This window comes from Allobosea thiooxidans (genome assembly GCF_900168195.1).
Classification (GTDB): Bacteria; Pseudomonadota; Alphaproteobacteria; order Rhizobiales; family Beijerinckiaceae; genus Allobosea; species Allobosea thiooxidans.
The window spans coordinates 334,350-443,063 of the sequence record NZ_FUYX01000001.1 but is presented as its reverse complement, the minus strand read 5'-3'; the positions used below and the strand labels follow the sequence as shown (position 1 = coordinate 443,063).

General features: G+C 68.0%; 114 protein-coding genes, 1 tRNA gene and 1 pseudogene (2 of these 116 running past the window's edge). 67 read left to right on the top strand and 49 right to left on the bottom strand.

Translation table 11 applies throughout. The features are described 5' to 3' along the window. Both B5Y19_RS02190 and B5Y19_RS02185 read left to right on the top strand, forming a co-directional pair. Positions 1-1,035, top strand: partial view of a methyl-accepting chemotaxis protein gene (locus tag B5Y19_RS02190; RefSeq protein WP_176168539.1) — the 3' portion only. The gene continues 627 nt to the left of window position 1, outside the view; the window shows 1,035 of its 1,662 coding nt (coding positions 628-1,662); its start codon lies beyond the left edge, outside the window; it ends in the stop codon at positions 1,033-1,035. 80 nt (positions 1,036-1,115) lie between these two features. Further along, positions 1,116-2,207, top strand: a complete 1,092-nt coding sequence (locus B5Y19_RS02185) for an ATP-dependent DNA helicase (RefSeq protein WP_055727367.1) — start codon at positions 1,116-1,118, stop codon at positions 2,205-2,207. Between the two features lie 11 nt (positions 2,208-2,218). Here B5Y19_RS02185 and B5Y19_RS02180 read toward each other — a convergent pair whose 3' ends face one another. After that, positions 2,219-2,671 (bottom strand): universal stress protein, encoded by a 453-nt coding sequence (locus B5Y19_RS02180; RefSeq protein WP_055727366.1) that lies wholly within the window; start codon positions 2,669-2,671, stop codon positions 2,219-2,221. A gap of 228 nt (positions 2,672-2,899) precedes the next feature. Between B5Y19_RS02180 and B5Y19_RS02175 the strand changes: the two genes are divergently transcribed. The 3 genes from B5Y19_RS02175 (at position 2,900) to B5Y19_RS02165 (ending at position 5,951) form a co-directional block, all read left to right on the top strand. Further along, positions 2,900-3,109 carry a hypothetical protein gene (locus tag B5Y19_RS02175; RefSeq protein WP_055727365.1) on the top strand — a complete coding sequence of 70 codons (210 nt, stop codon included), beginning with the start codon at positions 2,900-2,902 and terminating at the stop codon, positions 3,107-3,109. Between the two features lie 116 nt (positions 3,110-3,225). Then, on the top strand, positions 3,226-4,695 hold the full coding sequence (locus B5Y19_RS02170) for a DUF1800 domain-containing protein (RefSeq protein WP_055727364.1): 1,470 nt from the start codon (positions 3,226-3,228) through the stop codon (positions 4,693-4,695). Between the two features lie 5 nt (positions 4,696-4,700). After that, positions 4,701-5,951 (top strand): DUF1501 domain-containing protein, encoded by a 1,251-nt coding sequence (locus B5Y19_RS02165; RefSeq protein ID WP_055727363.1) that lies wholly within the window; start codon positions 4,701-4,703, stop codon positions 5,949-5,951. Positions 5,952-6,098: 147 nt separating this feature from the next. On the opposite strand, the gene leuD is transcribed toward B5Y19_RS02165, so the two are convergent. From leuD to rplS, 9 genes are all read right to left on the bottom strand, one after another. Continuing rightward, complete coding sequence (gene leuD, locus B5Y19_RS02160; RefSeq protein ID WP_055727362.1) at positions 6,099-6,701, bottom strand: 3-isopropylmalate dehydratase small subunit; 603 nt, start codon at positions 6,699-6,701, stop codon at positions 6,099-6,101. Between the two features lie 27 nt (positions 6,702-6,728). Continuing rightward, a complete protein-coding gene (locus tag B5Y19_RS02155; protein WP_055727361.1) occupies positions 6,729-7,163 on the bottom strand; it encodes a metallopeptidase family protein in 435 nt (144 codons plus the stop codon). Between the two features lie 5 nt (positions 7,164-7,168). Then, positions 7,169-7,414 (bottom strand): hypothetical protein, encoded by a 246-nt coding sequence (locus tag B5Y19_RS02150; protein ID WP_055727360.1) that lies wholly within the window; start codon positions 7,412-7,414, stop codon positions 7,169-7,171. Positions 7,415-7,438: 24 nt separating this feature from the next. Next, positions 7,439-8,857: a 3-isopropylmalate dehydratase large subunit gene (leuC, locus tag B5Y19_RS02145; protein WP_055727359.1), complete on the bottom strand. Its 1,419-nt coding sequence runs from the start codon at positions 8,855-8,857 to the stop codon at positions 7,439-7,441. Positions 8,858-8,969: 112 nt separating this feature from the next. Beyond that, entirely contained in the window at positions 8,970-9,122 is a 153-nt protein-coding gene (locus tag B5Y19_RS25965; protein WP_156367030.1) for a hypothetical protein, read from the bottom strand. A gap of 76 nt (positions 9,123-9,198) precedes the next feature. Continuing rightward, a complete protein-coding gene (locus B5Y19_RS02140; protein ID WP_055727358.1) occupies positions 9,199-10,245 on the bottom strand; it encodes an HlyD family secretion protein in 1,047 nt (348 codons plus the stop codon). A gap of 13 nt (positions 10,246-10,258) precedes the next feature. Further along, positions 10,259-11,890, bottom strand: a complete 1,632-nt coding sequence (locus tag B5Y19_RS02135; RefSeq protein WP_055727357.1) for an efflux MFS transporter permease — start codon at positions 11,888-11,890, stop codon at positions 10,259-10,261. Further along, positions 11,887-12,336, bottom strand: coding sequence for a MarR family winged helix-turn-helix transcriptional regulator (locus tag B5Y19_RS02130; protein ID WP_055727356.1), 450 nt, complete (start codon positions 12,334-12,336; stop codon positions 11,887-11,889). Before B5Y19_RS02130 ends, B5Y19_RS02135 begins: the two co-directional genes overlap by 4 nt. Before the next feature lie 177 nt (positions 12,337-12,513). Beyond that, the gene (gene rplS, locus B5Y19_RS02125; RefSeq protein WP_055727355.1) at positions 12,514-12,909 is read right to left on the bottom strand and encodes a 50S ribosomal protein L19; all 396 of its coding nucleotides are present in this window, start codon (positions 12,907-12,909) and stop codon (positions 12,514-12,516) included. Positions 12,910-13,112: 203 nt separating this feature from the next. Here rplS and B5Y19_RS02120 point away from each other — a divergent pair, with 203 nt between their 5' ends. From B5Y19_RS02120 to B5Y19_RS02100, 5 genes are all read left to right on the top strand, one after another. Beyond that, positions 13,113-13,901: an SDR family NAD(P)-dependent oxidoreductase gene (locus B5Y19_RS02120; protein WP_055727354.1), complete on the top strand. Its 789-nt coding sequence runs from the start codon at positions 13,113-13,115 to the stop codon at positions 13,899-13,901. Between the two features lie 148 nt (positions 13,902-14,049). Beyond that, complete coding sequence (locus B5Y19_RS02115; RefSeq protein ID WP_055727353.1) at positions 14,050-14,343, top strand: hypothetical protein; 294 nt, start codon at positions 14,050-14,052, stop codon at positions 14,341-14,343. Between the two features lie 289 nt (positions 14,344-14,632). Continuing rightward, entirely contained in the window at positions 14,633-16,717 is a 2,085-nt protein-coding gene (locus B5Y19_RS02110) for an elongation factor G (protein ID WP_055727352.1), read from the top strand. A 206-nt stretch (positions 16,718-16,923) separates the two neighbouring features. Then, complete coding sequence (locus B5Y19_RS02105; protein WP_139384226.1) at positions 16,924-18,639, top strand: AMP-binding protein; 1,716 nt, start codon at positions 16,924-16,926, stop codon at positions 18,637-18,639. Positions 18,640-18,747: 108 nt separating this feature from the next. Beyond that, complete coding sequence (locus tag B5Y19_RS02100) at positions 18,748-19,857, top strand: sulfite oxidase (RefSeq protein WP_055727350.1); 1,110 nt, start codon at positions 18,748-18,750, stop codon at positions 19,855-19,857. Between the two features lie 123 nt (positions 19,858-19,980). Here B5Y19_RS02100 and mtaB read toward each other — a convergent pair whose 3' ends face one another. Together mtaB and dapF are read right to left on the bottom strand one after the other, a co-directional pair. Further along, positions 19,981-21,252, bottom strand: a complete 1,272-nt coding sequence (mtaB, locus tag B5Y19_RS02095; protein ID WP_055727349.1) for a tRNA (N(6)-L-threonylcarbamoyladenosine(37)-C(2))-methylthiotransferase MtaB — start codon at positions 21,250-21,252, stop codon at positions 19,981-19,983. Next, a complete protein-coding gene (gene dapF / locus B5Y19_RS02090) occupies positions 21,252-22,136 on the bottom strand; it encodes a diaminopimelate epimerase (RefSeq protein ID WP_055727348.1) in 885 nt (294 codons plus the stop codon). Before dapF ends, mtaB begins: the two co-directional genes overlap by 1 nt. A gap of 200 nt (positions 22,137-22,336) precedes the next feature. Between dapF and B5Y19_RS02085 the strand changes: the two genes are divergently transcribed. Beyond that, the gene (locus B5Y19_RS02085; protein ID WP_244555447.1) at positions 22,337-23,152 is read left to right on the top strand and encodes a GyrI-like domain-containing protein; all 816 of its coding nucleotides are present in this window, start codon (positions 22,337-22,339) and stop codon (positions 23,150-23,152) included. 134 nt (positions 23,153-23,286) lie between these two features. On the opposite strand, the gene B5Y19_RS02080 is transcribed toward B5Y19_RS02085, so the two are convergent. From B5Y19_RS02080 to B5Y19_RS02060, 5 genes are all read right to left on the bottom strand, one after another. Further along, positions 23,287-24,345, bottom strand: a complete 1,059-nt coding sequence (locus tag B5Y19_RS02080; RefSeq protein WP_055726502.1) for an MBL fold metallo-hydrolase — start codon at positions 24,343-24,345, stop codon at positions 23,287-23,289. 39 nt (positions 24,346-24,384) lie between these two features. After that, positions 24,385-24,987: a class I SAM-dependent methyltransferase gene (locus tag B5Y19_RS02075; RefSeq protein ID WP_055726503.1), complete on the bottom strand. Its 603-nt coding sequence runs from the start codon at positions 24,985-24,987 to the stop codon at positions 24,385-24,387. 7 nt (positions 24,988-24,994) lie between these two features. Then, the gene (locus tag B5Y19_RS02070; RefSeq protein WP_055726504.1) at positions 24,995-25,621 is read right to left on the bottom strand and encodes a LysE family translocator; all 627 of its coding nucleotides are present in this window, start codon (positions 25,619-25,621) and stop codon (positions 24,995-24,997) included. A 95-nt stretch (positions 25,622-25,716) separates the two neighbouring features. Next, a complete protein-coding gene (locus B5Y19_RS02065) occupies positions 25,717-26,142 on the bottom strand; it encodes a hypothetical protein (protein WP_055726505.1) in 426 nt (141 codons plus the stop codon). A gap of 36 nt (positions 26,143-26,178) precedes the next feature. Continuing rightward, on the bottom strand, positions 26,179-26,733 hold the full coding sequence (locus B5Y19_RS02060) for a CAP domain-containing protein (RefSeq protein WP_055726506.1): 555 nt from the start codon (positions 26,731-26,733) through the stop codon (positions 26,179-26,181). A gap of 381 nt (positions 26,734-27,114) precedes the next feature. Here B5Y19_RS02060 and ffh point away from each other — a divergent pair, with 381 nt between their 5' ends. The 6 genes from ffh (at position 27,115) to trmD (ending at position 31,656) form a co-directional block, all read left to right on the top strand. Next, positions 27,115-28,689, top strand: coding sequence for a signal recognition particle protein (gene ffh / locus B5Y19_RS02055; RefSeq protein WP_055726507.1), 1,575 nt, complete (start codon positions 27,115-27,117; stop codon positions 28,687-28,689). After that, entirely contained in the window at positions 28,686-29,219 is a 534-nt protein-coding gene (locus B5Y19_RS02050; protein ID WP_055726508.1) for a GNAT family N-acetyltransferase, read from the top strand. The genes ffh and B5Y19_RS02050 overlap by 4 nt, the downstream gene beginning before the upstream one ends. 12 nt (positions 29,220-29,231) lie before the next feature. After that, positions 29,232-29,603 carry a 30S ribosomal protein S16 gene (rpsP, locus tag B5Y19_RS02045; protein ID WP_055726509.1) on the top strand — a complete coding sequence of 124 codons (372 nt, stop codon included), beginning with the start codon at positions 29,232-29,234 and terminating at the stop codon, positions 29,601-29,603. A gap of 131 nt (positions 29,604-29,734) precedes the next feature. Beyond that, positions 29,735-30,262: a ribosome maturation factor RimM gene (gene rimM, locus B5Y19_RS02040; RefSeq protein WP_055726510.1), complete on the top strand. Its 528-nt coding sequence runs from the start codon at positions 29,735-29,737 to the stop codon at positions 30,260-30,262. Beyond that, positions 30,249-30,920 carry an HAD family hydrolase gene (locus tag B5Y19_RS02035; protein WP_055726511.1) on the top strand — a complete coding sequence of 224 codons (672 nt, stop codon included), beginning with the start codon at positions 30,249-30,251 and terminating at the stop codon, positions 30,918-30,920. The genes rimM and B5Y19_RS02035 overlap by 14 nt, the downstream gene beginning before the upstream one ends. Positions 30,921-30,924: 4 nt before the next feature. Then, a complete protein-coding gene (gene trmD / locus B5Y19_RS02030) occupies positions 30,925-31,656 on the top strand; it encodes a tRNA (guanosine(37)-N1)-methyltransferase TrmD (RefSeq protein ID WP_055726512.1) in 732 nt (243 codons plus the stop codon). Between the two features lie 65 nt (positions 31,657-31,721). Here the strand turns inward: trmD and B5Y19_RS02025 are convergent, their stop codons facing one another. Both B5Y19_RS02025 and B5Y19_RS02020 read right to left on the bottom strand, forming a co-directional pair. Next, positions 31,722-32,057 (bottom strand): rhodanese-like domain-containing protein, encoded by a 336-nt coding sequence (locus tag B5Y19_RS02025; protein ID WP_176168538.1) that lies wholly within the window; start codon positions 32,055-32,057, stop codon positions 31,722-31,724. Between the two features lie 91 nt (positions 32,058-32,148). Continuing rightward, positions 32,149-33,351 (bottom strand): pyridoxal phosphate-dependent aminotransferase, encoded by a 1,203-nt coding sequence (locus B5Y19_RS02020; protein WP_055726514.1) that lies wholly within the window; start codon positions 33,349-33,351, stop codon positions 32,149-32,151. Between the two features lie 165 nt (positions 33,352-33,516). Here B5Y19_RS02020 and B5Y19_RS02015 point away from each other — a divergent pair, with 165 nt between their 5' ends. The 4 genes from B5Y19_RS02015 (at position 33,517) to B5Y19_RS02000 (ending at position 37,861) form a co-directional block, all read left to right on the top strand. Then, positions 33,517-33,993, top strand: a complete 477-nt coding sequence (locus tag B5Y19_RS02015; protein WP_055726515.1) for a YaiI/YqxD family protein — start codon at positions 33,517-33,519, stop codon at positions 33,991-33,993. Between the two features lie 234 nt (positions 33,994-34,227). Further along, the gene (locus tag B5Y19_RS02010) at positions 34,228-35,202 is read left to right on the top strand and encodes a Bug family tripartite tricarboxylate transporter substrate binding protein (protein WP_055726516.1); all 975 of its coding nucleotides are present in this window, start codon (positions 34,228-34,230) and stop codon (positions 35,200-35,202) included. 163 nt (positions 35,203-35,365) lie between these two features. Further along, on the top strand, positions 35,366-36,667 hold the full coding sequence (locus B5Y19_RS02005) for an NAD(P)H-dependent oxidoreductase (protein ID WP_055726517.1): 1,302 nt from the start codon (positions 35,366-35,368) through the stop codon (positions 36,665-36,667). A 57-nt stretch (positions 36,668-36,724) separates the two neighbouring features. Next, the gene (locus B5Y19_RS02000; protein ID WP_139384225.1) at positions 36,725-37,861 is read left to right on the top strand and encodes a PQQ-dependent sugar dehydrogenase; all 1,137 of its coding nucleotides are present in this window, start codon (positions 36,725-36,727) and stop codon (positions 37,859-37,861) included. Positions 37,862-38,006: 145 nt separating this feature from the next. On the opposite strand, the gene B5Y19_RS01995 is transcribed toward B5Y19_RS02000, so the two are convergent. From B5Y19_RS01995 to B5Y19_RS01985, 3 genes are read right to left on the bottom strand one after another with little or no spacing between them, the layout of a single operon-like run. After that, positions 38,007-38,309: a hypothetical protein gene (locus B5Y19_RS01995; protein ID WP_055726519.1), complete on the bottom strand. Its 303-nt coding sequence runs from the start codon at positions 38,307-38,309 to the stop codon at positions 38,007-38,009. A gap of 50 nt (positions 38,310-38,359) precedes the next feature. Beyond that, a complete protein-coding gene (locus tag B5Y19_RS01990) occupies positions 38,360-38,716 on the bottom strand; it encodes a DMT family protein (RefSeq protein WP_055726520.1) in 357 nt (118 codons plus the stop codon). Between the two features lie 43 nt (positions 38,717-38,759). After that, positions 38,760-39,020 (bottom strand): SWEET family sugar transporter, encoded by a 261-nt coding sequence (locus B5Y19_RS01985; protein ID WP_055726521.1) that lies wholly within the window; start codon positions 39,018-39,020, stop codon positions 38,760-38,762. A gap of 134 nt (positions 39,021-39,154) precedes the next feature. Here B5Y19_RS01985 and B5Y19_RS01980 point away from each other — a divergent pair, with 134 nt between their 5' ends. The 6 genes from B5Y19_RS01980 (at position 39,155) to B5Y19_RS01955 (ending at position 44,677) form a co-directional block, all read left to right on the top strand. Next, positions 39,155-40,351: a lytic murein transglycosylase gene (locus B5Y19_RS01980; protein ID WP_055726522.1), complete on the top strand. Its 1,197-nt coding sequence runs from the start codon at positions 39,155-39,157 to the stop codon at positions 40,349-40,351. A gap of 76 nt (positions 40,352-40,427) precedes the next feature. After that, entirely contained in the window at positions 40,428-40,817 is a 390-nt protein-coding gene (locus B5Y19_RS01975; RefSeq protein ID WP_055726523.1) for a RidA family protein, read from the top strand. A 107-nt stretch (positions 40,818-40,924) separates the two neighbouring features. Beyond that, on the top strand, positions 40,925-42,034 hold the full coding sequence (leuB, locus tag B5Y19_RS01970; protein ID WP_055726528.1) for a 3-isopropylmalate dehydrogenase: 1,110 nt from the start codon (positions 40,925-40,927) through the stop codon (positions 42,032-42,034). A 188-nt stretch (positions 42,035-42,222) separates the two neighbouring features. Next, positions 42,223-43,179 carry a protein-methionine-sulfoxide reductase catalytic subunit MsrP gene (msrP, locus tag B5Y19_RS01965; RefSeq protein ID WP_055726529.1) on the top strand — a complete coding sequence of 319 codons (957 nt, stop codon included), beginning with the start codon at positions 42,223-42,225 and terminating at the stop codon, positions 43,177-43,179. Positions 43,180-43,418: 239 nt separating this feature from the next. Then, positions 43,419-43,994 carry a methylated-DNA--[protein]-cysteine S-methyltransferase gene (locus B5Y19_RS01960; RefSeq protein WP_055726524.1) on the top strand — a complete coding sequence of 192 codons (576 nt, stop codon included), beginning with the start codon at positions 43,419-43,421 and terminating at the stop codon, positions 43,992-43,994. A gap of 131 nt (positions 43,995-44,125) precedes the next feature. Then, positions 44,126-44,677, top strand: coding sequence for an NADPH-dependent FMN reductase (locus B5Y19_RS01955; RefSeq protein WP_055726525.1), 552 nt, complete (start codon positions 44,126-44,128; stop codon positions 44,675-44,677). Between the two features lie 581 nt (positions 44,678-45,258). Here the strand turns inward: B5Y19_RS01955 and B5Y19_RS01950 are convergent. The 3 genes from B5Y19_RS01950 to B5Y19_RS01940 form a co-directional block, all read right to left on the bottom strand. Further along, positions 45,259-46,149 (bottom strand): LysR family transcriptional regulator, encoded by an 891-nt coding sequence (locus tag B5Y19_RS01950; RefSeq protein ID WP_079591033.1) that lies wholly within the window; start codon positions 46,147-46,149, stop codon positions 45,259-45,261. A gap of 144 nt (positions 46,150-46,293) precedes the next feature. Beyond that, positions 46,294-47,259, bottom strand: coding sequence for a thioredoxin-disulfide reductase (trxB, locus tag B5Y19_RS01945; protein WP_079591080.1), 966 nt, complete (start codon positions 47,257-47,259; stop codon positions 46,294-46,296). A gap of 84 nt (positions 47,260-47,343) precedes the next feature. After that, the gene (locus tag B5Y19_RS01940) at positions 47,344-48,354 is read right to left on the bottom strand and encodes a mitochondrial fission ELM1 family protein (protein WP_244555446.1); all 1,011 of its coding nucleotides are present in this window, start codon (positions 48,352-48,354) and stop codon (positions 47,344-47,346) included. Between the two features lie 60 nt (positions 48,355-48,414). Here B5Y19_RS01940 and B5Y19_RS01935 point away from each other — a divergent pair, with 60 nt between their 5' ends. Further along, positions 48,415-48,879: an Lrp/AsnC family transcriptional regulator gene (locus tag B5Y19_RS01935; RefSeq protein ID WP_079591078.1), complete on the top strand. Its 465-nt coding sequence runs from the start codon at positions 48,415-48,417 to the stop codon at positions 48,877-48,879. 9 nt (positions 48,880-48,888) lie between these two features. On the opposite strand, the gene B5Y19_RS01930 is transcribed toward B5Y19_RS01935, so the two are convergent. Next, a complete protein-coding gene (locus tag B5Y19_RS01930) occupies positions 48,889-49,389 on the bottom strand; it encodes a hypothetical protein (RefSeq protein ID WP_055726677.1) in 501 nt (166 codons plus the stop codon). Between the two features lie 134 nt (positions 49,390-49,523). Here B5Y19_RS01930 and B5Y19_RS01925 point away from each other — a divergent pair, with 134 nt between their 5' ends. Continuing rightward, entirely contained in the window at positions 49,524-50,135 is a 612-nt protein-coding gene (locus B5Y19_RS01925; RefSeq protein ID WP_055726678.1) for a MarC family protein, read from the top strand. 126 nt (positions 50,136-50,261) lie between these two features. Here B5Y19_RS01925 and greA read toward each other — a convergent pair whose 3' ends face one another. Together greA and carB are read right to left on the bottom strand one after the other, a co-directional pair. Then, positions 50,262-50,735, bottom strand: a complete 474-nt coding sequence (gene greA, locus B5Y19_RS01920) for a transcription elongation factor GreA (protein ID WP_055726679.1) — start codon at positions 50,733-50,735, stop codon at positions 50,262-50,264. A 105-nt stretch (positions 50,736-50,840) separates the two neighbouring features. Beyond that, positions 50,841-54,158 carry a carbamoyl-phosphate synthase large subunit gene (gene carB, locus B5Y19_RS01915; RefSeq protein ID WP_055726680.1) on the bottom strand — a complete coding sequence of 1,106 codons (3,318 nt, stop codon included), beginning with the start codon at positions 54,156-54,158 and terminating at the stop codon, positions 50,841-50,843. Between the two features lie 229 nt (positions 54,159-54,387). On the opposite strand from carB, the gene zigA reads away from it, so the two are divergent. Then, a complete protein-coding gene (zigA, locus tag B5Y19_RS01910; protein WP_079591032.1) occupies positions 54,388-55,599 on the top strand; it encodes a zinc metallochaperone GTPase ZigA in 1,212 nt (403 codons plus the stop codon). 11 nt (positions 55,600-55,610) lie between these two features. Here the strand turns inward: zigA and B5Y19_RS01905 are convergent, their stop codons facing one another. Next, a complete protein-coding gene (locus B5Y19_RS01905; protein ID WP_055726682.1) occupies positions 55,611-56,819 on the bottom strand; it encodes an MFS transporter in 1,209 nt (402 codons plus the stop codon). A gap of 151 nt (positions 56,820-56,970) precedes the next feature. Between B5Y19_RS01905 and B5Y19_RS01900 the strand changes: the two genes are divergently transcribed. The 4 genes from B5Y19_RS01900 to B5Y19_RS01885 all read left to right on the top strand — a co-directional run bounded on the left by B5Y19_RS01900 (position 56,971) and on the right by B5Y19_RS01885 (position 60,484). Then, positions 56,971-57,360 (top strand): ArsR/SmtB family transcription factor, encoded by a 390-nt coding sequence (locus B5Y19_RS01900; protein WP_139384224.1) that lies wholly within the window; start codon positions 56,971-56,973, stop codon positions 57,358-57,360. Positions 57,361-57,458: 98 nt separating this feature from the next. Further along, on the top strand, positions 57,459-58,520 hold the full coding sequence (locus B5Y19_RS01895) for a class I SAM-dependent methyltransferase (protein ID WP_055726683.1): 1,062 nt from the start codon (positions 57,459-57,461) through the stop codon (positions 58,518-58,520). Positions 58,521-58,666: 146 nt separating this feature from the next. After that, the gene (locus B5Y19_RS01890) at positions 58,667-59,995 is read left to right on the top strand and encodes a hypothetical protein (protein WP_055726684.1); all 1,329 of its coding nucleotides are present in this window, start codon (positions 58,667-58,669) and stop codon (positions 59,993-59,995) included. An 84-nt stretch (positions 59,996-60,079) separates the two neighbouring features. After that, the gene (locus B5Y19_RS01885) at positions 60,080-60,484 is read left to right on the top strand and encodes a GtrA family protein (RefSeq protein ID WP_079591030.1); all 405 of its coding nucleotides are present in this window, start codon (positions 60,080-60,082) and stop codon (positions 60,482-60,484) included. 24 nt (positions 60,485-60,508) lie between these two features. Here the strand turns inward: B5Y19_RS01885 and B5Y19_RS01880 are convergent, their stop codons facing one another. The 3 genes from B5Y19_RS01880 to B5Y19_RS01870 all read right to left on the bottom strand — a co-directional run bounded on the left by B5Y19_RS01880 (position 60,509) and on the right by B5Y19_RS01870 (position 62,631). Continuing rightward, positions 60,509-60,979: a hypothetical protein gene (locus tag B5Y19_RS01880; RefSeq protein ID WP_055726685.1), complete on the bottom strand. Its 471-nt coding sequence runs from the start codon at positions 60,977-60,979 to the stop codon at positions 60,509-60,511. A gap of 5 nt (positions 60,980-60,984) precedes the next feature. After that, on the bottom strand, positions 60,985-61,773 hold the full coding sequence (locus B5Y19_RS01875) for a hypothetical protein (protein WP_055726686.1): 789 nt from the start codon (positions 61,771-61,773) through the stop codon (positions 60,985-60,987). A gap of 165 nt (positions 61,774-61,938) precedes the next feature. Next, positions 61,939-62,631 (bottom strand): class I SAM-dependent methyltransferase, encoded by a 693-nt coding sequence (locus B5Y19_RS01870; RefSeq protein WP_055726687.1) that lies wholly within the window; start codon positions 62,629-62,631, stop codon positions 61,939-61,941. Positions 62,632-62,786: 155 nt separating this feature from the next. On the opposite strand from B5Y19_RS01870, the gene B5Y19_RS01865 reads away from it, so the two are divergent. Then, entirely contained in the window at positions 62,787-64,040 is a 1,254-nt protein-coding gene (locus B5Y19_RS01865) for an SAM-dependent methyltransferase (protein WP_055726688.1), read from the top strand. 148 nt (positions 64,041-64,188) lie between these two features. Here the strand turns inward: B5Y19_RS01865 and B5Y19_RS01860 are convergent, their stop codons facing one another. After that, positions 64,189-65,097, bottom strand: a complete 909-nt coding sequence (locus B5Y19_RS01860; protein WP_055726689.1) for a DMT family transporter — start codon at positions 65,095-65,097, stop codon at positions 64,189-64,191. A 91-nt stretch (positions 65,098-65,188) separates the two neighbouring features. Here B5Y19_RS01860 and B5Y19_RS01855 point away from each other — a divergent pair, with 91 nt between their 5' ends. Then, positions 65,189-66,121: a LysR substrate-binding domain-containing protein gene (locus B5Y19_RS01855; RefSeq protein WP_055726690.1), complete on the top strand. Its 933-nt coding sequence runs from the start codon at positions 65,189-65,191 to the stop codon at positions 66,119-66,121. A gap of 110 nt (positions 66,122-66,231) precedes the next feature. On the opposite strand, the gene B5Y19_RS01850 is transcribed toward B5Y19_RS01855, so the two are convergent. The 4 genes from B5Y19_RS01850 to carA form a co-directional block, all read right to left on the bottom strand. Next, on the bottom strand, positions 66,232-66,657 hold the full coding sequence (locus B5Y19_RS01850; RefSeq protein WP_055726691.1) for a group III truncated hemoglobin: 426 nt from the start codon (positions 66,655-66,657) through the stop codon (positions 66,232-66,234). Between the two features lie 156 nt (positions 66,658-66,813). Continuing rightward, positions 66,814-67,629: a prephenate dehydrogenase gene (locus tag B5Y19_RS01845; RefSeq protein ID WP_055726692.1), complete on the bottom strand. Its 816-nt coding sequence runs from the start codon at positions 67,627-67,629 to the stop codon at positions 66,814-66,816. Positions 67,630-67,799: 170 nt separating this feature from the next. Then, the gene (locus tag B5Y19_RS01840; RefSeq protein ID WP_055726693.1) at positions 67,800-68,129 is read right to left on the bottom strand and encodes an NIPSNAP family protein; all 330 of its coding nucleotides are present in this window, start codon (positions 68,127-68,129) and stop codon (positions 67,800-67,802) included. Positions 68,130-68,259: 130 nt separating this feature from the next. After that, a complete protein-coding gene (carA, locus tag B5Y19_RS01835) occupies positions 68,260-69,468 on the bottom strand; it encodes a glutamine-hydrolyzing carbamoyl-phosphate synthase small subunit (protein ID WP_055726694.1) in 1,209 nt (402 codons plus the stop codon). 168 nt (positions 69,469-69,636) lie between these two features. On the opposite strand from carA, the gene B5Y19_RS01830 reads away from it, so the two are divergent. The 4 genes from B5Y19_RS01830 (at position 69,637) to B5Y19_RS01815 (ending at position 75,219) form a co-directional block, all read left to right on the top strand. Next, complete coding sequence (locus B5Y19_RS01830) at positions 69,637-70,098, top strand: GatB/YqeY domain-containing protein (protein ID WP_055726695.1); 462 nt, start codon at positions 69,637-69,639, stop codon at positions 70,096-70,098. 238 nt (positions 70,099-70,336) lie between these two features. Then, positions 70,337-72,235: a DNA primase gene (dnaG, locus tag B5Y19_RS01825; RefSeq protein ID WP_055726696.1), complete on the top strand. Its 1,899-nt coding sequence runs from the start codon at positions 70,337-70,339 to the stop codon at positions 72,233-72,235. Between the two features lie 196 nt (positions 72,236-72,431). After that, positions 72,432-74,444, top strand: coding sequence for an RNA polymerase sigma factor RpoD (gene rpoD / locus B5Y19_RS01820; protein ID WP_055726697.1), 2,013 nt, complete (start codon positions 72,432-72,434; stop codon positions 74,442-74,444). Positions 74,445-74,658: 214 nt separating this feature from the next. Beyond that, a complete protein-coding gene (locus tag B5Y19_RS01815; protein WP_055726698.1) occupies positions 74,659-75,219 on the top strand; it encodes a hypothetical protein in 561 nt (186 codons plus the stop codon). A gap of 28 nt (positions 75,220-75,247) precedes the next feature. On the opposite strand, the gene B5Y19_RS01810 is transcribed toward B5Y19_RS01815, so the two are convergent. Both B5Y19_RS01810 and B5Y19_RS01805 read right to left on the bottom strand, forming a co-directional pair. After that, positions 75,248-75,730 (bottom strand): SRPBCC family protein, encoded by a 483-nt coding sequence (locus B5Y19_RS01810; protein WP_055726699.1) that lies wholly within the window; start codon positions 75,728-75,730, stop codon positions 75,248-75,250. Then, positions 75,727-76,071, bottom strand: a complete 345-nt coding sequence (locus tag B5Y19_RS01805; protein WP_055726700.1) for an ArsR/SmtB family transcription factor — start codon at positions 76,069-76,071, stop codon at positions 75,727-75,729. Before B5Y19_RS01805 ends, B5Y19_RS01810 begins: the two co-directional genes overlap by 4 nt. Positions 76,072-76,191: 120 nt before the next feature. Here B5Y19_RS01805 and B5Y19_RS01800 point away from each other — a divergent pair, with 120 nt between their 5' ends. Beyond that, a complete protein-coding gene (locus B5Y19_RS01800; RefSeq protein ID WP_055726733.1) occupies positions 76,192-76,803 on the top strand; it encodes a LysE family translocator in 612 nt (203 codons plus the stop codon). Further along, on the top strand, positions 76,803-77,225 hold the full coding sequence (locus B5Y19_RS01795) for a secondary thiamine-phosphate synthase enzyme YjbQ (protein WP_055726701.1): 423 nt from the start codon (positions 76,803-76,805) through the stop codon (positions 77,223-77,225). The genes B5Y19_RS01800 and B5Y19_RS01795 overlap by 1 nt, the downstream gene beginning before the upstream one ends. A gap of 5 nt (positions 77,226-77,230) precedes the next feature. On the opposite strand, the gene B5Y19_RS01790 is transcribed toward B5Y19_RS01795, so the two are convergent. Together B5Y19_RS01790 and B5Y19_RS01785 are read right to left on the bottom strand one after the other, a co-directional pair. Further along, positions 77,231-77,482, bottom strand: coding sequence for a DUF2798 domain-containing protein (locus B5Y19_RS01790; protein ID WP_055726702.1), 252 nt, complete (start codon positions 77,480-77,482; stop codon positions 77,231-77,233). 161 nt (positions 77,483-77,643) lie between these two features. Then, positions 77,644-77,961, bottom strand: a complete 318-nt coding sequence (locus B5Y19_RS01785) for a hypothetical protein (RefSeq protein WP_055726703.1) — start codon at positions 77,959-77,961, stop codon at positions 77,644-77,646. Between the two features lie 212 nt (positions 77,962-78,173). Here B5Y19_RS01785 and B5Y19_RS01780 point away from each other — a divergent pair, with 212 nt between their 5' ends. Beyond that, a complete protein-coding gene (locus B5Y19_RS01780; protein ID WP_055726704.1) occupies positions 78,174-78,461 on the top strand; it encodes an HlyU family transcriptional regulator in 288 nt (95 codons plus the stop codon). Positions 78,462-78,694: 233 nt separating this feature from the next. Beyond that, a complete protein-coding gene (locus tag B5Y19_RS01775; protein WP_055726705.1) occupies positions 78,695-79,945 on the top strand; it encodes an MFS transporter in 1,251 nt (416 codons plus the stop codon). On the opposite strand, the gene B5Y19_RS01770 is transcribed toward B5Y19_RS01775, so the two are convergent. Continuing rightward, on the bottom strand, positions 79,918-80,340 hold the full coding sequence (locus B5Y19_RS01770) for a VOC family protein (RefSeq protein WP_055726706.1): 423 nt from the start codon (positions 80,338-80,340) through the stop codon (positions 79,918-79,920). The genes B5Y19_RS01775 and B5Y19_RS01770 overlap by 28 nt on opposite strands. 140 nt (positions 80,341-80,480) lie before the next feature. On the opposite strand from B5Y19_RS01770, the gene B5Y19_RS01765 reads away from it, so the two are divergent. The 4 genes from B5Y19_RS01765 to B5Y19_RS01750 all read left to right on the top strand — a co-directional run bounded on the left by B5Y19_RS01765 (position 80,481) and on the right by B5Y19_RS01750 (position 85,919). Next, positions 80,481-80,888, top strand: a complete 408-nt coding sequence (locus B5Y19_RS01765; protein WP_055726734.1) for an acyl-CoA thioesterase — start codon at positions 80,481-80,483, stop codon at positions 80,886-80,888. 314 nt (positions 80,889-81,202) lie between these two features. Then, the gene (locus B5Y19_RS01760; protein ID WP_055726707.1) at positions 81,203-83,611 is read left to right on the top strand and encodes a methyl-accepting chemotaxis protein; all 2,409 of its coding nucleotides are present in this window, start codon (positions 81,203-81,205) and stop codon (positions 83,609-83,611) included. A gap of 121 nt (positions 83,612-83,732) precedes the next feature. After that, positions 83,733-83,808: transfer RNA gene (locus B5Y19_RS01755), tRNA-Ile, on the top strand. 422 nt (positions 83,809-84,230) lie between these two features. Further along, the gene (locus B5Y19_RS01750) at positions 84,231-85,919 is read left to right on the top strand and encodes a SulP family inorganic anion transporter (protein WP_244555445.1); all 1,689 of its coding nucleotides are present in this window, start codon (positions 84,231-84,233) and stop codon (positions 85,917-85,919) included. An 83-nt stretch (positions 85,920-86,002) separates the two neighbouring features. Here B5Y19_RS01750 and B5Y19_RS01745 read toward each other — a convergent pair whose 3' ends face one another. The 3 genes from B5Y19_RS01745 to B5Y19_RS01735 form a co-directional block, all read right to left on the bottom strand. Further along, on the bottom strand, positions 86,003-86,437 hold the full coding sequence (locus B5Y19_RS01745; protein WP_055726709.1) for a hypothetical protein: 435 nt from the start codon (positions 86,435-86,437) through the stop codon (positions 86,003-86,005). Further along, positions 86,407-87,279 carry an undecaprenyl-diphosphate phosphatase gene (locus B5Y19_RS01740; protein ID WP_079591028.1) on the bottom strand — a complete coding sequence of 291 codons (873 nt, stop codon included), beginning with the start codon at positions 87,277-87,279 and terminating at the stop codon, positions 86,407-86,409. Before B5Y19_RS01740 ends, B5Y19_RS01745 begins: the two co-directional genes overlap by 31 nt. 448 nt (positions 87,280-87,727) lie before the next feature. Continuing rightward, on the bottom strand, positions 87,728-88,009 hold the full coding sequence (locus tag B5Y19_RS01735) for a hypothetical protein (RefSeq protein WP_055726711.1): 282 nt from the start codon (positions 88,007-88,009) through the stop codon (positions 87,728-87,730). A 202-nt stretch (positions 88,010-88,211) separates the two neighbouring features. Here B5Y19_RS01735 and B5Y19_RS01730 point away from each other — a divergent pair, with 202 nt between their 5' ends. Then, entirely contained in the window at positions 88,212-88,475 is a 264-nt protein-coding gene (locus B5Y19_RS01730) for a hypothetical protein (RefSeq protein ID WP_055726712.1), read from the top strand. Between the two features lie 79 nt (positions 88,476-88,554). Here B5Y19_RS01730 and B5Y19_RS01725 read toward each other — a convergent pair whose 3' ends face one another. After that, positions 88,555-88,755: a hypothetical protein gene (locus tag B5Y19_RS01725; protein WP_055726713.1), complete on the bottom strand. Its 201-nt coding sequence runs from the start codon at positions 88,753-88,755 to the stop codon at positions 88,555-88,557. 317 nt (positions 88,756-89,072) lie between these two features. On the opposite strand from B5Y19_RS01725, the gene B5Y19_RS01720 reads away from it, so the two are divergent. The 6 genes and pseudogenes from B5Y19_RS01720 (at position 89,073) to B5Y19_RS01695 (ending at position 94,513) form a co-directional block, all read left to right on the top strand. Further along, positions 89,073-90,068 (top strand): ABC transporter substrate-binding protein, encoded by a 996-nt coding sequence (locus tag B5Y19_RS01720; protein WP_055726714.1) that lies wholly within the window; start codon positions 89,073-89,075, stop codon positions 90,066-90,068. Positions 90,069-90,174: 106 nt separating this feature from the next. Further along, positions 90,175-90,405 (top strand): annotated as a pseudogene (locus B5Y19_RS26575) (ATP-binding cassette domain-containing protein); the annotation flags it as partial. A 26-nt stretch (positions 90,406-90,431) separates the two neighbouring features. Continuing rightward, positions 90,432-91,670, top strand: a complete 1,239-nt coding sequence (locus B5Y19_RS01710) for a beta-ketoacyl-[acyl-carrier-protein] synthase family protein (RefSeq protein ID WP_055726715.1) — start codon at positions 90,432-90,434, stop codon at positions 91,668-91,670. Positions 91,671-91,743: 73 nt separating this feature from the next. After that, on the top strand, positions 91,744-92,019 hold the full coding sequence (locus B5Y19_RS01705) for a hypothetical protein (protein WP_055726716.1): 276 nt from the start codon (positions 91,744-91,746) through the stop codon (positions 92,017-92,019). 44 nt (positions 92,020-92,063) lie between these two features. Then, entirely contained in the window at positions 92,064-93,230 is a 1,167-nt protein-coding gene (locus tag B5Y19_RS01700) for a hypothetical protein (protein WP_079591027.1), read from the top strand. Then, on the top strand, positions 93,227-94,513 hold the full coding sequence (locus B5Y19_RS01695; RefSeq protein ID WP_055726718.1) for an O-antigen ligase family protein: 1,287 nt from the start codon (positions 93,227-93,229) through the stop codon (positions 94,511-94,513). Before B5Y19_RS01700 ends, B5Y19_RS01695 begins: the two co-directional genes overlap by 4 nt. Before the next feature lie 7 nt (positions 94,514-94,520). Here the strand turns inward: B5Y19_RS01695 and B5Y19_RS01690 are convergent, their stop codons facing one another. Further along, complete coding sequence (locus tag B5Y19_RS01690; RefSeq protein ID WP_055726719.1) at positions 94,521-95,786, bottom strand: acyltransferase family protein; 1,266 nt, start codon at positions 95,784-95,786, stop codon at positions 94,521-94,523. Between the two features lie 184 nt (positions 95,787-95,970). Between B5Y19_RS01690 and B5Y19_RS01685 the strand changes: the two genes are divergently transcribed. From B5Y19_RS01685 to B5Y19_RS01670, 4 genes are all read left to right on the top strand, one after another. Continuing rightward, entirely contained in the window at positions 95,971-96,294 is a 324-nt protein-coding gene (locus tag B5Y19_RS01685) for an ArsR/SmtB family transcription factor (protein ID WP_055726720.1), read from the top strand. Then, the gene (locus tag B5Y19_RS01680) at positions 96,291-96,701 is read left to right on the top strand and encodes an SRPBCC family protein (RefSeq protein WP_055726721.1); all 411 of its coding nucleotides are present in this window, start codon (positions 96,291-96,293) and stop codon (positions 96,699-96,701) included. The genes B5Y19_RS01685 and B5Y19_RS01680 overlap by 4 nt, the downstream gene beginning before the upstream one ends. A 94-nt stretch (positions 96,702-96,795) precedes the next feature. Beyond that, positions 96,796-97,287, top strand: coding sequence for a DUF1801 domain-containing protein (locus B5Y19_RS01675; RefSeq protein ID WP_176168537.1), 492 nt, complete (start codon positions 96,796-96,798; stop codon positions 97,285-97,287). 47 nt (positions 97,288-97,334) lie between these two features. After that, positions 97,335-97,727: a DUF1801 domain-containing protein gene (locus B5Y19_RS01670; protein ID WP_411914131.1), complete on the top strand. Its 393-nt coding sequence runs from the start codon at positions 97,335-97,337 to the stop codon at positions 97,725-97,727. 57 nt (positions 97,728-97,784) lie between these two features. Here the strand turns inward: B5Y19_RS01670 and B5Y19_RS01665 are convergent, their stop codons facing one another. Further along, positions 97,785-99,314, bottom strand: a complete 1,530-nt coding sequence (locus tag B5Y19_RS01665) for a malonate--CoA ligase (RefSeq protein WP_079591025.1) — start codon at positions 99,312-99,314, stop codon at positions 97,785-97,787. Positions 99,315-99,489: 175 nt separating this feature from the next. Here B5Y19_RS01665 and B5Y19_RS01660 point away from each other — a divergent pair, with 175 nt between their 5' ends. The 3 genes from B5Y19_RS01660 (at position 99,490) to B5Y19_RS01650 (ending at position 102,687) form a co-directional block, all read left to right on the top strand. Next, positions 99,490-100,014: a protein-tyrosine phosphatase family protein gene (locus B5Y19_RS01660; RefSeq protein ID WP_176168536.1), complete on the top strand. Its 525-nt coding sequence runs from the start codon at positions 99,490-99,492 to the stop codon at positions 100,012-100,014. Between the two features lie 31 nt (positions 100,015-100,045). Then, a complete protein-coding gene (locus B5Y19_RS01655; RefSeq protein ID WP_139384223.1) occupies positions 100,046-101,275 on the top strand; it encodes an ankyrin repeat domain-containing protein in 1,230 nt (409 codons plus the stop codon). A 185-nt stretch (positions 101,276-101,460) separates the two neighbouring features. Continuing rightward, positions 101,461-102,687 carry an MFS transporter gene (locus B5Y19_RS01650; RefSeq protein ID WP_055726725.1) on the top strand — a complete coding sequence of 409 codons (1,227 nt, stop codon included), beginning with the start codon at positions 101,461-101,463 and terminating at the stop codon, positions 102,685-102,687. Between the two features lie 216 nt (positions 102,688-102,903). Here B5Y19_RS01650 and B5Y19_RS01645 read toward each other — a convergent pair whose 3' ends face one another. Further along, positions 102,904-103,650, bottom strand: a complete 747-nt coding sequence (locus B5Y19_RS01645) for a superoxide dismutase (RefSeq protein WP_055726726.1) — start codon at positions 103,648-103,650, stop codon at positions 102,904-102,906. A gap of 239 nt (positions 103,651-103,889) precedes the next feature. Between B5Y19_RS01645 and B5Y19_RS01640 the strand changes: the two genes are divergently transcribed. The 5 genes from B5Y19_RS01640 to B5Y19_RS01620 form a co-directional block, all read left to right on the top strand. Further along, on the top strand, positions 103,890-105,392 hold the full coding sequence (locus tag B5Y19_RS01640) for a methyl-accepting chemotaxis protein (protein ID WP_055726727.1): 1,503 nt from the start codon (positions 103,890-103,892) through the stop codon (positions 105,390-105,392). Positions 105,393-105,445: 53 nt separating this feature from the next. Beyond that, a complete protein-coding gene (locus B5Y19_RS01635) occupies positions 105,446-105,913 on the top strand; it encodes a response regulator (protein WP_055726728.1) in 468 nt (155 codons plus the stop codon). 123 nt (positions 105,914-106,036) lie between these two features. Then, entirely contained in the window at positions 106,037-106,318 is a 282-nt protein-coding gene (locus B5Y19_RS01630) for an STAS domain-containing protein (RefSeq protein WP_055726729.1), read from the top strand. 5 nt (positions 106,319-106,323) lie between these two features. Then, on the top strand, positions 106,324-106,683 hold the full coding sequence (locus tag B5Y19_RS01625; protein WP_055726730.1) for a response regulator: 360 nt from the start codon (positions 106,324-106,326) through the stop codon (positions 106,681-106,683). A gap of 10 nt (positions 106,684-106,693) precedes the next feature. After that, a protein-coding gene (locus B5Y19_RS01620) for a chemotaxis protein CheA (RefSeq protein WP_079591022.1) crosses the window boundary here: on the top strand, positions 106,694-108,714 show its 5' portion. The gene runs 274 nt beyond the window's last position; the window shows 2,021 of its 2,295 coding nt (coding positions 1-2,021); it begins with the start codon at positions 106,694-106,696; the stop codon falls past the right edge of the window.

Sequence of the window (108,714 nt, the reverse complement as noted above, 5' to 3'; positions counted from 1 at the left end):
CTGCGGCAGCTCATGACGGCGATCAGCCAGGCGAGTTCGGCGGACCGCGTCGTCGAGGTTCCGCATTGCGGGCGTGCCGACGAGATCGGCGAGCTCGCCCGGGTAGTGCGCCAGCTCAGCGAGGTTCGCGCGACGCTGAACACGCGCGAGGCCGAGGCGGACGATGCCCGCCGGTTGCAGAACATGCGCAGCGCCGAGCTCGCGCGCATCGCCGACGAGTTCGAAATGCGGCTGGGCGCACTGCTCGGCGAGATCGGCCGGGCCAGCGAGGTGCTTCGCCTGGCGCTCCAGGATGCCGCCGTGCGGGTGCACCAGATCTCGAAGAGCACCAAGACCGCCGCGGCCTCGGTCGACGGCGCCGGGGCGGAAGCGCGGCGCACCAGCGAGGCGGCGCTGCGGATGGAGGACGTCATCCGCCAGATCAATGCCGAGGTCCGGCGGGTTTCGGTGATGGCGACGGCGGCGACCCGCGAAGCGGCGGGCACGCACGCCCTCGTCACGCGGCTGGCGGAGAATGCGGCGCAGATCCGCGAGGTCGTCGCGATCATCGAGGCGGTGGCGCGCCAGACCAACCTGCTCGCGCTCAACGCGACGATCGAGGCCGCCCGCGCCGGTGCACAGGGCCGCGGCTTCGCGGTCGTCGCCGCCGAGGTGAAGACGCTCGCGAACCAGGCCTCGGAAGCGGCGTCACGGATTGTGAACCGGATCGCGCAGGTCGACGAGGCCCTGTCCCATGCGGCGGAGGCGGTGGCTACGATCGGGGCCGGCGTCGCGGCGGTCGAGCAGACCGGCACCGAGATCGCGACGATGGTGAGCTCGCATGTCGAGCTGCTCGGCTCGCTCGGCGAGACGGTGGCGCGCATCTCGGACGTGACCGGCACCGCGGCGATGGCGATGGGCGAGATCGCCGCCGCCAATCTCCAGACCGTCGGCCGGGCCGATACAGGCGCGGCGAGCGCGCGCGAGCTCGACGGCCGGATCACGGCCCTGCGGGCGGAGGCCGCAGCCTTCGTGCGGCGCCTGCGCGCGGCATAGGGGGCCGGCAATGTCGGGCTTGCCTTCGTCGCCCGACTCGGCCCCATCTGCGCGATGCCCGTTTTCAGGATCTTTCGGCGATGAGCTGGTCGCCCCAGCAGGATGCCGCCTTGACCGCCGTGGCGCGCTGGCTTCAGGCCGGCGAGCCGCAGCTCTTCCGCATGTTCGGCTATGCCGGCACAGGCAAGACCACGCTCGCCCGCCATATCGCCGAGGCGGTCGACGGCGAGGTCGTCTTCGCCGCCTATACCGGCAAGGCCGCGCTCGTGCTGCGTAACAAGGGCTGCCATGGCGCGCAGACCATCCATTCGCTGATCTACCGCTCGCGCGGGGTCGAGGAGGAGAGCCCGACCTTCGTGCTCAACCGCGAGAGCGCCGCCGCCAAGGCGAAGCTGATCATCATCGACGAATGCTCGATGGTGGACGAGGAGCTCGGGCGCGACCTGCTTTCCTTCGGCACGCCGGTTCTGGTGCTCGGTGACCCGGCGCAGCTGCCGCCGGTCAAGGGCGGCGGCTTCTTCACCGAGCAGGAGCCCGACGTCATGCTGACCGAGGTACACCGCCAGGCGGCCGACAATCCGATCGTGCGGATGTCGATGATCGTGCGCGAGGGCGGCCGGCTCGACTATGGCGAATACGGTCCGAGCCGCGTGATCCGGCGCGGCGACGTCAATCCGGAAATCGTCATGACGGCCGATCAGGTTCTGGTCGGAATGAACAAGACGCGGCGCAACTACAATGCCCGTATCCGCCAGCTGATGGGCCGCACCGACAACAGCCCGGTCGCGGGCGAGAAGCTGGTCTGCCTGCGCAACGACAAGAGCAAGGGGCTGCTCAATGGCGGCTCCTGGATCGTGCAGGAGATCGCGACCTCGAAGAAGGGGCTCGTCACCATGCGGGTGACGCCGGAGGACGACACCGGCGCCAAGGCGGTCAAGGTCTCGGTGCTGCCGAACTTCTTCGACGGTACCGAGGAGGAGGTGCCGTGGGAGCTGCGCAAGCACACCGACGAGTTCACCTTCGGCTACGCGCTGACGGTGCACAAATCGCAGGGCTCGCAATGGGACGACGTGGTGCTCTTCGATGAGAGCTACGCCTTCCGCGAGCACCGGGCGCGCTGGCTCTATACCGGGCTGACGCGGGCGGCCGAGACGATCACGGTAGTGATGTAGCGGCGCAGGCGCTACCTGACCACCAGAACCGGAACCGGGCTGTTGGTGACGACCTCGGAGGTCTGGCTGCCGAGCAGGAGGCGGCGAAGGCCGCGACGGCCGTGCGAGGCCATGACGATCAGGTCGCAATGGCGTCTGCCGGCGGTTTCGACGATCGCCTCGGCAGGGTGGGCCTCCGGGATGTAGACCGTCTCGGCCGCGACGCCGAGCCGGTCAGCGGCGGCCTTGGCGTCCACCAGCGTCCTCGTCGCCGCTTCCTTCTGGCTCGCCTCGTACTCGACGGTCGCGGTCGGTGGAGGCAGCCAGCCCGGGCCCGCTGCAGCGCCTGCATAGATCGGAAACGGCTCCGTCACGGTGACGATGGTGACCTTGGCGCCGACGCTCTTCGCCAGGGCCAGCCCATGGTCCACACCCTTCTGGCCGACCTCTGACCCGTCCGTCGATATGAGAATGTGCTTGTACATGGCTGATCCCGCTATCCGTGCCGCGAAAACGCCGCCCGAGAGATCCAGCGCCCGGCACGAGCCTGATCCTCGGCGCCCTTTGGGTCATTGACAAGCAACCCTGAAGCTAGGGGCTCATGCCGATTCCGCTTGGTTTCCGGGCCGGAAGCGGGATTGATTTGACGCAAGAGCGATCTCCCGCCTTTGCCGTATAATCTTCTGCAGCTTCATTGTCCGGGGAGGTCGTCCATGAAAACGACAATCAGGCACGGGCCGGATTCCTGCCGGTCGGACCCGCCCCTGTTCAAGATCGAGACGGTCGAAGACTACGCCCTCGCCAAGCGCCGCATCGATGCCCTCGCGGTGCAGGACGGGAGCAGCTATCGCGAGCTCATGGCGCTCAAGGAGGCGGTCTGCCTCTGGGAAGCGGAGCATCGGAGCGCTGAGCAGCGCCCGTAGGCGCATGCGGAGAAACGGCCGCGAGACCCTGTCTGCTTCGGATTGTCGAGATGTCCTTCTGGTTTTCGCCATAGTCGGTCGGGATGCTGCATGCCTGAACAGCGGAGGCCGGCGGCATGGCGGAACCGGACGATCTGAAGGCGGGGGCCGCTGCCCTCCAGCGTTTCGGTCTCGGGCCGAAGCCGGGGCAGGGCGAAGCGATGCGCCGGCAGGCGCGGGACAGGCTGCTGGCCGAAATCGATTTCGGGATCGTCGCCCAGCCGCAAGGCGTGCCGTTCTCGGGCGCGGCGGAAATCGGCAAGGCGCTCTACGCCTTCGAGGATGACGAGAAGCGCGAACGCGAGGCGAAGCGCGCCTCCGCGCAGCAACCGGCTCAGGGCATGCAGGTCGCCAATGCGGCGCAGCCGGCCGATGCGCAGCCGGCCGCCCCGCAGAACCAGATGACGCCGCCGCGGAAGGCGGCGAACGAGCCTGCGCTGCCCTACCGGACCTATCGCGAGGAGGTGAAGGCGCGCGTCGATCTGGCGCTCGCGGCCGAGACCGGCTTCGCCGAGCGGCTGGTGATGTTCTGGTCGAACCATTTCTGCGTCGGTGCGACCAAGAGCAACATGTCGCGCATCATGGCCGGGACCTATGAGCGCGAGGCCATCCGCCCGCATGTCTTCGGCCGCTTCGAGGAAATGCTGGTCGCGGCCGAGAGCCACCCGGCGATGCTCGACTTCCTCGACAACCGCCAGTCCATCGGCCCCAATTCGCCCGCGGGCCGGCGGCGCGGGCGCGGGCTGAACGAGAACCTCGCCCGCGAGATCATGGAGCTGCACACGCTCGGCGTCTCCGGCGGCTACAGCCAGGCGGACGTCACCAATCTCGCCCGCATCATCACGGGCTGGACCGTGGTGGGGCGCGAGGGCGTGCTCGGCTTTCCCGGATCCTTCGCCTTCAACGCCGGGCTGCACGAGCCCGGCGCGACGCCGCTGCTCGGCCGCTCCTACGACCAGCCGGGCCGGGCGCAGGGCGTCGCGGCGCTGACCGATCTCGCGCGCCACCCGGCGACCTCGCGGTTCATCGCGACCAAGCTTGCAAGGCATTTCGTGGCCGACGATCCACCGACCGAGCTCGTCGAGCTGTTGGCCAGGACGTTCCGCGAAAGCGGGGGCGACCTGCCCGCAGTCTATCGGGCGCTGATCGGCAGCGATGCGGCCTGGACGGCGCCGGCGAGCAAGATCCGCACGCCACAGGAATTCCTCCTCGCGTCCTATCGCGCGCTGGGCCGCCAGCCCGATTTCGGCCAGATCGCCGGGCCTCTGGCGACGATGGGCCAGCCCTTCTGGCAGCCTTCCGGGCCGAACGGCTACGCCGACAGCAACGCCGCCTGGGCTTCGGCCGAAGGCATCAAGACGCGCATCGATGTCGCTGCCGGCTGGGGCCGGCAGGCGGCGAATGCGGTGCCCGATCCGCGCGGGCTGAGCGAGGACGTTCTCGGTCCGCTTCTCTCCTCTGAGACGAGGCAGGCGGTGGCGCGGGCGGAGAGCAGGTCGCAGGCGCTGGCCCTGCTGCTGATGTCGCCCGAATTCCAGCGGAGATGAGGCCGATGGAGCATCACGACGACGATGACGATTGCGAACGGATGACGCCGTCGCGGCGCGCCGTGCTCGGTGCGGCGGGCGCGCTCTTCGGCTGGTCCTTCGTACCGAAATTCGCCCATGCGGCGGCGGGCAGCCGCGATCCGCGCTTCCTGCTGGTGGTGCTGCGCGGGGCGCTCGACGGGCTTTCGGCGGTGCCTCCGATCGGCGATCCCGACTATGCCGGCCTGCGCGAGGGCATTGCGCTCGCCAAGGACGGGCCCGAGGCGGCCTTGCCGCTCGACGGCTTCTTCTACCTGCATCCGGCGATGCCGAACCTCGCCCGGCTCTATCGCGAAGGGCGGGCGGCGATCGTCCATGCCACAGCGACGGGCTATCGCGAGCGCTCGCATTTCGACGGTCAGGACGTGCTGGAGAGCGGCCAGTCGGGGCCGGGCAGCACCGAGGATGGCTGGCTCAACCGGCTGATCGCGAGCCTGCCGGCCGGGGAGGGCATCTCGCGCAAGGGTGTGCTCGGCGTCGGCGTCGTGCCGCCTCTGGTGGTGCGGGGCCGGGCGCCGGTGCTGGGCTGGGCGCCGCCGCGCATGGCGCGGGCCGGCATCGACCTGACCACGCGGCTGGCCGATCTCTACGGCCAGCGCGATCCCGGCCTCGCCATGGCCCTGCAGCAGGCGATCGAAACCGAGGGGCTGGCGCGGCGCAGCGGCATGGCCGAGCCGAGGGGCGGCGGCGGGCCGGACACGGCCGACGGCATGCGGCGGATCGCCGAAGGCGTCGCCGGGCTCGTCGGCGCCGATGACGGGCCGCGCATCGCCGCGCTGGCCTTCGAGGGCTGGGATACGCATGCCAATGAGGGCGGGGCCAAGGGACGGCTGGCCAATCTGCTCGGCGGCCTGGACGGGGCCTTCGCCGCGCTGGAGCAGGGGCTGGCCCCGGTCTGGAAGGACACGGTGGTGATGGTCGCGACCGAGTTCGGGCGCACGGCCGCCGTCAATGGCACGGTCGGCACCGACCATGGCACCGGCACTGTCGCCTTTCTCGTCGGCGGCGCGGTGAAGGGCGGCCGGATGATCACGGACTGGCCGGGGCTGAAGCCCGGACAGCTCTACCAAAGCCGCGACCTTGCGCCGACGACCGACATCCGCACGGTCGCCAAGGGCGTGGTCGCCGATCTCTTCGGGCTGTCGGGCCCGGTCCTGGCCGAGAAGGTGTTCCCGGGGACGGGCGAGCTCAGGCCGATGCAGGGGCTGGTGGTTTAGCGCCCTTCTCCCCTCGGGGGAGAAGGTGCCGGCGGGCGGATGAGGGTGGCGCGATCAGGTGAACGAAAAAGGGCCGCTTGCGCGGCCCTTCCCTCATCCGTCGGCGCTACGCACTGCCACCTTCTCCCCCGAGGGGAGAAGGGAAGGTCAAGCCCAGGCGCGCTGCTTCAGCTTGTCCTCGAAGGCCTCGATCTTGGAGGACTTCTCCATGGTCAGGCCGATATCGTCGAGCCCGTTGAGCAGGCAGTGCTTGCGGAAGGGGTCGATCTCGAACGAGATCTCGCCGCCGTCCGGCCCCTTGATCGTCTGCTTCTCCAAGTCGATCGTCAGCGTCGCGTTGGAGCCGCGCTCGGCGTCGTCGAACAGCATCTCGAGCTGCTCGGGCGTGACCTTGATCGGCAGGATGCCGTTCTTGAAGCAGTTATTGTAGAAGATGTCGGCGAAGCTCGTGGAGATCACGCAGCGGATGCCGAAGTCGAGCAGCGCCCAGGGAGCATGCTCGCGCGAGGAGCCGCAGCCGAAATTGTCGCCGGCGACGAGGATCTCGGCCTTGCGATAGGCCGGCTGGTTCAGCACGAAATCCGGGTTCTCGGAGCCGTCCTCCTTGTAGCGCATCTCGGAGAACAGCGCGGTGCCCAGCCCGGTGCGCTTGATCGTCTTCAGATACTGCTTGGGGATGATCATGTCGGTGTCGACATTGACCACCTTCATCGGGGCGGGCGTCGAGGTCAGGGTGGTGAAGGGCTGCATGGTTCTTGTCCTTGCTTCGAGGCCGGCTCAGCCGGCCGCCTGTTCGATGGCTTCCATGTCCTCGTCGGAGAAGCCGAAATGGTGGCCGATCTCGTGGACCATGACGTGGGTGACGATGGCCCCCAGGCTCTCGTCATTCTCCGCCCAGTAGTCGAGGATCGGCCTGCGATAGAGATGGATGGTGTTGGGCATCTGACCGGTCTGGGGGCTGAAACCCTGCTGCGGCAGGCCGACGCCGCTGAACAGTCCGAGCAGGTCGAAGGGGCTCTCCGCCTCCAGCTCCTTGAGCACGTCGTCCTCGGGAAATTCGGTGACGTTGAAGACGACGTCGGCGCAGAGCGCGCGGAACTCCTCCGGCAGGCGGTCGAAGGCGGCCTGCGCCATGATCTCGAAGGCTTCGAGCGACGGGGCCTTGGCCCCGTCCCAGTCGATGTCCCTGCTCTTGGTCGCCACGGCGTCCATATCCGTCACCAGAACTTCAGCTGATGGCCGAGCCACCAGGCCAGCACGACGACGCCCAGCAGCGAGAGGGAACGGCCGATGCGCCGTCCCCAGAGCTCGATCCTGTCGCCCTCGGGCGCGTCGGCGCCCGAGAAGTGCTGGGCCGCCCGGTTCATCGACGAACCGAGCACGGTCTCGCTGTCGCGCTTGACACGCTCCAGCGCGGCCTTGGCCTCGGCTTCGCGTGCGGTTTCGCGGGGGTCGTTCGACATGGCTAGCCTCCCCGCGCTTGCCGCTCAGCCCAGCTGGCGCACGTCGACGAAGTGGCCGGTCAGGGCCGCCGCCGCCGCCATCGCCGGCGAGACCAGGTGGGTGCGGCCGCGATAGCCCTGGCGACCCTCGAAATTGCGGTTCGAGGTCGAGGCGGCGCGCTGGCCCGGCTTCAGCTGGTCCGGGTTCATGCCGAGGCACATCGAGCAGCCCGGCTCACGCCATTCGAAGCCGGCGGCGAGGAAGATCTTGTCGAGGCCTTCCAGCTCCGCCTGCTGCTTCACCAGACCCGAGCCCGGCACGATCATGGCGTAGTCCAGGCTGTCATGGATCTTCTTGCCCTCGACGATCTTGGCGACGGTGCGCAGATCCTCGATGCGGCCATTGGTGCAGGAGCCGATCCAGATCACGTCGAGCGGGATCTCGGTCATCCTGGTGCCCGCGGTCAGGCCCATGTACTCAAGCGCGCGCTTCTTCGAGGCGCGCTTGACCTCGTCGGCGATCAGCTCGGGATCGGGCACGGCGCCGAGCACCGAGATGACGTCCTCCGGGCTCGTGCCCCAGGAGACGATCGGCGGCAGGTTGGCGGCGTCGAGCTTCACGACGCGGTCGAAATGCGCGCCCTCGTCGGAGCGCAGCGTCTCCCAGTAGCGGACGGCCGCGTCCCAGGCCTCGCCCTTCGGCGCCTTGGGGCGGCCCTGCAGGTAGTCGAAGGCCTTCTGGTCAGGGGCGACCATGCCGGCGCGGGCGCCGCCCTCGATCGACATGTTGCAGACCGTCATGCGGCCTTCCATGGTGAGGCCGCGGATGGCCTCGCCGGCATATTCGATCACCGAGCCGGTGCCGCCGGCGGTGCCGATCTCGCCGATGATGGCGAGCGTGATGTCCTTGGCGCCGACGCCGGGAGCAGGCGTGCCGTCCACCTGGACGAGCATGTTCTTCGCCTTCTTCTGGATCAGCGTCTGCGTGGCGAGCACATGCTCGACCTCGGAGGTGCCGATGCCATGGGCGAGCGCGCCGAAGGCGCCATGGGTCGAGGTGTGCGAGTCACCGCAGACGATCGTGGTGCCCGGCAGGGTGAAGCCCTGCTCGGGGCCGACGATGTGGACGATGCCCTGGCGCTTGTCGAGCTCGTTGAAATACTCGACGCCGAAGTCCTTGGCGTTCTTGGCGAGCGCCTCGACCTGGATGCGGCTTTCCTCTTCCTGGATGCCCTTGGAGCGGTCGGTCGTCTGGATGTTGTGGTCGACGACGGCGAGCGTCTTCTCCGGCGAGCGGACCTTGCGGCCGGTCATGCGCAGACCTTCGAAGGCCTGCGGGCTCGTCACCTCATGGACGAGGTGGCGGTCGATATAGAGCAGGCAGGTGCCGTCTTCCTGCCGGTCGATGACGTGATCGTCGAAGATCTTGTCGTAGAGAGTGCGGGGGCCTGTGGACGCAGTCATGGCTTGATCTCGGTCTGCGGAATGGTGGTCTGGAAAATCGGTTCATCGCTGCGCCGGTTCTCCGGCGCAAAGGATCGGGCGCCTGTCGCCGGCCGCGCGGAAGCGGCCGGTCTCAGGCGCCGGTAAGGCCCGCGGCGATGGAAGAGGTGAAGCGGCCGAAGAAGCGCCACGGCAGGCGGGCATGGTCATGCAGCGCGGCGAAATCCTGCGTCGTCGGCAGGGGCGGCAGATGGCCTTCTCCCTGCACGGCGCTGAAGCGCTGCAAATGATGCTCACACGGCGACATGGCCACTATGTAGCAGTTCCAATGAAGCCGGACAATCGACGCCGTCGCAGCCGCGTCATCGCGGCGACGCAGAGGTGTCGACGCTGACGACGACCGACATGCCGGGCGCCAGCCGCTCCGCCAGAGCCTGGCCCGGGTCGATGGCGATGCGCACCGGCACGCGCTGGGCGATCTTGATGAAGTTGCCGGTGGCGTTGTCGGCCCGGATGATGCTGAACTCGGAGCCGGCGGCCGGCGAGAAGCGCTCGATCCTGCCGGTCAGCCGGGCGTGGCGCAGCGCATCGACCGTGAAGCTCACCGGCTGGCCGATGCGCATGCCGGCGAGTTGCGTTTCCTTGAAGTTGGCGATCACCCAGGTCTGGGCGGGGACGAGCGCCATCAACTGTGTGCCGGCCGAGACATACTGGCCGAGCCGGGCCGAGACCTCGCCGAGGCGCCCGTCCTGCGGGGCGGTGATGCGGGTGTTCTGCAGGTCGATCTCGGCGAGATGGACCGCGGCCTCGGCGCCTTCGACCGCCGCTTCCAGAGACTGGCGGTTGACGATCGCGGTCTGCACGTCCTGCTGGGCGACGTCGACGGCGGCTTGTGTCGCGGTGAGCGAGGCGCGGGCCTGGTCGAGCGCCTGTTGGCTCTGGTCGGTGCTGGTCTGGCTGACGACGCCGCGCTCGCGCAGCGGCTCGATGCGGCCCCAATTGGCCTCGGCGGTGCGCAGCGCCGCCTCGGCGCTGGCGACATTGGCCTGGCTGGCGCGCAGCCGCGCCTCGGCGGCGGCGCGGGCCTGCTCGGAATTGGCGAGCGCGGCGCGCTGGGCGGCGAGCGAGGCACGGGCCTGTTCGAGCTTCTGCGCATAGATGCGGCCATCGATGCGCAGCAGCAGGTCTCCCTGCTTCACGGCAGCGAAGTCCTGCACCGGCACCTCGGCGACATAGCCGGCGAGCTGCGGCGCGATGACCGTGACCTGGCCGCGGACATAGGCATTCTCGGTCGTCTCGATGGCGCTGGCGAAGGGCGGCAGCCGCCAGGCGTAGAGGATCACGACGAGACCGGCGAGGCCGATGGCAAGGGCGATATAGGTCGAGAAGGAGCGGAAGAGGCGGGTCATGGCGGTGTGTCGATCAGCCGGCTGCCGGGGCAGGGGCGGTGGCGGAGCGCGCCCTGAGGCGCAGGACGGCGAGATGGAGGAGGAGGCCGGCCAGGGCCAGGGCGGCGATCAGCGCGATCAGCATGAAGGCGTCGTTGTAGGCGAGCACCCCGGCTTCCCGCACCGCCTGCTGGGCGAGCAGGGTCACGCCCTCGGCCCGCGTCAGCGCCAGGTCGGTCAGGACGTGGCCGTAGGAGCCGCCGAGCTCGCTGATGCGCTGGGCGACGAGCGGGTCGGACATGGCGAAATGGTCGGCCAGCACATGGTAGTGGAAGCTGGTGCGCAGGGTGATGAAGCTGCCGAAGATGGCCGAGCCGAGCAGGCCGCCGATGCTCTGCGTGAACAGGAAGACGGTGATGAAGCTCAGGATGTAGACCGGGCCGCGCGCGATCGCGCCGCCCATGCCCTGCGCCATCGCCGCCGGCAGGAACAGCCCCGAGCCGTAGGCGACGAGCGCCTGGCTGAGCCGGATGTCGTGCGGCCGGGTCAGGCTGGTGGCGCCGCTGTCGAGCCAGGCGCCCAGCGCGACGCAGGCCAGCGCCGTACCGTAGAACCAGTTCTCGCGGCCGGGACGCAGCAGGGCCGCGCAGGTCAGGCCGCCCGCGATGATGGCGCAGAGGATGATGGTGTAGAGCGGCGCGGTCTGCTCGTTCTGGATGCCGAGCGCCTGGAAGAAGTTGGAGGCGCCGACCGTCTGCTCCGCCAGGACGATGCGCATCAGCAGCAGCACTCCGGCGAAGTGCAGCGTCGTCGGGCTAGTCAGCCAGCGGATGTCGATGAGCGGGCTGTCGCGGTGCAGCTCGATGATCGCGGCCAGCATCAGGCAGAGGACGGCGCCGGCGAGGAGCCAGCCGAGCCAGGGCGCCTCGAACCACCAGTAGATCCGGCCGAGGGCGAGCACGACGGCGATCGAGCCGAAGCCGATGGCGATCAGCAGATAGCTGACCGCGTCGAGCGGGCCGATCACCTTCACGCGCGGCGGCGTGGTCAGCGGCAAGGCGTAGACGAAGCCGAAGGCGAGCATGGCCAGGCCCGTCTCGAACAGGGTGAGGCTGCGGAAGCCGCCCATGTCGAGCAGCCAGGGGGAGAGGAGCCGCGTCACCGGGATGCCGAGCGTGGTGTTGGTGAGCGCCAGGGACAGGCCGACGGTGAGGCGCTTCTGCGGCGGCAACGGCTCGATCATGTAGAAGAAGGCGAGCGAGGACATCGGCGCCGCCGCCATGCCGCTCATGAAGCGGATCATCACGGCGGATTGCAGGTCGTGGACGAAGAAGAAGTTGAGCAGCGTCGCGAAGACGAAGCCGGCGAGGCTGATCTCCGCGAAATTGCGCAGCCCGTACTGCATCCGGATCTTGATCAGCGCGATCGAGAGCGAAACGTTCGGCGCCATATAGGCGGCGATCAGCCAGTTGGTCTCGGCGACGGTGGCGCCGAGCTCGCCCTGGATCTGGTAGATGTTGGTGTTGACGATGTTCTGGCCGATCTGCTGCGTCATCGCCAACGTCACCGAGGCGAGCATATAGGCGAGTGCACGGGCGGGCGGCATGGTCAGCCCGAAGGGCAGCGGCGCTGCGGCAGGCGCGGTCGTGGCTTCCGGCGCGCTCATGGCGCGGCGCTCCGCCCGGCGGCGATGTTGCGCGAGGTGCGGCGCAGGACGTCGAGCGCGGCTTCCAGCTCGTCCTGCTCGATGCCCTGCAGGATGCCGGCGCGCAGCTCTGTCAGGAAGCCGAGGATGTCCTCGGCCTGGGCGCGGGCGGTTTCGGTGAGGAAGACGCGGCGTGCGCGCCTGTCGCCATCGACGGCGCGGCGCTCGATCATGCCATTGCGTTCCAGCCCGTCGAGAAGCCGCACCAGCGTCGGCTGCTCGATATCGAGCAGGCCGGCGAGGTCGGACTGGATCGGACCGTCCTGCCTGGCGAGCTCCATCAGCAGGCGGGCGCGGGAGAGCGTCAGCCCCATGTCGCGGGCACGTTCGTCGACAAGCGTCCGCAGCTTGCGGTTGACGGCGGCGAGCTCGGCAGTGAAGGCGGCCTGGAGTTGGGTGAGGTCCATAGCACCAACATAAGTAGTATGCTAATGATTGTCTTACTTATAGATGCTTTATGGGCATGACAAGGCGGCTTGTTTGATTTTGCTATGCGTTGTCGGAATGATCGTCGCGTGTGGCGGATAACAAAAAACGCGGCCCCGGGGGACCGCGTTCCAATCTCTTTGCGCTGAGGCTGCGGCTTACTTGCCGGCGGCCTTGCCACCCTTGGCCGGCCTGGCCTCGACGCGCTCGGCGATGCGGGCCGACTTGCCGCGGCGATCGCGCAGGTAATACAGCTTGGCGCGGCGCACCTTGCCCTTGCGGACGACCTTGATCGAGTCGAGGTTCGGCGAGAACAGCGGGAAGACGCGCTCGACGCCTTCGCCATAGGAAATCTTGCGGACGGTGAAGCTCTGGTTGAGGCCGCCGCCGTTGCGGGCGATCACGACGCCCTCATAGGCCTGGACGCGGGTGCGCTCGCCTTCCTTGACCTTGACGTTGACCTGGACGGTGTCGCCGGGCTGGAAAGCGGGGATGGCCTTGCCTTCGCTGAGCTTGGCAACCTGCTCCTGGTCGATCTGTTCGATGATGTTCATGGGTCTCTCCATGGCCGTGTTCGCGTGTTGGCACGCGGGCGTTACGGCGCGCTGTTTTCAGTTGAGAGCGCGGCCATACAGGAGCGCAGCGCGTTTGTCGAGCGCCAATGCCGGCAAAGCGCGCCGGGGCGGAGCCGCTTGTTGGCGTGCGCGGCGGCATGCATAGCCTTGGCCTGAACCGAGACGCATCCGGACGATAGACCATGACCGATCAAGCCACCAAGACCGCTCTCGTCACCGGCGCCGCGCGCGGCATCGGCCTCGCCACGGCCAAGCGCTTCCTCGCCGAGGGCTGGCAGGTCGGGCTGCTCGATATCGACGGGGCGGGGCTGGAAAAGGCGGCGGGCGAGATCGCCCAGCCGGAGCGGACGCTGGTGCTGACCTGCGACGTGGCCGACCCGGCGCAGCTCGAAGCCGCCTTCGCCGGCCTCGCCAAGCGCTTCGGGCGGCTGGACGCGCTCGTCAACAATGCCGGCACGGCCGTGTTCAAGCCGCTGCTGGAGACGAGCTATGAGGAGTGGCAGCGCGTGCTCGCCGTCAACCTCACCGGCCCGTTCCTGGCGACGCAGCTCGCCGCGCCGCTGATGGCCGAGAATGGCGGCGGCGCCATCGTCAACATCACCTCGATCTCCGGGCTGCGCGCTTCGACGCTGCGCGTGGCCTACGGCACTTCGAAGGCCGGGCTGGCTCATCTGACCAAGCAGCAGGCGGCCGAGCTCGCGGGCTTGGGCATCCGCGTCAATGCGGTCGCGCCGGGGCCGGTCGAGACCGCCATGGCCAAGGCGGTGCACAGCGCCGAGATCCGCGCCGACTACCGCGACGCCATCCCGCTCGCCCGCTACGGGCTGGAGGAGGAGCTGGCGGAGTCGATCTTCTTCCTCTGCTCCGACCGTGCGAGCTACATCACCGGCCAGGTTCTCGCCGTCGATGGCGGCTTCGACGCGGTCGGCATCGGGCTCGCCACGCTGCGCGGGGAACGGCGCAACCGCTGAAGGGGCGGCCCGTCTCGGTCACTTCCCAGGCTGCCGGGCCGTCGGCCGAGCAGGCCGTTGCGATCCTGCCGGAGCGGAACTGCGGCCGAAGCGCAGACGTTCCCCGATGGTGGTCCTCCGTGTGAGGCAAGTCCATCGGAGGCATTCCATGAGAGCATTTGCGCTGGGTATCGCAGTCGCAGCCTTCGCCTCGCTGGCGCAGGCGCAGCCGGCCTCGCCGCCCTCGACCGCAACGGAAGGCACCGGCAGCGGCTCGGGCGCGACGGGCATGGCGCCGCAGCAGGGGACGGGTTCGGGCGCTACCCAACACGCGCCGAACGCCAACCGGCCGGAGACGGGCCACGGCCCCGGCACGGAAACCCAGCAGAACCAGACCTATGGCCGCGACACGGCGCCCTCCGGCCAGCCGATCGATCAGAGCAACCCGAAACGCCAGCCTTAGGACGCAGCACGCCCTAGGACGAAGTATGGCTTGCAGGCGCTGTCGCGTCTCCGTGCTCGAGGAGGTTGACGGCGCGTCGTGACAGGCGAGGACAAATCGCTTGCGTCGGCCGTCGTTCGGCGCGAACCTTCCCCATCTGCCTCTTCGACGGCCGCCCGACCCCTGTCGGGCCCGAGCGACCGCCGCCTCCCGGCGTGTGCGCATTCGCCGTTCCCGCCGGCCCACTGCCGTGCGGAGCGGAGGCCGTCCCGCCTTTCCTCCGCCCCGGCCAGATCCGAAGGAGGAAGCCATGCCCGCAGCGGCACAGAATGGAGTTTCCGCAGCCGGTACCAGACGCGCGGGGCCGCGATGCATCGCCATCGTCGGTCCCTTCCAGAGCGGCAAGACGACCCTGCTCGAGAGCATCCTGATGCGGTGCGGCGCCCTGACGCGAACAGGCTCGGTGAAGGGCGGCAACACGGTCGGCGATGCCGCGCCGGAAGCGCGCGCGCATCAGATGAGCACGGAGCCGAGCGTCGCGACGGTCGAGTTCCTCGGCGATACCTTCCATTTCATCGACTGCCCCGGCTCGGTCGAGTTCCTGCACGAGATGCGCCATGTGCTGCCGGTGGTCGACGCCGCCGTCGTGGTCTGCGAGGCGGATGACCGCAAGGCGCCGGCGCTGGAGCTCGTGCTGCGCGAGCTCGAGGAGGCGGATATCCCGCGCTTCCTCTTCCTCAACAAGATCGACACGGCCTCGCGCCGGGTGCGCGAGACGCTCGGCATCCTGCAGCGCGCCTCGCGCACGCCGCTGCTGCTGCGCCAGATCCCGATCTGGAAGAACGGCATCGCCGTCGGCTTCATCGACCTCGCCCTGGAACGGGCCTTCATCTATCGCGAGCATGCGCCGAGCGAGATCGTGCCGCTGGCGGTCGACGAGACGGGCCGCGAGAAGGAGGCGCGATTCTCGATGCTCGAGCGGCTTGCCGATTACGACGACGAGCTGATGGAGGAGCTTCTGGGCGACATGGAGCCGCCGCGGGACCGCATCTTCGACGACCTCGCCCGCGAATTGCAGCATCGCCACGTCGTGCCGGTCCTGATCGGGGCGGCCGAGCGCGGCAACGGCGTGACCCGGCTGCTCAAGGCGCTCCGGCACGAGGCGCCCGGCCTCGCCGAGACGCGCGGGCGCACGGGCATCCTCGCGGAGGGACCGCCGCTGGCACAGGTGATGAAGAGCTGGCATTCCAGCCAGGGCGGCAAGCTCTCGCTGGCCCGCGTGATGCGCGGCCGGCTGGCGGAAGGGGACACGGTGACCTCGTCCGGAGGCGTCGAGACCCGGATCGCCGGCGTCCTCGCGCTGAAGGGCGGCGAGCAGAGCCGCAAGCCGGCGGCGGAGGAGGGCGAGGTCGCCGCCTTCGCCAAGCTCGACGGCATCGGCACCGGCGAGGCCTTCATGCTGGGCAAGGCCCGGGCCGGCGTCGTCAGCGCCATCGCGCCACCCGAGGCCGTCCACGCCGTGGCGATCATGGTGAAGGACCGCAAGGACGATGTGCGCCTCGCCGCGGCGCTGCAGAAGCTGACGGAGGAAGATACCGCGCTTGCCATGACGCAGATTCCGGAACTCGGCGAAACCCGCCTGTCCGGCCAGGGCGAGATGCATCTGCGGGTCGCGCTGGAGAAGCTCGCCGGGCGTTACGGCGTCACGGTGACGAGCCGGGCGCCGCAGATCGGCTACCGGGAGAGCATTCGCGGCCATGCGGGCGCGCGCGGGCGGCACCGCAAGCAGAGCGGCGGGCATGGCCAGTATGGCGACGTGGTCATCGAGGTCGCGCCGCTGCCGCGCGGGGAGGGGATCCGCTTCGTCGACCGGATCAGCGGCGGCGTGGTGCCGCGTCAGTATATCGGCTCGGTCGAGGCGGGCATGCGCGACTTTTGCGAGAAGGGGCCGCTCGGCTTCCCGGTCGTCGACATCGAGGTCACCTTGACCGACGGCTCCTATCACACCGTCGATTCCTCGGACATGGCCTTCCGCCAGGCGGCGCGGCTGGCGATGGGCGAGGCGATGCCGCAGGCGAAGCCGGTGCTGCTCGAGCCGATCCTGTCCGTCGACGTGGTGATCCCGTCCGAGGCGATGTCGCGCGCATCGGCCCTGGTCTCCGCCCGGCGCGGCCAGATCCTCGGCTACGATACCCGGCCGGGCTGGCGCGGCTGGGACCAGATCAAGGCGCTGGTGCCGGAATCGGAGATGCCGGGGCTGATCGTGGAGCTGCGCTCGGCGACATCGGGCGTCGGCTCCTTCAGCGCCCGCTTCGACCATCTGGCCGAGCTCGCCGGCAAGCAGGCCGAGACCGTGGTCTCGGCGCAGGCGCTCGCGCTGGCCCAGGGACGCTGACGCCCCGCCCTGCCAGCCGCACCGGACCGGAAGCCACCTGGCTTCCGGTTTCGCTTGCTTTCGCTCCTGCACGACAGTTTATATATAAACATTGTGCGAAGATGATGAGCCGGCGCTTGCGCCTTTGCCCACCCTTCCGCACTCTATGACGACGACAATGCCCGGAGCCTGTCGATGACGGGCAACCGGGCGAGCGGGAGGGGATGATGAACGCGATCGGTGGCGCGCAAGCCATGCATGACTCGCGCCCATGGCTGGCGCATTACCCGCCGGCGGTGCCGCGGGAGCTGGACGAGGCCAGGATCGGGACGCTGGCAGACCTGATCCGCTCTGCCTGCACGCGCTATGCCGGCCGGCCGGCCTTCGAGAGTTTCGGCAAGGCGATCACCTTCGCCGAGACCCTGCGCGCGGCGGAGGCCTTCGCCGGCTGGCTGCAGGCGCAGGGGCTGAAGAAGGGGGACCGCGTCGCGCTGATGATGCCGAACATCCTCGCCTATCCGGCGGCGATCTTCGGGACGCTCCTCGGCGGATTCACCGTCGTCAACGTCAATCCGCTCTATACGGCGCGCGAACTGACTCACCAGCTCAACGATGCTGGCGCGCGCGTGCTCGTGGTGATCGAGAACTTCGCCCATGTCGTCGAGGAGGCCCGCGCGAACCTCAAGCTCGATTCCATCGTCATCGCCACCGCCGGCGATCTGATGGGGTTCAAGGGCAAGATCGTCAATTTCGTCGCGCGGCGGATCAAGAAGGTGGTCAGGCCCTACGACCTGCCGGGCGCGGTGCCCCTGCTCCCGATCCTGCAGGGGGGAACCGCGATGGCGCCGGTGACGGTCGGGCCGGACGACGTGGCCTTCCTGCAATACACCGGCGGCACGACGGGCGTGGCCAAGGGAGCGACGCTGACGCACCGCAACGTCGCGGCGAATGTCCAGCAGGCCGGGCTGTGGCTGGAATGGGTGCTTGAGCCGCCGCTCGGGCGCAGCGACTACCAGCACGTCATGGTCACGGCGCTGCCGCTCTACCACATCTTCGCCCTGACCTGCTGCTGCCTGTTCATGCTCCGGATCGGCGCGAAAAGCCTCCTGATCGCCAATCCGCGCGACATTCCGGGATTCATCAAGACGCTGAAGGCGAACCGCTTCACGCTCTTCTCGGGCGTCAACACGCTCTACAACGCGCTCGCCAACCACCCGGAGATCAGGCAGGTCGACTTCTCCGAGATGCGCTTCGCCGTGGCCGGCGGCATGGCGACGCAGGCTGCCGTCGCCAAGCAGTGGAAGGCGGTCACGGGCCGCCCGATCATCGAAGGCTACGGGTTGTCGGAGACCTCGCCGGTCGCCACGATCAACCGGCCCGACATCCAGGAGTTCACCGGAACGATCGGCTATCCGATTCCATCGACCGATATCGCGATCCGCGACGGCGAGGGCAACGACATGCCGCTCGGCGAGGCGGGCGAGATCTGCATTCGCGGGCCGCAGGTGATGGCGGGCTACTGGAACCGCCCGGACGAGACCGCCAAGGCGATGACGGCGGACGGCTATTTCCGCAGCGGCGATGTCGGCGTGATGCTGCCGGACGGGCAGATCAAGGTCGTCGACCGGATGAAGGACATGGTGCTGGTCTCCGGCTTCAACGTCTATCCGAACGAGGTGGAAGACGTGCTCGCCTCGCATCCGGGGGTGCTCGAATCGGCGGTGATCGGGTTGCCCGACGAGCATTCCGGCGAGGCCGTCACGGCCTTCGTGGTGCGCAAGGACCAGACGCTGACAGCCGACGAGCTGCGCGCCTTCTGCAAGGAGAACCTGACCGGCTACAAGGTTCCCAAGCAGATCTTCTTCCGGGAAACCCTGCCGAAGACCAATGTCGGCAAGGTGCTGCGGCGGGCGCTGCGCGAGGAGGTCGTCGCCAAGCGCTGAGCGGCTGCGGCGCAGGCGGCAGTCGACAGACCGGTGGGCAATGTGTCTTCTGGGCGGCCCGCGCGATGCCGGCCAGCCGCCACCGCGCCCCTCGGAGAAGATCGTCGCTTGCCTCATCGTCTCGTCGAACTGCCGCTGCTGCGCCGGCTGAAGCCCGGCCTCCATGTCTATGAGGAGGCTGCGCTCAATGCCGAGCCGGGCCTTGCCTTGCTCGACGAGCCGATCACGCCGGTCGACGCCTTCTTCATCCGCAACAATGGCGAACTGCCCGAGATCGGCGAAGAGCGCGACTGGACGCTGACCATCGACGGCGAGGTCGAGCGCCCGGCCGTCTGGACCGTCGCCGGCCTGCGCCAGCGCTTCGAGACCGTCACGGTCACCGCCGTCCTCGAATGCGCCGGCAACGGGCGCTCGCAGTTCTCGCCGGCGACGGACGGGCTGCAATGGCGGCTCGGCGCCGTGGGCTGCGCGCGCTGGACCGGGGTGCGGCTGGCGGATGTGATCGAGCATGCCGGGCCGAAGCCGAGCGCCGTCTATACCGGCCATCACGCGCCTGATCGGCAGGTCGGCAAGCCTGACAAGCCGGCGCTGTCGCGCGGCCTGCCGATGGTCAAGGCGCTCGCGCCCGAGACCCTGATTGCCTTCGCGATGAATGACGAGCCGCTGCCGCGCCTGCATGGCGGGCCGCTGCGCATCGTCGCGCCGGGCTATCCCGGCTCGGCCTGGCAGAAATGGCTCGACCGGATCAGCCTGCGCCCCTTCGAGCATGACGGCGAGAAGATGCGCGGCACCGACTACCGGCTGCCGGTCGAGCCGCTGCGGCCGGGCGACAAGCTCGATACTGCCGATTTCGCCGTGATCACCGACATGCCGGTGAAGTCGCTCGTCACCACGCCGGTCGATGGCTTCGTGGCCAGGACAGGCGATCGGCTCAAGGTCGGCGGCTTTGCCTGGAGCGGCGCGGTCCGACTCGCTGCGGTCGAACTCTCCTGCGACGGTGGCGAGAGCTGGCAGGAGGTCCCGTTGCAGCCGGGCGAGGGAGATTTCGCCTGGCAGCGTTTCGAGACGGAGGTTTCGGCCGATCGGGCCGGGCCGTTCACGATCATGACGCGAGCCCGGGATGTAGCCGGCAACAGCCAGCCGATGGAGATCGCCTGGAACCCGCGTGGCTACTGCAACAATCAGGTGCAGCGCGTGCGCGGCGCGGTCACCGATTGAGGCATTGAACCTTTTCCCGCTGCGGCGCGTCTAATATCCGGGTCTGCCGTCCCGGCATGGCTCTGCCGCCTCGGTCTCTCCTCCTCCTCCCATCGGCGACCGAGGCGGCGCTTCCCTTCGCTGCTACGCAGCCAGCAGGGCGCGCCCGTCGGCGGCATGGCCCGTCGCCGTGAGGATCTGTCCCGCCGCGACGTCGCGGCCGAAGCGCACCAGCGTGAAGTCCTCCGCCCGGCCGGTGTTGCCACGCTCGGTCAGGATGCTGAGCTGTCGGCCGACGCGCTCGGCAAGATGCCGCTCCTGCGCGGCGGCCGCGGCCGCCCGCAGGCGTGCAGCGCGCTCGGCGACGACGACGCCGGGCAACTGGGGCATGCGCGCGGCTGGCGTGCCGGGGCGGGCGGAATAGGGGAAGACATGGACGAAGCTCAGCCCGCATTCCGCGACGAGTTCGAGCGAACGGGCGAACATCGCCTCGTCCTCGGTCGGGAAGCCGGCGATGAGATCGGCGCCGTAGACGATGTCGGGGCGCAGGGCCCGGATCTCGGCGCAGAAGCGGATGGCGTCGGTACGGCTGTGGCGGCGCTTCATGCGCTTCAGGACGAGGTCGTCGCCGGCCTGCAGCGACAGGTGCAGATGCGGCATCAGCCGCGCCTCGGTCGCGAGCAGCTCGCGCAGGGTGTCGTCGACCTCGACCGCGTCGATCGAGGAGAGGCGCAGGCGCGGCAGCTCGGGCAGATCCCGCAGGATCGCGCGCGCCAGCGTGCCGAGCGAGGGCGTCTCCGGCAGGTCGCGGCCATAGCTGGTGAGGTCGACTCCGGTCAGCACGATCTCGCGGGCGCCGGCCTCGACCAGCCGGCGGCACTGCGCGACCACGTCGCCGATCGCGAGCGAGCGCGAGTTGCCGCGCCCGAAGGGGATGACGCAGAAGGTGCAGCGATGGTCGCAGCCGTTCTGGACCTGGACGAAGCCGCGCGTATGGCCGGAGAAGCGGCCGGTGACCGGTGCGCGCAGGACGGTGCGGGCCATGATGTCGCCGACATCGAGCTTGTCGGCAGCGGCCGTGTCGGGCTGGCCGAGGCTGTTGGAGCGGGCGAGCGCCGCCCAGCTCTCCGGATCGAGCTTCTCGTCATTGCCGAGGACCCGGTCGGCCTCCGGCATCCCGGCGAAGCGCTCAGGCTCGATCTGGGCCGCGCAACCGGTGACGATGACGGGGCGCGCGGGCTGCTCGCGCTTGAGGCGGCGTATGGCCTGGCGCGCCTGGCGCGTCGCCTCGGCGGTGACGGCGCAGGAGTTGACGATGGCGGCGTCCTTCAGCCCGGCGGCCTCAGCCTGGAGCCGCAGCGCCTCGCTCTCGACGATGTTGAGGCGGCAGCCGAAGGTGACGACCTCCAGCGCCATCAGGCCGCGCGCTCGATCAGGGCCGGGTCGATCCAGCCTTCCCACTCGAATTCGACAGGGCCGGTCATCAGCACATGGGCGTCGCTCTCGCGCCATTCGATGGCGAGGTCGCCGCCCGGCAGGCTGACGGTCGCCTTGCGCGCGGAGAGCTCGCGCCTGACCGCCGCGACCAGCGCCGCGCAGGCGCCCGAGCCGCAGGCCTGGGTGATGCCGGCGCCGCGCTCCCAGACGCGCAGCACGATATGGTCCGGCGCCTTCACCGCGGCGAGCTCGATATTGGCGCGGTCGGGGAAGATCGGGTGGTTCTCCAGCAGCGGGCCGATCTGCTCGAGATTGTAGGCATAGGGGTCCTCGACGAAGAAGACCGCATGGGGATTGCCCATGTTGACGGCGCAGGGCGTGTGCAGGACGGGAGAGTCGATCGGCCCGATCTGCAGTTCGAAGCGGCTGGTGTCCTCGAAGGGCTCGGCCAGCGGGATCTGGTCCCAGGCGAGGCGCGGCACCCCCATGTCGACGGTGAAGAGGGTCTCGCCCTCGCGCACCGCCGGCAGCAGCCCCGCCTTGGTCTGCAAGGCGAGGCGGGTCTTGGCCGCATCGCCCATCTGCGGATCGGCGACCATCGCCCAGGCGACGCAGCGCGTGCCGTTGCCGCAGGCGCCGGCCTCGGAGCCGTCGGTGTTGTAGATGCGCACGAAGGCGTCGGTGCCGGGCGTCACGGCATCGTGCAGGACCATCAGCTGGTCGAAGCGGGCGCGCGGCTCGGAGGCGATGGCGCGGGCCTCGGCCTCGCTGACGACATGCTTGGTGCCGCGCAGGTCGAGCACCGTGATCTGGTTGCCGAGCCCGTTCATCTTCAGGAACCGGCGATTGGCCAGAGCGTTCATTTGGTCACACGTCCCATGAATGCGGGGTCTATGACCGAGGCGACGTGAAAAAGCCACCCTCATCCCCGTTCCTGCAAGAAGGTGGACATTCTATGCTGCGCTGCAAGGGCGCGAATCGCGTGAAACTCAGGGCCGTGACGATGCGGTATTCCCGGATTTGTGTTCTGGCGCTCGCCGGCTTGGTGAGTGCCTCCAGCGGAATGGCCGTCGCGCAGGGGCGCGTCGCTCCGCCGACGGCGGTCGAGTCGGCGCCACTGGCGCCGCCGCCCGGCGCGGCGCCGGCCGCCCCGGCACAGACGCCGCCGGTCCCGGTGCCGGAGCAGCCAGGGAACCCGCAGCCGGTGCAACCGGCTCCGCCCGCGCCGAATCCGGTGACGCCGCAGCCGGTGCAGCCCGCCCCGAGCCTGCCGGCCCCGCTCGAGCCGCAGCCGGTGCAGCCGCCGCCGACGCTACCGGTGCCTCAGCCCGGGCAGCCGTCCGCGCCGTTGCAGCAGCAGACCGGCCTGCCGGATCCCAATGCGACGCTGGCCGGCAAGGGCACCGATTCCAGCGATGTCGGGGAGGTGACGCTCGCGCCGAAGCCCGTGATGGTCCTGTCCGGCCAGGCGAGCTGGGACCAGGGCTTTCAGAAACTCGCCGACAGCTTCAAATCCCTGCGCGCCGAGGCCCAGAGAACGGGGCTGGCGGTGGCCGGACGACCGCTCACGCTCTTTGTCGAGACGAGCGACGACGGCTTCCGCTTCGAGGCGATGCTGCCGGTCGCGATCCCGCCCGGGGGGCAGGCGCCGGCGCTCGGCACCGATTTCCGGATGGGAACCTCGCCGGCCGGGCCGGCGCTGCGCTTCCTGCACCAGGCGCCCTATGACGACATCGACTCCACCTATGAGACGATCACCGCCTATCTCGAGGCGAAGAGCATCGTCGTGAAGGACACCTTCCTGGAGGAGTATGTCAGCGATCTCACCGATCCGGGCGATCCGAATCTCGAGATCAACGTCTACGTCCAGCCGAAGTGAAATAGGCATTCCCCGTCATGCTCGCCCTTGTGGCGAGCATCCATGTCTTGAACGCCGGTTCCGACCCATGAAGACGTGGATGGTCGGGACAAGCCCGACCATGACGGGCGCGTATTCGGGACGACGGTCGCCCTCTACACGCTCCAGCTCAGGCCCGGCCGCATCGGCCGGAAGCGCTCCTCCGGCAGGCCGGCCTGGGCGAGGGCCGTCTTCAGGGCTTCGAGCGGGCGCTCCACACCCTCGTCGGTGAGCTGGAAGGTGCCCCAGTGGTGGCCGACGGCCTGCTCGGCGCGCAGCGCCAGCATGACCTTCACCGCCTCGTCCGGGTTCATGTGGTTGTCCGACATGAACCAGCGCGGCTCATAGGCGCCGATCGGCAGCACGGCGAGGCGGAACGGCCCGTGCTCGCGGCCGAGCCGCTCATAGAGCGAGCCGTCGTGATAGCCGGTGTCGCCGATATGGAAGACCTTCGTGCCGCCCGCCTCGAAGAGGTAGGAGCACCATAGCGCCATCCGCCGGTCGAAGGCGCCGCGGGCCGACCAGTGATAGCTCGGCATCAGCGTGATCGTGACCGCGTCGGATAGTTCGAGCCGGTCGTTCCAGTCATGCGCCTCGGCGCGGGCATCGGGGATGCGGGCCTTGACGATCGTGTCGTTGCCGAGCGGCATGATCATGCGCGGCTGGTCGCGGCGATGCAGGCGCGCCAGCGTCTCGATGTCGAGATGGTCGTAGTGGTTGTGGGTGATCAGAACCGCGTCGACCCGCGGCAGGTCGTCGAAGGCGACGCCGGGCTCGTTCACCCGCCTCGGACCGATGAAGGAGAAGGGGCTGGCGCGCTCCGAATAGACCGGGTCGACCAGCAGGTTGAGGCCGCCGATCTGATAGAGGAACGAGGCGTGGCCGAGATGGACGATGCGGACGCCGTCGACCTGCGCCGGGGGCTTGTCCTGCGGCGGCGCGGCGTATTGCGGCGGGAAGCTTTCGCGCTCGCGCTTGCCGGTCTGCCAGCGCAGCACGTCGAGCAGGCCCTTGCTGACCGGGCGGCCGTCGCTGAAGACAAGGCCGTTGAAATGGTCGCTGACCGGCCCCTGGTAATAGGGATTGCGTGAGCGGGAGATCGCGGCCCAGGCGCCGCCGGTCGAGGCCAGCAGGGCGCCGAGGCCGACGAAGGAGAGGAGCTTGCGGCGGGTCATGGCCCAGAAGAGGTAGGCCGCCGCGCCCTCGCGTCAAGGTTACGGTGCCTTGATCGCCAGGGCGTGAAGCCAGCGCGTCGGCTGGCGATCGTAGCCGGAGCCCATTTCCTCCTCGATCTCCAGGGACTGCCAGCGCGTCTCCGCCCCATAGACCGCGCGCAGTTCCGTCGCCGAGAGATAGTTGAAGTAGCGGCCGAGGCTGTCGCGCCCTTCCGTCTCGCCCGCCTTGAAGCTGGCATAGAAGACGCCGCCCGGCCGCAGCGCGGCGTGGATACGGTCCATTATGCCCGGCAGTGCCGGGCGCGGGGCATGCAGGAGGCAGGCATGCGCCCAGACGCCGTCATAGGCGGCGCCTTCCTGCAGATCCTCGAAGAGCAGGACGCGGACGCGGCGGCCGAGGCGCCGCTCCGCCTGCCGGGCGAGCTCCGGCGAGCCGTCGGTCGGCACGACGTCGAAGCCGCGCCGCAGCATCTCCTCGCTGTCCTGGCCGCCGCCGCAGCCGAGCTCGAGAATCCGGGCGCCGGGGGCGAGCCTTGCCGTGAAGAGGCCGATGCGGTGGTGCTCGGCCTGCCGGTTCCGTCCGGCATAGGCGCCGGCTTCCTCGGCATAGAAGCCGAGGGTCTGATCGTCCTTGCCCGGCATGGCGGCTTCAGTTGCTCCCGGAGCGGATCGCGACCGTGGCGACGCCGGCGCCGATCAAGAGCGTGCCGCCGGCCTTGTTGAACAGGCCGATCGCGCGGGGATTGCTGACCACGGCGCGGGCACGCGAAGCGATCAGCGCGTAGCCCATGGCATTGGCGAAGGCGAGGCCGATGAAGGTCGCCTCGAAGATCAGCATCTGCATCCAGAAATCGCCCTTCGGGTCGAGGAACTGCGGCAGGAAGGCGACGAAGAACGTGATGCTCTTCGGGTTGAGCGCGGTCACCAGCCAGGCATGGCCGAGCATCTTCCAGGCGGGGGCGGCGTCCTCGCGCGGCTTGGCGTCGAGCGTGCCGCCGGCGCGGAAGAGCTTGATCCCGAGCCAGACGAGATAGGCCGCGCCGATCCATTTCAGCGCGGTGAAGACCATGGCGGAGGTCGCGAGCAGCGCGCCGACGCCGAGCATCGAGAGCGTCATCGCTGTGAAGTCGCCGAGCGCGACGCCGACGGCGATCGGGAAGGCGGTGCGCCAGCCCTGGCCGAGCGCATAGGAAATCACGAGCAGGATCGTCGGTCCGGGAATGACCAGGAGGACGGCGGTGGCGGCGGCGAAGGCGGCCCAGGCTTCGAAGGTCATGGGTGATGGCTCCGATAAAAACCAGAGCCATCACCAGAAGCGGTGGTTTGTAAAGAGCCGGCCTCCCCAAATCCGGGAGGCGGATCCCCGACGGCTCAGCGCGCGCCGCGCAGGAAGTCGCAGAGGCCCTTCCGGACGGCCGCCTCGGGAGCGATCTGGCCGGGCTGGACGGTGAAGGCGATGTCGATGCGCGTGCCGGTGGCCTGCTTGCGCGCGTTCACCTTCAGGATCTGCGGACGGCCCGAGCCGGTCACTTCCTGAACGGCGGAGATGGTGCCGCTCGCCTTGTCGACCCGGATGTCCATGAAGTCGCCGTCGGCCTGGATCGCCCTGACGATCGCCGGCAGTACGGTGGCCGGCGCCTTCTTGGACAGGTCCCAGGTCCTGTAGGTGATCTGCGAGACCATCGGCACGCCGGAGGAGGAGAAATTGGTGGCGCAGGGCTGCGCCTGGGCGCCGGTCAGGCCGGCAAAGGAGGCGGAGGCGGCAATGACAAAAGGAACAAGAAAACGAATGGACATCGTAGCGCTCGCAATCGAGTAGCAGGATGTCGTCGGTTAGCGGGGCTGCGACGGCCTGTCACCGTAACCCATGGTCACCCGCGGCTCCGGGTCGGCCGCCACCACCAGCACCCACCAGGCGCGATAGCTGGTGCGCGGGTCCTTGGAGAGCGCGATGCCGTAGCGGGTGGCTTCCCTCATCCGCAGATTGGCGTCATGGCCGGGCGATTTGCGCCAGCCGTCGAAGGCTTCCTCGACCGAGAAATAGCCGCCGCCGAGATTTTCCGCCGCCCGGGTGCTGTCGACGCCGGCGGCATGGATGCGGGTGGTGAAGTTGCCGCCGGCATCGTGCGAGAGCGCGTTGGCCGCGACCATGGCGTCGGCCTGGCGCTGCGCCATCGCCATCAGGCGCGGATCCGGCCTGACGGGACCGAGGCCGTTGCTGGCGCGATAGGCGTTGAGGATGCGCCCCGCCTGGGCCGGATCCAGCGAGACGGCCGCGAGCTTCTCGACCATGCGGGGGTCGAGCGGGCCTTCGCGCCGGGGATCGCCGGCACAGGCAGCAAGGAAGAGGGAGAGGGCCAGCAGAGGGAGGGCAGTCGCAAGCTTCATGAGAATCGCTGTCGAATCAGGAGCGCGAAGCGATGGCGCGAGATCAGGGCCGTTCTGCGGCCGCGCTTCACAATCTCGTGTATAGGCGGAATGTGCGGGATGGAAGGCGGGACGCTCTCTCGTCGTTGCCCCCGCGCCGGAGGAGGGCGCCGCCGACCGGAAAACCGCCGCCAAACTTGACTTTCGCCATAGTCTTCCGCTTTAAGACCGCATCCGTTTCGCCGACATCGCCGAAACCACATCCGCCGACCGGGCCGCGCAAGCCGCTTCCATGAGCCCGGAGGTCAACGCCCGACAGCGCGTCTGCGCCCTCGGGCGCGAAACCGCTTGGCGATGAGGTTCCGGTGGTGACGGCTTCCTGAGGCAAGCAGGCAGGTCCGCATGTTCGGCACGCTGAGCGATAGACTCTCCGGCATCCTCTCGGGGCTGACCCGCCGGGGTTCGCTGACCGAGGAGGACGTCAACGCGGCTCTCCGCGAGGTGCGGCGCGCGCTGCTCGAGGCGGACGTCGCGCTCGAGGTCGTCCGGTCCTTCACCGACAAGGTGCGCGAGCGTGCCGTCGGCGCCGAGGTGCTGAAGTCGGTCACGCCCGGCCAGCAGGTCATCAAGATCGTCAACGACGTCCTGATCGAGACGCTGGGCGGCGAAGGCGAGGGCATCAATTTCGATGCCGTGCCGCCGGTCCCGGTCCTGATGGTCGGCCTTCAGGGCTCCGGTAAGACGACGTCGACGGCGAAGATCGCCAAGCGCCTGACCGAGCGCCACAAGAAGAAGGTGCTGATGGCGTCGCTCGATACGCGACGCCCCGCCGCCATGGAACAGCTCGCCATTCTCGGCAGCCAGGTCGGCGTGCAGACGCTGCCGATTGTCGCCGGCCAGTCGGCCGTGCAGATCGCCAGGCGCGCGGTCGAGGCCGCCCGCCTCGGCGGCTTCGACGTCGTGATGCTCGACACCGCCGGCCGCGTGACGCTCGACGACACGCTGATGGCCGAGGTCGCCGAGGTGAAGGCCGCGACCAGTCCGCATGAAGTTCTGCTCGTCGCCGACGCGCTGACGGGTCAGGACGCGGTCAACACGGCGCGCGCCTTCGATGCCCGCGTCGGCCTTACCGGTATCGTACTGACCCGCATGGACGGCGATTCGCGCGGTGGCGCGGCGCTCTCGATGCGCGCCGTCACCGGCAAGCCGATCAAGCTCGTCGGTATCGGCGAGAAGGTCGACGAGCTCGACGAATTCCATCCCTCGCGCGTCGCCAACCGCATCCTCGGCATGGGCGATATCGTCTCGCTCGTCGAGAAGGCGGCGCAGACCATCGACGCCGAGCAGGCGCAGGCCACCGCGCAGCGCATGGCCAAGGGGCAGTTCGACCTCTCCGACATGCGCGCCCAGCTCCAGCAGATGGAGAAGATGGGCGGCATCGGCGGCGTGATGGGCATGCTGCCCGGCATGAAGCAGGCCCAGTCGCAGCTCGCCAATGCGGGCGTCGGCGACAAGATGTTCAAGAGCATGATCGCCGCGATCGACTCGATGACGCCGGCCGAGCGCAAGAATCCCGACCTGCTCAAGAACAGCCGCAAGAAGCGCATCGCGGCAGGCTCCGGCACCACGGCCGAGCAGATCAACAAGCTGCTGAAGATGCATCGCGGCATGGCCGACGCCATGAAGATGATGAGCAAGCAGAAGGGCGGCATGCTCGGCAAGCTCGGCTCGATGTTCGGGCTCGGCGGCGGCCTGCCTGCCGGCATGCCCGATCCCTCGAAGATGGACCCGGCCCAGCTCGCCGAACTGCAGAAGCAGCTCGGCGCTGGTGGTGGTTTGCCGTCGATGCCGCCGGGCGGCTTCCCCGGTCTGCCGAAGGGTGTGACGCCTCCCGCCGGCATGATGCCGAAGCTGCCGGGCCTCGGCGGCAGCGGCCTGCCCGGGCTGGGCGGACCGTTCGGGGGCAAGAAGAAGTGATTCCCGTTCTGGAAACAGAACGACTGCGGCTGCGCGGCTGGACGGCTGCCGATTTCGACGTGCTCGCGCGTTTCTTCGGCGATGAAGAGCTGACCCGCTATGTCGGCGGCGCCAGCAGCCGCGAGGATTCGTGGCGCCGGCTTTCCAGCATGGCTGGACATTGGGTGCTGCGCGGCCACGGTCTCTGGGCCGTGGAAGCGAAGGAGGACGCCCGTCTCGTCGGCTGGTGCGGCCTGCTTTCGCCGGAAGGCTGGCCCGAGCCCGAGGTCGGGTGGAGCCTGTTCGCAGGCGAGCATGGCCGCGGCTACGCGACCGAAGCCGCCCTGCGCGTCCGCGACTATGCCTATCGTGACTTGGGTTGGACCACGCTGATGAGCCTGATCCACCCCGATAATCGACCCTCGATCCGTGTCGCCGAGCGTCTCGGCGCCACCTTCGAGAAACCGTTCGTGATCCGTGGCACGGAGGTCGGGATCTACCGGCACCCGGCCGCCGAGCCTGCGAAACAAAAGCCTGCAAACCTGAACTGACTGGAGAAGACCATGTCCCTCAAGATCCGCCTGACCCGCGGCGGCGCCAAGAAGCGCCCCTATTACCGCATCGTCGTCGCCGACGCCCGCTCGCCGCGCGATGGCCGCTTCATCGAGAAGATCGGCTCCTATGACCCGATGAAGCCGAAGGACGCTGCCGACCGCGTCGTGCTCGACCTCGAGAAGGTCCAGGCCTGGCTCGCCAAGGGCGCCCAGCCGACCGACCGCGTGCTGCGCTTCCTCGATGCCGCCGGCCTCGCCAAGCGCCCGGCCCGCAACAACCCGAAGAAGGCCGTCCCGGGCGAGAAGGCCAAGGAGCGCGCCGAGAAGAAGGCCGAGAAGGCCGCTGCTCCGGCTGCCGAAGAAGCCGCTGCCGAGGCGTGATTTCGTCTTGAAGACGGGACTTCGTCATTCCGGGAGACCGAAGGGAAACCCGGAATCCATCGTAGAGCGGTGTCGCCCTTCGATGGATTCCGGCTTTGTGCCGCATCGCGGCCTCGCCGGAACGACGAGCCATGTCTGACGAAAATCTCATCCTGCTCGGAATCGTCGGCGCGCCGCATGGCGTGCGCGGCGAGGTCCGGATCAAGACCTTCACCGGCGATCCGCTCGCGATCGCCGGTTACGGCCCGCTTGCCGATGGCAGGGGCCGCAGCTTCGAGATCACCGATATCCGCCCGGCCAAGGAGGTCGTCGTCGCCCGGCTCAAGGGCGTGACGACGCGCGAGGCTGCCGAGGCGCTGAACGGCACCGAGCTGTTTGTCGCCCGCGACAAGCTGTCGGCGGATGCGGACGAGGACGAGTTCCTCCAGGCCGACCTCATCGGCTGCAGCGTGATCGGCCCGGACGGCGCCGTGCTCGGCACCGTGACCGCCGTCGAGAACTACGGCGCGGGCGACCTGCTCGATATCGAGACGCCGGACGGGCGCTCCGTCCTGATGCCCTTCACCAAGGCCTTCACGCCGCGCATCGACATTGCCGCGAAGCGCATCGAGGCGGAGCCGCCGCTGGGATTGTTCGAGCCCGACGATGACAAGCGATAAGCCCGCCCGCGCGCTGATCTTCGACATGGACGGCACCATCGTCGACAACATGCGCTTCCATGACGACGCTTGGGAAAGCTGGCACGTCAGTAACCAGCTGCCGTTCGACCGCAACACCTTCGCCGCCCGGACGGCCGGCATGGCCGGCAACGAGATCATCTCCTCCTATTTCCCGCAGGCCGCCGTCGCCGAGCTCGATGCGATGAGCGACGCCAAGGAAGCGCTCTATCGCGAGGCCTATCTGCCGCATGTGGCCGCGAATGCCGGCTTCGTCGAGCTGATCGCGCGCGCCGAAGCGGCGGGCGTGCCGATGGCCGTGGCGACGGCCGCGCCGCCGGCCAATATCGAGGTGGTGCTGGACACGCTCGGCCTGCGCCAGCGCTTCGCCACCATCGTCTCGCCGAGCCAGGGCTTTCGCGGCAAGCCGCATCCGGACATGTTCCTGGCCGCGGCCGAGCGCATGAAGGTCGATCCGGCCGACTGCATCGTCTTCGAGGACGCGCCGCTCGGCGTCGAGGCGGCCCGGCGGGCCGGCATGCGGGCCGTGGCGCTGCTCACCATGCTCGATGCGAACGGCTTCGCGGCCTATGACAACCTGATCGCCTCGGCTCGCGATTTCACGGCGCTGGACGGCCTGCCGGCGCTGCGCTTTGCTTGAAGGCATGCCCTTTCGCGCCTCGATCCTGACGCTCTATCCGGAGATGTTTCCGGGGCCGCTCGGCGTCTCGCTGGCGGGCGAGGGGTTGCGCAAGGAATTGTGGTCGCTCGACACCCACCAGATCCGCGACCATGGCATCGGCCGGCATCGCAATGTCGACGACAATCCCGCAGGCGGCGGCGCCGGCATGGTGCTGCGTTGCGACGTGCTGGCGGCGGCGATCGACGCGGCGGTGCGGGCGGACGATGCGCGTCCGCGCCTGCTGATGTCGCCGCGCGGGCGCCCGCTCCAGCAGCGCCAGGTGCGCGAATGGGCTGAAGGGCCCGGCCTCGTCATCGTCTGCGGGCGCTTCGAGGGCGTCGACGAGCGCGTGATCGAAGGGCGCAACCTGCTCGAGGTCTCGATCGGCGACTACATCCTCTCCGGCGGCGAGATGGCGGCGCTGACGCTGCTCGATGCCTGCGTGCGCCTGATCCCCGGCGTGATGGGCAAGGTCGCATCGGGCGAGGACGAGAGCTTCGAGAACGGGCTGCTGGAATATCCGCATTACACGCGGCCGCGCGAATGGGAGGGCAGGGGCCTGCCCGAGGCGCTGCTCTCCGGCGACCATGCCCGCATCGCGAAATGGCGGCGCGAGCAGGCGGAGCAGATCACGCGGGAGCGGCGGCCGGACCTTCTTTCCCTTCTCCCCTCGGGGGAGAAGGTGTCTGCGAAGCAGACGGATGAGGGCCGTTAACGCTACTCTTCCCTCATCCGTCAGCGCTCCGCGCTGCGACCTTCTCCCCCGAGGGGAGAAGGACGCTAACGATACTCCGCCACCGGCAGCCTCTCGGCGAGCCAGCCGCCCGGCCCGAGAACCCCGCCCCGCACGCCTGCGAGATCGCGCCAGCCGCGGCCGGCGAGCTTCTGCGCCACTGCCACGGCCTGTGCGCCCGTCCGATCGATCAGGACGATGCGCTTGCCGGGATTGTCGAGGCGCAGCCCCGCGATCCTGACCTCGAAGGCCGGCGCGTCGGCGGAGAGCGCCACGGCGCCCTGCGGCAGGCCGGTATCGGCCCATTCCGCCGCGTCGCGGATATCGACGAGCACGACCCGCTTCGCCTGGGCCGCCTCATAGGCTTCGCGGGGCGAGAGCATCGTCACCGACTGCCCGAAAACGAAAGAGGCCGGGAGCAGCAAGCTCCCGGCCAGCAGGGTTCGGCGCGTTGCGGCGCCCTTGAGCATTCGCTCAGCGTAGCTCGGCGCAGAAGCGCTGGATGCGGCGGCAGGCCTCTTCCAGCTTCTCGTCCGAGGTGGCGTAGGAGATGCGGAAGTTCGGGCCGAGGCCGAAGGACGAGCCGTGGACGGCCGCGACGGCTTCCGCTTCGAGCAGGCCCATGACGAGGTCCTCGTCGGTCTCGACCTTCTTGCCGTTCGGCATGGTCTTGCCGATCAGGGCGGAGCAGTCGGGATAGACGTAGAACGCGCCTTCCGGCACCGGGCACTTCAGGCCGCGGGTCTGGTTCAGCATGGAGACGACGAGGTCGCGGCGACGCTCGAAGGCCTTCTTGAAGACCGGGATATGCTCCTGCGTGCCGTCGAGCGCCTCGACCGCGGCCCATTGCGAGATCGCCGAGGTGCCCGAGGTCTGTTGGCCCTGGACGAGGTCCATCGCCTTGATCAGCTGATCGGGGCCGGCGGCGTAGCCGATGCGCCAGCCGGTCATGGCGTAGGACTTCGAGACGCCGTTCATGGTCAGCGTGCGCTCGTAGAGGGCGGGCTCGACCTGCGCCGGGGTGACGAACTGGAAGTCGCCATAGACGAGGTGCTCGTACATGTCGTCGGTGAGGATCCAGACATGCGGATGGCGCATCAGCACATCCGTGAGCTTCTTCATCTCGGCATGGCTGTAGGCGGCGCCCGAGGGGTTCGACGGCGAGTTCAGGATCACCCACTTGGTCTTCGGGGTGATCGCCTTCTCGAGGTCTTCCGGCTGCAGCTTGAAGTCGTTCTTGAGATAGGTCTCGGCGAAGGTCGCCGTGCCGCCGCAGAGCGCCACCATCTCCGGATAGGAAACCCAGTAGGGCGAGACGCAGATCACTTCGTCGCCCGGGTTCAGCGTGGCGAGGAGCGCGTTGTAGATGACGTGCTTGCCGCCGGTCGAGACGATGGTCTGGCTCGCCTTGTAGTCGAGGCCGTTCTCGCGCTTGAACTTGCGGGCGATCGCCTCGCGCAGTTGCGGAATGCCGGGGACCGGGGTGTACTTGGTCTCGCCGCGGCGGATCGCGGCGATGGCCGCTTCCTTGATATTGTCCGGCGTGTCGAAATCGGGCTCGCCGACGGAGAGCGAGATCACGTCCTTGCCCTGGGCTTTCAGGTCGCGGGCCTTCTGCGTGATCGTGATGGTCGCGGACGGCTTCACGCGCTTCAGGGCATCGGCAAGAAAGGCCATGGGACTGGTCTCCGGAGGAGGCGGAAGGGTGAGCGCCCGGTGAGGCGCGCGCGTGGTTTATGACTCGCGGGCAGTGATCGCAAGCGCAACTGCTTGATGTTTTGCAGAAGCGTCATGAATTCGAAGCGGTTTGCCCTTGCGGCCGGAGCATGCGAAGGCCGGCGGATGACGAATGCCATACCCATCGCGATCTATGTCGATGCCGACGCCTGCCCGGTGAAGGACGAGGTCTATCGTGTCGCCGGCCGCCACGGCCTGCATGTCTTCGTCGTCGCCAACAGCTTCCTCAACCTGCCCCGCGAGCCCTGGATCGAACGCGTGACCGTGCCCGGCAGCTTCGATGCCGCCGATGACTGGATCGCGGAGCGCGTCGGGCGCGGCGCGATCGTGGTCACGGCCGACATTCCGCTCGCCGACCGCTGCATCAAGGCCGGCGCCGAGGTGATCGGGCCGACGGGCAAGCCCTTCACCGAAGCCTCGATCGGCATGGCGCTGGCGACGCGCGACATGATGGAGGATCTGCGCGCGATGGGAACGGTGCAGGGCGGGCCGAAGCCGTTCTCGCAGAAGGACCGCTCGGTCTTTCTGCAGGCACTCGATCTCGCGATCCAGCGACTGAAGCGCGCGGGCTTCGGCGCCTAGAGATCTGCAGGCCGTCATTGCGAGGAGCGAAGCGACGAAGCAATCCAGGAGGGCCGGGTGAGACGCTCAACCCAGTCCTCCTGGATTGCTTCGCTGCGCTCGCAATGACGGGAGTGGCGGGCGTTGCCGCGCTGGTGGCTATGACTTTGGCATCGCTGGACGCCCGTGTCCTTTGCCCCTAAAGCTCCGGCCAAAGCAGGCCCGCCATCCAGGCGGGTGCCCGGGAGGAAGCTCATGTCGTTGACCCGCCGTTCCACGCTCGGCCTGATGGCCGGCGCCGTCTTCGCTCCGTCGATCGTCCGGGCTCAGAGTTTCCCCAGCAAGGTCATCACGCTCGTCGTGCCCTATCCGGCGGGTGGCCCGACCGACGCGATCGCGCGCTTCGTCGCGCAGGACATGGCGGTGGCGTTCGGGCACAACGTCGTCGTCGACAACCGGGCCGGCGCCTCGGGCGCGGTCGGCACGCGCGCCGTCGCCCATGCCGAGCCCGACGGCTACACCATCGTCTTCGGCAACAACCAGACGCATGGCAACAACATGTTCCTGCTCAAGGAGCCGGGCTACGACGCGGTGAAGGACTTCGCGCCGCTCGCCGGCGTCGGCGCCTTCGAGCATGCCTTCGTCGTGCGCAAGGATCTGCCGGCCAAGAACATCCAGGAGCTGATCGCGCTCGCCAAGGCCGATCCGGGCAAGCTGAACTACGGCTCGACCGGCGTGGGATCCGGCTCGCACCTCGCCATGGAGCTGTTCATGCAGCGCACCGGCATCAAGATGACGCATGTGCCGTTCCGCGGCGCGGCGCCGCTGGTGCAGGAGATCGTCGCCGGCCGCATCGACATCGCCAACTCGACGCTGCCGAGCGTGCTCGAGCAGATCAATGCCGGCACGCTGCGGGCGCTCGCCATCGCCAGCCCCGAGCGCAACCCGCGCGCCAAGGACATCCCGACGCTGCGCGAGCAGGGCGTGAACAATGCCGACGCCGATTCCTGGGCCGCCTTCTTCGCCCCGGTGAAGACGCCGGACGCCGTGCTCGACACCCTTTCCAAGGCGATCATCGCCTCGCTGAACAAGCCGGAGACGCGGGAGGCGATCCTGAAGCTCGGCTTCACGCTCAAGGTGCGCGATCCGGCGGCGTTCAAGCCCTACCACGCCCAGGAGATCGCGACCTGGAAGCAGATCATCACTGAAGCCGGCGTGAAGCCGGAATAAGGCGACCTTCTCTCAGCCCTCATCCGGGAGCGGCCGCGTCGGCGGCCGTCTCCATGGATGATCCAGTGGTCTCCGCAGTTTCCTGAAGCAGGCTTCGAGACGCGCTCCGGTCGAGTGCTGCTCGGGATCGGGCTGCGGAGCGTGATGCGCAGGAGAGTGCTCCATGAATCTGATGCCCAAGCTCGCCGCCCGCCGGGAGGCGGGCAAGCCCGTGCGCGCCGCGCTGATCGGCGCCGGCAAATTCGGCTCGATGTTCCTGTCCCAGGTGCCGCATATCGAAGGGCTCGAGGTCGCGGTCATCGCCGATCTCGACCCCGAGCGCGCCAGGGCCGCCTGCCGCAATGTCGGCTGGGACGAGGCCCGCATCGCGCGGACGCGCTTCGTCGATGACGGCATCCAGGCTGCCCGCACCGACGGCGTCGAGGTGGTGCTGGAGGCGACCGGGCACCCGGCCGCGGGCGCGCGCCATGCGCTCGCCGCGATCGAGGCCGGGCGCCATGTCGTCATGGTCAATGTCGAGGCCGACGTGCTTGTCGGGCCGGTGCTGGCGCGCCGCGCACAGGCTGCCGGCGTGGTCTATTCGATGGCCTATGGCGACCAGCCGGCTCTGGTCTGCGAGATGGTCGACTGGGCGCGTGCCACCGGCTTCACCGTCGCTGCCGCGGGCAAGGGCACGAAATACCTGCCGGCCTATCACAACGTCACCCCCGACGACGTCTGGGCCCATTACGGGCTGACGCCGGAAGCGGCGAAGGCCGGCGGCATGAACCCGCAGATGTTCAACTCCTTCCTCGACGGCACGAAATCGGCCATCGAGATGGCGGCGATCGCCAATGCCTGCGAGCTCGACGTGCCGGAGGCTGGGCTCGGCTTCCCGGCCTGCGGCGTCGACGACCTCGCCAATGTGCTGCGGCCGCGCACTGTGGGCGGGCAGCTCGAACGCGACGGCATGGTCGAGGTCGTCTCCTCGCTGGAGCGCGACGGCCGCCCGGTCTTCCGCGACCTGCGCTGGGGCGTCTATGTCGTGCTGAAGGCGCCGAACGACTACGCTGCCGCCTGCTTCAAGCAATACGGCCTGCCGACCGATGCGACCGGACGCTACGCGGCGATGTACAAGCCCTTCCATCTGATCGGCCTCGAACTGCCGATCTCGGTGCTGAACGCGGCGCTGCGGCAGGAGCCGACCGGAACGACGCGCAGCTGGCGCGGCGATGCCGTGGCCGTCGCCAAGCGGGCGCTCAAGGCCGGCGAGACGCTCGACGGCGAGGGCGGCTACACCGTCTATGGCCGGCTGATGCCGGCGACGGCGAGCCGGGCCTGCGGCGCGCTGCCGGTCGGGCTTGCCCATGGCGTCAAGCTCCGGCGCGACGTGGCGGCGGGCCAGCCGGTCACCGAGGCGGATGTGACGCTCGACGAGAGCCAGCCGATCGTCTCACTTCGTCGTGAGCTTCTCGCAACGGCTTGATGCGCCGCGTCGTTGACCTCAGTCTCTGGCAGTGCCGGGCGAGCGAGGGAGATGACGATGCGATTTGGGTCCGTGGGACGGGCGTTCGCGGCCGGGATATTCGTGGCCGCGATCGCGGCGGGCGCGGCCGCTGCCCAGCAGCGCTTTCCGTCGAGCGCGGGTGAGCTCATCGTCGAGACCGTGGCCAGCGGCCTGGAGAACCCCTGGGGCCTCGCCTTCCTGCCTGACGGGCGGATGCTCGTCACCGAGCGGCCCGGGCGCCTCAGGATCGTCGGCACCGACGGCACGCTCTCGCGGCCGATTACCGGCGTGCCCAGCGTGATGGCGCGCGGGCAGGGCGGGCTTCTCGACGTCGCGCTCGACCCCGCCTTCGCCGAGAACCGGCTGGTCTATTTCTCCTTCGCCGAGCCGCGCTCCGGCGGCAACGGCACCAGCGTCGGCCGCGGACGGCTCAACGAGCAGGGCACCGCGCTGGCGAATGTCGAGGTGATCTTCCGGCAGATGCCGTCGATCGCTTCCAACATGCATTTCGGCTCGCGCCTCGTCTTCGACCGCACGGGCGCGCTGTTCGTCACCGTGGGCGACCGCTACAGCCAGCGCGAGCAGGCGCAGAACCCCGCCAACCATATCGGCAAGGTCATCCGCATCCGGCCCGAGGGCGGCGCGCCCGCCGACAATCCGAAGAAGCAGGGCTGGGCGCCCGAGGTCTGGTCGATCGGCCATCGCAACGTGCAGGGCGCCGCGCTGCATCCGCAGAGCGGCCAGCTCTGGACCGCCGAACATGGCGCGCGCGGCGGCGACGAGATCAACACGCCGAAGGCCGGGCTGAACTATGGCTGGCCGGTCATCACCTACGGCATCGACTATTCCGGCGCCAAGATCGGGGAGGGGACGGCGAAGCCCGGCATGGAGCAGCCGCTGTTCTACTGGGATCCGTCGATCGCGCCCTCCGGCGCCGCCTTCTACACCGGTCCGGTCTGGCCGGCCTGGAGGAACTCGCTCTTCGTCGGCGCGCTCGCCGGGCAGATGCTGGTCCGGCTCTCGACGCAGGGCGAGGCGGTGACCGGCGAGGAGCGGCTGCTCACCAATATCGGCGAGCGCATCCGCGATGTCGTCCAGGGGCCGGACGGCTTCCTCTATCTGCTCAGCGACGATGCGAACGGAAAGGTTCTGCGGGTCAGGCCGGCTCGCTGAGATTTTGAGCTTCTCACCGAGCCGCCACCGTCATTGCGAGCGCAGCGAAGCAATCCAGGAGATGGGGTGAGGCGTCCGACCCTTGCGGCCCCTGGGCTGCTTCGTCGCTGACGCTCCTCGCAATGACGGGAAGAACCGAGCCGCCTCAGGGCCCGCAATCCCACTCGCTCTCGACGGCGAAGATCTTGCGCGTGGCGAGCTGGCCGTTCGGGTCGTAGAGGTCGCCGACATAGTATTCGGTGCCGGCGGCGTCGCGGGTGCTGCGCTCGACCTGCAGCGACCAGCCATAGCCGAGCTGCTTGCCGCCCTGCCAGCTGCGATGGATCGCGCTCGGCGAGGCGGCGGAGAGGATGCGGGCATTGTCGCGGCCGGGGCTGCAGGTCGGGCCGGCCAGTGCCGCCGCGGGGGCGAGCAGGAGGCCGCAGAAGATCAGTGCCGTCTTTTTCAAGGCGCGTGTTCCTGGTTGGTCGATTGTGGGGGCCCGGAAGAAGCCTGGCTTCAGACCTTGGCGTGGAAGATGAAGAAGGCGCCGGCGGCGATCAGCGCGAAGCCGATGGCGTGGTTCCAGGTCAGGGATTCCTTGAGCCAGAGCACCGAGAAGCCGGCGAAGACGGTCAGCGTGATCACTTCCTGCATCGTCTTGAGCTCGGCGGCGGAATAGACGGCGGAGCCGATGCGGTTGGCCGGTACGGCCAGCATGTATTCCGGCAAGGCGATCATCCAGCTCGCGAGGATGGCGAGCCAGATCGCGGTGCTCTTGTAGCTGAGATGGCCGTACCAGGCGAAGGTCATGAAGATGTTCGAGCCGAACAGCATCGCAATCGGCAGGACATGGGCAAGGGTCAGGGAGGGCATGCCGGGAGAGCTTTCTTGACGGCGGCCGGGCCGAGCGCGGCGATCAGCCGAACCGCAGCTTCATCGTGATGATGACGAGGACGAGCAGGAGGGTGAGGCTATTGGCCGCGATCACCGGCCAGGACAGGATCTGGATGCCGTAGCTGAGCCAGAGCGCGGTGCCTGCGGCAAAGAGACCCTGGGTCCAGAGCGAGATCGCGCGGGTGTCGCGGGTGCGGATGGTCCGCCAGGCCTGCGGCAGCCAGCACAGGCTGGTCAGCGTGGCGGCGGTGAAGCCGAGGAGCTCGATGGCGGCTGGCGACATGGTGGCGAATCGCGGAGGGAAGGCTCGCTTCCCATAGCGGAATTCGCTTCTTCGTGCCGCCATTCTCGATGGTTAACCTCCGTTAACCACAGCGCCCTAGCTTGGCGGCGACCTGTCCCGAATCGGTGGAGACCATGCGCGCTTTCCGACTGGCCTTTCACTTGGCCCTGCCACTCTTCCTCTTCGCTTCGCCGGCCTCGGCCCAGAGCGGTTTCCAGTCCTGCCTTGCCGGCCTGCGCTCGGCCGCAGCCGCCAAGGGCGTCTCGGGCGCGACCTTCGATCGCGCCATGGCCGGCGTCGAGCCGGACATGAAGGTGATCGAGGCGATGAACAACCAGCCGGAGTTCAAGACGCCGATCTGGGACTATCTCGGCACGCTGGTCGACGACGAGAAGGTCGCGGAGGGCCGCAACATGCTGCGCCAATACGCCTCCGTCTTCGCGGCGGCCGAACGGCGTTTCGGCGTCGACCGCCACACCATCGCGGCGGTCTGGGGTGTCGAGAGCGATTTCGGCAAGGCCCGGGGCAAATGGCCCCTGGTCCAGTCGCTCGCCACCGGCGCCTGCCTCGCGCCGCGCCGCAACGCCTTCTTCAAGGGTGAGCTGATCGCGACGCTGCAGATCATCGAGCGCGGCGATGTGCGGCCGGACCGGCTGTTCGGCTCCTGGGCCGGCGCCTTCGGCCACACCCAGTTCATCCCCTCGACCTATATGCGGCTCGGCGTCGACGGCGACGGCGACGGCCGGCGCGACCTCGTCGACTCGATTCCCGACGCGCTGCATTCCACCGCGAACTTCATGAACAAGGCGGGCTGGGTCACCGGCGCGACCTGGGGCTACGAGGTCAGGGTACCCGATGGCTATCGCGGCCCGACCGGCCGCAATCCCAAGCGCCCGCTGTCGCATTGGGCGGCGCAGGGCATCGTGAAGTATGACGGCTCTTCGCTGAACGGTACGGGCAATGCCGGCCTGCTGATGCCGGCCGGCCGCAACGGCCCGGCCTTCCTCGTCTTCAAGAACTATGACGCGGCCTACAGCTACAATGGCGCGGATTCCTATGCGCTCGCCATCTCCCTCCTGTCCGATCGCTTGCGCGGCCGGCCCGGTGTGCAGGGGCAGTGGCCGACCGACGACCTGCCGCTCTCGCGCGAGCAGCGGCGCGAGCTGCAGCGCCTGCTGATCGCCCGCGGCTACAATGTCGGTGAGCCCGACGGCGCCGTCGGCTCGCTGACGCGCGCGGCGATCAAGGAGATCGAGGCCAAAATCGGCATGCCGCAAACCGGGCGGCCGGGCGAAAAGGTGTTGCGCGCGCTGAAGAGCGGGCGGGTCTGATCGCGCAGAAAACGGGTGGCGTCGCGGGAGCGCTTCGGAAAAGCGTTCCTGCCGCACCCAAGCTTCCGGAGACGCCATGACCCGCCGCCTGATTTCCACCGGCTCGCCCTTCGAGCGCAGCTTCGGCTATTCGCGCGCCGTGATCGACGGCGATCTCGTCTTCGTCTCCGGCACGACCGGCTACGACTATGCCACGATGACGCTGCCGGAGGATGCCGCCGAGCAGGCCCGCAACATCTTCCGCACGATCGGCTCCGTGCTGGAGGAGGCCGGCTCGTCGCTGTCGCAGGCGGTGCGGGCGCAGTATTTCGTCACCGACCGCAACTATTGCGAGCCGGTGCTGGCCGTTTGCGGCGAGTTCTTCCGCGAGATCAGGCCCGCGGCCGGCATCTACGTCATCGCCGGGCTGCTCAAGCCCGAGATGAAGGTCGAGATCGAGGTGACGGCGCGGTTGCCCAGGAGCTGACCGGCACGGCCCGCACAGGACAGGGCTGCATTCCCGCGCTTGCGCGCGGGCCTGCGCGCCCGTAATCACCCCCCTACGCAAACATGCGACAAGGCGAGGCGACGATCATGGCGACCCACAAGCTCCTGCTGCTCCCCGGCGACGGCATCGGCCCCGAGGTGATGGGCCAGGTCGAGCAGATCGTCTCCTGGTTCGGCAAGCATGGGCTCGGCTCCTTCGAGATCGAGAAGGGCCTGGTCGGCGGCGCGGCCTATGACGTCCACAAGGCGGCGATCTCCGAAGGCGACATGAAGCTCGCCCAGGAGGCCGACGCCGTGCTGTTCGGCGCGGTCGGCGGGCCGAAATGGGCCGATGTCCCCTATCAGCACCGTCCGGAAGCCGGCCTGCTGCGCCTGCGCAAGGATCTCGGCCTGTTCGCCAATCTCAGGCCCGCGATCTGCTATCCGGCGCTGGCCTCGGCCTCCTCGCTCAAGCCGGAGGTCGTCGAGGGCTTGGACATCCTGATCGTGCGCGAGCTCACCGGCGGCGTCTATTTCGGCGAGCCGAAGGAGATCGTCACGCTCGAGGACGGCTCCAAGCGCGGCGTCGACACCCAGCTCTACACCACCCCGGAAATCGAGCGCATCTGCCGCGTCGCCTTCGAGCTGGCGCGCACGCGCCGCAACAAGGTCTCCTCGGCCGAGAAGCATAACGTCATGAAGACCGGCGTGCTCTGGAAGCAGACGGTCACCGCGCTGCACGCCGCCGAGTACAAGGATGTCGAGCTCGAGCATGTGCTCGCCGACAACTGCGCCATGCAGCTCGTGCGCTGGCCGAAGCAGTACGACGTCATCGTCTGCGACAACCTGTTCGGCGACATCCTCTCCGACGTCGCGGCGATGCTGACCGGCTCGCTCGGCATGCTGCCCTCCGCCTCGCTCGGCGCCGAGGATCCGGCCACCGGCAAGCGCAAGGCGCTCTACGAGCCCGTCCACGGCTCGGCGCCGGACATCGCCGGCAAGGGCCTCGCCAACCCGATCGCGATGATCGGCTCCTTCGCCATGGCCCTGCGCTACTCCTTCGGCGCGGGCGATGCGGCGGACAAGCTCGAAGGCGCGATCGCCGACGTGCTCGGCTCAGGCACCCGCACCAAGGACATCGCCGGCCCCGGCGCCAACGCCGTCTCGACCAGCGAGATGGGCGCGGCGATCATCAAGGCGCTCGAAGCGCGCAGCTGAGACCGGTCCGAGACGTCTTGGTCGGGCTCGTCCCGACCATGACGCCTCCGTTTGGTCGTTCAAGACGTGGATGCTCGCCACAAGGGCGAGCATGACGGAAGGCAGGCGCCAACCTCTCCCCCTCGTGAATTGCCGTGACTCCGCTTTCGTGTCCTAACGGGCGCCAACGAAAACGGAGTATGTCCGTCATGCTGATCAAGCGCCGGGCCGGCTGGGAGATGCCGGAAAGCGAAGCCACGCCGGAGGGCGCGTTCCTCGACCGGCGCCGGCTCATGGCCGCAGGTGCAGGGCTGATCGCCGGCGCCGTCTGGCCTGGTCTCGCCGCGGCGGAGGCGCCCGATCCGACGCTCGACCTCTACCCCGCCAAGCGCAACGAGGCCTACAAGCTCGACGTGCCGCTGACCAAGGCGGAAGACGCGGCGAACTACAATAATTTCTACGAATTCGGCATGTCGAAGGACATCGTCGCCGCCTCGCAGCGGCTGGCGACGCGGCCCTGGTCGATCCAGGTCGACGGCATGGTCGAGAAGCCCTTCGAGATCGGCTTCGACGACCTCGTGCGCAAGCTGCCGCTGGAGGAGCGGCTCTACCGCTTCCGCTGCGTCGAGGCCTGGGCGATGGCGGTGCCCTGGACCGGCATCCCGCTCAAATCCTTCGTGGCGCTGGCCAAGCCGCTTTCCGGCGCGAAATACATCCGCTTCGAGACCTTCCTGAACCCACGCGTGGCGCCGGGGCAGAACCAGCGCTGGTATCCCTGGCCCTATGTCGAGGGGCTGACGATCGCGGAGGCGGCGAACGAGCTGCCGCTGCTGGTCACGGGAATCTACGGCAAGCCGCTGCCGACGCAGCACGGCGCGCCGATCCGCCTGATCACGCCGTGGAAATACGGCTTCAAATCGGTGAAATCGATCCGCAAGATCAGCTTCGTCGCCGAGCGCCCGAAGACCTTCTGGGAGGCGCTGCAGGCGAGCGAATACGGCTTCTGGGCCAATGTGAACCCGGCGGTGCCGCATCCGCGCTGGAGCCAGGCGAGCGAGCAGGTGCTGGGCTCGCGCGACCGACGCCCGACGCTGATCTACAACGGCTATGGCGAACAGGTCGCGGGCCTCTACAAGGGGCTGGAGGGCGAGCAGCTCTTCATGTGATCTATGCTGCCAGCTTTCGGGTGCTCCGCACGCCACGCTGCGTGCTAGAGTTCTTTTCGATGGATCGGGCGGTCATTGCGAGCCAGCGAAGCAATCCAAGGGACTGGGTTGAGCCGCTAGCCCTGCGACGCCTGGATTGCTTCGTCGCTTGCGCTCCTCGCAATGACGGTTCCGGCGATCCTGCCCGATCGGAAATCTCCTGAACCGTTCCGTTCGTGCGGCAGCACGGGAGGGCAAGCATGGTCACCCAGCATTTCCATCTCTTCGACACGGCGATCGGCACCTGTGCGCTGATCTGGGAAGGGGCGTGCTTCATCGGCGCGCAATTGCCCGAGCGCGATGAGGAAACGGCCCGCCGGCGGCTGGCCCGGCGCTTTCCGGAAGCCGTGGAGGCGCCGGCCGAAGGCATCGTCGCCGAGGCGGTCGCCGGCATCCGGGCGCTGTTCACGGGCGAGAAGCGCGATCTCTCGCATCTGCCGATGGCGCTGGAGAGCGTCTCCGAGTTCAACCGCAAGGTCTACGAGGTCGCGCTCTCGATTCCGCCCGGCGAGACGCTGACCTATGGCGAGGTGGCGCAGCGGATCGGCGACCCAGGCGCGGCGCGGGCCGTCGGCGTCGCGCTCGGCCAGAATCCCTGGCCGATCATCGTGCCCTGCCATCGCGTGCTGGCGGCCGGCGGCAAGACCGGCGGTTTCTCAGCCGATGGCGGCGTCGAGACCAAGCTCAGGATCCTGACGATCGAGAAGGCGCGCACCAGCGCCGAGCCCGGCCTGTTCGAGGCACTGCCCCTCGCGGCCCGGCCGCCGCGGCACTGACGCCGCCCCGGCCGGCGTTCCCGACCCGCGCGCTTGAAAGCTTGCAATGACCTGCTTGCAGGGCGCCGGCTTGCCCCGGTTTCGCCGCGGGGACTACTGTCGCTGCCATTCCCCCAACAACGAGGAATTCAATGGCTAGGCTGAAGCTCGCTGTCGTCGTCGGCAGCAATCGTCGCGAATCGATCAATCGTAAACTGGCCGAGGCGCTGGCAAAGCTGGGCGGCGACGATTTCGAGCCCTCCTTCGTGCGGATCGATGATCTGCCGCTGTTCAACCAGGATCTCGAGGCCGACCGGCCCGAGCCGACGCTGCGGCTGAAGCGCGAGATCGAGGCGGCGGACGCCATCCTGATCGTCACGCCGGAACACAACCGCTCGATTCCGGCTGCCCTCAAGAACGCGATCGACTGGGCTTCCCGGCCCTATGGCAAGAATTCCTGGGCCGGCAAGACCGTGGCCGTGACCGGCACGAGCGGCGGCGCCGTCGGCACGGCGGTCTCGCAGAACGAGCTGCGGATGATCATGACGAATCTCGCCGGCGTCGTGGTCGGCGGCCAGGTGTTCATCACCTACAAGGAAGGCCTGATCGACGATCAGCGCGAGATCACCAACGACGCGACCCGCGCCTTCCTGAAGGGCTTCCTCGACCAGTTCGCCGGGATCGCGCGCAAGCTCGCGGCCTGAACCGCGAAAAGAGACCCGGAAACCTGCAAGGCATCGCCCCCCGGCGATGCCTTTTTTCATGGGCTGGATCGGGCAGGGGCCTGGTAGCGCTGCGTGTTCCGGCAGGGGGCAAGCGTGAAGCAAAAAAAGGGCCGGCGTCCCCGAGGGGAGCCGGCCTTGAAAGTTTGAAACATCTGGCGAAGTGCCAAACATCTCAGAGGGGAACGGCTGAAACGAACTCAACGCCGGGAGGAGATTGCGGAGCCCGTTCCGAACAACCGTGGTTGTAATATCGGGCAGACCCTGCCGTTTTGCAATGCAACATATCTTGGGTCCGCCATGCGTGGGTTGCATGAACCTGCGGCATATGGCGCCAATTTGAGCCTAAATGATTGAGAAATATGCATTCATTGCAGGAGTGACCCTGCGCGGAGAAGTTGCGGAAGGCATCCGAAGGCGGTTTTGGACGGCCTTTCGGGAGGTTCTCAGCCGAACTGTTCGATTTTGATGCATGGCGCGCCGCGGTCGGTCACAAAACAGCCAGAATCGCAAATCGGGCGCCCGGTGGGGCGCCCGATTCCATGCGAGCCTTGCAGTCTCGGTCAGTAGGTCCAGCGCTGGGCCTTCTGGATCAGGAAATCGCGGAAGACCTGGACGCGGGCGACCGACTTCATCTCTTCCGGATAGACCAGATAGCTCTCGAGCTGCGGCATCTCAGTCTCGCGCATCAGCTGTACGAGGGGCGAGCCGGTCTCGATCAGATAGTCGGGCAGCACGGCGATGCCGGCGCCCGAATCCACCGCCCGCTTCATCGCCGTGATGTTGTTCACGGTGAGATGGATCGGCCGCGGGTTGCGCTGGTCGCGTCCCATGGTGCCGAGCCAGTGGACCGCCGTCAGATAGGACGGCGAGGTGCCGCCGAAAGACAGGATGCGGTGGTTGTCGAGATCGTCATAGCTCTTCGGCTCGCCGAAGCGTTTCACGTAGGCCGGCGAGGCGTAGACGTGGAAGTGGACCGTGAAGAGCTTGCGCTGGATCAGGTCCGGCTGCTGCGGCTGGCGCAGGCGGATGGCGATGTCGGCCTCGCGCATCGACAGGTCGAGTTCCTCATCGGTGAGGATGAGCTCGACCCGGATGTCGGGGTAGAGATCCATGAATTCGGACAGGCGAGGGGTCAGCCAGTGCCCGCCGAGACCGCGCGTCGCCGTGACCTTGAGCTCGCCCGAGGGGTGCTCGCGGGTCTCGGAGAGCTGCGAACGGGTGCGCTCCAGCCGCTGCGTCATCTCGCGCGCGGCGCGCCAGAGCAGCTCGCCCTGCTCAGTCAGGATGAGGCCGCGCGTATGCCGGTGGAAGAGCGGTGCGCGCAGCTCCCGCTCGAGCGCCCCGATCTGCCGGCTGACCGCCGATTGACTCAAGCCCAGAACATCGCCAGCCTTGGTGAAGCTGCCTGACTCCGCGACCGTATAAAAGATTCTGATGCGGTCCCAATCCACCGCGCTTCCCCCGATATGCGTTTTTTGCATGATGGGGGACAAAGCGCTTGTGCGTCAATGTCTGTGTGGCAGGTAAGCCCGGTTATTCGCACTGAATCTGGTGACGGAATCTATCAGAATTAGTGATGGGTCACGCCGGCTCGTTCATTCCGCTGCTTCGCGTCGGTCCAGGGCGCCGGCGGCGAGCCAGCGTTCGGCGTCGAGCGCCGCCATGCAGCCCATGCCGGCAGCCGTGACCGCCTGCCGATAATGCTCGTCGGTGACGTCGCCGGCCGCGAAGACGCCGGGGACGTTGGTGCGCGCCGTGCCGGGCTCGACGTCGAGATAGCCGGATTCGTTCATGTCGAGCTGTCCGGCGAAGAGCTCGGTCGCCGGCTTGTGGCCGATGGCGATGAACACGCCGTCGGTCTTCAGCGTGCTCTCGGCGCCGGTCTTGGTGTTGGTCAGGCGCAGATGCGTCACGTTCGGCGGCTGCGTCCCGCCGCAGATCTCGGCCACGGCGGTGTCCCAGATCACCTCGATCTTCGGATGCTTGAACAGGCGCTCCTGCATGACGCGCTCGGCGCGCAGCGAGTCGCGGCGATGGATCAGCGTGACCTTGCTCGCGAGATTGGCGAGATAGAGCGCTTCCTCGACCGCGGTGTTGCCGCCGCCGATCACCGCGACCTCCTTGTTGCGGAAGAAGAAGCCGTCGCAGGTCGCGCAGGCGGAGACGCCGAAGCCCTGGAAGCTCTGCTCGGAGGGCAGGCCGAGCCATTTCGCCTGGGCGCCGGTGGCGATGATCAGCGCATCGCAGGAATAGGTCTCGCCGCCGTCGCCCCAGAGGCGGAAGGGGCGCTGCGAGAGATCGACGCGGGCGATGTGGTCGGAGACCATCTTCGTGCCCATGTGCTCGGCCTGGGCGCGCATCTGCTCCATCAGCCAGGGGCCCTGGATCACGTCGGCGAAGCCGGGATAGTTCTCGACGTCGGTGGTGATCATCAGCTGGCCGCCGGCCTGCATGCCGGAGATCAGCACCGGCTCGAGCATGGCGCGGGCGGCGTAGATGGCGGCGGTGTAGCCGGCGGGGCCGGAGCCGACGATCATGACGCGGGCGTGGGTGTGGGCCATCGTCTCCATTCCTTCCCTGCGGGCGGGGGCCGCAGCTTCGTTCCGTCAGATACGGCGGCGCGGCGCCGAAACAAGAGCCGGGGCTCAGCTGCCGCCGAGCCCGAGCGCGGCCCGGTGGCGCAGCCAGCCCTGCCGTATCGCATCGGCTATGATCGGCGTTGAGTCTATCGGCTGGTAGCGTTCGCCTTCAAGGCGTCCACAGAAGCGATGCACAACGCCCTGCCGCTCCAGCGCCGCGATCAGCGCTGCGATCTTGGCGTGGCCGCCCTGCGGCTCGAAGACGAGGATGGGAACGCCGGCTGCGGCGGCCTCGCCGATCATGTTGGTCGAGTCGGCGGTGACGATGACGGCGTCGGCATTGGCGAGCAAGGCGAGATAGGGGTTCTCGCCCGTGCCGTCCCACCACCAGCCGCCATGACGGGCGAAGACGGCGGCGACGGCGGCGGCGAGCGCCGGAGAGGTGCGCCGGGAGGGCGAGCCCATCAGCGCCGCGCCGGTGCCGGCGAGCGCGTCGAGCCCGACGGAGAAGCGTTCGATGTCGGCCGGCGTGAAGCGATGATGCCGGCTGTCGCCGCCGACGAGCACCGCGACGCGCGGGCGCGGCAGGCCGGCGATGGCGGCGGGCGGGGCCGCGCGCGCGGCGGCGAGCTTCTGCGGCGTCAGGCGATGGGGCGAGGTGGTGGTGACGAGCACGTTCTCTCCGCGCAGGCGATCATGCTCGGAGACCCAGATCAGGTCGGCGGCGCCGGGGCCGGTGCGCGGGTCCTTGAGGAAGGCGGTGTAGGTCGTGCCGTTCGAGGCCTTTCTGAGCGCGCGCAGATAGGCGACCGCCCTGCGGCCGGAGGCGATGGCGATGTCGGGGAAGGGCGGCCTGAGCGGGCTTCCCGGCCGGTCCGGGCCCTCGCCCGGGTCGATCGGCCCGCGCGGCATCAGCCAGGCCCAGGGTCTGCGCGGCTTGACCCGGCGGATCTCCGGGACGACGCCCAGCCGCTCGGCGACGCCGAGGCACTGGCCCTCGTCGCCGGCCTTGCCGTCGGTCAGGACCCAGACGGTCGGTTCCGGAATCTGGTGCATCGCTGTCTGGGCCTGCGGCATGCGCCTTGTATCGCTCGCCGCCGCCGTCTACACCAGCCCGACCTTCCTTTGGGGATCTTCGTGCGTCCAAAACTCGACGATATCGACCTGCGCATCCTGCGCGAGCTCCAGGCCGATGGGCGCATGACCAATGTCGAGCTCGCCAGCCGCGTCGGCATCTCGCCGCCGCCCTGCCTGCGTCGCGTCCGCGCGCTGGAGGAGGCGGGGCTGATCCGCGGCTATCACGCGGATCTCGACGAGCGGAAGCTGGGCTACGAGGTGGTCTGCTTCGCCTTCGTGCATCTGGCGAGCCAGGCCGAGGCCGATCTCGCCGCCTTCCAGAGCCGGATCCGCGAGTGGGCGACCGTGCGCGAATGCTGGACGCTGTCGGGCGACATCGATTTCGCGCTGAAATGCGTCGCGCCGGACCTCAAGGCGTTCCAGGATTTCGTCGCCGAGCTCACGGCGATGCCGAATGTCCGCAACGTCCGCACCGCGCTCGCCCTCGACCGTGTCAAGGACGAGCCGATCGTGCCGTTCGGCTGAGGCGCCGCCTCAGCCGGCGAGATAGCGCTTGATCCACCAGGCGTTGTTGCGCGCCAGCGCCTTCAGGCGGCGCTGGTCGACATCCTGCAGATACCAGGCGCCGGCCCCGCCGGAGGATTCCGTCGAGCGGATCGGGTAGCTCGCGATCGGGCGGCCGCTGCGGTCGTACAAGGTCGCCGTGCTCTCCAGATAGTCGTTGCTGCCGCCGGTGCCGCTCCATATGCCGCCGCCGGCGAAGCCGTTCAGCCAGATGCTGCTGATGGTGACGACGAGCCGCGTGCCTGAGCGCGGCTGCAACGCCGGCCCCAGGATCTCTGCGAGCGTGCCCTGCAACTCCGCCGCTACCATCGGAAGATGCGGGCCCCAGGCGCTGATGACCGAGGGGGTGGCCTCGATCCGGACCGAGCCGACGGGCGCGCTCTGCGCCGCCGCCGGTGTCGCGGCAAGGGGCACGAGGCTCAGCGCGGCCGCGCCGAGCGGCAAAGCCAGGAAACGTCTGCGCGTGGTCATGGTCGGGTCTCCCGCAAGCCTGTCGCCTCAATCTAGGAGCGGATCGTCAAAATTCCATGGACGGCCGGCGCCGATTTAGCGGCGAATAGTGTATCGCTTCGCGTGAAACGGCTTCGAAGCCGAGGGGGAAGCGCATGGAACGTTGGATCACCGAATTCGTGAAGCTTTGGGTGGTGATCGACCCTATCGGTACATTACCGGTCTTCCTCGCCGTCACCGCGGGCATGGGCGCCGCGGCCGCGCGCCGGATCGCCCTGCAGGGCGCGCTCGTCGCCTTCCTTGTGCTGCTGTTCTTCGTCCTTCTCGGCCAGGTCCTGCTGACGGCGATGGATATCGAACTGAGCTCCTTCCAGATCGCCGGGAACATCGTGCTGTTCCTCTTCGCGCTGAGCATGATCTTCGGCGAGTCGAAGCTGGAGGAGGACCAGAAGCTGCTGCGCTCGTCGGATCTCGAGAAGGCGGTCTACCCTCTGGCGATCCCGAGCATCGCCAGCCCCGGCGCCATGCTGACGGTGATGACGGTCACCGACAATTCGAAGTTCAGCATCGCCGAGCAGACCGAGACCGTGATCCAGATCGCGATCATCTTCGCGATCCTGCTCGGGCTGCTGCTCTGCGCATCGCGCATCATTGCGATCATCGGCAATGCCGGGGCGAGCATCATCAGCCGGGTGATGGGCCTCATCCTGGCGAGCGTCGCCGTCGACGGGATCGTCAGGGCGATGCGGGTGGTGCTGGCCGGCTGATGCGGTTGCCGGCCGTCATGGTCGGGCTTGTCCCGACCATCCACGCCTTCGCCGGTCGAAGGCCGTGTTCAAGACGTGGATGCTCGCCACGAGGGCGAGCATGACGGGTGCGGGAAAGGCGATGCCTCAGCGGAAGGCGACGCTGACGACCTCGTAGGACTTGCCGCCGCCGGGCGTGTTGACCTGCACGGAATCGCCGACCTTCTTGCCGATCAGCGCGCGCGCGATCGGCGAGCCGATCGAGACCTTGCCGGACTTCACGTCCGATTCCGGCTCGCCGACAATCTGGTAGCTCTTCTCTTCCTCGGTATCGTCGTCGATCAGCTTGACGGTGGCGCCGAACTTGATCGTGTCGCCGCCGAGCTTGGTGACGTCGATGACGTCGGCGCGCCCGATCAGCGATTCGAGCTCCTGGATCCGGCCCTCGTTCAGCGATTGCGCTTCCTTCGCCGCATGATACTCGGCGTTCTCCGACAGGTCGCCGAGGGCACGCGCCTCGGAGATCGCGGTGATGATGCGCTGACGCTCGACCTGCTGGCGGTGCTTCAACTCCGCCTCCAAGGCGGCGAAGCCGCCCACGGTCATCGGAACCTTTTCCATTCTATCCGTCCCATAAGCTCCGAAAGCGCGGCCCGCCGGTGGCCTCTCCGCCGCCGGCGCTTCCGCGCTTCCGCTCTATCTTCAAACTTCGCCGCGACGGGCCGCTCAGGCCGCGCGTTCGAAGTAGGATTGCAACGATCGTACTTCGAGATCGCCGCTGCAATAGGCCTTGATGCCTTCCGCCGCCGCGATCGCTCCGGCCAAGGTGGTATAATAGGGCACCTTGTGCAAGAGGGCCGTTCGTCTCAGCGAACGGGAATCGGCCAGCGCCTGCGGCCCTTCGGTGGTGTTGAAGATCAGCTGGATCTCGCCGTTCTTGATCGCGTCGACGACATGCGGCCGGCCTTCCAGGACCTTGTTGATGCGCGTGGCATCGATGCCCTGCTCCTGCAGCAGCCGCAGCGTGCCGCCGGTGGCGACGATGCGGAAGCCGAGATCGGAGAGGATGCGCACCGCCGGCACGATGCGCTGCTTGTCGTCGTCGCGGACCGAGACGAAGACCGTGCCCTTGACCGGCACCTTGGAGCCGGCGCCGAGCTGGCTCTTGGCGAAGGCGGTGTCGAAGGAGCGGTCGAGGCCGATGACCTCGCCGGTCGAGCGCATCTCGGGCCCGAGCAGCACGTCGACGCCGGGGAAGCGCGCGAAGGGGAAGACCGCCTCCTTGACGCCGACATGGCCGAGGCTCGCGGGCTTCAGGCCGAAGCTCGCGAGCGGCTCGCCGGCCATGACGCGCGCGGCGATCTTGGCGATCGGCTGGCCGATGACCTTGGCGACGAAGGGCACGGTGCGCGAGGCGCGCGGATTGACCTCGAGCACGTAGATCTCGCCGTCCTTGATGGCGTACTGCACGTTCATCAGCCCGCCGACATCGAGCGCGAGCGCCATCGCCCTGGTCTGGCGCTCCAGCTCGGCGATGATCGCCAGCGAGAGCGAGCGCGGCGGCAGCGAGCAGGCCGAATCGCCGGAATGGATGCCGGCCTCCTCGATATGCTCCATGATGCCGGCGACGAAGACGTCCTTGCCGTCGCAGAGGCAGTCGACGTCGACCTCGATGGCGTCCGAGAGATAGCGGTCGAACAGCAGCGGGTTCTTGCCGAGCACCGTGTTGATCTGGCCGGTCTTGTCGTTCGGGTACTTGGCCTTGACCTCGGAGGGGATCAGCGAGGGCAGGGTGCCGAGCAGATAGTCCTCGAACTGGACCTCGTCGCGGATGATCGCCATGGCACGCCCGCCCAGCACGTAGGAGGGCCGCACGACGAAGGGCAGGCCGAGCTCGCCGGCGATGATGCGGGCCTGCTCCACCGAATAGGCGATGCCGTTCTTCGGCTGCTTGAGCTGGAGCTTGTCGAGCAGGCGCTTGAAGCGGTCGCGGTCCTCGGCGAGGTCGATCATGTCGGGCGAGGTGCCGAGGATCGGGATGCCCGCCGCTTCCAGCGCATTGGCGAGCTTCAGCGGGGTCTGGCCGCCGAACTGGACGATGACGCCCATCAGCGTGCCGTTCTGCTTCTCGGTCTCGAGGATCTCGAGCACGTCTTCCGCCGTCAGCGGCTCGAAATAGAGCCGGTCGGAGGTGTCGTAGTCGGTCGAGACCGTCTCCGGATTGCAGTTGACCATGATGGTCTCGTAGCCGGCGTCGCGCAGCGCGTAGCAGGCATGGCAGCAGCAATAGTCGAACTCGATGCCCTGGCCGATGCGGTTCGGCCCGCCGCCGAGGATGACGACCTTCTTGCGATCCGAGGGATTAGCCTCGTCCGCAGCCTTGCCGGCGAAGGGCATGGCGTAGCTCGAATACATATAGGCCGTCGGCGAGGCGAACTCGGCGGCGCAGGTGTCGATGCGCTTGTAGACCGGGCGCACGTCGAGCGACTTGCGCAGCGTCCGGACCTCGGCCTCGGTCTTGCCGGAGACGGCGGCGAGGCGCTTGTCGGAGAAGCCCATCGCCTTGATCTGGCGGAAGGCGCCGGGCGTCTGCGGCAGGCCGAATTTGCGGATCTTCTCCTCGGTCTCGACCAGCTCGCGCATCTGGGCGAGGAACCAGGGGTCGATCTTGCAGCTCTCGTGGATCTCCTCGTCGCTGAAGCCGGCGCGCATCGCCTGGGCGACGTGGAGGATGCGGTCCGGCGTCGGCGTCGAGATCGCCGCCTTGATGGCGTTGCGGTCGTCGCCATGGCCGAGGCCTTCGATCTCGATCTCGTCGAGGCCGTCGAGCCCGGTCTCCAGCGAGCGCAGCGCCTTCTGCAGCGATTCCTGGAAGGTGCGGCCGATCGCCATGGCTTCGCCGACCGACTTCATCGCGGTGGTCAGCGTCGGCTCGGAACCGGGGAACTTCTCGAAGGCGAAGCGCGGGATCTTGGTGACGACGTAGTCGATCGTTGGCTCGAAGGAGGCCGGGGTCGCGCCGCCGGTGATGTCGTTCTCGATCTCGTCGAGCGTGTAGCCGACGGCCAGGCGCGCGGCGACCTTGGCGATCGGGAAGCCGGTCGCCTTCGAGGCGAGCGCGGAAGAGCGCGAGACGCGCGGGTTCATCTCGATGACGATCATCCGCCCGGTCTGGGGATCGATCGCGAACTGGACGTTCGAGCCGCCGGTCTCGACGCCGATCTCGCGCAGCACCGCCAGCGAGGCGTCGCGCATGATCTGGTACTCTTTGTCGGTCAGCGTCAGGGCCGGGGCGACGGTGATCGAATCGCCGGTGTGGACGCCCATCGGATCGAAATTTTCGATCGAGCAGACGATGATGCAGTTGTCCTTCTTATCGCGGACGACCTCCATCTCGTATTCCTTCCAGCCGAGCACGCTTTCCTCGATGAGGACCTCGCTGGTCGGGGAGGCGTCGATGCCGCGCTCGACGATGTCGATGAACTCGCCCTTGTTGTAGGCGATGCCGCCGCCGGTGCCGCCCATGGTGAAGGACGGGCGGATGATCGCGGGCAGGCCGATGTCCTCGAGCGCGTCGAGCGCCTGGCCGAGCGTCTTGATGTGGTGCGAGCGCGGGGTCGAGAGGCCGATCTTGGTCATCGCCTCGCGGAAGCGCTCGCGGTCCTCGGCCTTGTCGATCGCGTCGGCGGTGGCGCCGATCATCTCGACGCCGAACTTCTCGAGCACGCCGAGCTTCTTGAGCGAGAGCGCGCAGTTCAGCGCGGTCTGGCCGCCCATGGTCGGCAGCAGCGCGTCGGGGCGCTCCTTCTCGATGATCTTGGCGACGATCTCGGGCGTGATCGGCTCGACATAGGTCGCGTCGGCCAGGTCGGGATCGGTCATGATCGTCGCCGGGTTCGAGTTGACCAGGATGATGCGATAGCCCTCGGCCTTCAGCGTCTTGCAGGCCTGGGTGCCGGAATAGTCGAACTCGCAGGCCTGTCCGATGATGATGGGGCCGGCGCCGATGATCAGGATGGACTTGATGTCTGTGCGCTTGGGCATGATCTCGACCGGTCTTGTGCAGGCGCGCGCAAGGCCGGTCCGATCGGGCGAGCGGAGGCGAGGCGAGCGTCTGATTGAATGCTAGGCGCTCGCTATAGACGGCGAAGGCGGCGGGGGGAAGCTAAAAGGAGCGGCACGGCCAGATGTGCACGGCTTCGTCACGGGACTTGCCAGGTGCGGGCGCCTTATGAAAGTTATGTTATAACATTTCATATGAAGGTGCTTCCTCATGCGTCGTCTGCCTGTCACCGTCCTGTCCGGCTTTCTCGGAGCCGGCAAGACGACCCTGCTCAACCACATTCTGAACAACCGCGAGGGCCGCAAGGTCGCGGTGATCGTCAACGACATGAGCGAGGTGAATATCGACGCCGATCTCGTGCGGGAGGGCGGCGGCAAGCTCTCGCGAACCGACGAGAAATTGGTCGAGATGAGCAATGGCTGCATCTGCTGCACATTGCGCGACGATCTGCTGGCCGAGGTGCGCCGCCTCGCGGAAGAGGGGCGGTTCGACTATCTGCTGATCGAGGGAACGGGCATCGCCGAGCCGCTGCCTGTCGCCGCGACCTTCGAATTCCGCGACGAGGACGGGCTTTCGTTGTCCGATGTCGCTCGGCTCGACACGATGGTGACGGTGGTCGATGCCGCGAGCCTGCTGCGGAACTACGGCTCGCGCGACTTCCTGCGCGAGCGCGGCGAGACGGCGGGGGAGGGCGACGAGCGCACGCTGGTCGACCTCCTGGTCGAGCAGATCGAGTTCGCCGATGTGGTCGTGCTGAACAAGATTTCGGAGGCCACGTCCGAGCAGCGCGAGGCCGTCAGCAAGATTGTGCGTGCGCTCAACCCCGATGCGCGACAGATCGAAGCCGATTTCGGCAAGGTGCCGCTCGATGCCGTGCTCGATACCGGGCTGTTCGACCACGAGAAGGCGCAGGAACATCCGCTCTGGCACAAGGAACTCTACGGCTTCAGGGACCATGTGCCGGAGACGGAGGAATACGGCATCGCCTCCTTCGTCTACCGGGCGCGTCGGCCGTTCCATCCCGAAAAGTTCAACGCCTTCCTTGGCCGGACCTGGCCGGGGCTGATCCGCGCCAAGGGGCATTTCTGGCTGGCGACCCGGTCGGACTGGGTCGGCGAGATGTCGCTCGCCGGCAGCATTTGTCGCACCGAGGCGATGGGCTTCTGGTGGGCGGCTGTGCCACGCTCGCGCTGGCCGGATCATCCCGAATGGCAAGCGATCCTGAACCGCAATTGGCATTCGGTTTGGGGCGACCGTCGGCAGGAGTTGGTCTTCATCGGCACCGAACTCGACGAGGCGGCGATTCGCGCGCCGCTCGATCTCTGCCTCGTCGGCGATGCCTTGCCGCTGCGCTTCAATGCGGAGCGCTATCGCGACCTGCCGGACCCGTTCCCGGCATGGCGGCGGGCGGACGCGGCCTGAAGCGCGCCGGCTCAGCTCCGCGCCGGCGCTGCCGTCTCACACAGGGCTGGCACGCGCTTGGCGGCGCGCTTGCGATAGAGAGTGAATGCCAGCACCGCGAGCGCCGCGACCTCGCAGGCGGCGCCGACGAAGCCGAGCGGCCAGGTGCCGGCATGGCGCATCACCTGCTGGCCGAGCGCGGCGCCGGCCGCGATGCCGAAATAGAGCGCGGAGGCGTTGAGCGAGAGCGCGACCACGGTGGCATCCGGCGCCATCGCGGCCAGTCGCGACATCTGCGAGGGATGGCCGGCCCAGCCCGCCGCGCTCCAGATGAAGAGCACGAAAGGGATCGGCCAGATCGCCAGGGAAGGCGGCAGGCTGACCGCGATCAGCGAGGCGGTGAAGAGCGCCGCGGCCAGGATCGACAGCACGACGGTCAGCGAGCGCTCGGGGCCAAAGCGGTCGCTGGCGACGCCGCCGAGCTGGTTGCCCAAGGCCGAGCCGATGCCGGAAACGACCAGCGTCGCGGCGAGCCAGGGGCCGGTGATGCCGGCCTGATTGGTCAGGAAGGGCGCGATATAGGTGTAGAGAACGAAGGCGCCGGTGGTCCACAGCATGGTCGTGGCGAGTGCCAGCAGCACGTCGCCGCGGCCCGCGACCTGGAGCCGCTCACGCAGGGTATTGGTGCCGCGGGGCAGGCCGCGCGGTAGCTTGGCCAGCAGGCCGACGAGCGAGAACGCGCTGAGCAGAGCCACGAGCAGGAAGGCGAGATGCCAGCCGCCGAAGCCGACCACGGCGGTGCCGATCGGGACGCCCAGGATCAGCGAGACGGTCATGCCGCCGGTGACGAGCGCGATGGCGCGGCCGCGGCGTTCAGGGGTGGATACGGCGACGGCGACCGCATTGGCGGCGGGCATGAAGACGCCGGCCGAGAACGCCATGACGATGCGGGCTGCCATTACCACCCAGAAATCGGTGGCGAAGGCGGCGCCGAGATTGGCGAGGCCGAAGACGGTGATCGCCCCGGCCAGCACCGTCTTGCGGTCGGCATCGCCGAGCACGGTGGAGAGGATCGGTGAGCCGATCGCATAGGCCAGCGCGAAGATCGAGATGAGCAGGCCGGCGGTGTCGACAGAGACGGCGAGGCCATTGGCGAGATGGGGCAGGATGCCGGTGACGATCAGGCTGCCTGTGCCGATGGCGAAGGCGCCGCCGGCGAGGGAAAGAAGGCGCGTATCCATGGGAGTGATCCTTGCGGATGATCGCTGTGCCGAAGTCAGGCTTCGAAATTCAAGGATCGTTGAATTAAACCTGCCTGGCGATGACCACAAGGGTAATTTCAATGAATGTTGAATATTGTCAGGAGCGACGCCGTCGCCTATCTCGGAAGCCATGAAGCCGGTCTTCCATCCCGATATTGAGGATGTCGCCCCCGCCGACGTGTTCGCGGCCCTGGCCGACCCGATCCGGCTCGGCATCCTGGTGGCGCTCGCCGATGTCAGCGAGGTCGACAAGGCGCGCTGCAGCCATTTCACCGCCTTCGCCTCGCCCTCGCTCCTGTCCTACCACTTCGCCAAGCTGCGCGAGGCCGGCATCACCCGCATGCGGGTGGAGGGCACCTCGCGCTATCTCAGCATTCGGCGCGAGGAGTTGGATCAGCGCTTCCCGGGACTGATCGACAGCGTCATCGCGACGGCGCGGCGCGACCCGAATCTGCCACGCCTCGGGCCGGAATGGCTTTCCGGCTGCCGCGAGCCCACGGGTCAGACTTCGTCCGGTTGACAGGCCCCCGCGCAGGGCTAGCGTCTTCGCTTCCGCGATGGCGTCGAGCCGGATCGCGACGAGGCACCGGCCACGCCCCGAACCCGAGGAGCATGGCCATGCGTGCTGCCGATCCTCAGAAACTCGATGCGCTGGTGGGACGTCTCGTCGGCGATGTCGGAGCTTCCGTCACCGGTGCCCTGATCGTGCTGGGCGACCAGCTCGGCCTCTACAAGGCGATGGCCGACGGCAAGCCCGTCACCTCCCGCCAGCTGGCGGAGAAGACGGGCCTCAAGGAGCGCTATCTGCGCGAATGGCTCGCCGGCCAGGCCTCGGCCGGCTATGTCGAATACGACGAAGCCAGCGACAGCTTCAGCCTCTCGCCGGAGCAGGCCATGGCCTTCGCCGAGGAGGACAGCCCGGCCTTCTTCGCCGGCGCCTTCGAGATCGTCCAGTCGATGTGGGTCGACGAGCCGAAGGTCGAGGAGGCTTTCCGGAGCGGCTCCGGCCTCGGCTGGCACGAGCACAGCAAATGCCTGTTCCGTGGCACCGAGCGCTTCTTCCGGCCGGGCTACAACGCGCATCTGACGGCCGAGTGGATTCCGGCGCTGGACGGCGTCCAGGCCAAGCTCGAGCGCGGAGCCGTCGTCGCCGATGTCGGCTGCGGACACGGCTCCTCCACCATCCTGATGGCGAAGGCCTATCCGCAATCGCGCTTCTACGGCTTCGACTATCACGGGCCCTCGATCGAGCGGGCGCGCGAGGAGGCGCAGAAGGCCGGCGTGGGCGACCGCATCGTCTTCGAGCGCGCCTCCGCCAAGGACTTCCCGGAGCAGAAATACGACCTCGTGACCATGTTCGACTGCCTGCACGATATGGGCGACCCGGTCGGCGCCGGAAAGCATGTGCGCGAATCGCTGGCGCGGGACGGCAGCTGGATGATCGTCGAGCCCTTCGCGCATGATCACCTCAAGGACAATCTGAACCCGGTCGGGCGCATCTTCTACGGGGCATCGACGATGATCTGCACGCCGGCCTCGCTCTCGCAGGAGGTCGGGCTCGGCCTCGGCGCGCAAGCCGGCGAGATGCGGCTGCGCAAGGTCGCGATGGATGCCGGCTTCTCGCAGTTCCGCCGCGCGACCGAGACGCCGTTCAACATGGTGTTCGAGGTCCGGGGCTGAGGCGGCGTGCGGCCGAGGCTGGCCGGGTGCGATCGGAACGCCCGGACGCCCTGGCCCGCGCTGTCCACCGCCGGAAGGCGAAGAGGGTTGAGCGACACGAGTGATAAATGCAATGATATAACATTGCATTTATCTGGAGTCCTTCCGTGCCTTCCTCCCAACTCCGCTTCGCAGGCCTCGGCCTCGCCGGCTGCCTGCTCGCTTCCGCCGCCCTCGCGCATGACCATGCGCCGCTGCGCGGACGGCTCGTCTTCGCCGATCATGAGAAGCCGGTCATCCGCATCCTCGATCTCGACCGTGGCGAGGTCACGCACAGCTTCGACGTGCCGAAGCCCAATCCCGGTTTCGCCGGAGTATCGGGCGGGCGCTATGTCGTGGTGAAGACCGGGGACGAGGCCGGCACGCTGCGCATCCTCGATACCGGGCTGATCGCCGAATCGCATGGCGACCATGTCGATCTCGACAAGGCCGAGCCGAAGCTGCTCGACTTCATGACGAAGGGCGACCGGCCTGCCCATGTCATCTCGGGGCAGGGGCAGCTCGCGCTGTTCTATGACGGCCTGCGCCCCTGGGAGGGCAAGAGCGAACCCAAGGTGGTGATGGTCGCCATCGATAGCCTCGCCAAGCCGAACCCCGCGACGACGATCTGGCCGAGCCCGGCGCCGCAGCACGGCATCGCCGTGCCGCTCGGCGCGCGGCAATGGCTGATCTCGATGCCCAACCCGGCCTATGCCAAGGGCGATGACCGCAGCGCCTCGCCCCGGCCGAACGGCTTCGAGGTGCTGGAGCAGGCCAAGCCGCAAAAGGCGGGCGGCTGGAAGCGGGTCGCCGGCTTCAACGACCCGGCGCGGGCCGATGCCTCCTGCCGGCTCTATCACGGCTACGCGCCGGCCCGCGGCGGGCGCCACCTCTTCGGCTGCGCCGAGGGCGAGGGAGGCGGGCTGCTGGTGCTCTCCAAGGCGGGGAAGGGAACAGCAGGCTGGAGCGCGCGCAAGCTCGCCTATCCCGACGAGCGCCGCGTCAGCGCGCTGAGGTCGCGCGCGGGCGGCCGGTACCTCGTCGGCAATTACGGGCTGAAGGCGCCCTATGACGCGCTGCTGCGCATCGATCCCGACGCCAAGGCGCTCGCGGCGGAGGACGTGCTGCCCGTGCCCGGCGGGCAGGCGGTGTGCCAGTTCGAGCTCAGCGGCAATGGCAGCCGGCTCGCCAATCTGACGCCGGACGGCAAGCTCAGGGTCTATGCGCTCGCGCCGGCCTGGCAGCAGCTGGCCTCCTTCGATGTGGTGCCGGCTTTCGACTGCGCCTATGGCGCGAAGACGCCGACGCCGAGCCTCGCGGTGACCGGCAACAGTGCCTTCGTCAGCGATCCGGCGAGCGGGCGCATCCGTGAATACCATCTCGACACGCTGAAGCAGGGGCTCGACATGCCCGTCGGCGGCATGCCGGCCAATCTCGCCGGCAGCGACGCGGGCTGACGCGGCCGGATTTCGTCGTCATCCCGGGCCTCTCCGGATGACGGCGTCTTTCCGGAAGCCCCGTGCATGGTCTAGGAAGCGCGGATGCCGCTTCGCCGCTATCCGCGTCAGTTCCGCCAGCTCATCGCCTATGTCGTCGCCGGCGGGCTGACGGCGGTGGCGCATTATGGTGTGCTGATCGGGCTCGTCGAACTCGGCCGGATCGACCCGGTTCCGGCAACGCTCGCCGGCTTTATCGTCGGCGCGCTGGTTTCCTATGCGCTGAACCGCTGGATGACCTTCGACGCGACGCGCACGCATGCGCAGGCCGGCTGGCGCTTCGCCCTGATCGCGGCCGGCGGCTTCATGCTCACCGGTATCCTGATGCATCTCTTCGTCACCCGGGCGGGGCTGCCCTATCTGCCGATGCAGATCGTCACCACCGGCGTGGTGATGGTGTTCTCGTTCCTGGGCCACAAATTCTTCAGCTTCGCCGACCGGGCGGCGTGAGAGCACGCCGCCCGGCCGTTTGGTTCACTGCGGCGGAGCGACCGTCAGCTTGAGCTGCCTGCGGCCGATGCGGCCCTCCTTGTCGGTCGCCTCGATCTCGAGAACATGGCTTCCGGACGGGACGACGACGGAGGGCGCGTCGATCCCGGTGGGGGTGATGAAGGGCTTGATGCGGTCGGTGATGTCGACCGGCGGCTGGCGGCGATAGAAGACGCGCACGGTCGCCGGATCGATCGGCACGCCATTGCTCGGCATGAAGCGCACGGCCAGGCGGAAGGGCTTGCCGTCGACGCCCTTGTCCGGTGTCGGCAGGGTGTCGATGCCCGGCCCGCGCGTCAGGTTTCGGGTGCTGGTCGCCGCGGTTGCGGCCCCCGGCAGGCCGGCCTCCTCGCGGGTGATGAGAAGGATCGGCTCGGCCGCACGCGCGACGGTCAGCGTGGCGGTGGCGGCGAGAACGGCAGGCAAAATGTGCCGGAAGAGCACAGTCTTGATCATCGTTCCTATTTCACTCCCAAGATACCGGCGACGAGGCCGGCGATGGCTGAAATGACGGTGCTGGCCATCAGGATGGCGGTTTCGATGGTCTTGAGTGTCTCCATCGGAACCTTGCCGTTGACGGACAGCAGCCCCTTCCGCAGTTCCGGCAGCGAGACGAGGCCACGCGCGGCGAGCGCAGCCTGCGTCACGCGCAGCAACATCCCCGAGAACATGGAGGCGCCGATGCTCAGCGCGTAGAACGAAGTCTCGCGCCAAGCTGCCCGGCCCTGCGGAAGGAGCGGTATATTGTCGTGCCAGCTCAGCAACGCGTTCATGGTCGCGACGGAAAAAATCGCGAAGATGATCGCGACGCCGATATCGAAGGCGATCAGGCGGGGCCGGACGCCGAAATAGATCAGGCCGGTGAGGAAGGGGATGGCGATCGAGGCGAGGCGCAGGGCCCAGAGCGGCAGGTCGAGCCAGAGCACCACCGCGCAATAGGCGAGGAGCAGCAGCACCAGGCCGAAGGGCAGCACCCAGAAGCGCCGGCGCGCGTGCGGCTGGGCCGCCGCCGCGAAGGCCTGCGGCGTCTCAGCCGGCTCCGGATCATCGGCGCTTCGTGCCGGCCGGGCGGCATAGGCGGCACGCTCTTCCGCCGCGCGCGTCTCGACGGCGGCGAGGCGCTCCTCGAGCACATCGAGCCGGCGCAGCAAGGGCAGGACCGGCGTGAGGTCGCGGCCGCAGCAGCGGCAGGACAGCACGCCCCGGTTGAGCGTGGCATCGCAATAGGGGCAGTTGAACTGATCCTGCACGGGCTCTCACGCCTTCAAGGTCTGCCCTCCCGAGGGTGGACCCTAGGGCAAGCCGCGCTCAGAGCCATGTCCGCTGCGTCAAATCAAGGCATTTGGCGAACTATACCTAAGAAACTTTGGTATATGTCAGCATTGCTGCCGTAACGGTATGGACGCCTCTCCGGATCAGGACGGTTTCGTCGTCTTGAAGGTCATGCGGTGCGGGTTGTGGCCAAAATTGGCAGGCCTCTGCGGTTCGGCGAAGCCGGCCTCCCGGATCAGATCCGAGATGGCTTCCGGCGTGTAGGTCGAGAGGCCGTATTGCGCGCGTAGCTTGCGGTAGTCCGAAAAGGCCGTGCGGACGAGGCCGGCCAGCGCCGCCGTCAGGAAGCCGCCGCGCCAGGCGAAGGCGAGGAGCTGCGAGGCGTCGGTCAGCGGGCTGACATCGGGCGGGATGACGTCGGCGAGGACGAGCGCGCCGCCCGGCCGGAGCTTGCCGCGCCAGGTTTCCAGCAGCGCCTTGAGCTCGTCGCGGGAGAGATACTGGACCAGCGAATTCGCGACGACGAGATCGAGCGAGGCCTCGGGCAGCGCCTCGACCTCCTCGGGCGAGACGACGGTGATGTTGTCGGTGCGGCCGAACTGGCCGCGCAGCTTCTCGCGCACATTGGGCGCCGCCTCGCAGAGAAGAAGCCTGCCGCAGGCCGCGGCGACGCGGCCGGCATCGAGCGCCTCGCCGCAGCCATGGTCGAGCACGACCGCGTCGGGGGCGGGGATATGGCCGATCAGGTCGGTCGCGATGGCGCGGTAATGCAGGGTCTTGTGGCGCGGCGAGACGTAGATCGAGTGCTCGCCGTTCCAGAAATCGCGCCAGGACATGGGTCGGGTCGATCCTCCGGCCGCACGGGGCCAATGAGCGATGACTAAACGCAAGCGGCCGGGCTCTGCAACAGGCCAGGGGGTTCCGGCGCGACGCTGTTTCCGCTTAAGTCGCGAGACGACGCCCCGAATCGGGTGCGAGACTGGGGGAGTCGATGCTGCTGCTGCCGCGATTGCTCAAAGGGTTCGTCCGGCAGGGGCGCCTGACCGTGATCACGCCGGATGGCAAGCGCCATGTCTTCGGCCCAGGGCCGGCCGAGATGCCCTTCGCCGGCGTCGTCAAGACAGCGCCCGCCGTCACCGTCCGTTTCCATGACGACCGCATCGAGCGCGAGCTCTTCCTCAATCCGGAGCTCGCTCTGGCCGAAGGCTACATGGATGGCCGGATCGACTTCGAGGAAGGCTCGATCCACGACCTGCTGACGCTGTTCTGGCTGCAGCGCAAGGAGCTGCGCAAGCACCCGCTGCAGAAGGCGATCCGGCAGGTGCGCTTCAAGATCCGGCGCTGGCGGATGCACAACCCGCTCGGGCTCGCCGGCAAGAAGGTCAAGCACCACTACGACATCCCGACCGATTTCTACCGTCTCTGGCTCGACGAGACGATGACCTATTCCTGCGCGTACTGGCATTCGCCGGATGTCGGGCTGGAAGCGGCGCAGAAGGCCAAGCTGAGGCACCTCGCCGCTAAGCTCAGGATCGAGCCTGGCATGCGCGTCCTCGACATCGGCTCGGGCTGGGGCGAGCTTGCGATCTATCTCGCCAAGGCCTGCGGCGCGCAGGTGACGGGGCTCAACGTCTCGCCCGACCAGATGGCGGCGGCGCAAAAGCGAGCCGAGGCCGCCGGCGTCGGCGAGGCCGTCACCTTCGTCAACAAGGATTATCGCGAGCTCACCGGTAGCTTCGACCGCATCGTCTCGGTCGGCATGATGGAACATGTCGGCGTCGCGCATTACGGCGAGTATTTCGAGAAGATCCGCGACCTGCTGGCGCCGGACGGCATTGCGCTCGTCCACTGCATCGGCCGTGTCGGCCCACCGGGCTTCACCGGCCCGTTCTTCGACAAGTACATCTTCCCGGGCGGCTATGCGCCGGCGCTGTCGGAAGTGTTCGCGGCGGTGGAGCAGACCGGGCTGTGGTCGTCGGACTGCGAATTCTGGCGCCGGCACTATCACTGGACGCTCGCGGCATGGCGCGAGCGCTTCATGGCCCATCGCGAGGAGGTCGTCGCGATGCTGGGCGAGCGCTTCGCGCGGATGTGGGAGTTCTATCTCTCGGCCTGCGAGATCTCCTTCGACATCGGCGGCGACATGGTGTTCCAGCTGCTGCTCGGCCAGCACAAGAGCGCCGTCCCGGTCATCCGCGACTACATCACCGACGAGGAGAAGGTGCTCGCGGCGAAGGGGTTTTGAGGCCCTTCTCCCTGCCGGGCACCGATCGTCATTGCGAGTGCAGCGAAGCAATCCAGGGAGACCGGGCTGAACCGTCCAGCCCTGCCGCTCCTGGATTGCTTCGTCGCTTCGCTCCTCGCAATGACGGGGCGGCGCGCGAGAAGCCGCATCAGCGCTTCAGGTTGACGACCACGACGCCGGCCAGCGCCATGGCGCCTCCGATCAGGCCGAACAGCGTCGGCACCTCGCCGAGCCAGAGGAAGCCGATCAGCATCGCCATCGGCGGCACGGCGTACTGGAAGTTCGCGGCGCGGGCGGCCGGCAGGCGCGAGAGGGTGATCGCCCAGGTGCCGTAGGCGATCAGGCTCGGCACGGCGGCGAGATAGACCACCGACCAGAACGAGATGCTGGGCGCGACGCCGGCCTGCGCGATGGCCGACGGCAGGAAGGGCAGCAGCACGAAGCCGCCGATCGCTTGGTTCCAGGCCGCGACATGAAGCGGCTTGTAGCGGGCGAAGAGCGGCTTCTGCACCACCGTGGTGATGGCGTTGCAGAAGGCCGCGCCGAGGATCAGCAGCACGCTCAGCCCGATCTCGACATCGAGCCCCTTGCCGAGTGCGATCACGCCGATGCCGGCGAAGGAGAGCGCCGTGCCGAGCCAGGCGGTCAGGCTGAAGCGCTCGCCCAGGATCATCATGGCGAGGACGGCGGTCATGATCGGGTTGGTGTTGATGATGAAGGCGGCAGGGCCTGCCGGCACGACGCGCTGGCCGAAATTGAGCAGCAGCGCATAGGCCGCGATGAAGATCACGCCGCCGGTGAGGAAGCGCCAGATATCGGCGCGCTCGGGCAGCTTCGCCCGCGTCGCGAGAAGGAAGAGCGCCGCCGGTCCGCCGGCGAGCGCGAAGCGCAGCGCCGCCATCTCCGCCGGGCCGAAGCCGGCGAGCCCGGCGCGGATCGCCGGGAAGGAGGAGGCCCAGGCCATGACGGTGAAGGTGACGGTGAAGACCAGCGTCGGGTCGAGGCGCTGAGGGCCGGATGCAGTGAGGGCAGGCGAGGCGCAGCTTGGGGAGGACATGGCGTCGATCCGTCGGTGACGAGAGGCTGGTTCCGATAAGCGCCCGCATGAGCTGATTGACAAACGAACAATTCGCGCATGAGCTGTGAGGATGGATCACAGCTCGAACCTGCCGCCGCTCGATACGCTGCGCGCCTTCGAGGCCGCTGCCCGCACCGGCAGCTTCTCCTCGGCGGCCGAGGCCCTGAACCTGACCCATGGCGCCGTCAGCCGGCAGGTCGCCAAGCTCGAGAACTGGCTCGGCCTGCGGGTCTTCCTGCGGCAGGCACGGGGCGTCTCGCTGACGCCGGAAGGGCAGCGCCTGCTCCTGCGCACGCAGGAAGCCTTCGCGCTGATCGCGGACAACTCGGAGCGCTGGCGCGAGGCGCGCGGCGCCTCGGTCGTCAGGGTCAGCGCGCCGCCTTCGGTCTGCGCACTCTGGCTGATGCCGCGGCTCGCGGTGCTGGAGGCGGGCACGCCCGCGCTGCGGATCGTGCTGCAGGTCGAGCATCGCAAGGTCGATTTCGAGGAGGAGGGCGTCGATCTCGGCATCCGCTGCGGGCGAGGCGCGGCGCCGGACCGGCTCTCGCTCAAGCTGTTCGAGGAATGGTGCTTCCCGGTCGCCTCGCCGCAGCTTGCGGCCGCGATCGGGGAGGGCGCGCCGGAGCGGCTGCTTGCGCAGTCCTTGATCCACGATTCCGACGCGGCCGGCTGGAAGGCCTGGTTCGCGGCGCAGGGGCTGGACTACCGGCCGCGCCCGCAGGACCGCCGCTTCGAGGATTACAATCTCGTGCTGGACGCCGCCGCCCATGGGCTCGGCATCGCGCTCGCCCGCCCGCCTCTGGCGCGCGAGCAACTGGCGGCGCGACGCATCGTCCGCGTGGATGAGCGCGAGGCGCTGAACCCGGTATCCTACTGGCTCGACCGGCCCTTCGGCGCGCTCCGCCCCTCGGCCGCGGCCCTTGCCGAACGCATCGCGCGGGAAGCGGGGCTGGCGCGGGCCGAGGTGGAGGCGTTCCTGAACCGGGAGGCGAGGGCGGCGTGAACCCCGTCATGCTCGCCCTTGTGGCGAGCATCCACGTCCTGAACACAGTGTTTGCTGGAAGAAGACGTGGATGGTCGGGACAAGCCCGACCATGACGGCGAGGGTTGCTTCTACCGCAAACTGTGTCGCGGCCCCGCGATCTCGCCGCGCTGGCTGGCGCGGGCCATCTCGAAGCTGTCGGCGATGCGCCGGGCCCGGACGATGAAGGCCTCGGCGATGTCCGGGGGGCAGATCTCGCGCGCGGTCGCCTCGAACAGGTCGAGCCAGCGGTCGAAATGCTCAGCCGTCAGCGGCAGGATCAGATGCGGGCGCATCGGCCGGCCATTGTAGCGGCCGGTGCGCAGCATGACGCCGCTCCAGAAATCGGTGATCCTGGCGATGTGCTCGTCCCAATCCTCCACCGCGGCGGCGAAGACCGGGCCGATCACGTCGTCCTTCTGCGCCCGGGCATAGAAGGTCCGGACGAGATCCGCGATCATCGGCTCGCGCAGGTCGGGATGGGCGGCGCCGGGATGGGTGAGGGGATTGTCGGTCATGGATGCCGGATCGGAGGTCGCTTCCTCCGATATGGCGAATTCGGGGCCGGCTGTGTAGGCCCGTCAGCGTCGCAGGCCTGGCCAAGGCTCGTGTCCCCACCCGCGGGTGTCATCCCGGAGCCGCGCGTCGGCCGCCCGGGATGACATGCGGGTCGATCAGATGGCGAGGCGTCGGTCGTCGGCCGCCGCCGTGGCCGCCCTCTCGGCCTGCTGGCCATGGCCCTGCTCCAGAAACAGCCGCATCTCCTCGGCGAGCGCGAAGAAGCGGTCGCGCACCGCCTTGGCATGCGGGTTGGCGCGCTCGATCGCCATGAAGACGTTGGGGGCGTCGTAGCGGACCATCTCCGTCGCCTGCATCAGCAGGTCGAAGCTCGCCGTTGTCATGGTCCGGGGCAGGGGCTCCATCCGGACCAGGATCTTGGCGATGAGATGGGTGAGGCCCTGCACCATCGCGACCTCGCGGTCATGGGCGTCGGCCGTGGTGACGATCACCTTGAGCTTCAGCACATGGCGCAGGAAGGCGGCGATGCGCGGGGTGCTGCCGCCCCTGACCGGGCAGAGCGCGATCTTGAGGCCGCCGAGCCCGTTGCGGGCGCTCTGCGGGCCGAAGAGCGGATGCGTGCCGATGATCTCGACATCCTCCGGCAGCTCCGCCTGCATCGCCCGTGCCGGCCCGATCTTGACCGAGCCGACATCGAGCACGATGGCGCCGGCCCTGAGATGCGGGCGCAGCGCCGCGACCGCCTCGGGGATCGCCGGGACGGGCACGGCAAGGATGACGATATCGCAGGTGGCGACTTCGGCAGTGGTCGCCGGCTGCAAGCCCTTGCCTGCCGCATCGGCGGCGGGGGCGTTGGCGGGATCGCAGACGCGCAGCGCGAAATGCGGCTGGAGATGGCGGGCCATCAGCCGCCCGAAGGCGCCGAAGCCCATGATGCCGATGGAGGTGACGGTTCTGATCGTGGAAGACATCGCTCTGGTCCGGTGGGAGCCGCGATGTCGGATGAGAGCCTGATGTCAACCGCCAGCGCGGCGGTTGAACATGGGAATGCCACCGCCTCTATGAGGACGGGGCGTAATAGCTGCGGAACGAGGCCATCAGGCTGGTCATGCGCCGCATAAACCCTGCGGCGCGGGCGCTGTCAATCGAGCACCGGCGAATAGTCGGTCGGCGTCATCGTGCGATCCTCGATCGCGCCGACCATGTCGCCGTGCTCGATCGCGGTTGTGCGCTTGATCTCGGCCCATTCCGCATCCGCCCTGAAGCTCGCCCAGGCCTTGGCCTTCGTCTCGGCGTCGGGCCAGGCGAGGATATAGGCGAATTCGGTGCGGCCGGTGCTGGCCGTCTCCCACAGCGCCACGATCCGGAAGCCGTGGCGGGCCATGATCCGGGCCGCATGGTCGCGGAAGCGGGCGTGGAAGGCCGCCTTGTTGCGATCGAAGATCTCGTAAATGCGAAGCTGGTGGATCATCGCAGATCTCCTATCATTCCGTCCCGGCCGTCATTGCGAGGAGCGAAGCGGCGAAGCAGTCCAGGGGCGCAGGGCTGAAAAGGTTCCACCCAGTCCCGCTCGATTGCTTCGCTTCGCTCGCAATGACGTGTCAGGCCGCTTTCTTGCTCTTCTCCGCTGCCATCAGTTCGACGAAGCGGTTGAAGAGATAATGGCTGTCCTGCGGACCGGGCGAGGCTTCCGGATGGTGCTGGACGCTGAAGGCCGGACGGTCGGTCAGCGCGATGCCGCTGTTCGAGCCGTCGAAGAGCGAGACATGGGTCTCGACCGCGTTGGCCGGCAGGCTCGCCGGGTCGACGGCGAAGCCGTGGTTCATCGAGACGATCTCGACCTTGCCGGTGGTCTTGTCCTGCACCGGATGGTTGGCGCCGTGATGGCCCTGCTTCATCTTCATGGTCTGGCCGCCGATGGCGAGCGCCATCATCTGGTGGCCGAGGCAGATGCCGAAGGTCGGCACCTTGCGATCCAGAAGCTCCTTGATGACGGGCACGGCATATGCGCCGGTGGCGGCCGGGTCGCCCGGGCCGTTGGAGAGGAAGATGCCATCCGGGTTGAGTGCGAGGATGTCCTCGGCGGTCGCGGTCGAGGGCACGACGGTGACGTCGCAGCCCGCCTTGGCGAGCAGGCGCAGGATGTTGCGCTTCACGCCGTAATCGATGGCGACGACCTTGAAGTCGCTGGTTTCGCGCTTGCCGTAGCCCGCCGGCCAGATCCAGGGCGTCTCGTCCCAGTCATAGCGCTGGGCGGCGGTGACGAGCGGGACGAGGTCGAGCCCGGCCATGTCAGGCAGTTCGGCCGCCTGCTTCTTGAGGCGGGGGATGTCGAAGACGCCGTCCGGGCTATGGGCGAGGATGGCGTTGGGCATGCCCTTGTCGCGGATCAGCGCGGTCAGCGCCCGGGTGTCGACGCCGCAGATGCCGACGATGTTGCGGGCCTTCAGCCAGGCGTCGAAATGCTTGGCCGAGCGCCAGTTCGAGGGCTCGGTGATGGCGGCATGGAGCACGCAGCCGCGCACGCCCGAGGAGGCGGCGGCGTTCACGGTCTCGGTGTCCTCCTCGTTCACGCCGACATTGCCGACATGCGGGAAGGTGAAGGTGACGATCTGCCCGGCATAGGACGGGTCGGTCAGGATTTCCTGATAGCCGGTCATCGCCGTGTTGAAGCAGACCTCACCGGGCGCTTCGCCGACGGCGCCGAGGCCGAAGCCTTCGAGCACGGTGCCGTCCGCCAGCACGAGGAGCGCGGTCGCGCGCGGTTCGGTCCAGCCGCTGTCGGCGGGGTTTCCTTCGGGAGCGGTCATGTCTATGTCTCGGTCCAGGCCGCGCCTGCGGCATTTATGCGGGGGCGGGGCATCAGCATCCGCTCCGCCGGTCTGGAACGCGAGCCTTAAAGAGCCGGGCGCTGCCCGTCAATGAAGGTTGGCGCAGCCCGCACAGGACAAAGAAGCAAGAGAAAAGGGACAACAGCGATGACGAGCCTGCGCGAACGCTTCATGGCCGACATGAAGGAAGCGATGAAGGCCGGCGAGAAGGCCAAGGTCGCGGCGATCCGCCTGATCAGCGCGGCGCTCAAGGAAAAGGACATCGAGGCGCGCGGCGCCGGCAAGGGCGAGGCCTCGGCGGACGAGATCCTCGCCATGCTGCAGAAGATGATCAAGCAGCGCCAGGAATCGATCGCGATCTACGACGCCAACAACCGTCCCGAGCTCGCCGAGGGCGAGCGCGTCGAGGTGGCCGTGATCTCCGCCTACCTGCCGAAGCAGATGTCGGAGGAGGAGGTGAAGGCCGCGATCGACAAGGCCGTGGCCGAGACCGGCGCCACCGCCGTCAAGGACATGGGCAAGGTCATCGCCGCCCTGCGGGCGGCCTATGCCGGCCAGATGGATTTCGGCAAGGTCAGCCCGATGGTGAAGGCCGCGCTCGGCGGCTGAGCGATTGCTTCGCTTGGAATGCAACGAGCGTCATGCTCGGGCTCGACCCGAGCATCTCGGAAACCAGCGCCTTTGCGTCCTGAGATTCTCGGGTCGAAGCTTTGCTTCGCCCGAGAATGACGTGGAGGAGAATCGGCTTGGTGCTGCCTGATCGCTGCGCTGTGGATATTGCCGACAAGCCCTGTCGCGGCCGTATTCGAGGTTGGCTTTCCGCCAAGCAGGGCCCAGATAGAACCCCATGAAATTCCCGCCCTCCGTCCTTGAGGAAATCAAGGCGCGGCTGCCGGTCTCGGCGGTCGTGGGCAAACGCGTGCGCCTGCAGAAGGCGGGGCGGGAATGGAAGGGGCTTTCCCCCTTCAACGCCGAGAAGACGCCCTCCTTCTTCGTCAACGACCAGAAGGCCTCCTTCTTCGATTTCTCGTCGGGCAAGAACGGCGACATCTTCAAATTCGTGATGGAGACCGAGGGGCTCTCCTTCCCCGAGGCGGTCGAGAAGCTCGCGGCCGAGGCCGGCGTGACGCTGCCGACGTTCACGGCCGAGGCGCAGATCCGCGAGGAGAAGCGCAAGGGGCTGCACGAGGTCGTCGAGCTCGCGGCCCAGTTCTTCGAGGCCGAACTGATGGGCGAGCGCGGCGGCGCAGCCCGGCGCTATCTTGCGACGCGCGGCCTCGACGGCGAGGCGCGCACGCGCTTCCGTCTCGGCTACGGCCCGGTCGACCGTTTCGCGCTGCGCGACCATCTCGCCGGCAAGGGCGTCCCGGCCGAGCTGATGATGGAGGCGGGGCTGCTCGTGCATGGCGACGAGATCGCGGTGCCCTATGACCGCTTCCGCGACCGCGTGATGTTCCCGATCCACGATGCGCGCGGGCGCGTCGTCGCCTTCGGCGGGCGGGCGATGAGCGCCGAGGTCGCGGCGAAATACCTGAACTCGCCGGAGACGCCGCTCTTCCACAAGGGCCATCTGCTGTTCAACCACCACAATGCCCGCAAGGCGTCGCATGACACCGGGCAGGTCGTGGTGGTCGAGGGCTATGTCGACGTCATCGCCATGTCGCTCTCGGGCTTTCCGCAGACGGTGGCGCCGCTCGGCACGGCGCTGACCGAGGACCAGCTCGGCCTGCTCTGGCGCATGGCGGACGAGCCGGTGATCTGTCTCGACGGCGACAAGGCCGGCCGCAAGGCCGCGAGCCGGGCGATCGACCTGGCGCTGCCGCTGCTGGAGCCCGGCAAGTCGCTGTCCTTCGCCCTGCTGCCGGACGGGCAGGACCCCGACGATCTCGCTCGTTCGGGCGGGCGACAGGCCATCGCAGAGGTGGTCGCGGCGGCGCGCCCGCTGGTCGACATGCTCTGGCAGCGCGAGGTCGAGGCCGGACCGCTCGATACGCCGGAGCGGCGTGCCGCCTTCGAGCGGCGCCTGAAGGAACCGCTGGGGCAGATCCGCGACGAGACCACCCGCAAGCACTACCGGCGCGAGATGGACGAGCGGCTGGCGCAGCTCTTCGCCAGTGCCGCGCCGGCGCGGCCGGAGCGTAGCGGCGGGCAAGGCAATTTCCAGCGTGGGCGGGGTGGGGCGCCCCAGCGCGGCGGGTTCGGCCGGCAGGTTCCGCCTTGGCTTGCCGGGCCGCTCAAGGCTTCGAGCGCGCTGACGCAATCGCGCCTCGTCGCGAAGCTGCGCGGCGAGGATCAGCGCGAGGCCTTCATCCTGCTCGCGCTGGCGAGCCATCCCGACCTGATCCTGCGCTGCGCCGACGAGATCGCCGAACTCTCGCTCGACGGCCCGGCGGCCGAACGCTTCCGGCAGGCGCTGCTGGACGCGGTGGAGGACAAGCTCGACCGGGAGACGCTGGCGAATCGGCTGGCGCAGCCGCGGGTGCGCGAGGCCCATAACCAGCTGATGGCGGTGACCGGCCCGGCCGAGCGGCGCAAATTGGCGCAAGACGCTGATCCGGAATCGGTTTTCGACTCGATTCATCAGGCTCTCGTCTTGCATCATCGCGCGCGAACGCTAAATAGCGAGTTGAGAGCAGCCGAGCGCGCATTGGCTGACGATGCGACCGAAGCCAATTTCGCCTGGATCAAGGACGTGAAGGCCCGCCTCGAGACGATCGAAGGCACCGAGGCCATGTCCGAGGAATGATGCCCAGCGAATGGCGGTCGCCGTGCGGTGCGCGCAAGCTGTCGGGTGGTTCACGATTCGTCAACGACGTTCGGTGCCATCTGCGAACAGTGATTTGGGTGGGTGAGCGCGCCGGGCCTGCGGTCGCGCCGCCCTTTTATGCGTCGGTACATGGCTTTCTCGGCCATGGCCCTGCGCGAGTGCGGAGCGCTGATTGATGGCGACAAAAGCGAGCGAACGGGAAAAGACCGATCAGGTCGCGCCGGATGCCCCCCCGACTACCGACGGCCCGTTGCTCGACCTGACCGATCAGGCCGTAAGGCGGATGATCAAGCTCGCGAAGAAGCGCGGCTATGTCACCTATGACGAACTGAACGAAGTGCTGCCCTCGGAGGAATTCACCTCCGAGCAGATCGAGGACGTGCTCGGCCAGCTCAGCGAGCAGGGCATCAACGTCGTCGACAACGAGGATCCGGAAGCTGCCGGCGAGGATCGCGCCAACCGCAAGGAAGCGGCCGGCGGCGACGACGACGAGGTCGAGGGCGGCGATCTGGTCGACGCTTCGCGCCAGACCCTGCCGACCGAGACCAAGCGCAATCTCGAGCCGACCGAGCGCACCGACGATCCCGTCCGCATGTATCTGCGCGAGATGGGCTCGGTCGAGCTGCTCTCGCGCGAGGGTGAGATCGCGATCGCCAAGCGCATCGAGGCCGGCCGCGAGGCGATGATCGCCGGGCTCTGCGAGAGCCCGCTGACCTTCCAGGCCATCATCATCTGGCGCGACGAGCTGGTCGAGGCCAAGGTGCTGCTGCGCGACATCATCGACCTCGAAGCGACCTATGCCGGCCCCGACGGCAAGAATCCCGCCGTTGCCGGCGAGGAAGAGGGCGAGGAAGGCGAGCAGGCCGAGACTGCGGAGGGGGAGACCCCGCCGGAGATGGACGACGACGACATCGAGAACAATGTCTCGCTCTCGGCCATGGAAACCGAGCTCAAGCCGCGCGTGCTCGAGACCTTCAATGCCATCGCAGATGACTACAAGAAGCTGCGCCGCCTGCAGGACCAGGACATCGCCAACCGGCTGGAGAACACCAAGCTCTCGCCGTCGCAGGACCGCAAGTACAAGAAGCTCAAGGACGACATCATCACCGCGGTGAAGTCGCTCTCGCTCAACAACAACCGTATCGAGGCGCTGGTCGAGCAGCTCTACGACATCAACAAGCGCCTGATCGGCCATGAGACGCGCCTGCTGCGCCTCGCCGAGAGCTACGGCGTGGCGCGTGACGACTTCCTCAAGCAGCATGTCGGCGGCGAGCTCGATCCGAAATGGGTCCTGCGCGTCTCGAAGCTCGGCTCGCGCGGCTGGAAGGAATTCGTCGCGGCGGAGAAGGACCGGATCAAGGACCTGCGCGAGGAGGTGCACACGCTCGCCTCCGAGACCGGCCTGGAGATTCAGGAATTCCGCAAGATCGTGCTGATGGTCCAGAAGGGCGAGCGCGAAGCCCGGCAGGCGAAGAAGGAGATGATCGAGGCCAACCTGCGTCTCGTGATCTCGATCGCCAAGAAGTACACGAACCGCGGCCTGCAGTTCCTCGACCTGATCCAGGAAGGCAATATCGGCCTGATGAAGGCGGTCGACAAGTTCGAGTACCGCCGGGGTTATAAGTTCTCCACTTATGCGACATGGTGGATCCGGCAGGCGATCACCCGCTCGATCGCCGACCAGGCCCGCACCATCCGCATCCCGGTCCACATGATCGAGACGATCAACAAGATCGTGCGGACGTCGCGCCAGATGCTGCATGAGATCGGCCGCGAGCCGACCCCGGAGGAGTTGGCCGAGAAGCTGGCCATGCCGCTGGAGAAGGTCCGCAAGGTCCTGAAGATCGCCAAGGAGCCGATCTCGCTCGAAACGCCGATCGGCGACGAGGAGGATTCGCATCTCGGCGACTTCATCGAGGACAAGAACGCGATCCTGCCGATCGACGCCGCGATCCAGTCGAACCTGCGCGAGACGACGACCCGCGTGCTGGCCTCGCTGACGCCGCGCGAGGAGCGCGTGCTGCGCATGCGCTTCGGCATCGGCATGAACACCGACCACACCCTCGAGGAGGTCGGCCAGCAGTTCAGCGTCACCCGCGAGCGCATCCGCCAGATCGAGGCGAAGGCGCTGCGCAAGCTGAAGCATCCGAGCCGCTCGCGGAAGCTCCGGAGCTTCCTCGACAACTGAGGCGCCACGCCTCCGATCGATCGAAAACCAGGCCCGCTTCCGCGCAGCGCGGAGGCGGGCTTTTTCTTTGCCGCTCCCGAAAGCGCCGCCGGATCAGGCTTCCTGTGAACGAAGGATGCCGCCGTCGCGGCGGCTGGCCAGTCTGCCGCCGCTCGACGATCGGGCAGGCGGCCGGCCTTCGACGTCGCCAGCTTGCGCTTCAGGAGGTTGGTCCATGCTCCCGTTTGCCTATGACGCGCTGCAGGAACGGTTCGCGACCATCCGCCCCTGGGCGAAGAACGCGATCGGCGAGGCCACCAATCGCTGCGCCATCTGCATGGGCTATACGCTGCGCCTGACGCCGTCGCAGGACGACGCGACGATCCAGACCATCCTGAACGGGGAGGTCAGGACCTCCTTCGAGGGGGCACCGCCGCTGGCGGGCGGGCCGCGCCCCGGCGTGCTGCCCGGTTCGGGGCAGTCGCTGCGCGGGCTGAGCCAGCTGCTCTTCATCCGCGCTTCGGAACTGCTGCCGCGCGTCCGGCGTGCTTATGGCCCGCCCGATGTCGAAGGCGTCTGCAGGGACGTCTCCGCCAGGGTGCTCGGCCGCCGGGGCGTGCTCTATCTGGAGAACTGCTACCAGACGAGCGGCGACAAGCGGTATTCCTTCCTGTTCATGCAGTGGACGACCGGCGACCACTGGGACCTGTTCGACGGCTCCAGCGTCGTCGCCCAGGAACTGCCGCTGGCCGGCAACAACCATGCCGGCCAGCTCCATTTCTGGCAGGCGCGATAAGGCGGCCTGCCTGGAGGGAGGCGCCGCCTCAGAGCGTCCGGGCCAGAGCCACCAACTGCTCCCAGGCCGTTCCCCAGCCTTCGTGGAAGCCCATCTCCTCGTGCTGCTTCTTGCCGGCGGCGTCCTTGTGGAAGGCGCGGGCGATATAGAGCGTGCCGGTGGCCGTCGGCGAGATCGTGACCGAGGCGGTCATGAAGCCGCCCTCGACCGGCCGGTAGCCGGCGCCGAGCGCGTCGGTGAACAGCAGATAGGTTTCCGGCACCACCGCCAGCACGCAGCCGTTGTTGTCGTGCTTCTCGCCGTCCGGCCCTTCCATCACCGTGCGGAACTTGCCGCCGGGGCGCAGGTCGAGCTCGCAGGCCGTGGTCTTCCACGGGGCGGGCGTGAACCACTGCATCAGCAGCTCGGGCTCCGTCCAGGCGCGCCAGATCAGGCGGGGCGACACATCGACCTCGCGCCTCAGTTCGAGGTCGAGGGTGGGGTCGAAGACGGTCGCATGCGTATCGGTCATCCGTTTTCCTCCTGATTCTTCAGTTGCAATGCCAGGCGATCGAGCTGGTCGAGGCGCCGGGTCCAGAGCGAACGCTGTGCCTCCAGCCAATGTTCGGCTGCGGCCAGAGGTTCGCTCCGCAGGGTGCAGGTCCGCACCCGGCCGGCCTTCCGGGTCGCGACGAGGCCGCATTCCTCCAGCACCTTGAGATGCTGCAGGAAGCTCGGCAGCGCCATCTCGAACGGCTTCGCCAGCTCGCTGACCGAAGCCGGCCCGCGGCCGAGCGCCTGCACGACGGCACGGCGCGTCGGATCGGCGAGGGCACGAAAGGTGTCGTCGAGGGCGGGCAGGGCGGCGACCATGGCTTTCGATTAGCGCGCCGGAAATAGTTAGGCCAATACCTAAGTTTCTAGGCCGCCGATGCGGCCTTGATCTTCGCCGCGGGAGAAGGCTTGCTGCGCATCCCCGCTGCCGGAGGCACCATGTCCCCAGAATTCCTGCTGACGTCGCTGATCATCGTCGCTTCGCCGGGAACGGGCGCGATCTACACCATCGCCGCCGGGCTGACGCGCGGCTCGCGGGCCAGCGTGCTCGCCGCCTTCGCCTGCACGCTCGGCATCGTGCCGCATCTGATCGCGGCGATCATGGGCATCGCCGCGCTGCTGCATGCCAGCGCGCTCGCCTTCGCCATCGTGAAATATGCCGGCGTCGCCTATCTGCTCTACATGGCCTGGCAGACGCTGAAGGAGCATGGTGCGCTCAAGGTCGAGACGAAGGCCGATCCGCGCTCGGCCTGGCGCGTGCTCCGCGACGGGCTGGCGATCAACCTGCTCAATCCCAAGCTCTCGATCTTCTTCGTCGCCTTCCTGCCGCAGTTCATCGCAGCCGATGAGGCGAGCCCGATGGCGCGGATGCTGGAGCTTTCCGGCGTGTTCATGGCGATGACCTTCATCGTCTTCGCGCTCTACGGGCTCTTCGCCGCCGCGATGCGCGACAAGGTCATCGGCCGCCCGGCCGTGATGGCCTGGCTGCGGCGCAGCTTCGCCGCCGCCTTCGTCGCGCTCGGCGCCAAGCTCGCGCTGACCGAGCGCTGATGGCGCGACAGGCGATCCTGACGGTCGAGACGCGGGGACCGGGGCTCTATGAGTTCACCGACCGTGCCGCCGCCTTCGTGCAGTCCGGCGGCGAGACGAGCGGGTTGCTGACGCTGTTCGTGCGCCATACCTCGTGCTCGCTGCTGATCCAGGAGAATGCCGATCCCGATGTGCGGCGGGATCTCGATGCGTTCTTCCGCAGGCTGGTGCCGTCGGCGGACGATCCGGCGATGGATTATCTCGTCCATCGCGCGGAAGGGCCCGACGACATGCCCGCCCATATCAAGGCGGCGCTGACGCCGGTTTCCCTTTCGGTTCCGGTGATGGGCGGACGGCTCGCGCTCGGCACCTGGCAGGGCATCTATCTGTTCGAGCACCGGGCCAGGCCGCACAGGCGCGAGGTCGCGCTGCATCTGAACTGAAGGCGTCAGGCCGGCGGGGCGACGACCAGCCCGACGAGACGGCGGACCACGGGCAGGACCAGCAGCAGCGTCGGGAAGGCGACGACCCAGGACAGGGCCCAGGAGACGGGCCAGGTCTGGATGAACGCGGCGGTGGGGCCGAGTGCCTTCAGGGTGGAGATGCCGGAGACGACGAAGGTCATCAGCACCGACAGGAAGAAGGGCATCACCACCGTGGCGTAGCGGGCGGGGAGGCGGCGGAAGGAGAGGCCAGGCATCGTCAGGCTTTCGCAAGGAGCAGGCCGTTCGGTGCATCCGATACGGCCATGCCGAGGGGATGCGTTGCCTGACGTGAGACGCTTACGAACGGGACGAGGCCCGATGGCGGCTCCATAGTCGATGGCGGCCGGGTTGCCAAGCGGCCTGTCGCCTGCGCCCGCTATCGCGCCGCGTAGGCGTCAGGCTCCGGCAAGGGGTCCCAGGCTTCACCTGCTCCGACGAGACAGCTCGTGCCGACAGGCGTGGTGGCGAGCAGGGTCCAGGTGCCGGACGGGCTGACATAGATTTCGAAGAGGACGCCGCTTTCTGCCAGGCCGCTGCCGATCATGCGTTCGCCGAAGGCTTCCCGCAGCTGGGCGGCGACATGGGAGCGTTCGGCGCAGGGCGGCCCGCGCGACTCCGGCTCCTGGGCGAGGGCAGGCGCGATGTGGGCCGTGCCGACCAGTGCCGCGCTCATGAGGAATTTGGCAAACGCCATGGCCCCCTCCCTGTCTCGAGGCAGCCGCCGGGCGATTATGGTGGGGGAAGCCTTGCGCCCGCCCTGAACGATTCTGATGTGGGAAGCTGCCTGCCGCCGTTCAAGCGGCCGGGCCGCCGGTGCCGCGACCGCCTGCGAGGCGAGGCCGAAACAGCGCTCCCCTTGGCCGTTGTCCTGGCCTATATCAGGCGGCAAGGAAATGCGGAGGTTCCATGTCTTTCTTCAAGTCGCTGTTCGGTGGCCGCAAGGCCGAGGAGGAGAAGCCGGCCGGCCCGGTCAAGAGCATCGAGCACAATGGCTTCACCATCCACGCCACGCCCTATCAGGATGGCGGCCAGTACCAGCTCTGCGGGGTCATCGAGAAGGTGATCGACGGCGAGACGAAGAGCCATCGCTTCATCCGGGCCGATCGCTTTCCCGGCCAGGCCGAGGCCGCCGACTTCACCCTGGTGAAGGGCCAGCAGATCGTCGACATGGAAGGCGAGCGCATCTTCCGCTGATCGTCCTTCCACCTGCGCTATCTTCCGGGAACGGTTTCCCGGCGCGGCGATTTCCGCTCCGGCGGCCGGGCGAAGATCAGGGTTGCGGGCTGTGTGGCGTGCGGACGGCGAAGCGGCGTCGGGCCTGCATTCCTGCCGCCCCGCCCTGCCTTCCATGCGCTTGCCCGGCCGGCTGCAGGCGCTAAACCTGCCGGCAGAAGCCACCTCCGCGAACGAGTGGCCGCCGAGGAAACATGTCTCACCCCGCCGCCGACCGCTACCAGCCCGATTCCCCCTATGCCTGGCTGCGCCTGGCCGTCGCCCTGGTGATCGGCTCGGTCGCCTGCGTCGGCTCCTGGTCGGTGGTCGTGGTGCTGCCGGCGATGCAGGGCGAATTCGACACGCTGCGCGCCGGGGCCTCGCTGCCCTATACCTGCGCCATGCTCGGCTTCGGCGTCGGACAGATCGTGATGGGCCGGGTCGCGGATCGCTACGGCATCACGGTGCCGATCGTGGTCGGGGCGCTGCTGCTCGGCGCCGGCTACGCCGCCGCCGGCCTGTCGCAGTCGCTCTGGCAGTTCGCGGCGGCGCATGGGCTGCTGATCGGGATGGGCAGCGCGGCCGGATTCTCGCCGCTGATCTCGGATCTCTCGCACTGGTTCCGCCGCCATCGCGGCCTTGCCGTGGTCTGCGGCGCCTCGGGCAGCTATCTCGCCGGCGTGATCTGGCCGCAGGTCATCACCTGGGGTCTCGCCAATCACGGCTGGCGCGCCACCCATTTCGGCATCGCCGTCGCGGTGCTCGTGATCATGCTGCCGCTGGCACCCTTCTTCCGGCGCCAGCCGAGTGCGGCGACGTTTGCCGCAGCCGAGGCGAAGAGCGCCGGCGCGCGCGGCGATCTCGGCCTCAGCGCCGGCCAGCTCCAGCTGCTGCTCTGCATCGCCGGCTTCGCCTGCTGCGTGGCGATGGCGATGCCGCAGGTCCATATCGTCGCCTATTGCGGCGATCTCGGCTACGGCGTCGCCCGCGGCGCCGAGATGCTCTCGCTGATGATGCTGCTCGGGATCATCAGCCGCATCGGCTCGGGCTTCATCGCGGACCGGATCGGTGGTGCGGCGACGCTGGCCCTCGGCTCGCTTATGCAGGGCGTGGCGCTGTTCCTCTATCTCTGGTTCGACGGCCTGCAGTCGCTCTACGTCGTCAGCGGCATCTTCGGCCTGTTCCAGGGCGGCATCGTGCCGATGTATGCCGTCGTGATCCGCGAGTACCTGCCGGCCAAGCAGGCCGGCGTGCGGATCGGCCTGGTGATGTCGGTGACGGTGCTCGGCATGGCCGTCGGCGGCTACCTCTCCGGCGTGATCTTCGACTATTTCAGCTCCTACCGCATGGCCTTCCTCAACGGGCTCGCCTGGAACCTCGTCAATCTGAGCGTGGTCTGCTGGCTGATGCTGCGGGCGCGGCGCGCCGCGCCGCCGGCTCAGCTGGCTGCCGAGGCGGGGCGGTAGGTGCCGAAGCACCAGACATGGCCCTCGGGGTCCTTGCAGATGAAGTCCCGGCTGCCATAGGGCTGGTCGTGCGGTTCCATGCAGATCTCGGCGCCGGCCTTGCGGGCGCGCTCGCAGCGCGCGTCGATGTCGTCGGTGGCGATATAGGGCGAGGCGGTGGTGCCGCCGAGCTCGGCCGGACGCGAGACCAGCTTGCCGAACGCGTTGTCCTCCGACGAGCCGAGCATGACGAAGCTCGAGCCCATCCGCAGCTCGCCATGGAGCAGCGTCCTGCCATCCTCGGAGTAATGGGCGGCGTGCTTCTCGAAGCCGAAGGCCTCGATCAGCCAGTCATACATCCGCGGGGCATCGGCATAGCGCAGCGCGATGCAGATGATCGGTTCCGAGCCTGACATTGCGTGATCCCTTCTGACGAAATCTCGGCCAATGTCGCCGGTAACGCTGCGCAAGGCAAAGGGTTCGGACCGGCTTGCCTGCGGCCGGCCGCCCCGCCATCATCGCCGGGCGGATCCTCCGCATGCCCAACAGGACGCCCATGACCAAAGCCCATCGCCATGAAGACGAGCCGCGCGGCACGCTGACGGTGCGGACCATCGCCATGCCGGGCGACACCAACGCCAATGGCGACATCTTCGGCGGCTGGGTGATGTCGCGCATGGACCAGGCGGGCGGCATCGCCGGCGTCGACCGGGCGCAGGGCCGCGTGGTCACGGTCGCGGTCGATGCGATGACCTTCATCCACCCGGTCAAGGTGGGCGACGTGCTCAGCGTCTATACCGAGATCGAGTCGATCGGCCGGACCTCGATGAAGATCCATGTCGAGGCCTGGGCCAAGCGCTTCCGCACCAGCATGCACGAGAAGGTGACCGACGCGACCTTCACCTTCGTCGCAATCGACGAGGAGGGGCGGCCGCGGCCCGTGCCGAAGCCGGCCGAGGACTGAACCAGGCAGAATTTCCTAACGACGCATGAATCCCGCCGAAGGCGATCTGATTCAAAAGAATCCACTTTTAAGCGTTCTTTAAGCGCATCCGGACGATGCTGCGCCCCGACAGACCGGGGAAACACCCCGGCCGGGGGATTTTCATGGCTCTTCGATGCGGCACGGCAACCCAGCCGCCTGGCCTGACGGCCGGGGCGGGGAAGGGATTCCCATGCCTGTGGCGATCGGGCCGGCCAGGACCGGCAGCGACCGGGCAGCCCCGTTTTCCTTGAATTCCTTCTCCAGCGTTGCGTGGATATCCGGAGTACGATTTCATGACGAAAGCCAAGCCCGCGCGTAAGGGCAAGCCGCTGCGGATCGGCATCGCGCCCCGGATCTATGCCGCGCTCGGCATGATGACGGCCATGACCATCGTCTCCTCCTCGGTCGCCTGGTTCTCCTATGGCCGTGTCGACCAGACGGTCGAAGACATGATCAAGCAGAAGATGCCGGTGGTCGAGCTCGCGCTCGAACTCTCGCAGGCGGCGACGCAGTCGACCGCGCTGGCGGCCCGTTTCAGCGAGATCGAGACGGTCCAGCAGCGTTCGGCGCTGACCGGCGACCTCGACAGGGTCGAGGGACGCCAGATGGATCTGCTGCGCCGGATCGCCGAGCAGGGCCAGGTCGACAAGGCGAAGGCACAGGCCGCGATCGATGCGCTCTCGCGCCAGATCAACGACATCAACGACCTCACCGGCGACCGGCTGCGCAACGCCACGGAGCAGAGCGAGGCGCTGGCCAGGCTGTCCAAGGCGCGCGAGGGCTTCACCGCGCTCGCCGATTTCGAGACCGGCGACGCCCAGTTCAACGTCAAGATGAACATCGCCAGCGCGACGCAGCTCACCGGCAAGGAGATCGAGGACGCGCTCGCCAGCATCATCGACAAGGATCTCGCCGCCCTGCAGACCGCCCAGGCGCTGCAGCTCCAGGTCAGCGAGATGGTCGGTCTGCTGCGCGAGATCTCGCAGATCGAGAATCGCGAGAAGCTCGACACCGCCAAGGCCCGCTTCACCGCTACCCTGAGCCAGGTCCGCGGCTTCCTCGCCGCGGCCGAGAAGATCCAGCCCAACCAGGCGCGCGGCCAGGCGGTCGAGGCGGTGATCGATCTCGGCGAGGGGCAGGGCAGCCTGATCGCGATCCGCGAGCGCGACCTCGCGACGCGCGCCGCGATCGAGACCGGCCTCAAGGAGACCCATGCGGCGGCCGAGGCGGTGCGCAGCCAGGTGAGCCAGCTGGTGAGCACCGCGCGCAGCGAGGCGGTCTCCTCCGGCGAGGCGACGGGCGCGCTGATCGACCAGAGCAAGCTCTGGCTCGGCGGCATCGGCCTCGCTTCGCTGCTGATCGCGCTGGCGCTGTCGCTGTTCTATGTCCGGCCGATGATCGTCGGGCGCCTCAACAAGCTCTGGGCCGCCACGAAGGCGATCGCCGACGGCGCGCTGGAAACCGTGGTCGACACCAAGGGCAATGACGAGATCTCGGACATCTCGAAGAGCGTGCTGCTGTTCCGCGACAACGCGGTGGCCCTGCGCGCCGCCGAGGCCGCCAAGATCGAGGACCAGGCCCGGGCGCAGGAGCAGCGCCGGCAGATGATGCAGGAGCTGGGCGAGGCCTTCGGCGTGGTGGTCGCGGCCGCTGCCGCCGGCGACTTCAGCCAGCGCGTCGCCGCCCAGTTCGCCGATCCCGAGCTCAACGCGCTCGCCGGCTCGGTCAACACGCTGCTGGAGACGGTCCAGACCGGTCTCTCGGAGACCTGCGAGGTTCTGGCCGAGCTCTCGGCCGGCCATCTCTCGGCCCGCATCGAGGGGCTCTATCAGGGCGCCTTCGCCGAGCTGAAGGATGGCACCAATGCGCTCGCCGACGAGTTCGAGAGCACGCTCGCCCGCCTTGCCGAGACGGTTTCGGCCGTCCGCAGCGCGACGAGCGAGATCCTCGACGGCGTCACCGACCTCGCCGAGCGCACCAGCGAGGAGAGCAACGCCGTCTCGATGGCGACGAACCAGCTCGGCGCCTTCGCCGGCACGGTGAAGAAGACCGCGAGCGAGGCCGCCCAGGCGACCGGCATGGCCCAGAGCGCCGAGGAGCGCGCCCAGCAGGGCGAGAAGGTCGTCGCCTCCGCGCTCGAAGCGATGCAGCGCATCCGCCAGTCCTCGAGCAAGATCTCCGAGGTCATCGCGATGATCGACGAGATCGCCTTCCAGACCAACCTGCTGGCGCTCAATGCAGCCGTCGAGGCGGCGCGCGCCGGCGATGCCGGCAAGGGCTTCGCCGTGGTCGCGACCGAGGTGCGCAGCCTCGCCAAGCGCTCGGCCGATGCCTCGAACGACGTCAAGAAGCTGGTCGAGGCCGCGCATGGCGACGTCAAGGTCGGCGTCGGCCTGGTCGAGGAGACCTCCGCCATGTTCGGCGCGATCGTCTCGGCGGTGAACGAGCTGACCGGGCTGATGAACGGCATCTCGCAGACCGCGCGCAGCCAGGCGACCGACGTCTCGGCGATCAACACCGAGATCGACGGCATCGGCACGATGGCGCACCAGAACGCGGCGCTGGTCGAGGAGACCAATGCGGCGCTGGCGCTGACCGACGAACAGACCCGCGCGCTGACCGAGCACATCGCCCGCTTCTCCTTCCGCGAAGGCCATGCGGCCGGGCATCGCGACGGCGCGGAGATGGCCACGGCGGCCTGAGTGCCGCCGCAGCCTGGGACATTCCATCGGAAGGGCCCCGCGTCGCGGGGCCCTTTTCATTTCCGTTGGGAGAGGCGTTCCGGCCTTGCTTGCGGGGCGCTCGCGATGCTAGGCGGATTTTGGGCCGGTAGCTCAATGGTTAGAGCTCGCTGCTCATAACAGCGCCGGTGCCGGTTCGAGTCCGGCCCGGCCCACCAATATCTCAGCCTGTCATTGAAAAGATTGCGCTTTTTGCCTGATCTTTCCCACTGTCTGCAACCCGGCTGAAAAGCGGGAAAGTTCTGTTCTAGTTTTCTTCCTCGGATGAGGGCCCGATCGTTGGCGGCTACCGGCCGATCGAGCTTGCGATCGCGGAGCACATAGAGCCCCTGCAGCGACATCTGGTCGAGCGGCACATCAGCGAAGGTGCCGGACGCGGAACGGACTGCAGGATGGGGTCCGGAAGTGTCATGACACTCACCCCGTTCGTTCGAAGACCATGATGCGCATCGTTTCGCCGGCCGCGAACGCGCCAGCGCGAAGACCTGCAAGCTGCTATAGTTGCAACCGTTTGGGCTTCGCATGCAACGTGGGACCGGTCATGTCGCGTGATGGACCTGTGGCCGGTCCGGGCCGCCCTTTGGAAAGCCTCCCGCTTCCTGCAAGCCTGGGGCGCAATCTGCTTGCCGGCCTGACGCTGGCGGCGATCACCATCCCCGAGCAGATGGCGACGGCGCGCCTCGGCGGCTTCCCGGTCCAGATCGGCTTGTTCGCCTTCGTCGCGGGGACGCTCGGTTTCCTGCTGCTGGGCGTCAGCCGGGTTCTCACCGTCGGCGCCGATTCGACGATCACGCCGATCTTCGCCGGCGCGCTGGCCACGCTGGCAGTCGGCGGTGCCGTCGCTCCCGCCGCAGCGCCGACCCTCGCGATCCTGGTCGGCGCTCTGCTGCTGCTCGCTGGAATCCTGCGTTTCGGCTGGATCGCCGATTTCCTGTCCACGCCGGTCGTGGCGGGTTTCCTGGCCGGTATCGCCGCCCATATCGTCGTGTCGCAATTGCCCGGCCTGCTCGGGCTCCACGTGCAGGCGAGCAGCCTGGTTCCCCGGCTTGCGGAAATCTGGACGGAGCGCGCATCGAGCCATCCCATCTCGGCTCTGCTCGGGCTCGGCGTGCTCGGCGTCATCGTGTTCTGCGAAAAACGGGCAGCGGCGCTGCCGGGAGCGTTGATCGCCTTCGCGCTGGCGACGGCTGCCGTCATGGCTTTCGACTTGCGGAGTCATGGCGTCGCAGTGCTCGGCTCATTGCCGAAGGGCCTGCCGCCCTGGCCCGGCTTCGCCTTGTCCTGGGCCGATTTCCGGGCACTCCTGCCGCTCGCCCTGATCATCGCGCTCGTCGTGATGATGCAGACGGCGACCGTCAGCCGCTCCTTCCGCGAGCCTGATGGCCGCGCGAGCGATGTCGGGCGCGACTATCTCGGGCTGGCGGGTGCCAACCTGCTCGCCGGTCTCGCCGGCGCGTTCCCGGTCAATGCCAGCCCGCCGCGCACGGCCATGGTCGTGGAAAGCGGCGGCCGCAACCCCGTCGTCGGGCTTGTCGCCGCCGCGCTGGTCCTGGGGCTCGCGCTGTTCGGCACCGATATCCTGGCCGATGTCCCGGAGGCGGCCTTGGCCGGGGTCCTGTTCTTCGTCGCCGGGCGCATCCTGAGGATCGGCCCGATCGTGCAGATCGCGCGCCAGAGCCGGCCGGAATTCGCGCTCGTCCTGCTGACCGCGCTGGCCGTCGCCCTGCTGCCGATCGAGAGCGGCGTCGCCATCGGCATCGGTCTTTCCCTGCTGCACGGCATCTGGATGACGACCCGCAGCCATCCGGTCGAGTTCGGCCGTATCCCCGGGACGACGGTGTGGTGGCCGCCGGAACAGGGCAAGCCCCCGGCGACGCTCCCGGGTATTCTCGTCGCCGGCTTTCCCGCTCCCCTGCTGTTCGCGAATGCGCTGGGCTTCCAGCAGGAACTGCTCGACCGGCTCGTGCGGCAAAAACCGAAGCTGCTCGTCCTGGAGGCCAGCGGCATTGCTGCCATCGACTATACGGCAGCCCAGGCGCTCCTGGCTGTTGCCCAGGCCTGCGAGGCGCAAGGAACGGTTTTCGCGATCGCGCGGGTTGAATCGGTGCGGGCCCGCGTCGCGCTCGATCGTTTCGGCGTCGTCAGCGCCATCGGGGAGGACCGAATCTTCCATAGCGTCGACCAGGCCGTGACCCGATGGGGAAGCGATGCCGTCGCCGGGGCGACGACCACCGATGGTGCGGCCGGATCGTCGCTGCCATCCGCGTAGCCGATGTTCCCGGCCTCGGGATTGCCATGCACCGCACGCGGGCTCACGGCAGGTGAGGGGCGCCGGCCGTGCCTCCCCGTGCATCACTCGCGGTTGGATCGCCAGTCGAGCTCGACCGCGCTGCGGCCCTGGGTGGCATTGTAGCGCACCGCCGATGTGATCGAGGCTTCCACCGCCGCCCGATCAGGCCCCATCGGACAACCGATCGTCTCGTACCGCACGGCCTGCTGGCCGAGCCAGGCGATCCATTGCCGCTCGACGGTGTCCAGGGGGCCGGAGGCCGCGAATGGCTGGGAAATGTAGAAGCGACGGGTCTGGTCGGAACCCGCATAGCAGTAGCGCCAGTCCGCCACGGGACCCGCAAATGCTGCGCGCGCGCCCATGCAGAGCAGAAGGAGCGCGGCGATCGCGAGCCCTTGCCTGCCGATCCCGCAGAGGCGCTTCACATGAGCGGCGATGTCGACCGAGACGTTTCTGGGCATGGGCATCAAGAAGGCCAGCGAGCGGCGACGGCCCATAACAGGAAGACACCCATCCCCGCCCGGTAGATCACGAAGATCCAGCTCGACATCCGTTCAAGATAGCGCATCAGCCCCGAGATCGCGACGAAGGAGGCCAGCGAGCCGGCGACCAGGCCGACGGCCAGGAGCGCCACGGCATGCGCATCGATCCCGGCGCGCGCGATCTCCCATGCCTCCTTCAGCCCGGCGAGAGTGATGGCCGGCAAGCCGAGAAGGAAAGACAGTCGCGCCGCTTCGGCGCGCTTGAAGCCGAGCGCCATCGCGGCCGTCAGGGTCGAGCCGGAGCGCGACACGCCTGGAATTAGCGCGCCGATCTGGGCCAGGCCGATCAGCAGGAAATCCCGGACGTCCGCCTGGGTGGCTGTCCGTCGGTGGCTGGCAAACCACTCCGTCGCGGCCAACAGCAGCGCCATCGCCAGCGACGCGGCGCCGATCACGCCGAGCGAGCGCAAGGGCGAGCCGCAGCGATTGAGCATCGGCGCCAGCGCCACGCCGGCGATGACGATCGGGATCGTCGCGAGCACGACACCTAGCGCCAGCCGGGCGGGCTCCGCCGTGAATTGGCGGGTCCTGAGGCCATCGAGAGCCCCGCCAGCCATGCTGCGGATATCGCGCCTGAAATAGCTCACCACGGCCGCCAGTGCCGCGAGCTGCATCAATGCCGAGAAGGCCGAACCCGGGTCAGGCCAGCCCAGCAAAGCCGGGACTACCCGCATATGGGCGGTGGAGGAAATCGGCAGCAGCTCGGTGACACCCTGAACAAGCCCGAGCACGATGATCTGACCGAAGTCGAGCGTGGCGAACCCGATATCGAGTCCGGTAGAGCAAGCGGTGGCCATAACGAGGGGTCTCGTGAAAAACTGCTTTGCGCCAAGCACAAAGCGTTCCGACAAGAGACCGCCGGATCGATGCTCAGTCCTTGTGATCAACGAGGCAGTTTATCGCTTCAAAACAACAGCTTAATTGGCGCGCCCATTTCGGGGCCTCCGCCATGGAGCTTGGGCCTCCGTTCCAAATTTTGTTGCTTTCACCAATTTTGCGAGACGCGCCGACATGAGCCCGCATCGCTCGCGACTAGCGTCGCCTCTTGCGGGTTGACCGTGGCTGGCCTGCCAGAGTGGAAGAGGCGCTTCGTCCCGCCACGGGAGCAAGTTCGAAACGACGGGGTGTCCTCGTGTGCCCACCGGGCTGCGATCGAGGCTTCTGTGAGGTCGGCGGCCCGCTACAACCCAGGGGCTCGGCAGGCGAACGGTCGATCCGGACCGGGCGCCGGAGTCTTGAGCGAAATCAGGTGTTCTTTCCGCCGGATGGTTGCGTAGCTGCGGTGATGGCCGCGATCAGCCGCTGGCGATTGTCGAGCATGAAGGACGTGAACGTGTCCTGTCCGACGATCGATTTCAGCATGGCCGGCAGAAGGTCGTAGAGCTTGAGCGAGAGACTGCTCATCGCAGCATCGTCATTGACGAGGCTGGAGGCCTTCTCGCCGAGGAAATCCGTGAGGAGATGCTGGTTCTGGGTTGCCAGCGCGACGATCTCGGCTTCGACTTTGTCTTTGACGGCTTCGAACATGAGGCACCTCGGTCGATCTCATTCGGAAACTAGCGCATTCTTCAACGTGCTGGCCATGAGAACGAGCGAGCGGCTTGGCGTCCGATTGCTGCCGCTATTCGTTCAGCAACCATTCAATCGGCCGGGCGCGAACTCCGATCATCCGACAGCCGGCCCGGCGACTGCCTGGAACCGATCCCCCGGGTTAACGGTGGACGATGACATGAACCTCTCGCGCTATCTGCTGCCGATGGCCGCACTCGCCATGATGACGGGCTACGCCGCCGCGCAAATGCCAGCCCCCTCTGCTCCGGCCGCCAAGCCGGCGGCGACGGCTCCCGCACCGACGGCTCCTTCCGGGAAGAAGGCCATGACGTCTTCGCCTGACAGGACTGCCAAGTCGAAAGCCTGCTCCGATCAGGCGGATCAGAAGGGGCTTCACGGCAAGGCCCGCAAGAAGTTCCGCGACGCGTGCAAGAAGGCCTGATCGGGGCCGCGCGGCTGGGTCGGAGCGGGGGCGGTCCGACCCAGGCCGAAGGCGGAGGAGCGGTGGTGGCGCTGCCGGCTCAGGCGGCTTCGGCGACGACCAGCCCCTGCTCGACCAGGATCGTGCGCGGACACAGGCAGCCAGCCTCGTTCGGGGCCGGCCCCCAAGCGCCCTGCCACTCGAGATGACCCTGCTTCCAGGCTTCGACAATGGCGCGCCATTGCTTCCGTAGGTCCGAGGATTTGCGGCGGCGAACCGATCCGCTGTTCCGCTTCGCCATGGTAGTCTCTCAACTATGCTGCGATGCACCAAAGATTGTGCGACGCAGCATGATATGGGGTGATCGGGCGCCCAGCTACCCTCGTTTCGACAGGGTCAGCATGTGCGCGGATGCATGGCGAGGGTTGGCTCTCGCGTCACGCCTTGCTTATCCGCGGGCGCTCGTCGCCTGCCGTCCAAGGCGCTGGAACACAAAAACGTCGGTCTCCGGACCGAAAGGTTGGCGAAAGGTTGACGGGCTACTGGCCGATAAGCCGGCGACAAGCCTCCTCACCAAGCGAGGCGAACCGGGTAGGAAACCAAACAGGGAGCCTTGCCATGCGCATGCGCGCAGCCATCCGTTCTTTCGCCTTCATTTCGCTTTTTGCCGCCACCTCGGCTTTTGCTGCGGACAAGGTGACCATCATGGTCGGCGGCTACGAGAAGCAGATCTATCTGCCGGCCAAGCTGGCCGAGAGCCTCGGCTACTTCAAGGATGAGGGGCTCGATGTCGAGTTGCTCAACGAGGCGGCCGGCGTCGATGCCGAGAACGAGATGCTCGCCGGCGTGGTCCAGGGCGTCGTCGGCTTCTACGACCACTGCGTCGATCTGCAGGCGAAGGGCAAATTCGTCGAGTCGGTCGTCCAGTTCAGCCAGGCACCGGGCGAGGTCGAGCTCGTCTCGAACAAATACCCCGACGTGAAGTCGATGGCCGATCTCAAGGGCAAGAATCTCGGCGTGACCGGGCTCGGCTCCTCCACCAACTTTCTGACCCAGTATCTGATGGTGAAGTCGGGCGTGCAGCTCGCCGATTTCACCTCGGTGCCCGTCGGTGCCGGCGCCACCTTCATCGCCGCCATGCAGCAGGACAAGATTCAGGCCGGCATGACCACCGAGCCGACGATCTCGCGGCTGCTGAAGACCGGCGAGGCACGCGTCCTCGTCGACATGCGCACGGTCGAACAGACCAAGGCGGCACTCGGAGGCACCTATCCGGCGGCTTCGCTCTACATGACCACGGCCTGGGTCGAGAAGAACCGGCCGACCGTGCAGAAGCTCGCCAACGCCTTCGTCAAGACGCTGAAATACATCAACACGCACAGCGCCGAAGATATCGCCGACAAGATGCCGAAGGACTACTATGTCGGCGACAAGGACGGCTATGTGAAGGCGCTGGCCGACGGCAAGGCGATGTTCACCGCCGATGGCGTGATGCCGCAGGGCGGCCCCGAGACGGTTCTCGCCGTGCTCTCCGGCTTCTCGAAGAACATCAAGGGCAAGCAGATCGACCTGTCGAAGACCTACACGACCGAGTTCGTGAAGGCTGCGAAATAGGCCGCACGCCCCCGGGGGGACGGCCGGCGCGATCCGGTCGCTCCTCCTTTGTCGCCTTTCATCGAGCGCCCGTCCGTGACGCCGCCATTGCGGCGAAGGAGGTCCCATGCCTGCAACCGACGCGGCCGGCAGCCCGGTCGTCGAGCTGGTCAACGTCTCGCGCCGCTTCATCACGCCGGACGGCAAGTCGATGACGGCGATCCGGGACTTCAACATGAGCGTGGCGCGCGGCGAGTTCGTCGCCGTCGTCGGCCCGACCGGCTGCGGCAAGTCGACGACGCTCAACCTCGTCACCGGCCTCGCGCGGCCGTCGAGCGGCGAGGTCCGGCTCTTCGGCCAAGCTCTCCTCAAGCGTGCGCCGGCATGAGGCGCGTCGCAATCACCGGCCTTGGCGCGGTTTCGCCGGCCGGATTGACCGCCGCGACGACCTGGCAGCGTGTCGTGGCTGGGGAGACGGCCATCGGGCCGTTGCGGCTCCCGCGCATGGAGGATGTCGGCTGCCCGGTTGCGGCGCAGGCTCACGCTTTCGATCCCGATGCGCATTTCAGTGCGAAGCGTCAGACATCTCTCGATCGCGTCTCGCAATTCGCCGTCGTCGCGGCGCGGGAAGCGGTCGCCGATGCGGGCTTCCTGCCCGAGGATCCCGGACTGGCGAAGGCGGATGTCGTGATCGGTATCGGCGTCGGCGGCATGAACACGCTGGATGACAGCTTCCATCGGATTTATGGCGAGCGTGGGCGCGGGGTCCATCCGCTCACCATCCCGAAGCTGATGACCAATGCTCCGGCAAGCCAGATCTCGATGGATCTCGGCCTGCGCGGCAATACCTTCGCGGTGGCGAGCGCCTGTGCTTCCGGATCCCATGCGATCGGTCTGGCCTTCCGGGCGATCCTCCATGGCGATTGCGATATCGCGCTGGCGGGCGGTTCCGAAGCCTGCATCACGAACGGCACATTGGTCGGCTGGAGCGCCCTGCGGATCCTGTCGCGGGACACCTGCCGTCCTTTCGCGCGCAACCGGAATGGCCTGGTGCTCGGCGAGGGCAGCGCCATCCTTGTTCTCGAGGAATGGGAACGAGCGGTCGCCCGCAATGCCCGCATCTATGCCGAGCTCGTGGGGTTCGGTGCCAATGCCGACGCCGGCGACCTGACCTCTCCCGATCAATCGGGAGCTGAAGCGGCGATGCAGCGTGCCATGGCGAGCGCGGGCCTCGCTCCCAGCGCGATCGACTACGTCAATGCGCATGGCACCGGGACGTTGATGAACGACATCGTCGAGAGCAGGGCCATTCGCGCGGTCTTCCCGGCCGACGACCTGCCGCTGGTGTCCTCGATCAAGGGCGTCCTTGGCCATTGCCTGGGCGCTGCCGGCGCGCTCGAAGCGCTGGCGACCACGTTGACGCTGTATCATCAGCTGGTTCCCCCCACGGCCAACTGCGCGGAACCGGACGAGGAGTGCGGCCTGGATGTCGTGGCTGAAGGCGCGCGGCCTGCGAGCGTGCGGCACGCGCTATCGAATTCGTTTGCCTTCGGCGGTCTCAACGCCGTTCTGGCCTTCAGCGCGTGGAAGCCGATCCCATCCGCCGCGAGCCCGGCGATGTGATCGCTCCGGGAAGGCCCGGAGACCTCGACGGCGCTCCGCTGGATCGCTCGGGCCCCGGTCCGGTGAACCGGCCATGCTGACCGTCCCGGCCGAGAATGCTCTGCAGTTCGAGGCGCGGATCAACCCGTCGGATATCCGTCAGATCGTGTTCGGCCGGCCGACAGTGATCCAAGCGGATATCGCGGCCGCCGCCGAACCTCTCCGTTCGGCGCCTGCGATTGGTCCCACGCTTCCATCTGCTTTCGAGTTCTGGAGGAGAGCTCTGCGACACGTCGCCAACGGCGAGGTTTACCCGCAGATCGACCCCGCATTCGCGGGATTAAGGGTCGGTTCAAGGGTTTCGATCTAACAGGGCAGCGGGCCCCGCGCGCATGGATGGCGAACAGCTCCAGGATGACCGCAGATCTCGCCCGCTTCTCCAGGGCTGCCTCGCTGCTCTCATCGCGCGGCCTCGCCTGGGTCGCGACGCTGGCCGTCGCGCTGCTCTTCATGGGCGGCGCGCTGCTGCGCCCGGAGAACAATTTCGACGCGATCACCTATGCCGCGCTCGCCAAGCAGTTCAGGGGCGAGGCGGGGCATGCGGCCGCCTATGAGGAGATGCGGGTGGCGGCCGGGCCCGAGGCCTTCGGCAAGCTGGTCGGCGGGCCCTATGGCGCGCGCATGGCGAGCGACGAGGCCTATTTCCAGGCCAATCTGCCGTTCTATGCGAGCAAGCCGCTCTATATCGCCGCCGTCTCGCTGCTCGGCCGGCTGACCGGCAGCGACCTGCTGGCGATGTCGCTCGTCAGCGCTGCCGCGACCGCCATCGCGATCGTGCTGTCGTTCTTCCTCGGCACGCGGCTGCTGCCACCGCAGGCGCTGCTGGCAGTGCCGCTGGCCTGGTTCGTCGCGGCGGGGCTGAAGACGGCGACGCTCAGGACGCCCGATGCCCTGGCGATCATGTTCCAGATCGCCTTCGTCCTGGCCTGGCTCAACGACCGCAGCGACTGGCGCCGGACGCTCGTCCTGACGCTTCTCGCGGTGGCCTGGGTCGCGACGCGGAGCAACGCGATCCTGCTGCTGGTGTTCCTGCTCGCCGCCGAATGGCTTTATGCCGGCGGGCGGCGGCAGCTCCTGCCAGCCCTGTTCGTCGCTGCCGCAGCGGTCGCGACCTATCTCCTGGTCGGCCGGCTGAGCGGCAATCTCGGCCATGTCGTGCTGTTCAACTTCGCCTTCGTCGACCAGCCCGACGCGATGAAGTTCCCCAATTTCGCGATCTCCGCCGTCGGCTACGCCAAGGCGGTGATCTATGGGCTGTTCGAGGCGGCCACGAACCATCCGGAATTCCTGCTGACGATCGTCGTGCTGGCCTGCCTGGGCGCGGCGGATCTGGGCCGCCCCAAGGCGGTATCGGCTTTGGAAGCGCGCATCCGGGCGCTGGCGCCGGCCATGCTCGTCACCATGATCGTGCATTTCCTGCTGTATCCGGCGGCGTGGGAGCGCCTTTTCGTCGGCTTCTACGTGGTGACGGTGCTGCTCGTCGCCCGCTGGGCCGCGACGGTGTCCGGCCGCGCGCCATGACCGCGCTCACCGCGCAGAGTTCGACGCGGGAGGGGGCCGATTTCGGCTTTCGCAGCTTCGTCTTCATCGCCTCGCTGCTGCTCGCCTGGATCTCGACGGCGCCGTTCAAGGGCGACGGGGCGGAGAACTACGCCTCCTCGAACGTGCTGAACCAGCTGTTCTTCACCGGGCTCGCCATCGCCGGGATGGCGGCGCTCTGCCGGATCGACGGCAAGCTGGTCCGGAGCTACTGGCGGGCCTCCTGGGCGCTGATGTTCGTCTGGATCCTGTTCAGCGTCTTCCGGTCCGACGATTTCGCGGTCTCGCTGCGGGCCTTCCTGTTTCTGGTGACGGTGACGATCATCGCCGGCGCGAGCGTGCTGATGCCCACCGGACGGGCGCATTTCGCCTGGATGATCGCGCTGGTCGCGCTCGTGCTGCTCGGCCTGAACTATCTCGGGCTCCTGGTCTGGCCGGATCTTGCCATGCACACCGCCGCGGATCGCAACGAGGCGCAGCACGCCGGCTCCTGGCGCGGCTCCTTCGACCATAAGAGCATCGCGGGCAGCATGATGGGGGTGCTGTTCTTCGTCGGGATCTTCGTCTTCCGCGCCGGGCTCAGGCTGCGGGGCATCGCGATCACGGCGCTCGCTTTGGTCTTCCTGCTCAGCACGCGCTCGAAGACCGGCATCGGGCTGGCTCCGGCGGTGCTGGGGCTGAGCCTGGCCTGCAGCTGGGTCGAGAGCAGCCGGCTGCGCACGATGCTCGCGCTCGGGCCCTTCGCACTGATGGTGACGTTCACGCTGGGATCGGTGCTGCTGCCGCCGGTCGACCACATCCTCCAGGCGCTGAGTCCGGGACAGACCTATACCGGCCGCACCGAGATCTGGGGTTTTGCGCTCGACCGGCTCGCCCAGCGCCCCATCGTCGGCTTCGGCCTCGAGACCTTCTGGGCGAGCGATGCGGTGAAATACGCCGAGATCGGCGAGAACGAGACCGGCATCTCGAGCGGCATGCCGCATGGCCACAACAGCTTCCTCGACGCCGCCGTCCATTTCGGCATCGTCGGCCTGCTGCTCGTGGCGGTCGTCCTCGTGATCGCGCCGATCCGCGACTACAACCGCGCCCGGCAGTTCCCGGAGAACAGGCTCATCGCCGATCTCATGCTGCAGATCTGGCTGTTCACCATCTACTCCGCCAATCTGGAGAGCTTCTTCTTCCGGCGGGCCGATCCCGTCTGGTTCGCGCTGCTCTTCGCCGTCATCTATCTGCGCTTCCTGTCGCGATACCGGACCGCGCCCTGAGCGCGGCTCAGGATCGGTGCGGGCGGGGGAAGGCCGGCGCGTCACAGCGCACGGGGACGGTGGCGAGAACGGGCTGGGGCGACGGCTCGAACCGAGGCTCGCCCAGGCGCGCCGCGAGGCGCCTCGACAGGCGCTGGCAGGGGCGCTCGATCGCGACATGGGCGAGCAGGGCGACCGCGACGACCGCGACGACCATCGCGCCGAGGGCGAGCGTTCCGACCAGCGGCCCCTGCACGCCGAAGCCGTAGAAGCGTTCGCCGCTCATCGTGAAATCGCCGACCAGATCGAGGTCGGTCAGCTTCTCGACCAGCGTGGCGGCGTTGATCATCCGGCTCTGGACGAAGATGTGGACCATGTAGATCGCGTAGGACAGCGCCCCAAGCCAGAGGAAGGCGCGCCGGCGCAGCATGTGGCTCACCAGCCCGGCCTCGCGGGCAAAGACAAGCAGGGCGGCGGCGAAGACGAAAGGCGCGGCGATGCCGGCGGCGTTTCCGCCCGCCAGGGCGACGAAGGCCGCGACGGCGGCGAGCGCGGCGCATTCTACCGCGGTCCAGAGCAGGCGCCGGCTGGGCCCCCGCCGATGGGCTGCGACCAGTCCCGGACCCGCCACGACATAGACCAGCGCACCGAGCGAGAAGCCGTAGAGGCAGCGCAGGAAGCCGTAATCCCAGGTCGCGTTCATGTAGTCCGGCGAGCGCAGATAGAGGATCGCGGGGCCGGCGAGGATGGCGGGCAGCAGCGCGAGCCAGTAGCGCCGGCCGAGCGCGACGACCGCCAGGCCGAACAGCAGATAGGTCCAGAACTCGGCGGCGATGCTCCAGCTCGGGCCGTTCCAGCTGAGCCCGCCGGCCAGGCCGAGCCCGTCGAGCAGGGCGAAGCTCGAAAGGAGCTCGGGGACGGTGTGGCCCGCACCGAACGGCGCCGGTCCCGCGCCCCGGAGCGCCGGAACCAGCAGGCGGGCGACCTCCCAGGCGGCGAAGGCGAGGAGAACGGCGGCGTGGAGCGGATAGATCCGCCCGAAGCGCGTCACCACGAAGCGCGCATAGTCGAGCCCTCCCGACAGGCGCGGGGCGAAGCCATGGGCGATCACGAAGCCGGAGAGCACGAAGAAGTAATCGACGAAGAGGAAGGCATTGCGCAGGAGCGCGCTCTCGCTGAGCGGGCCCGAGGCTGGGAAATGCATCATCGCCACCATCAGCGCGCAGATGCCGCGCCAGGAATCGAGCGCCTCGAAGCGGACCGGCGCGGGTCTGGCTGGATCGAAGCGGGGCATCTCTTCGTCGCCTTTCTCAATTCGGCACGGCGACACGACATCGCCCCATGCAAGCTGGCGGGGCAGGGCAAGGGGCATGCCGGCCGGCCCGATCGAGGCTCCGAACTCCCAAGCTCCCGGGATTGACGGTTCTATAACTGGTCGGTTATGAATCCGTTCAATAACCGATGAGTTATGGGTCAGGATGTCGAATGCTCATGACAGGCTCTTTCGCGCGCTTGCGGATCCGACGCGCCGTGCGATCTTCGAGCGGCTTTGCCGCGAGGGCGAGCAGACGGTCGGGGCCCTGACGGCCCAGGCCGGCGTCTCGCAGCCGGCCGTATCGAAGCATGTCGCGGCACTCAAGCAGGCGGGGCTGGTGCGGGATCGCCAGGACGGCCGCCAGACGCATTACAGCGTCCTGCCCGGCGCCCTGACCCCGCTGATCGACTGGACCAGCCGGATGGCCGGGTTCTGGGAAAACCGGTTCGACGATCTCGAAGATCTGCTCAAGAGGATGGATCAATGAACGACATGGCGAGCGCAACGCAATCCGTTTTGGTCGAGCGCGAGATCGCGCATCCGCCGGAGAAGATCTGGCGCGCGCTCACCCAGCCGCATCTCATCGCCGAATGGCTGATGAAGAACGATTTCCAGCCGGTGGTCGGCCATCGCTTCGATTTCAGTGCGGAGTGGGGCTCCGTCTCCTGCGAGGTGCTCGAGATCGAGGCGCCCAGGAGCCTGTCCTACAGCTGGGGCGACCATGAGCTGAAGACGGTGGTCACATGGACGCTGGCGCCGGCCGGCGCCGGGACGCTGCTGCGAATGGAGCAGACCGGATTCCGCCCCGACCAGCCGCGCTACTTCCATGGCGCCCGGAGCGGCTGGCCCCGCTTCCTGGCGGCGCTGGAAGAGTTGCTCGCACGCATGGGCTGATGGCTGCCGCCGCGATCCGGTCCTTGTTCCAGGATAGGCTCCCGAGCGGGGCGTATCCTGGAGGGGCGGGGCCGGCCCGCCAACGGATGGGAGTGTGACATTGGCCGAAAAGCCGGCGAAGAAGCCTGCCACCACGAGAAAGGCAGCCGCTGCGCGGAAGCCTGCCGGCGCCAAGGCCGACGGCAAGCCCGTCCTGCTCTCGGGCGGGAACCCGCAGATCGCGAAGGCGGATGGGGACGAGGCCGTGCAGGCCTATATCGCGGCGATGCCGGACTGGAAGAGCGATGTCGGGAAGCGCCTCGACGCGCTCATCGTGCGGACCATCCCCGATGTCCGCAAGGCGGTGAAATGGAACTCGCCGCTCTATGGGGTCGAGGGGCAAGGCTGGTTCGTCGGGCTCCATTGCTTCACGAAATACATCAAGATCGCCTTTTTCCAGGGCGCGTCGCTGCAGCTTCCGCCGCCGGTGACCTCGCGGCACCAGGATACGCGCTATTTCCATATCCATGCCGATGATCCGTTCGAGGACGAGCTTCTCGCGCGCTGGATCGCACAGGCGGCGCAGCTGCCGGGCTGGGTTCCCTGAGGGCGATCCGGCGCCCGGCATACGGACGCAGAACGAAGGAGATGAGCGTGACGAGCAAGAGCGGCACGGAGAACGGCCAGTCGCCGTCACGGCTGATCGACGAGCGGATCGAGAGCCTGGGCGATTGGCGCGGCGCGCTGCTCTCACGGCTGCGGGGGCTGATCCGGCAGGCCGATCCAGAGGTGGTCGAGGAGTGGAAGTGGCGCGGCGTGCCCGTATGGTCGCATGGCGGCATCATCTGCACCGGCGAGACCTATAAGAGCGTGGTCAAGATGACCTTCGCCAGGGGCGCGGCGCTCGCCGATCCGGCCGGCCTGTTCAATGCGAGCCTCGACGGCAATGTCCGCCGCGCCATCGATTTCCGCGAGGGCGATCCGGTCGACGAGGCGGCGCTGAAGGCGCTCGTGCAGGCGGCAGTGGCGCTGAACACCGCCCGCTGATCCGAACATGCGGGGCGGCGGGGGCGCATCGGCCCCCGCATTGGATCCGGCAGCCGTTCAGGCGCCGACCTTGCCCTGCCGGGCGTAGATGTCCTTGTACTGCTCGCGCAGCAGGTTCTTCTGGACCTTGCCCATGGTGTTGCGCGGCAGTTCGGCGACGACGAAGACCTGCTTGGGCTGCTTGAACTTGGCCAGCCGCTGCTCCAACGCCGTGGCAATGCCCTTCGCGGTGATCTCGGCGCCGGGCTTGGCGACGACGACGGCGGTGACGCCTTCACCGAAATCGGGATGCGCCACGCCGAAGACGGCGCTTTCGATCACGCCCGGCATCTCGTCGATCTCGGTCTCGACTTCCTTCGGATAGACGTTGTAGCCGCCGGTGATGATCAGGTCCTTGCCGCGCCCGACGATGTGGACGTAGCCGGCAGGGTCGATCTTGCCGAGGTCGCCGGTGATGAAGAAGCCGTCCGGCCGGAACTCGGCCTTGGTCTTCTCGGGGTTGCGCCAATAGCCCTTGAAGACGTTCGCGCCCTTGACCTCGATCATGCCGATCTCGTCGGCCGCGAGCTCCTTGCCGGTCTCCGGGTCGACGACACGCGCCGAGACGCCCGGCAGCGGGAAGCCGACCGTGCCGGCGACGCGCTCCCCGTCATAGGGGTTCGAGGTGTTCATGTTGGTCTCGGTCATGCCGTAGCGCTCGAGGATGGCGTGGCCGGTACGCTCGCGCCATTCGCGATGCGTCTCCGCCAGGAGCGGCGCCGAGCCGGAGACGAAGAGGCGCATATGGCCGGTCGAGGCCGGCGTCAGCCTGTTGTCCTGCAGGAGGCGGACATAGAAGGTCGGCACGCCCATCATGCTGGTCGCCTGGGCCAGGTATTTGAAGACCTGGTCCGGGTCGAATTTCGGCAGCAGGATCATCGAGGCGCCGGCGAGCAGGATCGTGTTGGTCGCGACGAAGAGACCGTGGGTGTGGAAGATCGGCAGGGCGTGCAGCAGCACGTCGTCCTTGCCGAAGCGCCAGTAGTCGACCAGCGCCAGCGCGTTCGAGGCCAGGTTGTCGTGGCTGAGCATCGCCCCCTTCGACCGGCCGGTCGTGCCCGAGGTGTAGAGGATGGCGGCGAGATCGTCCGGGCCGCGCGCCACATCGGCGAAGCCCGTCGAGGCGGCCTTGGCCTTGTCGAGCAGGCTGCCGGTGCCGACGCCGAGCGTCTCCAGCTGCGCGCCGGCCTGCGCGGCCACGGGCTGCAGCGCCTGCGCCTTTGCGGGGTCGCAGACGAAGACGGCGGGCTCGGCATCGCCGAGGAAATAGGCGATCTCGGCCGGGGTATAGGCGGTGTTGAGCGGCAGGAAGATCGCCCCGGCGCGCACCGTGCCGAGATAGAGCATCAGCGCATCGAAGCTCTTCTCGACCTGTACCGCGACGCGATCGCCCGGCTTCACGCCGAGCGCGGCGAGCGCATTGGCGAAGCGGGCAGAGGCCTCGAGCATGTCGCCATAGCTGTAGCGGCGCCCGTCATCGAGCAGCGCGAAGGGCGCTTCCGGCGCCGGCATGCGCGACCGGATCAGGTCGAAGAGATGGTTGCTCATGGCTCTGGTCCTCGATGCAGCGACGTCGGCTCCGCGATGTCCGCGAGATTGCATACAGGGATCGATCGCTGCATGGAATGCGTTGCCGGCATGAGGGCCGGTGCGGGAAGCCGGCGCCCGACGCGATTGCGGAATGCCCAAAGGCCGAGCCGAGGCGGCCGCGACGGAGGCCGAGATGACGAACGCCGATGCACCCTTCATGCGGCCCGTGCGTCTGCCCGCCGGGATCGCCGGCAGGCTTTGGCTCGGACCGATGCCGGGGCGATGGCGTCCGCTGGCCGAGGATCTGGCTGAGCTGGTCGAGCAGCGGGTCGAGCGCATCATCTGCCTCACGCCCCGCGACGAGATCGCGCTGAAATCGCCGGACTATGCCGCGGGGCAGGCCGGGCTCGGCATATCCGTGACCAGCTTTCCGATCGGCGATTTCGGCGTCCCGACCAACGAGGCCGGGCTCATGGCGCTCGCAGCCGAGGCGGCACGCGACCTGCGCGCCGGCAGAGCGCTGTACATGCATTGCGCGGCCGGCATCGGCCGATCCGGCACCGTCGGCATCTGCATCCTGCTCGCGCTCGGCCTTCACCGCGAGGAGGCGACAGCGGTGATCGCCGCCGCCGGGTCCGGCCCCGAGACCGACGACCAGAAGCAACTGGTCGCGCGCCTTGCCGCGGCTGTTTCCAGCCCGCCCGCCGGCCGGGCATGATCCGGCCATGACGGATCGACAGGACCAGCCGATGAATGCTTCATCTTCCGTCGCGCCCTTGATCGTAGCCGCGAAGGCGGGGGATCTCGCCGCGGTGGACCGCCTGCTCGGGGAGGGCGCCGATCTGGAGGCGCGTGACGCGGCCGGCCGCACCGCCCTAATGGCGGCGACCCAGAACGACGATCTCGCGATGGCGCGCCGCCTGATCGAGGCCGGCAGCGACGTCAATGCGCGCGATGCGACGCTGCTCACGCCCTATCTCTGCGCCGGCGCCAACGGCTTCGACGCGATCCTGAAGCTGACCATCGCGGCCGGTGCCGATCCCAACAGCGTCAACCGCTTCGGCGGCACGCCGTTGCTGCCATCGAGCGAGAAAGGCTTCCTGCGCACGGTCCGCACCTGCCTCGCCGCCGGCATTCCGGTGAACCATGCCAACGATCTCGGCTGGTCCGCCCTGCAGGAGGCGGTGATCTTCGGCGATGGCGGGCGCCTCTATGCCGATGTGGTCGAGGCGCTGGTCGAGGCAGGCGCCGATCCGCATCTGGTCGACCGGGACGGCCTGTCCGCGCTCCAGCATGCCGAGGCGCGGGGCCAGCCGCGCGTGCTGGCGATCTTCCGGGGCGAAACCGGACCGTCCGGTCCCGGCGCCGCCGCGATCGGGCAGGCGAAAGCGCTGGAGAAGCGAGAGCGCTATGCGGAGGCGCTGGCCGTTATCGAGGCCGCGCTCGCCGATGATGGGCACAATCCGGACCTGCTCTATTACGAGGGCTACTATCTCCATGAGCTCGGGCGCGGCGAGGCGGCGATCCGTTCCTTCGAAGCGGGGCTTGCCCTGCGCCCGGACGAGGGCGAGTTCCGCATGTCGATCGCCTATGCCTATCGCAAGATGCGGCAGCCGGAGGCGGCGCTCGCGGCCTTCGACGCGGCGATCGCGCGCGCGCCGGAGAAGCCGTTCCACCGCTATCACAAGTCGAATTACCTGCGCGAGCTCGGGCGGCACGAGGCGGCGGTCGCGGTGATGGACGGGCTGCTCGCACAGCAGCCGGGGCGGTACGATTTCGCGTTCCACAAGGGCAACAGCCTGCGTTCGCTCGGCCGCCATCGGGAGGCCATCGCGGCGATCGAGCTCGCCATTGCGGCCGATCCGGGCAATCCGCTGTACCGGCGCCACAAGGCGCAGTCGCTGCGCCTGCTCGGGCAGGAGGCGGAGGCCCGGCGCGAGCTCGCGCTGATCGGGGATACCGCACCGTCACGTCATTAAGCGGATGCGACGACGCGCGCCTCTCCCCGCCGGGAAATCTGCGAAAGCGCTGCGATTCCGGCGCAGTGCGGCCATGTTCATGGCGCCGGCTCATGAAATTGTGCCGGCGAGGGGGATCGTCTAGAGCGTTCCGCGGCGCTTCGGAGGGAATCGGTCCGGCCGAACCGCCCCCGGAACCTGCCGTCATGACCGTCAGCGCGCCGACCGCCTCCCTGCCGCAACGAGCCATGATGCCGGTGCTGATCGCGCTCAGCCTGACGCATCTGCTCAACGACATGATCCAGTCGCTGATCCCGGCGATCTACCCGATCATCAAGGAAAGCTACCGGCTCGACTTCGGCCAGATCGGCCTGATCACGCTGACCTTCCAGGTCTCGGCCTCGCTGCTGCAGCCGGCCGTCGGGCTCTACACGGACAAGCATCCGATGCCTTATTCGATGGTGGTCGGCATGGGCTTCACCCTCGCCGGCCTCATCGGGCTGTCCTATGCCGGCAGCTACGGGCTGCTGCTCGTCTCGGCGGCTTGCGTCGGCATCGGCTCCTCGATCTTCCACCCCGAGGCGACGCGGATGGCGCGCAACGCCTCCGGCGGGCAGCACGGGCTGGCGCAGGGCATCTTCCAGGTCGGCGGGCAGACCGGCGGGGCGCTCGGGCCGCTGCTGGCGGCCTTCATCATCGTGCCGCGCGGGCAGGGCAGTCTCGCCTGGTTCTCGGTCGCGGCACTCGTCGCGATGATGCTGATGGTCTGGACCGCGGCGAGCTATGCCCGGCTGGACAGGGCGCGTCCGCCCAAGCCGGCTGCGGCAGCCGGCGCGGCACCCGCCCGGCCCGGCCGGCGCTCGGTCGCCTTCGCGATCACGATCCTGATCGTCCTGCTGTTCTCGAAGAACGCCTACACGGCGAGCTTCACCTCGTTCTACACCTTCTACCTGATCGGCAAGTTCGGCATCTCCGTGCAGAATTCGCAGGTGATGCTGTTCCTGTTCCTCGCCTCCTCGGCGGCGGGGGCGCTGGGCGGCGGCATGCTGGGAGACCGCATCGGCCGCAACAAGATCATCTGGTTCTCGATCCTCGGCGCGCTGCCCTTCACGCTGATCCTGCCCTATGCCGATTTGTTCTGGACCGGCGTGCTGACGATCCTGATCAACCTGATCATGTCGAGCGCCTTTGCCGCGATCCTGATCTACGCGCTCGAATTGCTGCCCGGCCGGGTCGGCCTCGTCGGCGGCTTCTTCTACGGGCTGTCCTTCGGTCTCGGCGGGCTGGCGGCGGCGATGCTCGGCGCGTTCGCCGACATCCTTGGCATCGAGGCGGTCTACAAGATCTGTTCGTTCATCCCGCTGGTCGGGCTCCTCGCCTGGTTCCTGCCGCGGCTGAGCGAAGGAACGCGCGGCGCCAAGGTTGGGCATTAGGCCCATTCCACCGTCATGCTCGGATAGCGCGGGGAACCCTCTCCCGTAGGGAGAGGGCAGGGTGAGGGGTAGGTCCCTCACCGAATTTGCTGTGGGGTGGTCGTAGCGGCGGTGAGGCGGCGCTTCGCTGGTCGAACGGCCTACACCTCACCCCTACCCCTCTCCTTATAGGAGAGGGGATCCCGCGCCCCTGCGGTCTTGGTCGGGTGTCGATGGTCAGATCGCGAGCTTGCCGGCCTTGGCGGCGGCGTAGCGCTCGTTGACCTTCGCCCAGTTCACCACGTTCCACCAGCTCTTGAGGTAGTCGGCGCGGCGGTTCTGGTACTTCAGGTAATAGGCGTGCTCCCAGACGTCGTTGCCGAGCAGCACCATCCGCTTCTCCATGATCGGGCTGTCCTGGTTCGGCTTGGCCAGCAGGGCGAGCTTGCCGTCCTTGTCGACCGTGACGAAAACCCAGCCGGAGCCGAAGACGCGCAGGCCCGCCGCTTCGAAATCGGCCTTGAACTTGTCGAAGCCGCCGAGGTCGCGGGTGATCGCGGCGGCGACGTCGCCGGTGGGAGCGCCGCCGGCAGCGGGCCCCATCACCTCCCAGAACATCGTGTGGTTGGCGTGGCCACCGCCATTGTTGCGCACGACCATGCGCAGATTCTCCGGCAGCTGGTTGAGGTCGGCCAGCAATTCGCCGACCGAGGCCTTGGCGATGACGCCATTGTCCTTGGCGGCGTTGTTGAGGGCGGCGACGTAAGCCGCGTGGTGGCGGTTGTAGTGGATGTCCATCGTCGCAGCGTCGATATGCGGCTCGAGAGCGTTGGGCTCATAGGCCCGCTTCGGCAGCGAGAAGGGGCCGGCGGGCGCGGCCGGGGCCGTTGCCTGGGCCCAGGCGCGAGGAGAGGCTGCGGCTGCGAGGGCCGCGGTGCCCAGCCTCAGGGCGCCGCGACGAGAAAGGGCTGCGAATGCGGTCATGACGTTCTCCTGCAGGGAGTGATGGCCGGCAGCCGGTCCGGCCGCCGCCGGTTGTTGTCGTTCGTCTACGTCGAAAGGTTCACGGTGGTTCCCGCGCTTTTCCGCCCGAGCGGGAGGATCGACGGCAGGCCGCGCTGCCCGGAATGCTGCTTAACGCCCCAAAACGCCTCTTAACGACCGGTTTACCGCGTTTTACTAGGTTCCGGAAGGTCATCCGCCGGTTCAGGGGAACGCCTCGCATGCACGCACTGGCTCTCAAGGCCGACCCGGCGTTTCCGGACGAGTCTTTTGGCAATGCGGCTCAGCCTGCCGAGGCGCCCCTCCGCGCCGTCGCCAATGCGGAGACCGGGGCCGAGCGCGCCGTGCGCGAGATCGCCGAGCGCTTCGGCAAGCTCAGCGCCGAGATCACCGATGTCGCGGGCCGGATCGGCGACGTGACCCAGCAGTTCGAGACGCAGACTGCCGGCCTGAGGCGGGTCGTCGGCGTGGTCGAGCAGGTCGCGGGCGCGAACCATGCGATCAGGCAGGCGGCGGAGGGTGCGCAGGCAGCGGCCTCCGTCGTCCGCAGCGGCCTCGAGCGCGTCACCGGCTCGGTCAAGCTCGGCCTCAGCGCCGCGCAGACGGATATCGAGACGCTGTCGGAGGAGGCGCAGTCGATGTCGCAGGCGCTGGCTCAGGCCGTCGCCGACGCGCACAAGGCGCGCGCCTCGAGCGACGCGATCCATGCGATCACGCGCGAGATCCAGCTCCTGTCGATCAATGCCGGCGTCGAGGCGGCGCGCAGCGGCGAGGCCGGCCGAGGTTTCGCCGTCATCGCCGCCGCGGTGAAGACGCTCGCCGAGCAGACGCGCGAGGCGACGGCCGCGAGCGCCACCCAGCTCGACCTCCTGGTCAAGGCGGTCGACGCGCTCTCGCGCCGCAGCCAGGAGAATGCGCAGACCGCGCAGCGCGCCCGCGAGGGCAGCCAGACGATCTCGCAGCAGGTCAGCGAATTCGACTCCTTCGGCCGTTCGGTCGTCGAGCTGATCGGCGAGATCGAGGCCGTGTCGCGGCCGACGCGGGAGAATGCCGAGGCCTGCGCCAAGGCAGGGCAGGACCTCGCCGGTCTCGTCGCCGGTGTCGATGCCTCGACCCATATCCTCGAGCAGGCGGTCGAGCGCACCGACGCGCTGGTCGCGATCAGCGAGGGGATCCTCGGCTCGATCGCCGCCTCGGGCGTCCGCACCGCGCAGTCGGAGCTGATCGCGACGGCGATGGAGACGGCGGCGACGATCGCGGAGATGTTCGAGACGGCGCTGGCCCGCGGCGAAGTCACGCTCGCCGATCTGTTCGACGAGGCTTATCGGCCGATCGCCGGCTCCGACCCGGTGCAGCACATGACGCGCTTCGTGCCGCTGACCGACCGGCTGCTGCCACCGCTCCAGGAAAAGCTGCTCGCCGCGAACGGGCGGATCGTGTTCTGCGCCGCGGTCGACCGCAACGGCTTCCTGCCGACGCATAACCGCAAATATGCGCAGCCGCAGGGCCATGATCCGGTCTGGAACAACGCCAATTGCCGCAACCGCCGCATCTTCGACGACCGGACGGGGCTGGCCGCCGCGCGCAACCGCAAGCCTTTCCTGCTGCAGAGCTACCGGCGCGACATGGGGGGCGGGCAGTTCCTGGTGATGGAGGACCTGTCGGCGCCGATCATGGTGAAGGGCCGGCACTGGGGCGGCTTCCGGATCGGGCTGAAAGTGTAGCGGGGAGCCATCCCGCCTGTCGAGTTGAGTGAGAGAGTACCCGAGCGAGCGCCATGCATATCGCGCCATCCTTCCCCAACCTGTCGGTGCTGCTCATCGATTCGAGCCCGCATTACCGGCGTCTCATCCGCACCATGCTGTATCAGGCGCAGCTCAACCGCATCTTCGAGGCGGCTGACCTCTCCTCGGCGGCGACCACCTTCATCCAGAAGCAGCCGAACATCGTCATCCTGGACTGGGACCTGGCCGATGGCGGCAGCGTCAAATGCCTTGCCGCGATCCGCTCCTTCAAGACCTCGCCCTTCGCCAAGGCGCCGGTGCTGGTGATGATGGAGCGGCCGGACCGACGCTCGGTCGTGCAGGCGGCGAAGCTCGGCGCGCACGAGATCATTACCAAGCCGATCTCGCCCAACAATCTCTGGTTGCATCTCTCGGGCATCATCAACATGCCCAGGAAATACCGGGAGGCGAACGGCAAGATCTCGCTGGTGCCGCGCGCCATCAGCAACAGCATGTTCTGAGCCCGACAGGCGCCTCGCAAATGTCGCGAAATTGACATGAATCTTGACGCCGCCCGCGCCATTTAGCGAAGTTTTTACCAGTTCGTTGTGATGCTCCACCGGCGCAATCCTGGGTCGCCCTGCATGGTCATCACCGTTTCGCTTCCTCCCTTCCTCGGCCGTTCCGAGGCCGCGACGTTCCGCAACCAGCTGCTCGTCGCGCTGGAGCAGAAGGAAAGCGTCGCCGTCGAATGTGCCGAGGCCGGGCCGCTGCCGAGCCTGTGGATCCAGCTCCTTCATTCCGCAGCCGCCAGCGCCAGCGCGCGGGGGCTTTCGGTCACGCTCAAGGCGGCCTCGTCCGAGTGCCGCGAATCGCTGCGGGCGATCGGCTTCGATCCGGCCCATAGCGCTCTCGTTCTGGAGTGACGGGCATGAAAATCCTGGCCATCGACGACACCAAGACTCTGCTCAGCCTGCTCAGCCTGACGCTGCGGAATGCCGGGCATGAGGTGGCGGAGGCCGAGAACGGCGAGGACGGGCTGACCAAGTTCGAGCAGTTCAAGCCCGATCTCGTCATCACCGACCTCAACATGCCGATCATGGACGGGATCGAGTTCACCCGCGCCTGCCGCGCGCGTCCGGCCGGGCAGAACACGCCGATCATCGTGCTGACCACCGAGAACGGCGCCGAGATCAAGGCCGAGGGCCGCCGCGCCGGCGCCAGCGCCTGGATGGTCAAGCCGTTCGAGCCCAACACGCTGCTCGGCCTCGTCGCGCGCTACCAGAACTGAAGGCTGGCCGATGGATCCGTTGGCAGAACTCAAGCAGACCTTCTTCCAGGAATGCGACGAGCTCCTCGGAGCGCTGGAGCAGAAGCTCCAGGCCCTCGACGAGGGCTCGAACGATTCCGAGGACGTCAATGCCGCCTTCCGCGCCATCCACTCGATCAAGGGTGGGGCGGGGGCTTTCGGCTGCACCGAGCTCGTCGGTTTCGCCCATGTCTTCGAGGCTTCGCTCGACCATCTGAGGTCTGGCCGCGTCGCGATCGAGGATGCGCCCTTCACGCTGTTCCTGCGCTGCTCCGACGCCGTGGCCGATCTGGTGGCGGCGGCGCGCAACGACGAGCCGGCGACCGAGCGGCCCGACCTGCTGGCTGCCCTCGAGCAGGTCGGCAAGGAGCCGCAGGCGCCTGTCGCCGCGCCTGCTCCCGCGCCCGTCGTCGCGGCGCCCGAGCCGGTCGCGCCCGCAGCCGACAACGATGCGCCTCCCGGCATCGCCGCGCTCGGCAATCTGCTCGCCATGGTCGAGGCCAAGACCGCCGCTCCGCCCGCCGATGACGGCTGGGACGACGAACCCGTCGCCGCGCCAGCCGCCGAGAAGTCCGGCCGCGACCTGCGCCTGCGCATCACGCCGGACGCCGATCTGTTCCGGCGCGTGATCGAGCCGCGCGTCGTGCTCGGTTCGCTGCCGGCCGAGGACGTCCTGGCGATCCGCTGCGACCTGAGCCAGGTGCCGCCGCTGGAGACGCTCGACGTCAGCGATTGCTGGATGCGCTTCGATGTCGATCTGCGCACGGAGCTTTCCATCGAGGAATTGCACGGGCGCTTCGATTTCAGCCTGGCGAACGAGGAGTTCGAGATCGAGCTGCTCGATGCCGCCGCGGCCGAGGATGCGCCGGCGGCGGAGCCTGCCGCCGAGGCGCCGGAGGTGCCGAGCTCGGTGGCTGCCGATCTTTCCGCCATCCTGGCAAAGCTCGGCCCGGCAGCCGAGCCCGTTGCCGCGCCGGCGCCGCCGCCGGTCGCTGCGCCGATCGCGCCGGCGCCCGTCGCCGAGGCGCCTGCTGCCGTCCGCGCCGCGCCGCGCGCGCCCGCCAACGACCAGTCGGCGCGCCAGCGTCAGGCGGTCAGCGTCCGCGTCGACCTCGACCGCATCGACAAGCTGATGAACCTCGTCGGCGAGATCGTCATCACCCAGTCGATGCTGGTCGAATGCGTGCGTTCGCTGCCCTACGACGTCTATGCCAAGACCGCCGAAGGCATCCTGACCCTGTCGCGCCAGACGCGCGAGCTGCAGGACCATGTCATGGCGGTGCGCGCCCAGCCGGTGAAGGCGGTGTTCCAGCGCATGCCGCGCCTGGTGCGCGAGCTCGCGCAGACGCTCGGCAAGGAAGTGCGCCTCGTGCTCGAGGGCGAGAACACCGAGGTCGACAAGACGATCATCGAGGAGCTCGCCGATCCGCTGACCCACATGATCCGCAATTCGATGGATCACGGGCTGGAGACGCCGGACGAGCGCGCCGAGGCTGGCAAGCCGCGCGAGGGCACGATCCGGCTGATCGCCGAGCACCGCGCCGGCCGCATCGTCATCTCCGTCACCGATGACGGGCGCGGCATCAACCGCGACCGGCTGCTCGCCAAGGCCCGCTCGCGCGGCCTCGTCGGCGCCGACGAGCGGCTCGCGCCCGAGGAGATCGACCAGCTCATCTTCGCGGCTGGCCTGTCCACGGCGGAAGCGGTCAGCGACATCTCAGGGCGCGGCGTCGGCATGGATGTGGTGCGTCGCAACGTCGAGTCGCTCGGCGGGCGCATCAGCGTCGATTCCGAGCCGGGGCGGGGCTGCAAGTTCACGCTGGCGCTGCCGCTGACGCTGGCCGTGCTCGAAGGGATGGTGATCCGCTGCGGCGACGATCGCTACGTCATCCCGATCGCCTCGGTGATCGAGACGCAGCATCTGGCCTCGACGCCGATCGAGCGGCTGCCCTTCGGCCAGGAGGTGCTGCGCTGGCGCGGCGAGGTGACCCCGCTCTATCGCCTCGGCGACGT

Bases quoted from the DNA above. Each gene is read 5' to 3' on its own strand.
- B5Y19_RS02020 (WP_055726514.1), bottom strand. From the start codon at position 33,351: ATGGCCTTTCTTGCCGATGCCCTGAAGCGCGTGAAGCCGTCCGCGACC.
- B5Y19_RS01625 (WP_055726730.1), top strand. From the start codon at position 106,324: ATGAAAATCCTGGCCATCGACGACACCAAGACTCTGCTCAGCCTGCTC.
- B5Y19_RS02120 (WP_055727354.1), top strand. From the start codon at position 13,113: ATGACCGATCAAGCCACCAAGACCGCTCTCGTCACCGGCGCCGCGCGC.
- B5Y19_RS01895 (WP_055726683.1), top strand. From the start codon at position 57,459: ATGCGTGCTGCCGATCCTCAGAAACTCGATGCGCTGGTGGGACGTCTC.
- B5Y19_RS01770 (WP_055726706.1), bottom strand. From the start codon at position 80,340: ATGTCAGGCTCGGAACCGATCATCTGCATCGCGCTGCGCTATGCCGAT.
- B5Y19_RS01855 (WP_055726690.1), top strand. From the start codon at position 65,189: ATGGATCACAGCTCGAACCTGCCGCCGCTCGATACGCTGCGCGCCTTC.
- B5Y19_RS02140 (WP_055727358.1), bottom strand. From the start codon at position 10,245: ATGACCCGCCTCTTCCGCTCCTTCTCGACCTATATCGCCCTTGCCATC.
- B5Y19_RS01655 (WP_139384223.1), top strand. From the start codon at position 100,046: ATGAATGCTTCATCTTCCGTCGCGCCCTTGATCGTAGCCGCGAAGGCG.
- B5Y19_RS01730 (WP_055726712.1), top strand. From the start codon at position 88,212: ATGAACCTCTCGCGCTATCTGCTGCCGATGGCCGCACTCGCCATGATG.
- B5Y19_RS01710 (WP_055726715.1), top strand. From the start codon at position 90,432: ATGAGGCGCGTCGCAATCACCGGCCTTGGCGCGGTTTCGCCGGCCGGA.
- B5Y19_RS01705 (WP_055726716.1), top strand. From the start codon at position 91,744: ATGCTGACCGTCCCGGCCGAGAATGCTCTGCAGTTCGAGGCGCGGATC.
- B5Y19_RS02155 (WP_055727361.1), bottom strand. From the start codon at position 7,163: ATGGACGCCGTGGCGACCAAGAGCAGGGACATCGACTGGGACGGGGCC.
- B5Y19_RS02025 (WP_176168538.1), bottom strand. From the start codon at position 32,057: ATGCTCTCGCCCCGCGAAGCCTATGAGGCGGCCCAGGCGAAGCGGGTC.
- B5Y19_RS01960 (WP_055726524.1), top strand. From the start codon at position 43,419: ATGGTCACCCAGCATTTCCATCTCTTCGACACGGCGATCGGCACCTGT.
- B5Y19_RS02035 (WP_055726511.1), top strand. From the start codon at position 30,249: ATGACAAGCGATAAGCCCGCCCGCGCGCTGATCTTCGACATGGACGGC.
- B5Y19_RS01630 (WP_055726729.1), top strand. From the start codon at position 106,037: ATGGTCATCACCGTTTCGCTTCCTCCCTTCCTCGGCCGTTCCGAGGCC.
- B5Y19_RS02070 (WP_055726504.1), bottom strand. From the start codon at position 25,621: ATGACCTTCGAAGCCTGGGCCGCCTTCGCCGCCGCCACCGCCGTCCTC.
- B5Y19_RS02135 (WP_055727357.1), bottom strand. From the start codon at position 11,890: ATGAGCGCGCCGGAAGCCACGACCGCGCCTGCCGCAGCGCCGCTGCCC.
- B5Y19_RS02130 (WP_055727356.1), bottom strand. From the start codon at position 12,336: ATGGACCTCACCCAACTCCAGGCCGCCTTCACTGCCGAGCTCGCCGCC.
- B5Y19_RS01845 (WP_055726692.1), bottom strand. From the start codon at position 67,629: ATGTCTTCCACGATCAGAACCGTCACCTCCATCGGCATCATGGGCTTC.
- B5Y19_RS01700 (WP_079591027.1), top strand. From the start codon at position 92,064: ATGACCGCAGATCTCGCCCGCTTCTCCAGGGCTGCCTCGCTGCTCTCA.
- B5Y19_RS02085 (WP_244555447.1), top strand. From the start codon at position 22,337: ATGGCCGTCGCGCAGGGGCGCGTCGCTCCGCCGACGGCGGTCGAGTCG.
- B5Y19_RS01780 (WP_055726704.1), top strand. From the start codon at position 78,174: ATGTCTTTCTTCAAGTCGCTGTTCGGTGGCCGCAAGGCCGAGGAGGAG.
- B5Y19_RS01990 (WP_055726520.1), bottom strand. From the start codon at position 38,716: ATGCCCTCCCTGACCCTTGCCCATGTCCTGCCGATTGCGATGCTGTTC.
- rpoD (WP_055726697.1), top strand. From the start codon at position 72,432: ATGGCGACAAAAGCGAGCGAACGGGAAAAGACCGATCAGGTCGCGCCG.
- B5Y19_RS02010 (WP_055726516.1), top strand. From the start codon at position 34,228: ATGTCGTTGACCCGCCGTTCCACGCTCGGCCTGATGGCCGGCGCCGTC.
- rplS (WP_055727355.1), bottom strand. From the start codon at position 12,909: ATGAACATCATCGAACAGATCGACCAGGAGCAGGTTGCCAAGCTCAGC.
- B5Y19_RS01940 (WP_244555446.1), bottom strand. From the start codon at position 48,354: ATGCCGCAGGCCCAGACAGCGATGCACCAGATTCCGGAACCGACCGTC.
- B5Y19_RS01685 (WP_055726720.1), top strand. From the start codon at position 95,971: ATGTCGAATGCTCATGACAGGCTCTTTCGCGCGCTTGCGGATCCGACG.
- B5Y19_RS01745 (WP_055726709.1), bottom strand. From the start codon at position 86,437: ATGGGCCGTCGCCGCTCGCTGGCCTTCTTGATGCCCATGCCCAGAAAC.
- B5Y19_RS01800 (WP_055726733.1), top strand. From the start codon at position 76,192: ATGTCCCCAGAATTCCTGCTGACGTCGCTGATCATCGTCGCTTCGCCG.
- trxB (WP_079591080.1), bottom strand. From the start codon at position 47,259: ATGGCCCACACCCACGCCCGCGTCATGATCGTCGGCTCCGGCCCCGCC.
- B5Y19_RS01860 (WP_055726689.1), bottom strand. From the start codon at position 65,097: ATGTCCTCCCCAAGCTGCGCCTCGCCTGCCCTCACTGCATCCGGCCCT.
- greA (WP_055726679.1), bottom strand. From the start codon at position 50,735: ATGGAAAAGGTTCCGATGACCGTGGGCGGCTTCGCCGCCTTGGAGGCG.
- B5Y19_RS01870 (WP_055726687.1), bottom strand. From the start codon at position 62,631: ATGTCCTGGCGCGATTTCTGGAACGGCGAGCACTCGATCTACGTCTCG.
- B5Y19_RS01775 (WP_055726705.1), top strand. From the start codon at position 78,695: ATGTCTCACCCCGCCGCCGACCGCTACCAGCCCGATTCCCCCTATGCC.
- B5Y19_RS01805 (WP_055726700.1), bottom strand. From the start codon at position 76,071: ATGGTCGCCGCCCTGCCCGCCCTCGACGACACCTTTCGTGCCCTCGCC.
- B5Y19_RS01635 (WP_055726728.1), top strand. From the start codon at position 105,446: ATGCATATCGCGCCATCCTTCCCCAACCTGTCGGTGCTGCTCATCGAT.
- B5Y19_RS02115 (WP_055727353.1), top strand. From the start codon at position 14,050: ATGAGAGCATTTGCGCTGGGTATCGCAGTCGCAGCCTTCGCCTCGCTG.
- dnaG (WP_055726696.1), top strand. From the start codon at position 70,337: ATGAAATTCCCGCCCTCCGTCCTTGAGGAAATCAAGGCGCGGCTGCCG.
- dapF (WP_055727348.1), bottom strand. From the start codon at position 22,136: ATGAACGCTCTGGCCAATCGCCGGTTCCTGAAGATGAACGGGCTCGGC.
- B5Y19_RS01660 (WP_176168536.1), top strand. From the start codon at position 99,490: ATGACGAACGCCGATGCACCCTTCATGCGGCCCGTGCGTCTGCCCGCC.
- B5Y19_RS01680 (WP_055726721.1), top strand. From the start codon at position 96,291: ATGAACGACATGGCGAGCGCAACGCAATCCGTTTTGGTCGAGCGCGAG.
- rpsP (WP_055726509.1), top strand. From the start codon at position 29,232: ATGTCCCTCAAGATCCGCCTGACCCGCGGCGGCGCCAAGAAGCGCCCC.
- rimM (WP_055726510.1), top strand. From the start codon at position 29,735: ATGTCTGACGAAAATCTCATCCTGCTCGGAATCGTCGGCGCGCCGCAT.
- B5Y19_RS01865 (WP_055726688.1), top strand. From the start codon at position 62,787: ATGCTGCTGCTGCCGCGATTGCTCAAAGGGTTCGTCCGGCAGGGGCGC.
- B5Y19_RS01975 (WP_055726523.1), top strand. From the start codon at position 40,428: ATGACCCGCCGCCTGATTTCCACCGGCTCGCCCTTCGAGCGCAGCTTC.
- B5Y19_RS02005 (WP_055726517.1), top strand. From the start codon at position 35,366: ATGAATCTGATGCCCAAGCTCGCCGCCCGCCGGGAGGCGGGCAAGCCC.
- B5Y19_RS01760 (WP_055726707.1), top strand. From the start codon at position 81,203: ATGACGAAAGCCAAGCCCGCGCGTAAGGGCAAGCCGCTGCGGATCGGC.
- B5Y19_RS01885 (WP_079591030.1), top strand. From the start codon at position 60,080: ATGCCGCTTCGCCGCTATCCGCGTCAGTTCCGCCAGCTCATCGCCTAT.
- carB (WP_055726680.1), bottom strand. From the start codon at position 54,158: ATGCCCAAGCGCACAGACATCAAGTCCATCCTGATCATCGGCGCCGGC.
- B5Y19_RS02180 (WP_055727366.1), bottom strand. From the start codon at position 2,671: ATGTACAAGCACATTCTCATATCGACGGACGGGTCAGAGGTCGGCCAG.
- B5Y19_RS01645 (WP_055726726.1), bottom strand. From the start codon at position 103,650: ATGACCGCATTCGCAGCCCTTTCTCGTCGCGGCGCCCTGAGGCTGGGC.
- B5Y19_RS01930 (WP_055726677.1), bottom strand. From the start codon at position 49,389: ATGACCACGCGCAGACGTTTCCTGGCTTTGCCGCTCGGCGCGGCCGCG.
- B5Y19_RS01740 (WP_079591028.1), bottom strand. From the start codon at position 87,279: ATGGCCACCGCTTGCTCTACCGGACTCGATATCGGGTTCGCCACGCTC.
- zigA (WP_079591032.1), top strand. From the start codon at position 54,388: ATGCGTCGTCTGCCTGTCACCGTCCTGTCCGGCTTTCTCGGAGCCGGC.
- B5Y19_RS02175 (WP_055727365.1), top strand. From the start codon at position 2,900: ATGAAAACGACAATCAGGCACGGGCCGGATTCCTGCCGGTCGGACCCG.
- B5Y19_RS01650 (WP_055726725.1), top strand. From the start codon at position 101,461: ATGACCGTCAGCGCGCCGACCGCCTCCCTGCCGCAACGAGCCATGATG.
- carA (WP_055726694.1), bottom strand. From the start codon at position 69,468: ATGACCGCTCCCGAAGGAAACCCCGCCGACAGCGGCTGGACCGAACCG.
- B5Y19_RS02060 (WP_055726506.1), bottom strand. From the start codon at position 26,733: ATGAAGCTTGCGACTGCCCTCCCTCTGCTGGCCCTCTCCCTCTTCCTT.
- B5Y19_RS02150 (WP_055727360.1), bottom strand. From the start codon at position 7,414: ATGTCGAACGACCCCCGCGAAACCGCACGCGAAGCCGAGGCCAAGGCC.
- B5Y19_RS01815 (WP_055726698.1), top strand. From the start codon at position 74,659: ATGCTCCCGTTTGCCTATGACGCGCTGCAGGAACGGTTCGCGACCATC.
- B5Y19_RS01695 (WP_055726718.1), top strand. From the start codon at position 93,227: ATGACCGCGCTCACCGCGCAGAGTTCGACGCGGGAGGGGGCCGATTTC.
- B5Y19_RS01955 (WP_055726525.1), top strand. From the start codon at position 44,126: ATGGCTAGGCTGAAGCTCGCTGTCGTCGTCGGCAGCAATCGTCGCGAA.
- B5Y19_RS01985 (WP_055726521.1), bottom strand. From the start codon at position 39,020: ATGTCGCCAGCCGCCATCGAGCTCCTCGGCTTCACCGCCGCCACGCTG.
- B5Y19_RS02185 (WP_055727367.1), top strand. From the start codon at position 1,116: ATGAGCTGGTCGCCCCAGCAGGATGCCGCCTTGACCGCCGTGGCGCGC.
- B5Y19_RS01925 (WP_055726678.1), top strand. From the start codon at position 49,524: ATGGAACGTTGGATCACCGAATTCGTGAAGCTTTGGGTGGTGATCGAC.
- trmD (WP_055726512.1), top strand. From the start codon at position 30,925: ATGCCCTTTCGCGCCTCGATCCTGACGCTCTATCCGGAGATGTTTCCG.
- B5Y19_RS02105 (WP_139384226.1), top strand. From the start codon at position 16,924: ATGAACGCGATCGGTGGCGCGCAAGCCATGCATGACTCGCGCCCATGG.
- B5Y19_RS01785 (WP_055726703.1), bottom strand. From the start codon at position 77,961: ATGGCGTTTGCCAAATTCCTCATGAGCGCGGCACTGGTCGGCACGGCC.
- msrP (WP_055726529.1), top strand. From the start codon at position 42,223: ATGCTGATCAAGCGCCGGGCCGGCTGGGAGATGCCGGAAAGCGAAGCC.
- B5Y19_RS01850 (WP_055726691.1), bottom strand. From the start codon at position 66,657: ATGACCGACAATCCCCTCACCCATCCCGGCGCCGCCCATCCCGACCTG.
- B5Y19_RS01720 (WP_055726714.1), top strand. From the start codon at position 89,073: ATGCGCATGCGCGCAGCCATCCGTTCTTTCGCCTTCATTTCGCTTTTT.
- B5Y19_RS01640 (WP_055726727.1), top strand. From the start codon at position 103,890: ATGCACGCACTGGCTCTCAAGGCCGACCCGGCGTTTCCGGACGAGTCT.
- B5Y19_RS01900 (WP_139384224.1), top strand. From the start codon at position 56,971: ATGAAGCCGGTCTTCCATCCCGATATTGAGGATGTCGCCCCCGCCGAC.
- B5Y19_RS01765 (WP_055726734.1), top strand. From the start codon at position 80,481: ATGACCAAAGCCCATCGCCATGAAGACGAGCCGCGCGGCACGCTGACG.
- B5Y19_RS02000 (WP_139384225.1), top strand. From the start codon at position 36,725: ATGCGATTTGGGTCCGTGGGACGGGCGTTCGCGGCCGGGATATTCGTG.
- B5Y19_RS01790 (WP_055726702.1), bottom strand. From the start codon at position 77,482: ATGCCTGGCCTCTCCTTCCGCCGCCTCCCCGCCCGCTACGCCACGGTG.
- B5Y19_RS01840 (WP_055726693.1), bottom strand. From the start codon at position 68,129: ATGATCCACCAGCTTCGCATTTACGAGATCTTCGATCGCAACAAGGCG.
- B5Y19_RS02065 (WP_055726505.1), bottom strand. From the start codon at position 26,142: ATGTCCATTCGTTTTCTTGTTCCTTTTGTCATTGCCGCCTCCGCCTCC.
- B5Y19_RS02075 (WP_055726503.1), bottom strand. From the start codon at position 24,987: ATGCCGGGCAAGGACGATCAGACCCTCGGCTTCTATGCCGAGGAAGCC.
- B5Y19_RS02080 (WP_055726502.1), bottom strand. From the start codon at position 24,345: ATGACCCGCCGCAAGCTCCTCTCCTTCGTCGGCCTCGGCGCCCTGCTG.
- B5Y19_RS01725 (WP_055726713.1), bottom strand. From the start codon at position 88,755: ATGGCGAAGCGGAACAGCGGATCGGTTCGCCGCCGCAAATCCTCGGAC.
- B5Y19_RS01830 (WP_055726695.1), top strand. From the start codon at position 69,637: ATGACGAGCCTGCGCGAACGCTTCATGGCCGACATGAAGGAAGCGATG.
- ffh (WP_055726507.1), top strand. From the start codon at position 27,115: ATGTTCGGCACGCTGAGCGATAGACTCTCCGGCATCCTCTCGGGGCTG.
- B5Y19_RS02110 (WP_055727352.1), top strand. From the start codon at position 14,633: ATGCCCGCAGCGGCACAGAATGGAGTTTCCGCAGCCGGTACCAGACGC.
- B5Y19_RS01880 (WP_055726685.1), bottom strand. From the start codon at position 60,979: ATGATCAAGACTGTGCTCTTCCGGCACATTTTGCCTGCCGTTCTCGCC.
- leuB (WP_055726528.1), top strand. From the start codon at position 40,925: ATGGCGACCCACAAGCTCCTGCTGCTCCCCGGCGACGGCATCGGCCCC.
- B5Y19_RS01905 (WP_055726682.1), bottom strand. From the start codon at position 56,819: ATGGATACGCGCCTTCTTTCCCTCGCCGGCGGCGCCTTCGCCATCGGC.
- B5Y19_RS01795 (WP_055726701.1), top strand. From the start codon at position 76,803: ATGGCGCGACAGGCGATCCTGACGGTCGAGACGCGGGGACCGGGGCTC.
- B5Y19_RS01735 (WP_055726711.1), bottom strand. From the start codon at position 88,009: ATGTTCGAAGCCGTCAAAGACAAAGTCGAAGCCGAGATCGTCGCGCTG.
- B5Y19_RS01665 (WP_079591025.1), bottom strand. From the start codon at position 99,314: ATGAGCAACCATCTCTTCGACCTGATCCGGTCGCGCATGCCGGCGCCG.
- mtaB (WP_055727349.1), bottom strand. From the start codon at position 21,252: ATGGCGCTGGAGGTCGTCACCTTCGGCTGCCGCCTCAACATCGTCGAG.
- B5Y19_RS01980 (WP_055726522.1), top strand. From the start codon at position 39,155: ATGCGCGCTTTCCGACTGGCCTTTCACTTGGCCCTGCCACTCTTCCTC.
- leuC (WP_055727359.1), bottom strand. From the start codon at position 8,857: ATGACTGCGTCCACAGGCCCCCGCACTCTCTACGACAAGATCTTCGAC.
- B5Y19_RS01690 (WP_055726719.1), bottom strand. From the start codon at position 95,786: ATGCCCCGCTTCGATCCAGCCAGACCCGCGCCGGTCCGCTTCGAGGCG.
- B5Y19_RS02015 (WP_055726515.1), top strand. From the start codon at position 33,517: ATGACGAATGCCATACCCATCGCGATCTATGTCGATGCCGACGCCTGC.
- B5Y19_RS02165 (WP_055727363.1), top strand. From the start codon at position 4,701: ATGGAGCATCACGACGACGATGACGATTGCGAACGGATGACGCCGTCG.
- leuD (WP_055727362.1), bottom strand. From the start codon at position 6,701: ATGCAGCCCTTCACCACCCTGACCTCGACGCCCGCCCCGATGAAGGTG.
- B5Y19_RS02170 (WP_055727364.1), top strand. From the start codon at position 3,226: ATGGCGGAACCGGACGATCTGAAGGCGGGGGCCGCTGCCCTCCAGCGT.
- B5Y19_RS01810 (WP_055726699.1), bottom strand. From the start codon at position 75,730: ATGACCGATACGCATGCGACCGTCTTCGACCCCACCCTCGACCTCGAA.